The sequence below is a fragment of the Janthinobacterium sp. GW823-FHT03B06 genome (genome assembly GCF_058796955.1).
In genome coordinates this window covers 227,281-336,296 of the sequence record NZ_JBXAJE010000004.1, presented here as the reverse complement: position 1 = coordinate 336,296, position 109,016 = coordinate 227,281, and the positions used below count along the sequence as shown (strand labels likewise).

Genomic DNA, 109,016 nt, shown 5'->3' with positions numbered 1-109,016 from the left:
TCGATTTCCGTAAACAGCATCTCGATGGTGCGGGCGCCGCCGTCGCCGTCGAATAATCGGGCGGCGCGGTGCTGTTCCCAGCGCAGGCTTTCCGCTTCGCTCAGGGTTTGCGGGAAATTGCGGGCACGGTAGCGGAACAGCAATTCCTGCAGGCGCTCGTCGGCAAACGAGGGGCGGGCCGTGGCCAGCTTGGCCGGCGTTTCGCGGCGCAAGGATTCGAGCAGGCGGCGGTCGTCGTTGCTGACGAAACCGTTGTACAAATCCTCATCCACGTCCAGCGCGGCAGCCGCACCCGGGCGCTGGAACACTTCGGCCCAGATGGCGTCCATGTTCGGCGCCGCGGCGGCCAGCTGGGCGTTGATCTTCGCCGCATCCACGTCGATGCCCCATTGCGCGGCCATGGCCGGCGACAAGGTCTTTAAATTGCCGACCAGCATGGGCGACTTGTTCAGGTGCACGCTTTTCACGGGCAGGCGCGTCATCCCTTCGGGCATCGCTTCCTTGCGCGTGAACAAACGCGTGCGGATGGTGTCAGCGTCCAGTTCGAACAGTTCGCGCGGGTCGTAGGCGCAATCCCAGACGAGGATCTCGTTCTTGTTGCTCGGATGCGTGGCCAGCGGCCAGACGACGCTCAGGCAACCGCGTTCGGCGGGGAACATGCCCGACACGTGCAGGAAGGGCTGGCGCTCTCCGGCGGCCAGGTGCATGCCCATTTCGCTGGCGACCCGGTCCTTCTTGTGCAGGGCCAGGCAGAATTCGAACAGTTTCGGCTGCTTTTCGCGGATCAATCGTGCCAGGGCGATGGTGGCGCGCACGTCGGACAGCGCATCATGTGCCGCTTCGTGGACGAGGCCATTGGCCTTGCTCAAGTGTTCCAGTTTGAAACTGGTCTGGCCATCGTCGCGCTTCGGCCATTGAATACCTTCCGGGCGCAGCGCGTGCGTCATGCGCACCACGTCGAGGATGTCCCAGCGGCCGCAATGGTTCTTCCATTCGCGCGCATACGGGTCGATCAGGTTGCGCCAGAACAGGAAGCGCGTGACTTCATCGTCGAAACGGATGGTGTTGTAGCCGACGCCGATGGTGCCCGGTTCCGAAAAGGCCGCTTCGATGGTGGCGGCGAACTGGTGTTCGGGCACGCCCAGCTGCAGACATTGCTGCGGCGTGATGCCCGTGATCAGGCACGATTGCGGGTCGGGCAGGAAATCATTTGCAGGCTGGCAATACAACATGATCGGTTCGCCGATCTCGTTGAGTTCGGCATCCGTGCGGATCGCGGCGAACTGGGCCGGGCGGTCGCGGCGCGGCTGGGCGCCAAAGGTTTCGTAGTCGTGCCAAAGAAAGGTCTGGTTAGTCATTGATGGTCGTAACTTAATGTTGCTGAATGGGTTATCCGGGCCGCTAAAAACAAGCCGCCGCTTCAGTTTTCTGAAAACCTGCCGATACTACACGAGAGGATGGTCATTATCGCGTTTCCCGCATGGTGGCATACATTGTCCGTTCAAGGAGGTCTATCGTGTCAATTCCCATCGCCGCAGGCGGCAATTCCACCCCTTCCGTGACTTCCGTCAGTCCGGGCGTTGCCGGCAAGGACGATAAAGTCCAGCACGGCGTCAACGCTGAAATGAGCGTGAATGACCGCAGCAAGCTGCAATTGAACGCGTCCATCATGCAGGCGTCGTTGAACGTGTCCATCGGTTCCGAGAACGAGCCGCTGGCGCTGCTGTACAAGACGGCCATCACCAACATCAATGAAGCGCTGAAAGGCCAGTATGGCGACGATGCGATCCAGAACGCGGCGTCGCAGGACAACAGCGCCGAAGCGACGGCGAGCCGCATCGTCTCGCTGTCGACGGGTTTTTTTGACGCGTTCAAGAAACAGAACCCCGGCATGGATGACGATACGGCGCTGACCAAGTTCATGGACACCATCAGCGGCGGCATGGAAAAAGGCTTCAAGGAAGCGCGCGACATCCTGGGCGGCTTGAAAGTGCTGAACGGCGATATCGCCGGCAATATTGACAAGACGTATGAGCTGGTGCAGAAGGGCTATGCGGATTTCATTGCCGCGCACAGCAGCAAGAAGGATGATGCGGCCAAGCCGGATGCTGCCAAGCCGGCCGACAGCAAGGCTGCCTGAGCTACAGCATGACCCGGTTGCGGCCGCCGGCCTTCGCGCGATACAAAGCCGCGTCGGCCGCCGCGATCAACGCTTCGTCGTCCTGTTCGGTCGCCAGGCTGGCCACGCCGAAGGAACCCGTGATGTGCGGCAGCGCGCTGCGCATGTCGGCGAAGATGACGGCTTGCTGCATGCGTTCGCACAAGCGTTCGGCGACCCGCAAGGCCACGTTTTCGCTGGTATCGGGCAAGATCACCATCATTTCCTCGCCACCATAGCGCACGGCAAAATCCGTGGGCCGCAGGGCCGCTCCCAGCACTTGTGCGGCAATGCGCAGCGCCTGGTCGCCCGCCTGGTGGCCGTGCGTGTCGTTGAAACGCTTGAAATGGTCGAGGTCTATCATCACCAGCGACATCGGCGAGCCGCTGGCGTGGGCCGTGACTATCATGGTCGGCAATAAATCGGTGAGCCAGGCGCGGTTGTACAAGCCCGTCAGGCTGTCGACCATCGACATCTGGCGGTAGAACTCGCCCAGCTTCTGCCGGCGGCGCAGCAGGGCGTTGGCGGCGCGGATGCGGAAAGACAGCAGCCGCAGCAGGTTGCGCGCCAGACCGTTCGATTGTTCGATCAATTCCCAGACGACGGCCGCGTCGATCACCAGCAAGTCAGTTTCTTCCAGGGCGGAAATGGCGGCCAGGTTGCTCGCTTCGTCGAGCACCGATTGTTCGCCCACGCTTTCGCCGGGCAAGACCTTGCTGATGGTGCCGTCATCCATGCCCGTGTGGATGTCGGCGGCCACAGCCAGCGAACCGCGCAGGACGATATACAGGCTGGTGCCCTGTGTGTCGGCAATGGCTTCGCCCGCTTCGAGGCGCATGACGGGGCAGGGCGCCAGCATGGCGGCCGTCTGGCTATCCGCCCCATCGCGAAATAGCTGTAAATCGCCGATGTTGCAGCCTGAAGCGCCGAAGTTGCCGATCTGTTCCACAATCACACTTTCAAAAAGCCGGCGCGCGCGAGCAGGGGGCCGGTAGCTTCATGATAGCGTAAAGCGGCCTTGGCTGTAACGGCAAAGGCTTGCTTGGTGTCACTTTCTGTGGGAAATACGACAATTATTTCATTGCCGTGTTAATAAGTTGAAATGCTTGCTGTTCTACTATGGATGTTGTCGCGCAGGAAGGTGGCTCCAGATGTGCAAAGGCAGCCTTGAACGGCTGCCTCAGTCTCTGGAAATCCTGCAGGAGGGGAGTTACTCGGCGGTTTCTTCCGCTTCGGCCGTATCGATCACGGCATTCTTGCCGGTGGCGTGGCGCTTGCTGTCTTGCAGGCGGCCCAGGGCGCTATCGATGGCGCGTTTCAGTTTGTCGGTGGCGCCGGCAACGGATTGATGCACGGTGGCGTTCTGTTCGGTCACGGCAATCGGTTGATAGCCAGCAACGCGTGCTTCCATGACGCAGCGGATATCGTCGGCGCCGCCTTTCGGGCCATTCGTGTCGCTGATATGGACTTCGATGCGGGTCAGGTTGTCGCGGAAGCGGCTCAGTGCGCTTTCAAGTACGGATTGCACATGTTCGTTCAGTCCAGCGGTGTTGGCGATGGTGCTGTCGGTATGAATATTGATTTGCATATGCTTACTCCTGTCAATTCAAAAAAAACCCATCTCAGGCGTGCTGCGGCCTGGTTGCTGCCTCATGCACATGACGTCTGTGCATGGAACTTATCTTACTCCTCTTTCCAGTATTTCAAGAGGGTGCGCACGATTAAGATGAGCTTAACCCTACACCCAGGTCAAGTTTCCTCACGGAATTTTTTCAAGCCGGCGCCAGCTTTATCCATTGATGAGGCCGGCCGCGATATTGATTGACAGCCCCAGTACGACCAGGTTGAAGAAAAAGCTCAGCACGGATTGTCCCAGCACGATCTGCCGCATCAGCCGCGTCTGTACTGAAACGTCCGACGTTTGCACGGCCACGGCGATGGTGAAGGCGAAATACAGAAAATCCCAGTAATCGGGGTTTTGCTCGTCGTCGGGAAACTTCAGGGGGCGTACTGCGGGGTCGGCCTGGTAATACAGGTGGGCATAGTGGAAGCAGAACAGGGTGCCGACGAGGAACCAGGAACCGACCAGTGTCAGGATTGTCAAGCCGTAATGCAGCGCGCGCTCGTCGGGCGCCATGTCTTTCATCGAAGACAGTTGCGAGACGATGGCCACCAGGCTCATCACGGATGCGACGGACAGGGCCGACAGCACCGTGGTGGCCCGCTCATCCTGGCGCGCCGCCATCACCTTGACCTTGTGATGGTTGGCGCGCATCATCATCCAGGCCATCGTCGCCAGGTAGAACCAGACGGCGACATTCCACGCCGTCAGCAAACGCGTCATCTGTTGCCAGGAAGAGGGCAACAGCAGGCCGACCGCCACGCCGATGGCCGTGGCCATGCTCAGGTGGGGGCGGCTGCGGATGAAGCCGTGCAAGGGAAGCGTGATTTTCATGGTGCAAGTTCGTCAGTGGCAATAGCGCATCTTAGCCTTTAGTTTGCGGTCGCGGTGGACGTCCTGGCGGCCGCTTCCTTTTCGTGGTGGGGGAAGCGGTCCATGCGCGACAGCACGGGGAACAGCACGGCCCACACGCCCGTCACGGCCAGGGTGGCGGCGCCCCCGAAGAGCACGGCGCGCACCAGGCCGAACCAGCCGGCCGTCAAGCCCGATTCGAATTCGCCCAGCTCGTTCGAGGCGCCGATGAAGACGGCGTTGACGGCGCTGACACGGCCGCGAATCTCGTCCGGCGTCTCGAACTGCACCAGCAGGTGGCGAATGTAGACGCTGACCATGTCGCCGGCGCCCATCAGGAACAGCGCCGCCAGGGCCAGCGGGAAATAGCTGGTGCTGCCCAGCACCAGGGTGCCCAGGCCAAAGACGGCCACACCGCCGAACATCCAGGCGCCCACCCGCCGCGTGATGGGAAAGAGGGCCAGCGCGATCGAGCACAGGGCGGCGCCGGCGCCGGGCGCCGTGCGCAGCAGGCCCAGTCCGCTGGGGCCGATATGCAGCACGTCGTGCGCGAGCGCCGGCAGCAGGGCCGTGGCGCCGCCGAACAGCACGGCGAACAGGTCGAGCGAAATGGCGCCCAGCACGATGGGTTTCGACCAGACGAAGCGCAAGCCTTCGAGCAAAGTATGCCAGCTGACGGGCTCGCGCTTGACCACTTGCGGCGCCGGCGTGGTGGCGCGCATCAGCAGCACGGACAGCACCAGCAAGGCCGACGAGATCAAATACACGACCTTGGGGCCGAAGTAATACAGCAGGCCGCCCAAGGTCGGTCCCAGGATGATGGCCACGTGCGAGCTCGACGAACTGAGCGCGAGGGCGCGGCTGAAGTGTTGCGTGGGTACCATGTTGACCAGCACGGCTTGCGTGGCCGGCATCATGAAAGCGCGCGCGCTGCCGAACAGCACCAGCACGGCGAACACGGGCCAGACGATGGAAATATTGCTTAACGTAAACGCCAGCAGGGCCAGCGCGCAGGCGAGCTGCGCCGTTAGGCACCAGGCGATGATGTTGCGGCGGTTGTAGCGGTCGGCCACGTGGCCGGCCGGTAAAATCAAGACGAGGAAGGGGGCGAACTGCGCCAGGCCGATCAGGCCCAGGTCGAACAGGCTGCCCGTGATCTGGTACACCTGCCAGCCGATGGCCACGCTTTGCATCTGCACGGCGACCGTGCCCAGCACGCGGGCGGACAGGTAACAGGCGAAATTGCGGTGACGCAGGATACTGAAGCCGTTGCCGGCGGAAGCGAGAGACATGACATTTCCAGGAAACAGCGGGGTGGGGCGGGTGACGGCAGCGGATGCCGCGCCAGCAGCACCCCGCTGTCTGGATGCTTATTTGGCCAGGTCGGCTTCCGTCGTGAAAGCGTCGGCGTAGAACTCGTCGGCTGGCAGCCGGCACAATTGCACGAAATCGCGGTGGGCCGCATCGACCATCACGGGCGCGCCGCAGGCATACACCTGATATGCGGACATGTCGGGCAAGTCGGCGATGACGGCCTGGTGCACGAAGCCCGTGCGGCCTTCCCAGGCGTCTTCCGGCAAGGCTTCCGACACGACGGGCACATAGGTGAACTGCGGCAAGTCGGCGGCCCACTGGCGGCACAGCGCGTCCATGTACAGGTCGTGCGGACGGCGGCCGCCCCAGTACAGGGTGATCGGGCGCGGGGATTGCTCGCTGATCATGTGCTCGACGATGGCTTTCAGCGGGGCAAAGCCCGTGCCCGAGGCTAGCAGCACGACGGGCTTGTCGGAGTCTTCGCGCAGGAAGAAGGTGCCCATCGGGCCTTCGAAGCGCAGGATGTCGCGCTCCTTCATCGTGCCGAACACCTGGTCGGTGAACAGGCCGCCCGGCAGGTGGCGGATGTGCAGGGTCACGGGACCGCCTTCGGCGGGTGCGCTGGCCATGCTGTAGCTGCGGCGTTTGTTGTCACGCAGCATGATTTCGATATACTGTCCGGCGCGGTAGTTGAGGCGCTCGCTGGCCGGCAACTGCAGGGTCAGCACGACGACGTCGGGGGCGACCTTCTCGATGGTGGTCACGCGCGACGGCATTTTCTTGATCGGGTAGTCGCTGCTGCCCGCCACTTCGCGCGCTTCGATGACGAGGTCGGCGTCCGTGGTGGCGCAGCAGAACAGGGAAAAGCCGGCCGCTTCCTCTTCCGGCGTCAGGGCGCGCTGCTGGTGCGCCTTGTGCTGGACGGTGCCGGCAAGCACTTTGCCCTTGCACGAGCCGCAGGCGCCATTTTTACAGCCATACGGCAAGCCCACGCCGGCGCGTATCGCCGCCGCCAGCACGGTTTCGTCCGCTTCGCAGCTGAACTGGTGGCCGCTGGGCTGAACAGTAACTTGAAAAGTCATACAATCCTTGAGATGAAAAATATGTTAATGCACTCTTTGCGCAAGCCGGTGGGCCTGCCGCGCCTGCTGATCCTCGGTTGCGGCGACGTCGGCATGCGGCTGCTGCCCCTGCTGCGCGCGCGTTTTCGCGTCTTTGCCGTCACCAGCCAGCCGGCCCGCTGCGCGCAGCTGCGCGCGGCCGGCGCCGTGCCCATCGTGGCCAATCTCGACGACCGCGCCAGCCTGAAACGGCTGGCGGGACTGGCGACGATGATCGTGCATCTGGCGCCGCCCCTGTCGTCGGGCTTGCTGGACCGGCGCACGCGCAATCTGGCCGCCATTTTACCCGAGCATGCCCGCATGGTGTATGTGAGTACCAGCGGCGTGTATGGCGATTGCGGCGGCGCCTGGGTCGATGAAACGCGGCCTGTGGCGCCTGCCAATGCGCGGGCGAAGCGGCGAGTGGACGCCGAACAGGTCTTGCGTGGCTGGGGCGCGCGCCGCGGCGCCACGGTGGCCATCCTGCGCGTGCCGGGCATTTATGCGGATGACCGCCTGCCTTTGAAACGCTTTCGCGAAGGCACGCCGGCCCTGGCCGCGGATGACGACGTGTACACCAACCATATCCATGCCGATGACCTGGCGCGCATCATCGAACGGGCCTTGTGGCGCGGCAAGCCGGGACGCGTGTATCACGCCAGCGATGACAGTGAACTCAAAATGGCCGAGTATTTCGATGCCGTGGCCGATACGTTTGGGCTGCCGCGCCCGCCGCGCCTGCCCTGTGCCGAGCTGCGGCAAGTGGTCACGCCGATGCTGCTGTCGTTCATGTCCGAATCGCGCCGCCTGCACAATACGCGCATCAAGCGCGAGCTGGGCGTGCGCCTGCGCTACGCGCGCGTGGCCGATGCCTTGCAGGCGCTGGCAGCCGGCGCGGGCCGCATCGGGTAAAATGGTCGGTTATCTGCGCACTTTGCTGGGCCGGCGCGCAGCGCGCCGTTCCCGCGTTGCGCCACTCACTTAAGGAAGACAGCATGAGCACCCTCACTTACGAAGCATACCTGGACGAGGTCACCACCGTCCTGACGGAATTGTACGACCTCGATGACGATGCCGCCATCAAGCTGGTCGTGGCGGCGCAGGACGCCGAATTTTTTGTCCCGCACGATGCGCATGAGGAAATGCGTACCGTGGAGCAAGCCAAGAAAGATGCGGTCGCCCTGTTCGAGCGCAAGCAGAACCGTCAGCAAACGCAGGAAAAACAACAACAGCGCGTGCGCCAGCAAAAGAAATAAAAATGGTGTGCTGTGCCTCTGGCCGTCAGGTCGCGGGGCAGCACGGGCTGCGGCGCAACGCCGGGACCGTGCCATTTGATGCAGCGCAAACGTGTCATGGCGCGCTGGCGATATGGTGAGCAATGTCGTCACGCGTCCGGGCTCTTGTGGCGGGCTCGGCATCTACAATTAGCGCGACGCTGTTTCCCGTCAGCAGGAGCGAGCCATGCGAGCTACGAGTCACCCCAGCAAGGAGCAGGTCCGCGCGTATATGCGCCGGCGCGAACGTGCGCTACAACCGCCGCCGCCGCCCGATGAAATTCGCCGGCAACTGGCCTGGTGCCGCATCGACGATTTTTCATGCAACTGCCTTTTGGCCACCCCGGCCGGCGTGGCCGCGCAAGGCTGGCATTTATCGACGGAAATCGCCCGCCTGGGCGCCCTCATGGCGATTGCCTGGCTCATGCGCAGCGGCGTTCCTCATTGTAAAAATTGATGACTTGCAGCAAATTTTTCCGATTTGGGTTATCCTCTAGCACATTCCAAGTGCGTCAATTCTCTTCAATTATCACAATTTTGCTTTAAGTTACGCAAAAATCAACAATAGCGTGTATTATATTGTTTGTGGCGTAAAAGCCGCATAAGTGATGGCGCTTTTTAGTGTGTTTACCCTGAATTATAGCGAAAGAGGCATTCGGCTTCTTTTTGCTCTAATACAACAAGTACGGATTTTTGATCATGTCTCTCAAACAAATTACTTCTTTGCCTACCTACAACCCGAATCGCGTCCTCGATGCGATCATCGACAAGCTGCAACTGAAAAACGATGCCGCCTTGTCGCGAGCTCTGGAAGTGGCGCCACCTGTTATCAGCAAGATTCGTCACAACACCTTGCCGATCGGCGCCACGATCCTCATCCGCATGCATGAAATCAGCGATTTCAGCATTCGTGAACTGCGCGAGTTGATGGCTGCCTAAGAGCGCCTGACAGACGGCAAACTGAGAGGTGCCGTCTGGGTAAGTCAGGCTTGCCGCGTGCGGCAGCCACATCTGTTTTCCGCCGTTCTATTGCGGGTCGCGGTTCAGTACCGGACGATCGACATAGAAGCGCCCCATTTCCAGGCCAGTCGAAGACGATTTGACCACCGCTGCGGTCAGAGAGGCCGGCGCGCTGGAAAACGCGGTGCTGGCAGCGCCCGTCGCGCGGCCCGAATACGCCGTCGCCTGCACGGCCGCACTGGAAAACGCCGTCTGCACGGCCCGGCCCGAGTAAGCGGTGGCCTGTACCGCGGCACTGGAAAATGCTGTTTGTACCGCGCGTCCCGAATACGCTGCCTGTACCGCACGTCCCGAATACGCCGCCTGTACGGCGCGCCCCGAATACGCCGTTTCTGCGCGGATGTAATCTTCCCCGAACGTCTGCTCATACAACTGCTTCATGCGCTCGCCCACGCGATGGTGCGCCGCTTCGTCGTCTTCGCCGCGCAAGCCGATGTACGGAAAGTGATGGAGGAAGTAACCGAACACCTGCTCGCAGTCCGCCGCATATTTCAGGGTGTCGAGGATGTGGTAGTGCCAGAAAGTATCGACATCCATCAGTGGCGCCGTTTCTTCCTCCGGAAACTGTTTCATCAGGATCAGGAAGCGGCGGTATTCGAATTCCACGGCATTTGCCTTTTCCAGGCTCCATCCTTCGCCTGACTCCCGGTGCATCAGCTTGACCTTGATCGCGTCCAAATTCAAATCGGCAATTGCTTTGAAACTGTCGTTCGTATCCATGAATGTCCTTTTGTAAAGAGCGTTGTGGGAAATACGGTGAAACAAGGGAAGGCGGCGGGTGTGTACTCCTGGCAAGTAGTCGAGGAATGCCTGCCCATGGCGGGCGGGCGCTGAGTTGTTCAACATCAATATTGCATCTAATTACGAAATATGCAAGCTGAGCTTGCTTCATGCGGGCGGGCGCCGATCAACTGCTGGCCCGGCTTTCTTCTTGGTAGGGAAACGCGGTGGCGTCCGCGCCCAGCGGCACGCTCACGTGTACGCTCATGCCGGCGCCGGGGCTGCTTTCGATGTAGAAAGTGCCGCCTAGCAACTTGATGCGTTCCTCGATGCCCACCAGGCCAAACGAGCCCAGCTTGTTGCGCCCGTCGATGGCCGCGCCCACGCCGTTGTCGCTGATGCTCATCGATACCGTATCGCGGCACTTTTCCAGCTTGACCTGCACGCGGCTGGCATTCGCATGCTGGGAAATATTGCTGAGCGACTCTTGCAGGATACGGAACAGGGCCGTCGCGCACTGGTCGCTGAGGCAAATGTCGCCATGGCTTTCATGCACTTCGCAGGCGATGCCCGTGCGCTGGCGAAATTGCGCCACCTGCCATTCGACGGCCGCATTCACGCCCAGGTCCAGCACGGTAGGGCGCAAGTCGTTGATGATCTGCCGCACGCTCTTGATGGTGGCGTCGATCTGCTCCAGGGTCGAGCGGGCGCGCGCGTTCAGGCGCGGGTGGCGGCGCTGCGTGCGCGAGGCCAGCATGTCGGCGTCGATGCGCAGCACCAGCAGGTTTTGTCCCAGGTCGTCGTGGATTTCGCGCGCGATGCGCTTGCGCTCTTCTTCCTTGATCTGGTCGGCGTGGGCCGCCAGCCGGCGCAGTTTCTGGTGCGACAGCTGCAGGCGGATCTGGCTGGCGCGCAATTCCTCCGTCATGCCCGTCGCCATCTGGATGGCGCGCCGGCGCGACGACGCCAGCGTGTGGAACAGCATGTACAGCAGCATGGCGCTGGCAAAGCCGATCAGCAGGGCCAGCCATGGCAAAAAAACATCGAAGCGCGTATACAGGTCGCTCTTGCGCACGCTGAACAGCGCTTGCCAGACGCGGCCATTGTGTTCAATCAGCATCGTGCTGCTCAGGTAGCGGCCCGAACTGCCGGGCAGCCACCACGGCGCATGCATGCCCGCCGTCGTGCTGTCGAAGATGGGACGCATGTCGTGCGGCAAGTTCAGTGCTTCGCGCGCCTGGGGGCCGATATCGAACAGGGTCAGGCGCACGTTACGCACCGGCATGTCGGCCAGCGCGCTGCGCATCATTGTCACCAGGTCGTAGCCGATGCCGACGGATCCCTGGTAAGCGGCGCGCCGCTGCTCCACCGTATCGACCGGCATGCCGTAGCGGTACACGGGCAGGCGCATGGCCATGCCTGTCAATTGGGGCCGGCCTTCCATCGGCACGGGCACGCCGGAATTGCTGATCTGCCCGGAATCGCGCGACTGCGCCAGCATTTCCGCGATCAGGGGGCGCGCGGCGATATCCTGGCCATACTTTTCCGGGGCGCTGGCAATCGGCTCGATGTACACCAGCACGGAATAACGGGCGCGCGGGGCGGGTGGATGGATGGCAAATGCCGGATAGCCGTCGCGCCCGGGCGGATAGTCGCGCTGCATGGCCGCTTCGAAGGCGCCGCGCTGCGCGTCGTCGAGTTCCTGGCTGTAATTGAGATTCATCACGCCCGGGTAGTTCTGTTGCAGGGCAATGTTTGCCACGTAGCGGTGGAATTGCTCGCGGCTCACGTGTTCGTTGGCGTGGAACAGGCTGGCCGTGCCGCGCAGCAGGTTGGCATACGACTTGACGCGCGATTCGATGTTTTTCCGCGTATTGCGGGCCAGATTGTCGAACAGCTCGCTGGCGTCGTTTTCGATCGACAGCGAGGCAGCCATGTAGAACAGCAAGCCCACCACCATCGACATCACGAAGCCGAGCAGCCAGAGCGGTTTTTTTTCAGCAGATAAGGGGTGTTCGCTGGCAGTAGAAGACATCGCCATCCGCATCAGGAAGAGGAATCGGGGGCCGCCTGGGCGACAGTGTTATACAAGCGCTATTGAAATTGCAAATTGCTCAATAGCTGCCTAATATACAAAATTATCGTGAATGTAGTCAACAGGCAATATTCTGGGGTGATATATGTTCTTGAAACGAAAAAAAACCGCCGCAGCGGTTTTTTTGTGGGTCGTCCGGCGCCTTATTTTGCGGGCTGCCAGCTGTCTTTCAGGGTGACGATGCGGTTGAAGACGGGCTTGCCAGGCTGGCTGTCGACCCGGTCGGCCGCAAAGTAGCCGTGGCGCTCGAACTGGAAGCGCTGTTCCGGCTGGGCCAGTTCCGCGCCCGGTTCCAGCCACGCCTGCACCACTTCCTTGGCCAGCGGGTTAAGGGCCAGCTTGAAGTCCTTGCCGCCCGCGTCCGGCTGCGGGTCCGTAAACAGGCGGTCGTACAGGCGTACTTCGGCGGCAATCGCCGTCGGCGCGCTGACCCAGTGCATATTGCCCTTGACCTTGTAGTTGGCGCTGCCTTCCGTGCCCGACTTGCTGTCCGGGAAATAGTTGCAATGCACGGCGATGACCTTGCCGTCGGCATCCTTGTCAAAGCCCGTGCACTCGATCACATAGCCGTAGCGCAGGCGAACCTTGCTACCCGGCTTGTCGTCGATGGGCGGATACAGGCGGAAATAGCCTTTGTTCGGCACTTCCATGAAGTCGTCTTCCTCGATCCACAGCTCGCGCGAGATGGGGAAGGTGCGCAAGCCCCGTTCCGGGAAGTGCGGGTGCACGGGCGCCGTACACTCGACGCTCTCGTTTTCCGGGAAGTTGTCGATGATCAACTTCAACGGACGCAGCACGGCCACCGTGCGCGGCGCCTTCGGGTCCAGGTCTTCGCGCAAGCAGCCTTCGAGCACGCTGTAGTCGATCCAGCCGTCCGATTTCGTCACGCCCGTGCGTTCGCACATCAATTGAATCGCTTCCGGCGTGTAGCCGCGGCGGCGCATGCCCACCAGGGTCGGCATGCGCGGGTCGTCCCAGCCGTCGACGATGTGTTCTTCCACCAGCTGGCGCAGCTTGCGCTTGCTGGTGACGATGTAGGTCAGGTTCAGGCGCGAGAATTCGAACTGGCGCGGCACCGGTTGCTGGAAGAAGCCGCCGGCGGCCAGGGTTTCCAGCAGCCAGTCGTAGAACGGGCGGTGGTCCTGGAATTCCAGCGTGCAGATCGAATGCGTGATGTTTTCCAGCGCGTCCGAGATCGGGTGCGTGTAATCGTACATCGGATAGATGCACCAGGCGTCGCCCGTGCGGTGGTGATGCGCGTGGCGGATGCGGTAGATGGCCGGGTCGCGCAAGTTCATGTTCGGCGAACTCATGGCATCTTCGCTCATCTTCGCGCGCAAGATGTGTTCGCCATCCTTGAACTGGCCCGCCTTCATGGCGCGGAACAGGGCCAGCGATTCGTCGCGCGGACGGTCGCGGAACGGCGAATTCTTGCCGGCCTGGCCGAAATTGCCGCGGTTGGCGGCCATGTCTTCGGCGCTTTGGCTGTCCACGTAGGCAAAGCCGGCCGTGATCAGGTACTCGGCCATCGCGTACAGCTGGTCGAAATAGTCGCTCGCGTAGTGCAGGTGGCTCTGGCCATCGGCAGTCTTCGGTTCCCAGTCAAAGCCCAGCCATTTCACGCTGTCCATGATGGTGTCGACGTATTCCTGCTCTTCCTTGGCCGGATTGGTGTCGTCGAAGCGCAGGTTGCACTGGCCGGCGTAATCGCGCGCCAGGCCGAAGTTGACGCAGATCGACTTGGCGTGGCCCACGTGCAGGTAGCCGTTAGGCTCCGGCGGGAAACGCGTGATCACCTGGGGCAGGCCGGGACGCACGTGCGCGCCGGCAGCCAGGTCGGCTTCGATGATGTTACGCAAGAAATTGGGCGCCAGCGCTGGCGCGGCGGTATTCGGTTTATCGTTGCTCATTGATCAATGCGGAAGAGTGACAGTAAAAAGCATTTTACCGTACCGCAAGCGCTTTATAAGCACGTATTTGGCCCCATATCCCAGCATGCAAGCGACGCGGGCGCCGTTCTATAGGATAATTCGCCTTTAATTAGCAAACAAAACGTGACCCCGGAGCCATTTATGGAAAATTTGTATAACGTCCTCGGTGTCGCGCCCAATGCCAGCGACGATGAAATCAAGAAGGTTTACCGTTCGCTGGCCATGCGCTTCCACCCCGACCGCAACCAGGCCCCCGGCGCCGAGGCGCGCTTCAAGAGCGTCACCAAGGCGTATGAAATCCTGGCCGACCCGGCCAAGCGCGCCGAATACGACCAGAGCGTGAACCACCGCATCATCATCGATCCGGAAGCGGAAGCCTATGCCCTGTGGTGCGGCGTGTTCCGCCTTCACGGCACCGTGCTACCGGCCGATTGAGGGCGTCTCACATAACCTACTGCGCGTCGTGATTTGCGGCCTGCGATGCTCACCGTACTAAAGTACGGTTGCGCTTCTTAGGCCAACGGGGGCGCCGAGCCTCACTGCCGCTCGCTACGGTTCTGTGAGACGCGGTACAGTCCGGATGATTTTAAAAACAACAACAACGGCGCTTTTAATGTAACAGCGCCGCGCATCACATTGGAAAGCACAGCATGAGAAGAGTACACCCTGAATTCGCGTACCAGTCGCGCGAGCTGGAAGGCCAGATCGACGGCATCCTCGGCGACCCGCCGAACCGCAAGAACTACAAAAGCATGGTCGACGCACTGGTGAGCGAGTACGCGAGCGGCGGCGGCATCGAAGACGTGAACATGCTGGCCTTCGCGCTGGTCGATCACATCACCTTCAGCGACCCGAAGGGCTTGCTGGCCGAAAGCGAAGACTACGAGTTCGGCGACCCGTCCCGCGTGTTTTCCATGGCCGCGTGCGCCGCGCCGGAAGCGGCGAAGATGTACGCCGCCATCGAAGAGAGCTTCCCCGACCTGGCGCGCCAGGCCATCATCACGGCCTTCCTGCACAAGAACCCGCGCCTGTGGGACGACGACGACCAGTCGCTCGACCAGCTGGCCGCCAATGACGACGGCGACGACGATCACGATGAAGACGAAGCCACCGACGATTTCGCCCAGATGTTTGACCAGGATGGAGATGACCATGGCCGATAATGAACAAAAAAGCAACCTGCCCGCGCTGACGAAGCAGGTCACGGAATTGGTGCTGTCCGGTTCGCTGGGCCACGCCGAGCAGGCGTTTGCGGACGCGGCCGACCAGTACGGCGACCTGGCCGTGGTGGAAGTGCTCAATTCCATCCCGCCGCAGGTGACGGCCCTGCACCTGGCCGGCTTCGACGGCGGCAAGATGTCGCTGGCCACCTTGCTGGTGCCGCCGAAAGCGTGGGCCGACAGCCTGGCCTTCATCGCCGCCACCTGGAGCGATGACCAGATCGAGGATGATCCGGAACGCATCGCCGAAGCGCTGTTCGCGCACATCCACGGCGTCGTGTTTTCCACCGACGACGCCGAGCGCCGCCGCGAGCTGCTGCTCGAAGCATCCGCCACCGACTGGGGCGCCACGGCGTTCGCCATTTTGTTCTCGATGGCGCCGAAGGAAATCCTCGAAGTGGCGGGCGAAATCGTCATCAAGGGACCGTACGTGACGGGCGTGACGTCGTCCGACAACGACATCGTGCCGCTGGCCATCGAACTGGCGCAAGCGAATGAAGACGGCTGGGACCGCTCGCTGTTCGAACTGTTCCCCGACTTCCGCCACAGCGCCGACCTGGCCGACGCGGAATACTCGGACGACCCGGATGAAGAACCGACCATGTTGCAGCGCAGTACCAAGGAATTGCTGTACCGTCTGCGCAAGCAAGTGCCGAGCACGCGCAGCGCGCCGCGTTCCAGCACGCGCCGCAGCCTGGGCACTGGCATTTTCTCGTAATGAAAGCAGGGAATCACTAATGCTGCCAGCAATTGTTGTAGAGAATCTTCCGCGCCTGGTGCGCGCCATCAAGCTGTTGCCGGGCGACCCGCGCGAAGACGCGGCGCTGAACCTGGCCGACGAATTGACGGGCATCACGGCCATGGTGGCCGAGAAGTTCACGAATGAACGCACGGCCGACGGCATCCAGAAGGCGCTGTACCTGACGGTGGGCGGCGTGTCGCTGGGCCTGGAGCAGGCCGTCACGCATGAGGGCGACCAGGCCGCCCTCGACTTCCTTGTCGAGCACGGCGCCGAGCACGCGTTCCAGGTCGGCTTTCGCCTGATCAAGGACCTGTCGCAGCTGCCGGAAGACGCCCTCGTCGGCGAATACGACCAGGACCCCGTCTACCTGCAGCGCCGTTTGCGCGAGCTGTTCATCGATATTTGCCAGGCCGACCCGAACCAGAACTGGGCCGGCTATGAAAAGTATGCGTTGCAGTTGCAACAGCGCAAGGAAGTGCAAGCCGTCGTGCGCCTGGCCAGCTGGCTGCGCCGCCACCACGACAACGGCCCCGTCAGCGACAGCGATTTGAATGCCGAGGGCGTCATCGCTCTGGCCATCATCTTCGCCATCGAAGGCGGCGGGCGCATCGTGGCGCGCACGGGTCAAAAGGAGTTTGAACGCTTCGTGCGTTCCGTGCGCAAGAACAAGCCCGACTTCGAGGAAGGCTGGGCCGCCCTGGTGGCCAAGGTGCCCGTGCAGCACCACCCCGTGCTGCTCGACCGCATCGCGTCCTACCGCCGCAGCTGCACCGTGGTGCAGAAAATCCTCACGCGGGCCAGCATGAAGAGCCTGTTCGAGGACCTGGAGAATTACGCGGGTTCCGAGCTGGATGCGGATTATTCGTGACCGCTGGTGTCGGATGACGCGGCGGCTTCGCCACCGCTAATCCGACCTACGCCGGCGCGCGTCCCGTAGGTCGGCTTAGCTGCGGCACAGCCGCAGCGTAAGCCGACATTGCAGCCTACGCTCCCCCTTCCAGCGCCGCTTCCTCGGCCAGCTTGACGAATGCCGCCACCAGCGGCGACGTCTCTTCTTCCCGTTGTGCAAGTAACAAGCTGGTCGTCGCCTGCGGGTCGGCGATGGGGCGGTAGCACACGCCATCCATGCGGATGCGGTCGAACGAGGCGGGCAGCACGGAAATGCCGCAGCCGGCCGCCACCAGGCCGATGATGGTCGATGCTTCGCCCGCTTCCTGCGTGACCTGGGGCACGAAGCCTGCGGCCTTGCACAGGCGGAAGATCTGCGGATAAATCCCCGTGCCCGCATCCTTGGGATACATGACAAAGCCTTCGCCCGCCATGTCGGCAATCGCGATGCTGTCCTTGGCCGCCAGCGCGTGGGCGACGGGCAGCACGAGGAACAGCGGGTCCTGGCGCAATTCGGTCAGGCGGATGTCGTCCGGGTACGTCGTTTCCGGCGGGCGCACGAAGCCCAGGTCCATCGTCCTGGCCGAGATCGCTTCCAGTTGATGCAATGTCGCCATTTCATGCAGGGTCAAGGTGACGTGCGGGAATTGCTGGCGGTAGCGGTTGATGACGGTCGCGAAGTAGGGCGTAAACGGCGTGGAAAAGGTAAAACCGATGCGCAATTCGCCCGCTTCGCCCCGCTGGGCCCGGCGCGCCGTGACGGCCGCCTGTTCCGACAGGGCCAGGATGCGCCGCGCATCGTCGAGAAACAGCGCGCCTGCCTGCGTCAGCCGCACGGAGCGCTTGTTGCGCTCGAACAACTGCGCACCGAGTTCCGCCTCCAGCGCCTGGATTTGCTGGCTCAGCGGCGGTTGGCCGATGTGCAGGCGCTCGGCCGCGCGCGTGAAGTGCAGCTCTTCGGCAACGGCGACAAAGTAACGCAGGTGGCGCAGTTCCATATAAGTAATATTTTAAAAGTATGAGTTGGGCCTTGAATATATATTGGACGATATGAGTTGGCAATCCTAAGATGAAGACTCGCTTCCTTTCCGAAACACGGCCATGTCTGATTCATCGCTCTCCTTTGCCCCCGCCACCTCGTCTGCCATCGCGGTTTCTCCCGCCGCACCCGCGCCCCGCACGGCCATCGCCAAGGGCTCGATCGAATTCAAGCGCAGCAACCGCGCCCTGTTCTTTGGCGGCTTTTCCACCTTCAGCCTGCTGTATTGCATACAACCGCTGTTTCCGCCGCTGTCGCACCAGTTTCATCTGACGCCGGCGCAAAGCAGCTGGTCCTTGTCCGTGTCGAGCGGCTTGCTGGCCATCTCCTTGGTGCTGCTCAGCGCCGTCTCGGACCGGGTGGGACGCAAGCCGCTGATGGTGGCGTCGATGTTTTCCGCCGCGATATTGACGATCTTGTCCGCCTTCGCCCAGGATTATGCGCAACTGCTGGCCATCCGCGCCGCGCTGGGCATCGCCTTGGGCGGCATGCCGGCCGTGGCCATGGCTTACCTGGGCGAGGAAATCGAGGGGCCGTCGCTGGGATTGTCGATGGGCTTGTATATTGCAGGCAGCGCGTTTGGCGGCATGTCGGGACGCCTTATCGCTTCCATGCTCAGCGATTTCCTGTCGTGGCGCTGGGCCCTGGGCGTGCTGGGCGTGGCCGGCGTGCTGGCGGCGGCGGAATTCTGGCGCAGCCTGCCCGCGTCGAAGAATTTCGTGCCCACAACCCGAGGCTGGAATGCGCTGCCGCACGCGATCAAGCAACATTTTTCCGACCGGGGCTTGCCATGGCTGTTCTGCCTGGCTTTCGTGCTGATGGGCTGTTTCGTCAGCCTGTATAACTACATCGGCTACCGCCTGCTGGCCGCGCCATTTGGCTTGCGCCAGAGCACGGTCGGTTTGCTGGCCTTTCTGTACCTGATCGGCATCTTCAGTTCCGTGTGGGCGGGCCGCCTGGTGGACCGGCTGGGGCGCCGGGGCGTGCTGTGGATCATGCTGTCGGTGATGCTGTCCGGCATAGTATTGACCCTGTTCGACTCGCTGCCGCTGATCGTCATCGGCATGGCGCTGGCTACGTTCGGTTTCTTTGCCTCGCATTCGATCGCCAGCAGCTGGGTTAGCCGCCGCGCCCGCGCGCCGCAGGCGCTGGCCTCGGCCTTCTATCTGCTGTTCTATTACCTCGGTTCCAGCCTGATCGGTTCCGCCTCGGGCATGATGTGGGGCTTCGACGGCTGGACGGGGGTCATCATCATGCTGGGCGTATGCCTGAGCGGCGGCGTGCTGATCGCCTTGCGCCTGCGCCATCTGCAGCCGCTGGGCGCGCGCGAAGCGGTGGGCTGAGGCGGCTATTTGGGGCAGTTGCCGATCATCGTTTCCCCCTGCTTGCCCGCGCGCGTGGTCACGCACAAGGTGCCCAGCGCGCTGGTGATTTTATACGTGCGGCTGCCCCTGGCCTCATTCGCGCCCACTTCCTCGATTTTCGATGCCTCGTACCATTTCGGCGGCACGGCTGCGTAGGCTTCGGCAAAGCCTTGCTGCATGCGCTTGAAGCCCGTGTCCTCCAGTTTTTGTTCTCCCCGCTGGGGGAATTCCTTGCGTAAATCCTTGTCGATCTTGCCCACGTCGCGCTTGGCTTGCGCCAGGATATCGGCGGCGCTGGGCGCTGGCGGCGCCGTGATCGCTTCCTGCATTGCCGGTGCTGGCGCCGGCTCGGCGGCGGGCGCGGGCAGGGGGCGGCTGACGGGCGCCGGTATGGTTCGGCGCGGCACACGTTCAGCGGCCGGTTTTGCGCTGCGCAAGGCTATCGGCTTGGGCGGCGCAGGGGGCGTGTAGCGCAGCCAGGCGATGGCCGGGCCCTGCGGCAAGTGCTCGTCAGCGGCAAGGCGGGGGCGCGACTGCAGCACGACATAGGCCAGCCCCGCGTGCAGCAGGACGATCAGCAGCAGGCCGGGAGCGCGGCGGGGCAGGGGTGGCAGCGAGGTCATGGAGGGCATGGTGGTTCAGGTACGCCAATGTATCTGAAGGATTTGATAATTATCTAGAATGTCACAAGCACTTACAAAAAAGTGCACCATGGAAATTTCAATGCCATGGCGCGTGGCGGGGAACCTTGGGCCGGCCTGACGATCCAACTCTCGATACCATGGGAGGACAGATCATGATGCAGGTAAAGGAAGTGGCACGGCGCTTTGGCGCCATCGAACACGCGATCGGCCAGGCGGCCCAGTTGTGCGGCAAGCAGCAGGGCATGCCGATGGACTTGAAGGATTGCATCAATCAGCTGGACCAGCAAAAGAGCGCCGTGCGGCAAGCCATCGACACGCAGGACGATGCGCGCATCCGGCAAGCCGTCGACCAGATGGAATCGCTGGGCGACCGCGCCAAACGGGCGTGCGGCACGGCGACCAGCGTGACGCCGGAAATGAAGAGCGCCGTGCTCAAGGTCCACGATGAACTATCGGACCTGAAGCATCAGCTCCACTAGAACCTGGCTCCTGCGCGCTACATCTGCCGGAACAGATGGGCATATAAAGGGCTGACACGCAGTTGCGCCGGATGCTGGCGTAGGGTCAGCGACAGCTTGCCCGCCTCGTCGCGCACGGCCGCGGCGATGGCGCTGGCATTGACGATGGTGCCCCGGTGGATTTGCCAGAATTGTTGCGGGTCCAGCTGGGGCAAAAGTTCCTTCAGGCTCGTGCGTATCAGCGCTTCGCTGTCCTGGCACACGACGTTGATGTATTTGTCCAGCGCCTCGAAATACACGACGTCGGCCAGCGCGATCATGCGCACGCTGTTGCCTACGGCCGCCCGTATCATTTGCAGGCGCGGCGCGGGCGGCACCATGGCCTGCAACTGGGCCAGCAGTCGGGCCAGGTTGTCGTCGCTGGGGGCCGCTGTGACGGTTGCCACCACCGGCGCCGCCGCAGTGGCTGCCGCCGCTGCCGCCGCTGGCGTTGCTCTCCCGCTGGCGCCGGCGCTGTCGCGCAGGCGTTGCTGCAAGCGTTCCACCGTCTTGGCCAGGCGCGCATCGTTGACGGGTTTTAAGACGTAATCGGCGGCCGCGTGCTCAAAGGCGGCCAGCGCATATTCGTCGTAGGCGGTAACAAACACGATATGGGGGAACGCGACGCCGTCCGGCCACTGCTCCGCCAGTTCCTCGGCCGCTTCCAGGCCTGTCTTGCCCGGCATCTTGATGTCGAGAAATAGTATGTCGGGCTGCAGCGCCAGGCCTTGCTGCAAGGCTTCCACGCCATTGGCGCAGGTGGCAACGATGTCGAGTTCCGGCCATAGCCGGCGCAGGGCATGCGCGAGGGCGGCGGCGAGTATGGGTTCGTCTTCGGCGATCAGGGCGCGCGGGGTGGAACTGGTCATGGCGTGGGGCTCGCGGTGGTGGAGTGTATCGGTAATTGAAGGCGGGCGATGACGCCTGCCGGTGTGTTGGGGGCCAGCGACAGGCTGGCGGCATCGCCATGCATGCCGTGCAGCCGTTCACGGATATTCGCCACGCCCAGCTGCGTGCCCTTGGTCTGGCCTGGATGGTCGAGGCCCAGACCATCGTCGCTGACGGTCAGCACCAGCGCGCCGCCGTCCGTGGATGCCTGCACGTGGATATGGCCGCCTTCGATCTTCGGTTCCAGGCCGTGCTGGATGGCGTTTTCCACCAGCGGCTGCAGCAGCATGGGCGGCACCTTGATATCGCGCAAGGCCTCGGGCAAGTCCAGCGCATAGCTCAGGCGCGCACCCATGCGTATCGACATCAGTCCCAGGTAGGCTTGCATCAGGGAAAACTCCTGCGCGAGGGTGGTGGACCCGGCGCGCGAGGAACTCAAGGTGGCGCGCAGATACTGGATCAGCTGGTCGAGCAGCAGCTGGGCGCGGTCCGGATCAAAGCTGATCAGGCCCTGCAGGTTGGCCAAGGTGTTGAACAGCATGTGCGGCTCGATCTGCGCCTGCAGCAGTTGCAGCTGCGCCTGCATGGCCTGGCGCGCCACGGATTCGGCGCGGGCTTTTTCCTCGGCGGCGATCATTTGCAGGCGGGCAATCTTTTCGCGGCTGGAGAAAAACAGCACGGCGCCGCCCGTGGCCAGCAGGGTGAACACGAGCGTGCCCATCATTTGCGTGGGCAACAGCTTGTCGAAGCCGCCCACGTCCACGCCCGTCAGCCAGCCGAACAGAACCAGGCCCAGCATTTGCGCCACGGGCACGGATAGCAGGATGATGAGCATGAAGGGCAGGAGTCTGGGCCGCTGGTCCGCACCCCATAAAGTCAGGCGCATGCCGTCGATCAGCAGGAAGGCGATCGTGCCGATGCACATCGAGGCGATCAGGTTTTGTCCGAAATGGCTGCCCGGATTGAGGATGAAGGTAATGACCAGCGCGCAGATCGCGTTCAGCACCAGCGCATAGCGAGAGTCGAGCAGCATGCGGTAGTAGGGAAAGCGGCGTCTGGCGGGGGCGTGGGCGGAAGGGGCGTCGGAGTTCATGGAAGTGTCTGCTGGTAGCGATGGGGCATTGTGTGCCAGCGCAGGCCAGGGCGCAACAGGGCTGCGACGAAACGGTGCCGGCGCGTCGCCATTCGCAGCGTCGCGCCGCCAAACGGGGCCGCTTTACTTTTCACGATGGGCGCGGGATAGTATGGCAAGACAGTCTTTGCTATAAAGGAAACCTCATGTGGCCCTACCCACGCACCCTGGCGCACCGCGGCGGCGGCACCCTGGCGCCTGAAAACACCCTGGCCGCCCTGCGCTGCGGCCTGGCCTACGGCTACCGCGCCGTGGAATTCGACGTCATGCTGGCGTCCGACGGCGTGCCCGTCGTCGTGCACGACCCCGAGCTGGGCCGCACGGTGGCCGGCAGCGGCCACGTCAACGATTACACGGCCGCACAGCTGGGAACGATGGAGGCGGGCGCCTGGTTCGGCCCGCAGTTTGCGGGCGAGGGCGTGCCCACGTTCGAGGCCGTGGCGGCGTATTGCAAGGCGCAGCACATCTGGATGAATATCGAGATCAAGCCGGCGCCCGGCTTCGACGTGCCGACGGGCGAGACGGTGGCGCAGGCCACGCGCGATTATTTTGCAAAGGAAATTGCTGAAGGAGAGTTATTGCCCTTGCTCTCGTCGTTCAGCATCGCCGCCCTGGAAGCGGCGCGCCAGGCGGCCCCGGAACTGGCGCGCGGCTGGCTGGTCGAACGGATACCGGACGACTGGGCGAACACGGCGAAGGAACTGGATGTGGTGGCGATCCATTGCGACCACACGCAACTGACGCGCGCGCTGGCGCTGGCAGTCAAAGAGGAGGGATTGGGGCTGTTCTGCTACACCGTCAACACGCCCGAACGGGCCAGCGAGCTGCTGGCCTGGGGCGTGGATGGGTTTTGCACGGACAGGATAGATATTATTCCATCCATGGCGTAGGTCGGATTAACGGGGCAAAGCCCCGCGTAATCCGACAACATTGTTGACGTTATTGGTGTTGTCGGCTTACGCGCTTGCGCGCTAAGCCGACCTACGTTTCAAGCGGCTTAGAAAGTCACGCGCATGCCGACGGTGACATTTCGGCCCATCAAAGGCGCCGCACTCTTGATGAATGAAGTGTGGCTGTACGCCAGTTCGTTCGTCAGGTTGTTCGCCTTGATGTAGAACTGGGCCGGCGTCGTGCCGATGCGCGTGTCGTAGTTGGCGGACAGGTTCAGCATGTTGTAGCCCGGGGTTGCCGTTTCGAACGCGGCCACCTTGTCTTGCTTGCCCACGCGGTAGAACTCGGCCACGCCGCTCCACGCCTGCCAGTTGGCGTCGACCTTCACGCCGACGCGCTGGGCCGGGATGCGCGGCAAGTTGCCACCATCGTTGGCCAGCTTGGCCCGCACGTAGTCGCCGAACACGCTGGCGCCGAACATGGGGTTCAGTTGCTGGCGCACTTGCCCTTCCACGCCCGTGAACGTGGCGTCGCGCTGGGCGTACTGGATCAGCTGGAAGCCTTCATGGCTGTCCAGCGTGCTGCCGAAGATGTAGTTGTCGACCTTGTTGCGGTAGGCGCTGGCCGAGAAGGTCGTGGCGCCCGCATATTTGCGCAAGGTCAAGTCGATATTGTTCGACGTTTCCTTGCCCAGGTTTTGATTGCCCAGTTCATACGTGGCCGTGGCCATGTGCACGCCGTGCGCATACAGTTCCTCGGCGCTGGGCAAACGGTGCGTGCGGGAAATGGTCGAACCGAGCGAATACTGGGGCGCGAATTTCCACACGGCGCCCAGCGAGACCGACGTGCCCTTGGCGCTGCGGTCCTGCAAGGTGGCGCTGTCGACCGCGATGTCTTGCCACTCGTGGCGCAAGCCCGCTTCGAAGCGCCATTGGTCGAGCTTGTATTCTTCCACCAGGAAGGCCGCGTGTTTCTTCGTGACCGTCGGCGCCACGTAGGCTTCCTCGCCCAGGGCGGAGAAATCGCGCTTCGACGTTTGCAGGCCGACGACGCCGCGCCAGCCGAAGACGGGATGGTGTTCCATTTCCAGGCGCGCGTCGTGGCCCTTGTTCTTAAACGTGGTGGCGATTTCCGTGCCTTCGATTTCATCGTGCTTGTAATCGGTGAACGACGCGCGCAGGCGCAGCTTGGCGAAGCCGGGCACGGGGTCGCGCAATTCGCCGCGCACATCCCAGCGTTCGCTCTTCAGCTTCACGTACGGCACGCTTTCATGCTCGTGCTCATGTTCCTCTTCAGCACCGTGGTCGTGGCCGTCGTGGCCGCCGCAATGCAGGTGCGTGCCATGCGGGTGGCAGCTTTCGAATTCGTGGTTGTGGCCAGGCAAGCCGTATTCCGCATGCTGGCTGGTGAAGGCCAGGCCCAGGAAGCCGCGTTCACCCACCCACGACACGCCCACGCTGCCCGTGTCCGTCTTGTTGTAGCTGCCGGCCACTTTGGAGCCGCCTTCCCAGCCGCTGCCGACCTTGTATTCCTTCGCGTCGCGCTTGACGCCTTCCGCGTGGAAGGCGATGTTGCCGGAGCCGCCAGTCACTTCAAAGGCGCCCGCCTTGTCGCGCGCTGCCGAGTTGGCGCGTACTTCCGCGCTGCCTTCGAAGCCCTTGGCTGGCACGCGCGTGGGGATTTTCTTGTCGATCACATTGACGACGCCGCCGACGGCGCCGCCGCCGTAGGCCAGCGCGGACGGGCCGCGCAAGACTTCAATCTGTTCCGACAGCATCGGTTCGGCCGCGACGGCATGGTCGGGGCTGATGGTCGACGCATCCTGCACTTCGGCGCCATCGGACAGGATCTTCACACGGGGGCCATCCATGCCGCGGATGATGGGGCGGCTGGCGCCGGCGCCGAAATGGCTGGACGTGATGCCGGGCTGGCCGGCCAGGGTTTCGCCCAGGGTCGCTTCGCGGGCGCGCACCAGTTCCTCGCCTTCCAGTACGGTCACGGGCGTGCTCATGTCGTCGCTGCCCAGGGCCAGTGCGCTGGCCGAAACGGTGACGGCAGGCAAGGTGGCGGCCTGTTGCGGCAGGGCGCTGGCGGGGGCGGCAAAGGCCAGCATGATGGCCAGGGCGAGGGGAGTGGGTTGGTGAGGACGGACGGACATGGGCAAGAATTCCTTTATCAGCTATCGGTGTTGGCAGGGTTGGGGCAGCGCATGAACAGGAAATAGCCTGCCCTAAGATGATAATGATAACCCATTATCATTAATGTGTGACAGTTTTTCAGGGCAGTAGATACAGGCGGATGGTGTATTCTGTCGGCTATGGAACGCACAACACGTCAAAAAACCGCTATTCAAGCCGCCATCGAGTCGGCCCAGCGCCCCCTGTCGGCGCAGGAAATCCTCGAACAGGCCAGCTTGCAGGTGACGCAGCTGGGCATCGCCACCGTTTACCGCAACTTGAAGTCCTTGGTGCTGGAGGAAAAGGTGCACGTGGTGACCTTGCCGGGCGAAAACCCGCGCTACGAGTCGAACACGGCCGCCAATCACCACCATCACCATTTCCAGTGCACCACGTGTCAGCGCGTGTTCGATGTGCATGACTGCCCGGGCGACTTGAAGCGCATGGCGCCGCAAGGCTTTGTTGTCGAGCGCCACGAACTGACCCTGTACGGCCGCTGCGCCGATTGCAATGCGGCCGCCGGCGCCAGTGCGGTCGCCGCCGGTGCCGCCCCGCACGCCTGCGCCAGCGGCCACGACCCGGCCTGAGCGGGCAGGCTGTCGATGTTGGCACGTGCGCAACAATGCCCGTGCCCGCCGTCAATGCCGCACCCCATATCACGTATAATCTTCCCTTTAAAGCTGCCGCCACTCTTTGCCAAAAAAACATGAAATCAACTGAAATCCGCGACAAGTTCCTCAAATTTTTCGAGTCCAAGGGCCATTCCATCGTCCGTTCCAGCTCCCTGGTGCCAGGCAACGATCCGACCTTGCTGTTGACGAACAGCGGCATGGTGCAGTTCAAGGATGTGTTTACGGGCACGGACAGCCGTCCGTACACGCGCGCCACCTCGGTGCAGCGCTGCGTGCGCGCCGGCGGCAAGCATAACGATCTGGAAAACGTCGGCTACACGGCGCGGCACCATACGTTCTTTGAAATGCTGGGCAATTTCAGCTTCGGCGACTATTTCAAGCGCGACGCGATCCAGTACGCATGGGAACTGCTGACCAAGGTGTACGGCTTGCCGGCTGACAAGCTGACCGTCACCGTGTACATCGAAGATGACGAAGCGTACGACATCTGGGCCAAGGAAATCGGCGTGCCTGTCGAGCGCATCATCCGCATCGGCGACAACAAGGGTTCGCGCTACGCTTCGGACAATTTCTGGCAGATGGCTGATACGGGCCCATGCGGTCCATGCACGGAAATCTTCTACGACCACGGCGCCGACATTCCCGGCGGCCCGCCGGGCTCGCCTGACGAAGATGGCGACCGCTTCATTGAAATCTGGAACCTCGTGTTCATGCAGTTCAACCGCGACGAAGCGGGCGTCATGCACAAGCTGCCGAAGCCGTGCGTCGACACGGGCATGGGCATGGAGCGCCTGGCCGCCGTGCTGCAGCACGTGCATTCGAACTATGAAATCGACCTGTTCCAGCATTTGATCAAGGCTGCCGCGCGTGAAACGGGTGCCACCGACCTGGAAAACAAGTCGCTGCGCGTGATCGCCGACCACATCCGCGCCGCCGCCTTCATGATCGTCGACGGCATCATTCCGGGCAGCGAAGGCCGCGCGTATGTTCTGCGCCGCATCATCCGCCGCGCCTTGCGCCATGGCCACAAGCTGGGCCAGACGAAACCGTTCTTCTACAAACTGGTGGCCGATCTGGCCATCGAGATGGGCGGCGCCTATCCGGAGCTGGAAGAAGCGAAAGAAAACGTCGCCAACATGCTCAAGGCCGAGGAAGAGCGTTTCGGCGAAACCCTGGAAACGGGCATGAAAGTGCTGGAAGCGCAGCTGGCCAAGGATGCCACGGGCATCGACGGCGCCACCGCTTTTACTTTGTACGAAACCTACGGCTTCCCGCCGGACCTGACGGCCGACATCTGCCGCGAACGCAATATCAGTTTCGACCAGGCTGGCTACGATGCGGCCCTGAAGGAAAGCCAGGAACTGTCGCGCAAGGGCGGCAAGACGCACAAGGACAGCAAGGTCGAGTACACGGGTGAGAAAAACAAATTCGTCGGCTACGACCAGTTGACGTTCAGCAGCAAGGTCGTCGCGCTGTACGCGGCCGGCACGCAGGTAGCTGAACTGAAGGCGGGCCAGGACGGCATCGTCGTGCTCGACACCACGCCGTTCTACGCGGAATCGGGCGGCCAGGTGGGCGACCAGGGCGTGATCGCCTCGGGCGCAGGCAGCTTTGCCGTCAGCGACACCCTGAAAATCCAGGCCGACGTGTTCGGCCACCACGGCGTGCTGGAATCGGGCGTATTGAAAGTGGGCGACGCCGTCTCGGCCGAAGTCGACACGGCCAAGCGCGCGCGCACGATCCGCAACCACTCGGCCACGCACCTGATGCACAAGGCCTTGCGCGAAGTGCTAGGCGGCCACGTGGCGCAAAAGGGTTCGCTGGTCGACCCGGACAAGACCCGCTTCGACTTCAGCCACAATGCACCGATGACAGCCGAGCAGATCGCCGCCGTGGAAACGATCGTCAACAAAGAGATCCTGGAAAACCGCGCCACGCAAGCCCATTTGATGTCGTTTGACGATGCCGTCAAGCATGGCGCGATGGCTCTGTTCGGCGAAAAATACGGCGACGAAGTGCGCGTGCTCGACATCGGCAGCTCGAAAGAGCTGTGCGGCGGCGTCCACGTGCAGCGCACGGGCGACATCGGCTTGTTCAAGATCATCGGCGAAAGCGGCGTGGCCGCTGGCATCCGCCGCGTGGAAGCGGTGACGGGCGAGGGCGCGTTGGCGCTGGTGCAAACCATCAACCGCCGCCTCGCCGAAGCAGCCAGCGCCCTGAAGGCGCAGCCGGAAGAACTGACGGCCCGCATCGTCCAGGTGCAGGACCACGTGAAGGCGTTGGAGAAGGAACTGGCCGCGCTGAAATCGAAACTGGCGTCGGGCCAGGGCGATGAGCTGGTCACGCAAGCCGTCGATGTCAACGGCATCAAGGTGCTGGCGGCCGTGCTGGACGGCGCCGACGTGGCACGTCTGCGCGAAACCATGGACAAGCTGAAGGACAAGCTGAAAACGGCCGCCATCGTGCTGGCCAGCGTGGCCGACGGCAAGGTCAGCCTGATCGCCGGCGTGACGGCGGACGCGACTTCCAAGGTCAAGGCGGGCGAGCTGGTGAACTTCGTTGCACAGCAAGTGGGCGGAAAAGGCGGCGGACGCCCCGATATGGCGCAGGCTGGCGGCACCGATCCGAGTGGCCTGGCGGACGCCCTGGCCGGCGTGCCGGCCTGGGTCGGCGAACGCGCAAAATAAGGCGTAAGCTAGAAGGCATGCGGGGTTTTCGCCCCACAGCCCCTTGAAAACGGCCCGCAGACGGTGTTTGCGGGCCGTTTTGCCGTGTGGAATCTCGTTGTGACACCACAACAGCCGATGAACTATTTTGGTGCAGCGCGTCAATGCCCCTGATTTAGAGTAGTATGTCGAAAATCAGTACAACAAAACAATGGTGGGATATTGATGATGAGCGACACACTACTTGATACCGAGATTATGGAATTTCACAAAGAACTCGACGCGCGCGGCTTGAATTGCCCGTTGCCGATTCTGAAGGCGAAAAAGGCTTTGTCAGAGTTGCAGAGCGGGGAAGTGCTGCGCATCATGGCAACCGATCCCGGTTCCGTGCGCGACTTCCAGGCTTTCGCCAAGCAAACGGGCAATGCCCTGCTGTCGCATGTGCAGACGGGTACCGAATTCGTCTTCTTGATGCAACGCAAATAATTCTGCCAGCCGGGGCCGCCGTGGCGCGGCCTGGTTTTCCTTCCCGAACCAGCCCTTTTGCTGCCCTGCAGCGTAGCGGCGGTCCCCCTTGAAATCCCCGAAGCTGGACAGTTTAGATGGATTGCTCTAACAAAAAATCGCACGATCGTGCTTAAATTCGGTTCAGGATTCAAATTTCTCTTATAATCGAACGCACAATCAGCACTTGATCCGTCATTTTTATAATTTCCCAAAGGCATAGCTATGAAAGTCTTGGTACCCGTCAAACGCGTGGTCGACTATAACGTCAAAGTCCGCGTCAAGAGTGACGGCACTGGCGTCGATACCGCCAACGTCAAAATGTCGATGAACCCTTTCGATGAGATCGCGCTGGAAGAAGCGATGCGCCTGAAAGAAGCCGGCAAGGTCACTGAAGTGGTCGCCATCTCCTGCGGCGTGACGCAGTGCCAGGAAACCCTGCGCACGGCCATGGCCATCGGCGCCGACCGCGGCATCCTGGTGGAAACGACGACCGACCTGGAACCGCTGGCCGTGGCCAAGCTGGTCAAGTCCCTGGCCGAGAAAGAACAGCCGCAACTGATCATCCTGGGCAAGCAGGCGATCGATGACGACAGCAACCAGACGGGCCAGATGCTCGCTGCCCTGCTGGGTTGGCCGCAAGCCACGTTCGCTTCGAAAGTCGTGCTGGAAGACGGCAAAGTCACCGTCACGCGCGAAGTCGACGGCGGCCTGGAAACCCTGGCATTGACCTTGCCAGCGATCATCACCACCGACCTGCGTTTGAACGAGCCACGCTATGTGACCTTGCCGAACATCATGAAGGCAAAGAAAAAGCCGCTCGAGACCGTCAAGCCGGAAGACCTGGGCGTCGATGTTGCGCCACGCCTGAAGACCCTGAAAGTCGTCGAGCCAGCCAAGCGCTCGGCCGGCATCAAGGTGCCGGACGTCGCTACCCTGGTCGCCAAGCTGCGTACCGAAGCCAAAGTCATCTAAGCGGCTTTGCCGTCACTCCAGAACAATTACAGGACATATCATGGTCGCATTAGTTATTGCTGAACACGACAACGCTACCTTAAAGGGCAGCACCCACCACACCGTGACCGCGGCTGCCCAGTGCGGCGGCGACGTGCACGTACTGGTCGCAGGTTCGAACGCCTCGGCTGCCGCCGCTGCCGCCACGCAAATCGCCGGCGTGACGAAAGTCATCGTGGCCGACGCGCCATACTTTGCCGACGGCCTGGCCGAAAACGTGGCCGAGCAAGTGCTGGTCATCGCCGGCAACTACAGCCACATCCTGGCGCCAGCCACCGCCTACGGCAAGAACATCCTGCCGCGCGTGGCCGCCAAGCTGGACGTAGCGCAAATCTCGGAAATCACCAAGGTCGACTCGCCTGACACCTTCGAGCGCCCGATCTACGCCGGTAACGCCATTGCCACCGTGCAATCTGGCGACAAGGTCAAGGTCATCACCGTGCGCACCACCGGTTTCGACGCCGCTGCCGCCACCGGCGGTTCGGCTGCCACCGAAACCGTCGCCGCCGTTGCCGACAATGGCAAGTCCGCCTTCGTGGGCCGCGAACTGGCCAAGTCCGACCGTCCTGAACTGACCGCCGCGAAAATCATCGTGTCGGGCGGCCGTGGCATGGGTTCGGCCGAGAACTTCCACATCCTGGAGCCGCTGGCCGACAAGCTGGGCGCCGCCATGGGTGCTTCGCGCGCCGCCGTCGACGCCGGCTTCGTGCCGAACGACTGGCAAGTGGGCCAGACGGGCAAGATCGTCGCGCCATCGCTGTACATCGCCGTCGGCATCTCGGGCGCGATCCAGCATCTGGCCGGCATGAAAGACTCGAAAACCATCGTCGCCATCAACAAGGATCCGGAAGCGCCGATCTTTGCCGTGGCCGACTACGGCATCGTGGGCGATCTGTTCGAGATCGTGCCGCAACTGGTCAAAGAACTGGGTTAATTTAAACCCATCAGGTTTTGTATATCACGAAGCCACGCCGGCCCGCCCCACACGGCGAGCCGCGCGTGGCTTTTTTCTTGGAGAAATAGATGAGCTATCAAGCCCCGCTGAAAGACATGTTGTTCGTCATGAACGAACTGGCTGGCCTGGCCGAAATCCATACTTTGCCTGGCTGCGAAGACGCGACACCCGACACGGCCGAAGCCGTGCTGGAAGAAAACGCCAAGTTCTGCGGCGGCGTGGTGGCCCCCCTGAACGGCCCCAGCGACAAGGAACCGAGCTTCTGGCACGACGGCCAGGTCACGACCTCGAAAGGCTTCAAGGAAGCGTTCAAGGCCTACGGCGAAGCGGGCTGGCAGGGCGTGCAGCATCCGACGGAATTTGGCGGCCAGGGCTTGCCCAAGCTCTTGGCTACGCCCTGCATCGAAATGCTCAATTCGGCCAGCATCTCGTTCGCCCTGGTCGCCCTGCTGTCGGACGGCGCCATCGAAGCGCTGCTGACGGCCGGCAGCGACGAACAGAAGGCCACCTACCTGGAAAATCTGGTCTCCGGCAAGTGGACGGGCACCATGAACCTGACGGAGCCGCAAGCGGGGTCCGACCTGGCCGCCGTGCGCACGCGCGCCGTGCCGCAGGACGATGGCACCTATAAAGTGTTCGGCACGAAGATTTTCATCACGTACGGCGAGCACGACATGGCGGAAAACATCGTCCACCTGGTGCTGGCCCGCACGCCGGACGCACCGGCCGGCGTGAAAGGCATTTCGCTGTTCATCGTGCCAAAATTCCTCGTCAATGCGGACGGCAGCCTCGGCGCGCGCAACGACGCGCACTGCGTATCCATCGAGCACAAACTGGGCATCAAGGCCAGCCCCACGGCCGTGCTGCAGTTCGGCGACCACGGCGGCGCCATCGGCACCCTGGTGGGCGAGGAAAACCGCGGTCTCGAATACATGTTCATCATGATGAACGCGGCCCGCTTCGGCGTGGGCCTGCAGGGCATCGGCCTAGCCGAGCGCGCCTACCAGCAGGCCGTGGCGTTCGCCAAGGACCGCGTGCAGTCGCGCGACCTGGCCGGCTCGCCCGGTCCGGTCTCCATCATCCACCACCCGGATGTGCGCCGCATGTTGATGTCGATGCGCTCGCAGACGGAGGCGGCGCGCGCGCTGGCCTACGTGGGCGCGGCCATCAGCGACGTGGCGCACCACCATCCGGACGCCGACGTGCGCGCGGAAAGTCTGGCGACGTACGAATACCTGGTGCCCGTCATCAAGGGCTGGGCCACGGAAATGTCGCAGGACGTCACGCGCGACGGCGTGCAAGTGCACGGCGGCATGGGTTTCATCGAAGAGACGGGCGCCGCCCAGCATTACCGTGACGCCAAGATCCTGACGATCTACGAAGGCACGACGGCCATCCAGGCGAACGACCTCGTGGGCCGCAAGACGGTGCGCGACGGCGGCGCCGTGGCAAAAGCCATCATCGCCCAGGTGCGCGCCACGGAAGCCCAGCTGGGCGAACTGACCGGCGCCGACTTCCAGGCCATGCAGCGCCACCTTGCCGAAGGCAGCGCCGCGCTGGAAGCGGTCGTGGAATATGTGGTGGCAAACATGAAGACGGACATCAAGGCCGTGTTTGCCGGCAGCGTGCCGTATCTGAAACTGGCCGGCATCGTGCTGGGCGGCTGGCAAATGGCGCGCGCGGCCATCGTGGCGCAGCAAAAGCTGGGAGAGGGCAGCGGCGACGCGGCGTTCTACAAGGCAAAGATCGCCACGGCCCGCTTCTTTGCCGACCACATCCTGTCTCAGGCACCGGGCTTGCGCGCCACCATCATCGACGGCAGCGCCGGCGTGATGGCCTTGTCGGAAGAGCAGTTTTAACCGGGTTCAGACCCCCTCATCCGCTAACGCCGAGTTTGACGTTGGCATTGTTGAGGGTCTGACCCCAGCAGTGTGCTGAAGGCCCGCAGAAGGCAAAAAAAGCGCTGGAGATCACTCTCCAGCGCTTTTTTTAACCACAAAGACAAATGCCGGGGTCAGACCCGCCGGGGGAATGTGCGCCAATGGCGCGCATTCCGATCCCACAGGGACTGACCCCAGATTTACTCTGCATTCTTAACGGCGGGCGATGCCGTTGCCGGAATTGCGTACCAAATCGCCAGCGGCCAGGCCAGGGTCCTGGTCAAACGCGAAGTCAGCTTTGGCGCCCGTTTCGTATTGCACGGTGACGGTCCAGGTCTTGGCGTTCTTCATGTGGCCTTCGACTTGCTTGCCCGCGTAGGCGCCGCCAGCGGCGCCGGCCAGGGTGGCAAGGTCCTTGCCGCGTCCGCCGCCGACCTGGCGGCCCAGCAGGGCGCCGGCTACGCCGCCGCCGATCATGCCCAGTGCACCGCCTTCACCCGCTTTTTCAGTGACGTTGACTGCCAGCACCTTGCCGCAATCGGCGCAAATCTGATGCTGCGGCTGCTTGGAGGGCTGGCTGGCGTAGGAGTTGCCCGCCTTTTGCGCGGCCTTGGCATTGATGATGGCCTGGTCGTATTCGCCCTTGGCGTCGCGCAGGCATTGCATGCGGGCTTTCGAGCTGCTTTCTTCTGCGCACAATTTCTTGTCGTCCGCATAGCGCGTGTTGGCTTGCTTTGTGTCGTACGCGTATTGCGCCTTCGGCGACAGGTTTTGCGCGAAGGCGGATGTGCTGAACAGGGCCGTGACGGCGACTGCGAGGATGAGTGGGCGACGAATCATGATCTTCTCCTTGGGGTGTTAAATGAGCCAGTAATGTCGGCATTGTGAATGCAGTATAGAGGAAAATCATGATTGCTTACCAACACTTACATGTGCGTGCGGGGCGACGGATAGATGTCATTTCCATGCGGAAATTAACCGTAGGCGCCGCCTGTGTACAGCAAGTCGAACAGGCGCGCCATGGTGGCGATCAGCACGCCCGCGCCTAGCATCAAGGTAGCGACCAGCACCACGGCCAGGGGCCAGCCCGTGTCCGACAGGCGGCTTGATGCGGCATTGTAGCGGGCGTCCCACTTGTCGTCCGGCATCAAGCCCAGGACCAGCGCTTCCAGGAAGCCGCCCAGCGCGGACAGGGTCAGCGGCAATATCTGATAAAACCAGTCCGCCTCGGGAAACAGCTGATGCAGCAGTGCGCTGGCGGGCAGGGCGGCCAGGTGTAGCCAGCCCCAGCGGTCTTTGGCGCCGTGCAGGTAGAAGCGGTGTGCGCCCAGCGTGCCCAGCAAAAAGGCCAGCAGGGTGGTGAATGCCTTGTTCTTGTGCGACTGTTGCAAAATGGTAGCGGTGGTCATGGGACTCCAGAATTGCTCATCAGTAAAGATTGCCAGTATCGGTCATTGCCTCGCACAACGATAGCACTTTCCTGTGGCGTTTATGCAATGATTTCGCGTGAGTTCAAGCCATGGCCGGCACGATAGACGCAGACGCCTATTGCGTCTTCGGCCCTGACTGGTCATAATGTTTGATTAGCCCAAATTACACGCCCGTCATCATAACGCTTGCTGCCTGGCGGTAAAGCGCGCTATAATTTGCGGCTTTTTCCGCCTCAGCACACTTTTTGGAAATATTATGGTCGTTATTCGTTTAGCTCGTGGAGGCGCCAAGAAGCGCCCGTTCTTCAACATCGTCGCTACTGATTCGCGCAATCGCCGCGATGGTCGCTTCATTGAGCGTATCGGTTTTTACAACCCGATGGCGCAAGGTGGCGAAGTTCCACTGCGTATCACCGCAGACCGTCTGGCCTACTGGCAAGGCGTTGGCGCACAATTGTCGCCAACCGTTGCTCGCCTGGTAGCCAGCAACAACAAAGCAGCAGCTTAATTAGATCACTGGTTTGACGGTCAAGACTGCATCCGGGGTGAAAGTCCCCGATGACCTGGTACAGGTAGGCTATGTCTCCGGTGCTTATGGCATTGCTGGCGGAGTCAGGATCACTCCTTTCTCCGACGATGCGGATGCATTATTAAGCGTCAAAACCTGGTGGTTTGATAAACCGACCTTGCATGATGTTCAAGTCAGGCAAGCGAAGTTACACGGCGGCGACGTCGTGGCCCAGCTGGTGGGTGTGGTCGGGCGGGATGCCGCAGAAGCGCTGAAAGGCGTGTCTGTGCAAATTCCGCGTAGCCATTTCCCGACGCTGTCGGCCGATGAATTTTATTGGTCCGATCTGATCGGACTGACAGTCGAGAATTTGCAAGGCGAGTGCCTCGGCACAGTGCACGACATGATGAGCAATGGTCCGCAGTCGATCTTGCGCGTTACGCCCGTCGCCAGTGCCGATGAGACCGTTGAAAAGGCGCCTGAGCGCCTGATCCCGTTTGTTGGCCAGTTTGTCATTAACGTTGACAAGGCTGCCAGCAAGATCACGGTCGACTGGGGCCTCGATTATTAAACCGCCTGCGCATAACTTTGCGCCGGGCAAACGTTGCAGGATGGTGAGCGATGCAATTTGATGTCGTGACCCTGTTCCCGGAAATGTTTGCCGCGCTGACGCAGTCGGGTGTGACCCGGCGCGCCTTCGAGCAGGGGAAATGTGGCTTGTCCTTGTGGAATCCCCGTGATTTCACGACCGACAATCACCGTACCGTGGATGACCGCCCGTATGGCGGCGGCCCCGGCATGGTGATGATGGCCCGTCCCCTCGAAGCGACAATTAATGCCGCCAGGCAACGCCAGACCGAATTGGGACTGGCGGCGCCCCGCGTGGTGTTCATGTCGCCGCAAGGCCGTCCGCTGACACACGCGCGCGTCACGCAGCTGAAAGCCGAGCCTGGCCTGGTGATCCTGTGTGGCCGCTATGAAGCCGTGGACCAGCGTTTGCTGGACCGGTGCGTCGACGAGGAAATCAGCGTCGGCGACTTCGTCCTGTCGGGCGGTGAATTGCCCGCCATGGCGCTGATGGATGCGGTGATCCGCCTGTTGCCCGGTGTCTTGAACACGGAGGCATCGGCCATCGAGGACAGCTTCGTCAATGGCTTGCTCGATTCGCCGCACTACACGCGGCCGGAAACATACGAAGGCATGGCCGTGCCGCCCGTCTTGATGGGTGGCAATCATGCCGAGATCGTCAAGTGGCGCCGCCAGCGCATGCTGGAAGCGACCGCGACAAAGCGGCCTGACCTGCTGGTCAGTGCGCGCGCCGCCGGCTTGCTCAGCAAGACCGACGAAAAATTCTTGGCCAGCCTGTAAGCCGTCTCCGGACGGCCGGCAGGGTGGCCAGTAGTGCCGGGCATGTTGCCCATATTGTGTTACCCATCCTCTACCGGGCGGATACTTGCTATCCACAGTGCGCCGGCATGATGGTTTTCGGAGTTATAAAAATGGACTTGATTCAACAATTAGAGCAGGAAGAAATTGCTCGTCTGGGTAAAACCATTCCTGAATTCGCACCAGGCGATACCGTTATCGTCAGCGTCAACGTAGTCGAAGGTACGCGCAAGCGCGCCCAGGCTTACGAAGGCGTCGTTATCTCCCGTCGTAACCGTGGCCTGAACTCGAACTTCATCGTTCGCAAGATCTCGTCCGGCGAAGGCGTTGAGCGTACGTTCCAACTGTACTCGCCGCTGATCGCTTCGATCGAAGTGAAACGCCGTGGTGATGTTCGCCGCGCCAAGCTGTACTATCTGCGTGAGCGTTCGGGTAAATCGGCGCGTATCAAAGAAAAATTGCCAAACCGCCGCGTTGTGGCGAAAGCAAGCGCGTAATATCAGCGTCTGCGTTGGGAAAAGGGGTACCGTATTGGTGCCCCTTTTTTTATTCTGAATTGCTAATGGGACAAGCTGCCATGGCCACCATCGCATTTGATCCAAAACAACTCGCCATCGATTCGATCGCCGGCGAGGCGGCGCTGGACGCCGTGCGCCTGACGCCGGACTGGCTGCGCCAGCGCCTGGCCGAACAGCCTGACTGGCAGCCCGAGATCACCCAGGATTTCCTCTCCGCCCGCGCCGTGCCCGTGCGCGCCGCCGTCCTCATTCCTCTGGTGCAGCGGCCGCAGGGCTTGACCATTTTGCTGACCATGCGCACGGACCACCTGAGCAGCCATGCGGGCCAGGTCAGCTTTCCCGGCGGTCGCAGCGAGCCGTTCGATGGCTCGCCCGTGGCCACGGCCTTGCGCGAAACGGAAGAAGAAGTGGGCCTGGCGCGCGAGCACATCGAAGTGCTGGGCTGCCTGCCCGACTACCTGACGGGCACGGGCTACCAGGTCACGCCCGTGGTGGGCCTGGTAACGCCGCCGTTCGAACTGCGCGCCGACCCGTCCGAAGTGGCGGAAATCTTCGAAGTGCCGCTGGCCTTCCTCATGGATGGCCTCAACCATCAGCGCCTGTCGGTGGAATTGCCGGGCGGACGGCGCTCGTTCTACGCCATGCCGTACGAGCGCTTCTACATTTGGGGCGCCACGGCCGGCATGCTGCGCAATCTGTTTCACCTGCTGCGCGCGTAAAATGGCGCCGCGCACGTAATAAGTTTGATTCCAGCACGGCACTGCGCTATCGTAGCGGGCATTGCGGTATTGCTGAAAAAGACAAAAAGGACGTTTGATGACATTTCTCTCCATACTTTGCGCATTGCTGATCGAGCAGCTCAAACCTTTGCGCGCGGACAATCCGATCTACGCCGAAATCAAGAGCCTGGCGATGCGCATGGAGACCTGGTTCAATGCCGGCCACGCCAGCCACGGCCGCATGGGCTGGTTCCTCATGATCGGCGCGCTGATGGTGCCGACGGCGGGCGTGTACTGGATCTTGCTCCACTACCAGCTGACCCTGCTGGCCTTTGCCTGGAACGTCCTCATCGTCTACCTGACCCTGGGCTTCCGTCATTACAGCCATTACTTCACCTCGATCCAGCTGGCCCTGAGCGCCGGCGACGAAGCGACCGCGCGCACCTTGCTGGCCGACTGGACCAAGCTCGACACGGTGGGCATGGAAGCGAGCGAGATCGCCCGCATCGCCGTGGAAAAAGCCCTGATCACCACGCACCGCAATGTGTTTGGCGTGTTCTTCTGGTTCCTCATGCCGCTGGGTCCTGCCTGCGCCGTGATGTACCGCGTGGCCGAATACCTGGCGCGCGCCTGGAACGAGCCCGAGCACATGCGCAATGAAGCGTTCGGCCAGTTCGCCGCGCGCGCCTTTTACTGGATCGACTGGATCCCCGTGCGCCTGACGGCCGTGGCGTTTGCCGTGGTCGGCAATTTCGAGGACGCCATCTACGCCTGGCGCAATTTCGCCCAGCGTTGGCAGGACGAGTCCATCGGCATCATCCTGACGGCCGGCGGCGGCGCCATGGGCGTACGCCTGGGCACGCCAGCGGAAACGGCCGCGCGCGTGCTCGTCACGCCCGACATGGCCGTCGACGACAGCGACAGCGAAAGCGATATCCTGCCGGGCGAAGAGCCGGGCGCGCGCGCCTTGCAGAGCACGGTGGGCCTCGTCTGGCGCGCCTTGCTGCTGTGGATGCTGTTGCTGCTGTTGATGTCGGGCGCCGTTTTCCTCGGCTGACGCGGGCGCACATGCGCCATCCATGCGCCTTGCGCGTGGAACAAGGTTAAAATAGGGGCTGGCGCGCAAGCGTGCCGGCCCCTGTTTGCATCGTCAGGGCAGATCGAGGTAGAACCCAAGTCTTCTATAAGATATAATACTGGCTTACCGCAGCAAACGTAGTTGACTACCAGCCCGGCTTACCCGCCGGGGCCATTCACGCAATCCAGTCCCGACAAGCCACATGGCCGAGTTATCTCAAAAAACAGGGGAACTCTCAGACGAGTTCTTCATCCTTGGTCTCACCAGCAATGGCAAGCAATTCCGACCCAGCGATTGGGCCGAGCGCCTTTGCGGAGTGATGTCCTGTTTCAATCCCGACGGCGGCGGGCGCAATGCGCACCTCCAGTATTCGCCCTACGTGCGCCCGACCGTCGTCAACGGCGTCAAGTCGGTGGTGGTCAACACCAAGCTGCGCGAGATCGAGCCGATGGCGTTTCACTTCGTGCGCGAATTTGCCAAGGATAACGACCTGCAGATCGTCGAAGCCTGCTTCTTGCCGCCCCCAGAAGAAAAGTAAGACCGTTTCAATTGATTTACCTCAAACCCGCCACGGCGGGGCTGGCGTAGCGTGGACACTCTGCCTCAAACGGAGCGGCGACATGCGCATCGGCGACATCTGTACCCTGCATACCATCCATTGCCAGCGTGACACCAGCGTGCAAGACGCTGCGCTGCTGATGCGCCAGCACCACGTGGGCGACCTGATCGTGGCCGAACAGCCGAATGGCGAGCGCGTCCCCATCGGCATCCTCACCGACCGCGATATCGTTATTTCCGTCATCGCCCTCGGTCTCGACCCCGCCAGCCTGCTGGTGGGCGACATCATGAGCGCGCAGCTGCTCACCGCCAGCGAAGACGAAGACGTCTACGACATCATCGAACGCATGCGTGTCAACGGCATCCGCCGCCTGCCCGTGGTCAACAGCCTGGGCGCGCTTTCCGGCGTTGTCAGCATCGACGACTTGCTGGCCTTCCTGGCCCAGGAAATGGCCGAGCTGGCGCGCATCAGCAGCGGCCAGCTGGTCCACGAAAAGCGCACCAGAAAGTAAGCGCGTATTGCGCAATTCCGGTCAAGTCACGGCTTGCTGAAAATGCTACAGTCGCTGCTCGTTCAACGGGAAGCGTTCATGCACTATCTGGCCAAGGCACTCTGGTATATCGAATCGCATTATGCGGACGATCTCTCGCTCGGCGATATCGCCCACGTGGGCGGCGCTTCGCCATGTCATTTGACGCGCGCGTTCGGCCTGGCCACGGGCCACTCCGTGATGCGCTATGTGCGGGCGCGCCGGCTCAGCGAGGCGGCGCGCGCGCTGGCCCAGGGCGCGCAAGACATCCTCGCCGTCGCGCTGGAGGCCGGCTACAGTTCCCATGAAGCCTTTACGCGGGCCTTCCGCGAACAGTTCCATGTCACGCCGGAAACGGTACGGGCCCAGCGCCACGTCGCCAACCTGGTGCTGGTGGAAGCGATCAAAATGGATGTGGCGCCGGGCGTGCCTTTGGCGCCGCCCCGTTTCGAGCAAGGGCCCGCCTTGCTGGTGGCGGGCCTCGTTGAGCGGTATTGCGCGGAATCGTCTGCCGGCATCCCCGCCCTGTGGCAGCGCTTCCTGCCCCATGTGGCGCCCGGCCAGCTCGTGTATGGCGTGTGCTGCAACAATGACGACGCGGGCAATTTCGACTACCTGTGCGCCATGCCGGTGGCCGACTTTTCCCAGGCTCCCGACGGCTGGGCGCGGCTGCGCATCGCGCCGCAGCGCTACGCCGTGTTTCATCACCGCGGCCACATTTCCACCATCCGCGCCACCTGGCATACGGTGTGGAACGAGTGGCTGCCGCAGTCCGGGCTGGAAGTGGCAGACGCGCCCGACTTTGAACGCTACGACCGGCAATTCGATCCCGCCAGCGGCGTCGGCGGCGTGGAAATCTGGCTTCCCCTGAAAGCATGAGCATGCCCGATACCTTGTCTGCGCCCATCCTGTTCGCCGGCACTACCGCGCTGCGCCGTCGCCTGTCGCAAATCGCCGCCGCGCTGGCGGCGGGCCTGCCCCTGTACTGGGTGCTGGGACCGCAGCCGCTGGGCCCGCTGGCCTGGTGCGCGCCGTTGCCCGTGCTGTGGCTGGCCCTGCGCGCGTCGCGCCGCGACGCGGCCTGGATGACCTTCCTGGCCACCGTGCTGGGTCTGTCATCCAACTTCAGTTATTTTCGCCTGCTCATGCCCTTGCCGGCCGTGCTGGCCGTGATCACCGTCAAGGCACTGCTGTGGCTGCTGGTAGTGCTGGCCACGCGGCGCCTCGTGCTGCGTTACCGGGCGTCGTGGACGGTGCTGGCGTACCCCGTGCTGTGGGTGGCTATCGATACCCTGATGGCGGCCTTGCTGCCCGATGGTAACTGGGGCAGCCTTGCGTATTCGCAAGCGGACAATGTTGCCATATTGCAGGTAGCGGCCCTGGCCGGCGTGCCTGGCCTGCTGTTTCTGCTGTGCCTGGCGCCGTCCGCGCTGGCCTTGCTGCTGGCCGGCGGACGTGCGTATGCACCAGCGGCGGGGGCGACGTTGTTGCTGCTGGCGGCCACGTTCGCCGGTGGCGCCTGGCGCGTGCAGGGCGCACCGGCAGCAAGCGGGCCACTGGCGGGACTGGTGGCCATCGACGACTTCATCGGCCCGGCCACGCCGCCGGCACGCGCGCAAGCCGTCTGGGACCAGTACGCGCGCCACGTGGTGCAACTGGCCGGGCAGGGCGCCAGGCTGGTGCTGTTGCCGGAAAAGATAGCCGTGCTGGCGCCCGCGCAGGCGGATGCCGTGCGGCAGCGTTTCCAGGCGCTGGCGCGCGGGACGGGTGCGTGGATTACCCTGGGCATCGGCGTGCAGGATGCTGCCGGCCGGCGCAACCTGGCCTGGCTGTTTGCTGCCGATGGCGCCGCGCCCGTCAGCTATCAAAAACATCATCTGGCGCCGCCCGAACGCGAGTTTCTTGCCGGCAGCGCGTATGCCGTGCAGCCGGTGGCGGGGCAAGCCATGGGCCTGGCCATCTGCAAGGACATGCATTTCGCGCCCCTGGGGCAGGCGTATGGCGCGGCCGGGGTGCAGGCGATGCTGGTGCCGGCCTGGGATTTTCAGCTGGACGGCTGGATGGGCGCGCGCATGACGGTGGTGCGCGGCGTGGAAAACGGTTATGCCGTGCTGCGCGCGGCGCGCGAGGGGGTACTGACGGTCAGCGACGCGTATGGCCGCGTGCTGGCGGAACGGGCCAGCAGCGCCATGCCGGGCAGCACCTTGCTGGCGCCGCTGCCGGCGCACCCGTCCGTCGCCACCTGGGCTGGATGGCTGGGGCCGCTGTTCGGCTGGCTCTGCGTGGCGCTGGGCGTGATGTTGCTGTGCGCGGGACGCCGTGCCATGCCTTCTTCCTGATGGGAAAAGTCAGATTTTGCTGCAATGCGCAAAAACGCATTGCGCAGCCCTTTTTATATTCTCCGTACGCAGGTTACATAATCGCCGCCGATTCATTCGCCATGGCCGTGCATATAATAGGCGTGATGGCGGCATATATATTGCACTGCAATAAATGGTGTTATCTGGTATTCGTGAAATGCGGCGATTGGTATTAATTGGTACTTAATTCAGCCACGAAGTCATACATATCGCCGCGGAAGTAGGAGCGGCAAAACTCCACGGCGCGGCCATCGCGCAAAAAGCCCAGCCTTTCCACCGACAAGCCCGCGTCGCCTTCCTCCGCCTGCAGCAGGCTGGCCTGCTCGCCCGTCAGCAACAGCGCGCTGAGGCGCTGCAGGGCGCGCACGGGCCGGTTGCCCGCCTGTTCCAGCGCGTCGTACATCGACACGTCGACGGCGTCGAGCGCCGGCAGGCAACTGGCGACGATGGTCGCGTATTCCAGGCACATCGGTATTTCGTCCGCATAGCGGATGCGGTGGAAGCGGTACACGGGCGCGCCCGGCGACAGCCGCAGGCGCAAGGCCTCTTCCGGCGTCACGGTGCCCTCTGCGCGCTTGAGCCACACGCTGCGCGGCGTGCGTCCGCGCGCCCGCATGTCCTCGGAAAAAGAGGTCAGTTTGGCGAAGTTTTTTTCGATGCGCGTATTGATGAAATTGCCCGAGCCGGGGCGGCGCACCAGCAAGCCTTCGTTGACGAGGCCATCGATGGCCTTGCGCACAGTGATGCGCGAGACGGCCAGGTCGCTGGCCAGCTGGCGCTCGGCCGGCAGGGCTTCGTCGGGGCCGAGGATGCGCTTGTCGATCGCTTCGCGCAGCGCGCGCTGCAGTTGCTGGTACAGGGGCAGGCTACTCGTCTGCCCCAGGCCTTGCATGATGTGAGCCAGGGTTGTCATACGCTGAAGGTCTCCGTTACGGCGCGTTGCAGACGCGCTCTGTATCTGTTTTATGTCGCTGGATAATACCAAAAAAGACCGTTATAAAACCAATTTGAATTATCAGGGCGGCAATTTATGCCTGCCCTTGCTGGTATTTACCCCGCTCATACGGGCTACAAATTGATTTCGCTGAAGTGGTCTGTGTGATTCAAACAACGTTATAAAAAAAAAGTCGCAACTGGTAGTGTTCTGGTATTGGATAGTAGTATATTGGCGTTGAATTGGTTTTGTAAGTGGTTGTGCCGAAGGGTCTGCAGCATGCCGCAAGAGTAGGCGGGCTGGAAAGAAGACCTACGTTAAAAATGAAAAGGTTCCAATCCTGGAGCCTAAATCAAGGGGGAGTACATGAAACGCAATTTGACACCTGCAGCTGCCGTCGTGAAATCCGGTTCGCGTAGCCGTACGCCGATCGCTGCGGCCGTTGCCGTGATGGTCGCCGGTCTGTCCTTTTCGGCGCAGGCGCAGGAAGCGCCCGCCGAAGACGTGGCCACCGTGGTGACGGTGACCGGCGTGCGTGCCTCGCTGGAAAAATCGCTGAAGCAAAAACGTAATGCGGATTCCGTGGTGGAAGTGGTGACCGCCGAAGATATCGGCAAGATGCCGGACCGTAACGTGGCTGACGCGATCCAGCGCCTGCCAGGTGTGAATACCCAATCGTCTGCCGGTGGCGAAGGCGGCTTCGGCGAAAACGACCGCGTCAGCCTGCGCGGCACCAGCCCCAGCTTCCAGCAAACCCTGTTCAACGGCCATGCCATCAGCACGGGCGACTGGTTTGTCTTGAATCAATTTGGCGGCAACGTGGGCCGTAGCAGCAGCTTCTCTTTGCTGCCATCGGAGTTGGTGAGCTCCGTTGTCGTGCACAAGAGCGCCACCGCCGACCTGCCTGAAGGCGGCGTCTCGGGCGTGATCGACGTGATCACCCGTCGTCCGCTGGAATTCAAGAACCAGATCACGGCCGAAGGCTCGATCCAGGCTTTCCATAATGACCTGGCCGGCAAGACGGACCCGCAGTTCTCCGGCCTGGTAAACTGGAAGAATGACACGAATACCCTGGGCATCATGGTGCAGGGTTTCTCGCAAAAGTCGACGGTGCGCCGCGATGGCCAGGAAATCCTCGGCTATACGCCGATCTCCGCTACCAGCAATGCGGCCTTGGCCCATCCTGAACTGGCCGGCGTAAAAGTGCCGACCTTTATCGGCGCCAGCCTGTTCGAGCAAAAGAAAACCCGCGAAGGTGGCGCATTCGACATCGAATTCAAGCCCAGCAAGGACCTGACACTGGACGTAAACGGCTTCTATTCGCAGCTGAAGGCACCGCATCAAAACACCAACTGGCTGGCTGCACCGGCCAACTCGGTGAACAGTACCAACGATAAAGGTGTCTCGACCGGTCAGGTGCCGACCAACTACACGGTCAAGAATGGCACACTGACAGGCGCCACCTTCGCAAAAAACTCTGGCGAAGTCGACAATATCTACCGTCCTGATGCTGGCGGCGAGTCGTACTACCTCGATTTCAACTTCAAATACCGCGCCACCAAGGACCTGACTCTGACTGGCAAGCTGGGCAAGACCCATGGCGTCGGCTATGACCGCGACGATGTGTACTACCAGAACAACGTCGATGGCGGCATGGTGTATCAATTGAACGGCATGAGCCCGGCCAGTGTTTCCTATCCCGGCGGCACCACCACCAAGCCAGGCTCGACGGCATGGGCCGGCGGCGGCGAATCGCGTTCCGTGGACCAGGAAAAATATGCTCAGATCGACGCGGAGCTGCGCCTGTCTTCGGGTATCTGGGATTCCGTCAAGTTCGGCGGCCGCTTGACCGATCACAAGCGCGATGCGGAGCATCCGTTCGAAACCCGTCCGGGCGACCTGGGCTTCTCCAATCCTGGCCCCGTGTGGAATGGCACGATGTACCCGAGCGACTTCGCCAACAACCTGGGCGGCAACCTGTCGAGCAACTACTTCAAGTACGACGGTTCGGCACTGGGCGCTTGGGGCGCGGCACCGGGCAACCGCCTGTTCGACTACGTGCGTCGCCATAACTGGACCGACGAATTCAAGCTGAAGGAAAAAACCTCGGCTATCTATGCCATGGCCAACCTGACGGGCGACAACTGGAGCGGCAACTTCGGTCTGCGCGCCGTTCACACCAAGCAGTCGACCCTGGTGAACCAGGCCGGCGGCCCGATCACCGGTTCCGACTGGGGTGCGTACTCGCAGCATCTGTATGAGCGCAGCTATAACGATTTCTTGCCTAGCGCCAACATCAAGTTCGATGTGCGCAACGACCTGGTGGTGCGCGCCGCCGTGGCCCGCACCATCGCCCGTCCCGACTACAGCGCGCTTGGTGGTTCGGTATCGCTGAACGACGATGCATTGAGCGGCAGCGGCGGCAACGTCAACCTCAATCCGGTGAAGTCGGATAACGCCGAAGTCAGCGCCGAATGGTATTTCGCACCGAAGTCGGCCTTCTCGGTGGGCTTGTTCTACATGGACCTGAAATCGGTCGTGTCGAACGGTACCGTCAACGCTACCTACTTCAACAGCAAGCGCAATGCCAACGCCGTGTACCAGATCACGTCGCCATTCAATACCAGCGGCAAGAACAAGGGCGCGGAGTTCAGCTATCAGCAACCGCTGTTCGGCGACTTCGGCATTTTGGCCAACTACACCTATGCCGATGGCAAGCTGGACAACGGTGACGAACTGGTCAACGCATCGCGCAGCACGTACAACCTGACGGCCTTCTACGAAGCCAACGCCCTCAGCGCACGCCTGGCCTACAACTACCGTTCGGCTTACAAAGCGGGCGTGGACCGTGGCGCCAGCCAGCACGTTGCCGGCGCCGGCGGCCTGGCCGGTTCGCTCAACTACAAGATCAACGAACACTTCACGATCACGTTCGATGCGCTTAACTTGACGAACACGACCATCAAGATGTACGCGGAAAACAAGGATCAGCCACGCGCTTTCTATAGCAACGGCCGTACCTTCTACCTGGGCCTGCGCGCCAAGCTGTAAACAAGACGATCTGGCCTGATGCACCCGCGTCAGGCCCGGTCTTCCTCGGTCTTTCAAGGCAAGTTCCTGTTTCAGGGGCTTGCCTTTTTTTTCGGCGCTCCCGCTGATCTTTGTCGCTTTCTGCTGCACCCCGTCGTTTGCCGTCTGTACTCATCCATAAAACCGTCCCGCCAGCGCGGCGGGCATCCATAACGAGGAGTCTATGAACAGCCGTTTGCATCCCGTATTACATCCCATCGCCGCCGCCGCAGCCTTGCTATCCATGAGCATGTCTGCCCAGGCGCAGCAAGCCCCCATGCAGGAAGTGGTCGTGACCGGCATCCGCGCCTCGCTGGAGCAATCGCTGAGCCAGAAGCGCAACAGCGATTCCGTGATCGACGTCGTCAGCGCGGAAGACATCGGCAAGTTGCCCGACAAGAACGTGGCTGACGCCGTGCAGCGTGTGCCTGGCGTCAACATTTCCTCGTCGGCCGGCGGTGAGGGCGGCTTCTCGGAAAATGACCGGGTCAGCATCCGCGGCACCAGTCCCAGCCTGACGCAAACCCTGATCAACGGCCACGCCGTGGGTACGGGCGACTGGTTCGTCACCGACCAGGTGGGCACTGTGGGGCGCAGCGTCAGCTTTGCCTTGCTGCCGTCGGAAATTGTCAGCCGCGTCACCGTGCAAAAGAGCGCGCAGGCGGACCTGGTGGAAGGCGGCGTGGCCGGCTCCATCAATATCGAGACGCGCAAGCCCCTCAGTTTCAAGCAGCCGTTCACGGCGGAATTGGCCGTGCAAGCCATCTATGCGGACTTGCCGGGCAAGACCGACCCTCAGATGAACGCCCTGTTTAACTGGAAGAACGAAGCGAAGACTATGGGCGTGCTGTTCCAGGTGTTTTCCGAGAAGCGCCACGAACGCCGTGACGGGCAGGAATTCTTCGGGTATGGCGCCATCGACGCCGACAGCCCTGCCGCGCAGAAATATCCGGAACTTGCCGGTGTGCTGGCACCGCTGGGCATCAACTCGGCCCTGTTCGAACAGGTACGCAAGCGCCAGGGGGGCAGCCTCGACCTGCAATTCAAGCCGACGTCTGATTTGATGCTGGACGTCAATGGCTTCTATTCCAAGCTGGACGCGGCCAATTACAACCGCAGCTTTTATAACCAGCCGGGCGCCAATCTGAATGCCGTCGATAATGACGGCAAGCATGTGGGCGTGATTCCCAGCGCGTTTACGGTCAAGAACAACACCCTGGTGGCAGCCGATTTTCCCGCGTCGCAATTTCCTGCCGCGAATGCCACCACGCCGTACAACGGTCAGCTGTATCCGGCCCTGGTGGACCAAATCTACCGCCCTGGCTCGAATTCGTCGACCGCGTATGTGGACTTCAACGGCAGCTACCGCGCCAGCGAGCGCCTGCGCATCACGGGCAGCCTCGGCTACACGCGCGGCATAGGCGAAACACCCGTCGACCTCGGCTATGAGGCGGGCTTGACCGGTGTGGGCGTGTCGTACCAGCTGAACGGCCTGTCGCCGGCCAGGCTGAATTTCCCCGGTCTCGATGTTTCAAAGTTATCGAATGCGGTAACGGCATCGGCCTGGGGTTCGCATGTGGAAACCCTGGACACGGAAAAATACGGCCAGGCCGATGGCGAGCTGAGCATGGATTACGGCGTGCTGGAATCGCTGAAGTTCGGCGCGCGCTACGCGGAACACCACCGCAATGTGTCATGGCCGGAAAACCGCAGCTGCGCCGTGTGCGACGGCACGACGAATGCGCCCTTGCCGACATGGAATGGCGGCACCTACCCGGGCGACTATGGCAAGGGCCTGGGCGGCAATGCGCAGGGACGCTACTGGCAGCTCGATCCGGCCGACCTGGTGGTGTGGGCCAACAAGTATGACAATACGGGCGGCCCGAATTCGCGCAACTGGCCGGCTGAACTGGACGTGAAGGAAAAGGATAGCGCGGCCTACATCATGGCCAACCTGGCAGGCAACAAGTGGCGCGGCAACGTGGGCGTACGCGTGGTACGCACGCAGCAGACGACGGTGACGAACGTGCCGGGCGGCGAGAACCCGATCGGCCAGGAAAACATTTTCGGCACCTACACGCCCACCGTCGTCAAGCACAGCTACACGGATGTGCTGCCGAGCGCGAACATCAAGTTTGACCTGAGCAAGGACCTGGTGGCCCGCGCGGCGGTGGCGAAAACCATGGCGCGCGCCGACTACAGCGCCCTGGTGGGCGCCGTCAACCTGAACGACCAGTTGCTGACGGGAACGGGCGGCAATCCGGATTTGAAACCGATACGCTCGACCAACTACGACGCCACCCTGGAATGGTACTTCGCGCCGAAAGCCATGCTGTCCGTGGGGGCTTTCTACATGGATATGAAATCGTACGTGACGTTTGGTACGGCGCCCGTGAGCTACTACAATAATACCTTCAAGAAATTCAACACCTATGTGATCCAGTCGCCGACGAATATCGGCGCCAAGAACAAGGGTGTGGAGCTCAGTTACCAGCAGGGCTTGTGGGGCGGTTTCGGCGTGGTGGGCAATTACACCTATACGAATGGCAAGGCCGACGATGGCGCCGCCGTGGTCGGCAGCTCGCGCGGCACCTACAACCTGGAAGGCTATTACGAGGACGAGCGGCTGAGCGCGCGCCTGGCCTATACCTACCGCTCCAGCTTCCTGGCCGGCCTGTTCAGCAGCTCGCCCCAGTATGTGCATGGCGTGGGCAACCTGGCCGCATCGCTCAACTACAAGATCGACGAGCGCTATTCGCTGACCTTCGATGTGCTGAACCTGAACAATCCGGTGCTCAAGTATTACGGCGCCAACCAGGACCAGCCGACGGCCCTGTATTCGAATGGCCGCCAGTTTTACTTTGGCCTGCGCGCCAAGTTGTAGTTTTTTTTACCGGCTTTCCGCCACAAGCGGGAAGCTGGTTTTTATCTTTTTGAATTGTTTGACCATGACTATTGCTTCTCAACGCTACCTCGCCCTCGACGTCCTGCGCGGCCTGACCGTCGCCCTGATGATCGTCGTCAATACCCCTGGCGACTGGGGCGCCGTGTATGCGCCATTCCTGCATGCCGAATGGCATGGATTTACCCTCACGGACCTGGTCTTTCCCAGCTTTTTGTTTGTCGTCGGCAATGCGTTGGCGTTTGCGCTGGGCAAGTATGAACACCTGGGACACGGCGCCGTGCTGGCTCGGCTGTGCAAGCGCAGCGCGCTGATCTTTCTATTGGGCTTTTTGCTGTACTGGTTTCCCTTCTTCAAGATCGACGACGCGGGCCAGTTCGCCTGGTCGCCGTTGTCGCACACGCGTATTCCCGGTGTGCTGCAGCGTATCGCCGTGTGCTATCTGGCCGCCGCCCTGATCCTCCATTACGGGAAGACGCGCGGCGCGCTCGTCTTCAGCGCCTGCGCCTTGCTCGGCTACTGGGCCATCCTGGCCTGTTTTGGCGACTACAGCCTGCACGGCAATGCGCCGGCCAAGCTCGACCTGTTCCTGCTGGGCGACAGCCATTTGTACCACGGCGAAGGCATCGCCTTCGACCCGGAAGGTATCCTCGGCACCTTGCCGTCCATCGTCAATGTGATTGCCGGCTACCTGGCGGGGAGCTGCGTGCGCCAGGCGGCGCCGACGCAATGGCGTTCCAGCCTGGTTCGGCTGGCCGTGGCCGGCGCCATGTGCGTGGCCGTGGCCCTGTGCTGGAATGAAGTGTTTCCGATCAATAAGAAGCTGTGGAGCAGCTCCTATGTGATGCTCGGTATCGGCCTGGACTTGCTGCTGCTGGCGCTGCTGATGTTCATCATTGACGTGCGCAAGATCACGGGCTGGACGTATTTTTTTGAGGTCTTCGGCAAGAACACCCTGTTCATCTACCTGGTGTCGGAAGTGCTGGTGATCATCGCGTTTACCGTGCGCATCGGCGGCGGCAACCTGTACCAGTGGCTGTACCAGCACTGGTTTACGGGCTGGGCGCCGGCGCGCGTGGGCTCGCTGCTGTTTGCCGTCAGCTTCATGCTGCTGTGCTGGCTGATTGCCTACGCCATGGACAAGCGCAAGATCTACATCAAGGTCTAAAATTTCAATTTCAGCCCGTAACGCGTGGCCAGGGCAGTGAAGAACAGCATCAGGGCGGTGACGGCGGCGGCATTCCAAAGGCCGGCCGCGCCGCCCGTTGCCCAATACGGCCACCAGAAAGACGGCAGGTGCAGCACGGCCGCTAGCTGCTGCCACAGGTCGGGCACGATGTAGGCGAACAGGGCATTGGTGCCGGCCGGCACGAGCACCACGGCCCAGGCGCGCCAGCGCCACACGTCGATGACGATATAAAACACGAGGAACAAGGCCAGGATGAGGGCGCTGCACACGAGCGTGTAGGATTCCGTCGCCGCGATCTTGTTGATGTGGTGATACGGCCGCAGCAGCAGGCCGGCAGCGAACAGTCCCAGCGCGAACCACGCCATGAAGCGGATGCGCTGCCCATGGCGCAGGGCGGCGCCGCGCAGGAACAGCTGGCCCACCAGGGTGCCGGCCAGTACATTGGCGGCCGTCGAGCCGAGCACCTGCGGCACGTTGACGAAGGCGTTGACGCCTGCCGGCAGGAAATCGAGGCTGCCCGCCATGCCGCCCATGTACAGCATGAGCAGCAGGGCGAACATGCCCATCAGGGCCGTGCCGCTGCCCCGGCACGCCAGGTACAGCAGGCTGCACAGCAGGTAGGACCAGCCTATCATGCCAAGGATGCCCCACCAGGACGGCTGCAGCCAGGTGCTGAAAAATTCGCTGTTCAGCTCTCCGCGGAACGTCGCCAGCAGGAACAGCATCAGCGCGCCGCCCACGGCCAGTTCCAGCTTGCCCGCGCCCTGGCGCCACAGCAGGATCATGGCCACGTAAAACAGCAGGAAGTAGACGGCGTGCGGCAGCGGCGCCGCCTGCGCATCGTAGCGGTAGGCATTCGCCAGCACCACGCCGGCCAGCATCAGGCTGGCGGAGCGCCACAGCAGGCGTCCCAGCAGGGCGGGCGTGACGTGGCCGCAATGGCGCTGCAAGGCCAGCGGTATGGCCATGCCGACCATGAACAGGAAGCCGGGAAAGACCAGGTCGGGCAGGGTGATGCCGTCGGCGCGGGGTCCCGCATGCTCGAGCCACCAGGCGATGCCGGGCATGCCGGCCAGATAGTTGACCCAGATCATGACGACGATCACGCAGCCGCGGAACGCATCCAGGCTGGTCAATCGTTCAGGTGCAGGTACAGCTGCGGGGGCGGTGGCTGGCGGCATGGGTGTGAATGAAAAAAGGTCGAAAAAAAAGCAGCCCCGGCGTGAGCCGGGAACTGCCTTGCGCATGCTGGCGGGAACAGGAATTACTGTGCCGCTGCTGCCGGTACCGCCGCTGCCGTGGCAGGACGGTTCAGCCACAGGATCCAGTAGCGGGCCAGATCGCCCACGCCGTCGCCGCCCTTGACCGTTTCCAGGACCTTGATGGCGTCATCTTTCTTGCCAGCCATGGCGTAGGAATAACCGAGGCGCAGCTTGGCGTCTTCAGGACGCTTCAGGCCGCCCTTGGCGATGCCTTTCTGGATCAGGTCGATACCTTTGTCGAACTGGTCCATCGTCACGAAGGCGTAGCCGAGGTTGATCAAGCCCGTGCCATCCTTGCTCTTCATGGCCGACGCTTCGCCGCTGGCGATGTTCTTCGCATCGTCGGCGGCAGCCTTGTTGGCCTGGTCGCGCAGTTTCTTGTGCTTGGCGGCATTTGCTCCCGTGCCCAGTACGCCTTTGGCAAAGCCGGCGTCCAGCACTTTTTTCGCTTCCGTCGGGAAGGCGTTCTGCAGGGCGATTTCAGCCATGTCGCTGTAATCTTGCGGCGGCATGGTGCCCACGGCCTTGAATTGCAGGCGCAGCACGTCGAGCGCGAAGCGGTCGGAATAGCCGGCCTTGCCTTGCGTGCGGCTCAGCAGATCGCTCCAGTAGTCATCCGACGGGTAGTAGCGCACCAGGTTTTCCATGGCGACCAGGTAGGTGGCCGGGTCCTTGCTTTTCGAACCCGTGTTGGCCAGCAATTGCAATTCTTCGATGGTCGGCGTCTTGCCCGCTTGCTGCTTGGCCGTCAGGTCGGCCATCAGTTCCTGTTTCGCGCGCGCGAAATCATTGCTGAAGTAGTAGGCGCGGATGATGTACGGGCGCATGGTGGTCACGTCGCCTGTTTCCGTTTGGTAACGGGTGAACCACTTGATGGCGTTCGGATAATCCTTGGCGTTGTAGTGGTAGTTGGCCAGCGCCTGGATGAAGTCGCCCTGGGCTTTCTTGTCCAGCTTGCCTGATTCGATGACCGCTTCCAGCGCCGTCATGGCCATCGGTGCATTGTTGGTGGTCGACGCCAGCGCCACGCGCAGGCGGTTCAGCACGAACGTTTCATACGGCGTCAGGGCGGGAATGGCGGCAGCCTGGTCGATGCGGCTTTGTACGTCGGCGTAGTTTTTCGCATCCATCGATGCCTTCACGGCAACCGGATCGAGCAGCTTGAACACTTCGGGACGTACCGAATCGGCTGGCGCGGCAGCGGCGGCGGCTGGCTTGGCATCCTGCGCGTGCGACAGGGCTGGCAGGACATTGAGGCCGATGGCGGCCAGGAGCAAGCTAAGACGGGCAAGACGGAATTGGGACATGGGTTATCCTTCAATCAATAACAAAAATACGCTCCGGTACTGGTTGCCGCAACAGGGTGCGGCGGCATTTGCCGGGGGCAGGGAATCTAAAAAAACACGTATTCTGCCATCCTGACCGCACAAGTCAAAGGGCGGCAGCATGGTAAACAACGGCTATTGTCACATAAACGGCTGGGCTGGAGCGCCAAACGTGCGCGCCAAGGCTTGCCCTTTGGCATCGAACAGCAGGCAGCGCTGCGGCGGCAGATGCAGGCGCATGGCGTCGCCCGCCTGGCGCAAGCCTTCCTCGGCCGGCAGCTTGACGGCCAGCATCTCGGTCACGCCCTGCATGCTGGCGTAAACGATGGCCACGTCGCCCAGGTATTCGACATGGCTGACGGTGGCGTCGACGACGTTGCTGTTCGCCATTGCCCCGTCCTGCAGACTGACATGCTCGGCCCGCACGCCCAGGGTCAGCTGGTTGCCCGGCGCCACAGCGTCACCTTGCGCCTCGATGTCGATCACGGCGCCGCCAGGCAGGCGCACGGCCACCGAGCCGGGGCCGCAGGCGACGGCCTCGCAGGCGATGAAGTTCATCTTCGGCGCGCCGAGGAAGCCGGCGACGAACAGGTTGCCGGGATTGTTATACAACTCGTGCGGACTGCCCACCTGCTCGATGCGCCCGCCGTTGAAGACGACGATGCGCTCGCCCAGGGTCATGGCTTCGACCTGGTCGTGCGTGACGTAGATCATGGTCGTCTTCAATTCCTGGTGCAGGCGCGAAATTTCCACGCGCATCTGCACGCGCAGCGAGGCATCGAGGTTCGACAGCGGTTCGTCGAACAGGAATACCTTGGGCTTGCGCACGATGGCGCGGCCGATGGCCACGCGCTGGCGCTGGCCGCCCGACAGGTCCTTCGGCTTGCGTTTCAACAGTGGCGTGATCTGCAGGATGTCGGCCGCGCGCTCGACGGCGGCGCGCACCTCGGCCTTTTTATGTCCGGCCAGGGAGAGGGCGAAGGCCATGTTCTCGTACACCGTCATGTGCGGATACAGGGCGTAGCTCTGGAAGACCATGGCCAGGCCCCGCTCGGCCGGCGCGATATCGTTGGCCAGCTGGCCGCCGATATGCAGCTCGCCGTCCGTGATGTCTTCCAGCCCGGCGATCATGCGCAGCAGGGTCGATTTGCCGCAGCCGGACGGCCCCACGAAGACGACGAATTCACCGTCGCGGATATCGAGGTCGATGCCGTGGATGACGGGGTGCTTGTCGTCGTACAGCTTGACGATGTTCTTTAAAACGATGTGTGCCATGGGTTGTGCGATTCCTAGCTGGCGCTGGCCGGCGCGGACGTGGCGCCGGCGTCAGACGGGTCGGAGGTATCCTTCGGGCCGATGCGCATGAAGCGCGACAGGATCAATACGGGCACGGCCGACACCAGCACCCACAGGAAAAAGGTCTTGTAGCCGAGCGCCGTCTGGATGTCGCCGCTGATCATCTTGAACAGCACGAAGCCCAGCTGCATCACGCCGGTGGCGAACGCATAGTGGGCCGTCTGGTACTTGCCGACAGAAACCACCTGCATCATGAACAGGATCAGGCCGACGAAGCCGAAGCCATAGCCGAACATTTCCACGCTGAGCGCGGCCGTGATCAGGGTCAGGTCGGTCGGCATGCTGTGGCTCAGGTAGTAGAACACCAGGTTCGGCAAGTTCATTGCCAGGATCAGGAAAAACATGGCGCGCTTGAGGCCCAGCCACGACGTGAAGTAGCCGCCGCCTATGCTGCCCAGCAAAAAGGCCACGGTGCCGGCCGTGCCGTACACGGCGCCCACTTCCGTCGTCGACAGGCCCAGGCCGCCAAGCTCGCGCGCTTCGCGCAGGAACAGCGGGCCGATGGTCTGCACTTGCGCCTCGCCCGCGCGGAACAGGATGATGAAGGCGATCATGCCCCAGATGCCGGGCTTTTTCAGGAAATCCACCAGCACGTCCCACAAGGTGCGGCTGATGCCGGCCACGCTCTTGTCGGCCACGGCCGCGTTGCGCACCTGCGGCAGCGCCCACAGGTGATAGGCTGCCAGCGACAGCATCATGGCGCCGATGATCAGGAAGATGACCGACCAGGCGGGCTGGATGCCGATTTTTTTCTCCAGGTAGCCGGCCAGGATCACCAGGCCGCCCAGCGAGATGAATTTGCCCGCGTTGAAGAAGGCGCCTTGCCAGCCCGCGTAGGCCGCCTGCTGCTTGTCCGACAGGCTGGCGATATACAGGCCGTCGCAGACGATGTCGTGCGTGGACGAGGCCAGCGCGGCGACGAACAGCACGGCGATGCAGGCGGCAAACCACATCGGCGTCTGCAGCGCCAGCGCGATCAGGCCCAGGCTCAGGCCGCCGAGGAACTGGAACAGCACCACCATGGTCTTCTTGCTCGACGCCAGTTCCAGGAAGGGGCTCCACAGCGACTTGAAGACCCAGGCAAAGCCGATCAGGCCAGTCCAGCGGGCGATCTGGTCGTTCGGCACGCCCATGCTCTTGAACATCAGGCCGGCCACCAGGGCCACGGCGTAGAACGGCAAGCCCTGGGCGAAGTACAAGGTCGGCACCCAGGAAATCGGGCTGCGTTTGCCAATGTTGGTGCGCTTGTCGTGCATGGAGGCTTCCTTATCGAGAGATGTTTTCATTTGACTGCGCCGTCCATGCCGCGCATGAAGAAGCGTTGGGTAAACAGGAAGGCGAGCAGGGTCGGCACGATGGTGATCAAGGTGCCGGCCGCGATCACGCGCGTGCTGCTGCCGAAGGTGCCGCGCAAGTACAGCACGCCCACCGACAGGGGGAATTCATCGGGCTTGCTCATGACGATGGAAGGCCAGATGTACTCGTTCCACGATTCGACGGCCGTCAGGATGCCGACGGTGGCCAGCCATGGCGTAATCAGGGGCAGCATGATGCGGCTGAAGATGACCCACTCGGACGCGCCATCGACCCTCGCCGCGTCGATCAGGTCTTGCGGCACTTCCTCGAACGCCTGCTTGAGCAGCAAGATGGCCACGGCCGTCACCACGTTGGGCAGGATCACGCCCGTGTAGGTGTCGACCAGGCTCATTTGCGTGATGGTGATGAAGTTGACGAGGAAGTTGACCTCGGACGGCAGCACCAGGGTGGCCAGGATCAGGCCGAACACCAGTTTGCGGCCACGGAATTTCAGGCGCGCCAGCGGATACGCGGCCAGTGAACACAGCAGCAGTTTCCAGAACACGGTAAACACGGCGATCAGCACGGAGTTCTTGAAGAACGACCAGATGGGAATCGCATTGAACACTTCGATGAAGTTGTCCAAAGACGGCGCCTGCGGCCAGAAGGTGGGCGGGAAGGCGAAGATATTGCCTTGCGTGGAAATGGCCGTCACCAGGGTCCACCAGAACGGGAAGACGCAGACGAGGGCGATCGCGCACAGCACGGCATAGTGGCCCAGTATGTGCAGGCGCTTTTTCAGGGGGCGGGAACGGGTTGTCATGGTCATTGCCCTGTCAGCGGTGCTTCGGTTTCAGATAGCGCAGGCACAGCAGGGCGATGGCGATGCAAAACAGCGAGACGACGAAGCTGGCCGCCAGCGCGCGCGGCAGTTTCAAGTGCTTCAAGCCCTGGTCATACGCGTAATACAGCGCCGTGAAAGTGGAATTCATCGGGCCGCCCTGGGTCAGCACGTCGACTTCCTGGTACGCCTTCAGGGCCGCCAGCACGGACAGGATGGAGCACAGCATGATGGTCGGGCGCAGCATCGGCACGGTGATCTTCCAGAAGCGCTGCCAGCGGCTGGCGCCGTCGAGCATGGCCGCTTCCTGCATGTCCGACGGAATCGATTGCAGGGCCGCCAGGTACATCACCATGTACCAGCCCAGGCCGCGCCACAGGGTGACGAACATCACGGCAAACAGGGCCAGGCTGTCGTTCGTCAGCCAGCCCACGGGCGCGTTCACCAGTTTTAACGTCATCATCACGTAATTGAGCGCCCCCTGTTCGTGGAACATGAAGCCCCACATGATGCCGACGACGGACACGGTGGTCACCACGGGCACGTAGAAGGCGGCGCGGAACAAACGGATGCCGGGCAGGCGGTTGTTCACCAGCACGGCCAGCGTGATGGCGCCCACCTGCACGAAGGGCACCATCAGCAAAAACATCAGCGAATTCTTCAGGCCCGAGACGAACATCTCGTTGTTGAAGATGTAGCGGAAGTTATCGAGGCCGACGAAGCGCGTCTCGCGTATCAGGCTGTAGTCGGTGAAGGCCAGCACGGAGCCGTAGCCGACGGGCCAGAAGGAAAAGGCGGCCAGCAGCAGCAGGGCCGGGGCGAGGAACAGCCAGGCTTGCACGGTATGGCGGTGGGCGAGTTTCATGGTGTCCTCAGTGGCGCGGCAGGGTGGCCAGCTTGCGGTTCCAGATGGCGACGGCCTGGTCCAGCGCCTGCTTCACGTCCTGCTTGCCCGTCACGCCCGCCTCGACGGCCTTCACCAGCGAGCGGCGCAGCTCGTCGTAGTCGTCGATGCCGGCTACGTACAGCGTGCGCGAGTGGCCCATCGACAGGGCGCCGGCGGCCACCGCTTTTTCGGCCGCGCCCGCGTTTTGCGGCGTGGACAGAAAAAACGGGTCGGCCGCCGCCTTGACGGTGGTGGGGAAGACGCTGGCCTGGCGCGCGAAGGCCAGCTGGTTTTCGTCGTTCGTCAGGAAGCGCGCGAACTTGCCCACCGAGGGCAGCTGGCGCGCCGGCACGCCTTTCGGGATGGCGAAGTGCACCAGCCAGCCGCCGTCAGCGATGCCGGTGGGACCCAGCGGCGCAGGCGCCACGTCGGTGATGGCGTAGATATCTTTCGCGTCGCCGCGGATGCGCTGCATGGCCGTGGGCGGCGCCAGCAGCATGCCCAGGCGGCCGCCCTTGTAGGCGTCGATCACGGCGGGAAAATTGTCTTCGGCGAACAGGCTTTCCTTCAACAGGCCGCCCACCTTGTAGGTGTCGGCCAGTTTCTGCACCAGCGCCACGTGCTGCGGCGAATTGAAGACGGCGCGGTTGTCCGTGATGACGGCCAGGCCCTGTTGCATGAACAGGCCGTCGATCTTCGAGAGGGCAGGGGCGATGCCGGCCTTGCCCGTGCGTTGCGCGATCTGGCGCGCGAACGCCAGTTGTTCATCGAGGCTGGCGGGGCCGCGCGTGAGCCCGGCCTGCTTGAAAATGGCGGTATTGAAGGCGATCACCGCGACATTGCTGTACATGGGAAAACCGTAGGTGCGGCCCTTGAAGCGCAGGTCGTCCAGGGCGCTGGGAATGTAGCTGGCGCGCGCTTCCTTGATCAGGCCATCGACGGGTGTGAGCAAGCCGTCGCGCGCAAATTCGTCGGCCCAGGGCACGTTCAGGCTGACCAGCGCGGGCGGCGTGCCGGCCACGATGCGCGTGACCAGCTTGGTCTGGATGACGTCCCACGGGAAGTCGATCCATTCGATTTTGACACCGGGATTCTGCGCCTCATAGCGCGCCACCACCGCATTGAAATACGGCGTGAACTTGGGCTTCATGCTGAAGGTCCAGAATTCGATTTTCTCGGCAGCCCATGCCTGCGGCGCGAGCAGGCCCGCGCAGGCAAACACTGCCAACAGTCTCTTGATCATTATTATTATCCCTGCCAGTGGCCCCGCAAGTGCCGGGGTCGGACCCTCAGGGTCCGACCCCAGTCTTCGCTTTCGGGTTGGGTATTGCTTAGTTTGTTTTTGTTACCTTGCTCAAGTGACGCGGCGCATCCGGGTCCATGCCGCGCGCGGCCGACAGTTTTGCCGCCATCACGTAGAAGGACTGGATGGCGACGATCGGGTCGAGATCGGGCGTGGCCGCCACGGGCAGCGTCAGGTCGCGTTCGGCCACGTCGGCGGGTGCCGCCAGCAAGACCTTGGCGCCGCGGCCGCGCATTTCCGTGGCCAGCTGCAGCAGGCCGGCCTGGGTCGGGCCGCGTGTGGCGAAAATCAGCAGCGGGTAGCCGTCTTCGATCAGTGCCATCGGGCCGTGCTTGATTTCGGCGCCGCTGAAGGCTTCGGCCTGCAGGGCCGAGGTTTCCTTGAATTTCAGGGCCGACTCCAGCGCCACGGGGAAGCTGATGCCGCGTCCGACGACCATGATGTTGCGGGCCGGCGCCAGCACGTCGATGGCGGGCGACCAGTCGACGCGGGTCGCTTCGAGCAGCGCTTCGGGCAGCGCTTCCAGCCCTCCCAGCAGCTCGGGATCGTTCTGCCACTGGGCCACCATGCGCGCACCGGCGACCAGGCTGGTGATGAAGCTCTTGGTGGCGGCGACGCTTTGTTCCTTGCCGGCGCGCAGGGGCATGGCCCATTCGGCGGCGTGCGCCAGCGGCGAATCGATGTCGTTGACGAGGGCCACGGTGGTGGCGCCGCCATCGCGGAAGTAGCGGATCGGTTCGACCACGTCCGGGCTCTGGCCCGATTGCGAGATCGAGATGGCCAGGGTATCGCGCGTCACCAGCGGCGATTTGTTCAGGGTCACGAGCGACATCGGCAGGGATGCCACGACTCGGCCCAGGCGCGCCATGATCAGGTAGGCGACGTAATTGCAGGCGTGGTCCGAGCTGCCGCGCGCGATGGTCAGCGCGGTCGAGAACGAGGTGCTCCTCAATTTGCGGCCCAGTTCCGCGTAGCGTTCCGTGTCGCTGGCCAGTTGCAGGGCGACGCATTCGGCGGCGGAAACGGCTTCTTTAAGCATCATTGAGGTCACAGATTTCTCCTTCTATATACACAGCTTTGAGTTTGAGATCGCGATCGAGTACCACCAGATCGGCGTAAGTGCCGGGGGCCAGCCGGCCGCGTTCTTCCAGGCCCAGATAATCGGCGGCGTTGGTCGACACGCGCTTGGATGCGTCGGCCAGGTCCAGTCCCAGTCCCACCAGGTTGCGCAGCGCCTGGTCCAGGGTCAGGGTGCTGCCCGCCAGCGTGCCGTCGGGCAGGCGCACGCCGCCCATGCATTTCTGCACGGCGTGGCGGCCCAGCATGTATTCGCCGTCCGGCATGCCGGTGGCGGCGGTCGAATCGGTGACGCAGTACAGGCGCGGGATAGCGCGCAGGGCCACCTTGATGGCGCCCGGATGCACGTGCAGCAGGTCGGGGATCAGTTCCGCGTATTCGGCGTGCGCCAGGGCGGCGCCGACCATGCCCGGCTCGCGGTGATGCAGGCCGCTCATGGCGTTGAACAGGTGCGTAAAACCCATGGCGCCGTGTTCCAGCGCGGCCACGCCGTCTTCATAGGAGCCCAGCGTGTGGCCGATCTGCACGCGCACGCCGGCGTCGGCCAGGGCGCGCACCAGCTCCAGGTGGCCGGCGATTTCCGGCGCCACGGTGATGACGCGCAGCTTGGCCAGGGTTTGCAGGCGCTCGATTTCCGCCAGCGTGGCGGCGCGCGCGTAGTTCGGCTGCGCCCCGAGCTTGCCGGAATTGATGTACGGGCCTTCCAGGTGGGCGCCCAGCACGCGCGCCGTGTTCGGGCGGCGGTGCCTGGCGGCGATGCCGATGGCCGTCAAGGCCATGTCGATGTCTTCCGGCGGCGCCGTCATGGTGGTCGCCAGCAGGCTGGTGGTGCCGTGGCGCGCATGGATGGCCGCGATGGTGTAGACGGCTTCGCCGCCTTCCATGATGTCCTTGCCGGCGCCGCCGTGCACGTGCAGGTCGATGAAGCCGGGCAGAATATAGTCGTCGCTGTTGCCCGACGGGTGGACGGAATCGCCGGTGATGCTGTCGACTTTTTCGCCGAAGGCGATGGCGCCGTGGATCCAGCCGCCGGGGGTAAGGATATTGCCTTTGATAGTGCTGCTCATCTGCGCGACTCCGCTACGAATTCATAATAATCACTGCGGCAATACGAGTGGGTCAGTTCCACCGCTGCGCCGTTGTCGAGATAACTGACACGGGTGATGTGCAGCATGGCTTCACCCGTCTTGATATTGGCCAGCTTGGCCTGTTCCGCCGTGGCGTTGACGGCGCGGATATGCTGCAGCGCGCGCATCGGGATGGTGCCGCGCGACTCCAGGTAGCCGTACAGCGAATCGGTCACCTGCTGCGGGTCCGGCATGTACAGCGCGGGGATGGTGGTCGTCTCGATCGCCATCACCACTTCGTCGGCCGTGCGCAGGCGGCGCAAACGCGCCACCGGCATGTGCGGCGACAGTCCCAGCGACAGCAGTTCCAGCGGCGCGGCCGAGCCGATGTCGCGCTGCAGCCAGCGCGAGCCGGCCGTGAAGCCCCGCTGGCGCAATTCTTCCGAAAAGCTCGTCAGGCGCGACAGCGGCTGTTCCAGCTTGGGCGTGATGTAGGTGCCCGAGCCGCGCTTGCGCGTCAGCATGCCCCGGTCGCACAGCATGTCGATGGCCTTGCGCGCCGTGACGCGCGAAATTTCGAGGATTTCCGATAGCACGCGCTCGGAAGGCAAGGCCTGGTTGGCGCGCCAGTCGCCGCTGGCGATGCCGTCCGACAGCATGTTCGCCAATTGCATGTAGAGCGGCGTGTCGCTGGCGGGATTCGGTTTGAAGGCGGACAGTTTGGCCAGCATGGTCATTGCTCCTGCAAGTGCTTGCGTATCAGGCGCAGACCGCCTGCGGCCGAGTCGCCCTGTGCCGGCACGACCAGTTGCAACAGTTCCGCCGGCAGGTAGCTCGACAAGGGCGCCGCCAGGCCGCCGCACAGTGCCACGGGCAAGGCGCCGGCCGGATCGAGCGCCCTGGCGATGAGGGCGATCTGCTGGCCCGCGTCGGTCAGGATGCTGCGCGCCACGGCATTGCTGGCCGCGTGTTCGAGCACCAGGCGCGCCAGTTGCGCGAAATTGGTCTGGCTGGCGGCGGCCAGCCACACTTGCATGGCGTCGCGCTGGCCGCCGCAGGCGTCGATGACGGCCGTGGCGAAGGCGCTGCCGGGCACGCGGCCGTCGACCACTTGCTGCGCATGGTTGATGGCGCGCATGCCGATCCAGGCGCCACCCGCTTCGTCGCCGGAAGGGAATCCCCAGCCGCCCACTTCATGGCGGCTGCCGTCCGCGTGCAGCACTTCGCCCACGCTGCCGGTGCCGATGGCAACGATGGCGCCCGGCTGGCCCGCATGCGCGCCCAGCAGTGTGGTCAGGGCATCCGATTCGAGTGCCACAAAGGCATAGCCGGGATTGTGTTCGACGAAGCTGGCGGCCCACTGCTTGTTGTGCACGCCGGCCAGGCCCAGGCCGATGGCCATGCGCTGCAAGGAGGGTTGTTCCAGGCCGGCCGCGCGGAAGGCCAGGGTGACGGCATGCGCCACGGAGGTCCACGCCCGTTCGATGCCCAGTCCCAGGCCGGATGGGCCGCTTTGACCCTGTGCCAGTTCCTGGCCGTCGAGGCGCGCCAGGCGTACGCGGGTACCGCTTCCCCCGCCGTCGACGCCGATTATGTATTCGATCATGTTGTGCAGTCCCGCATTTGGTTGAGTGCGCCTGTCTCGGTTCTTTTATTTGTCGGGCGGCGAAAAAGCTGAAGGCACTATATTGTCGCCCCGATGGCTTGTCAACAGGTATTTAAGTGGTATTAACAAATGCGTTGCGCGATGACGCGCCATGCCCGAGGGTGTGATTGCAAGCGATTGTTAATAAAGGAGTTTTTGTGTTTCGTGAATGGTATTGAAATTGGCCTTGTTTAATGCCAATTTTTTCCAACTGGTCTGTTGTTGGCGATGCGGTATTGCTTGCATGCATGCTTGGCAAGGGGCGCCATGAAGAGTAAAGTCCGGCTTTTACACCTGAGTTGGAAGAGCATGATGAACGACAAGGCAGCAAAGAGCGAGTACTGGGACGACTGGCAGCAAGAGGCGCTGGCCGCCGGTGTGTCGGCGCCGCTGGCCGCGCTGGGCATGGAAATGATGCGCACGCACCGCAAGAACCGCTGGCCGAAGGATTTCCTGGGCCGCGAAAGCGATGGCCCGGTCATGATCGAAATGTGCCTGGAAGATGAGGCGGAAACGGAATTGTTCTTTATCGAGAACCTGTATCCCTACGATGCGGCGCTGATCGAAAAGACGCGCCGCCGTCTGTGCCTGCACTGATCGTACGCTGACGTGTGACTGGAACGGCCGCCTTGCGCGGCCGTTTTCACGTCAGTTACTGAATTTTTCGCTGCTCGTGGTGGCTCTGGCGCGCATGCGCAGGCTCAGCAGCACGATGGTAACCAGCAGCAGCGAATGTGTGCCCGGCTCATGCGAAGCGGGGGCGCGCAGGCTGGCGTCTTGCGACTGGAAACTGGCCAGGCGCGTGGCCAGGGTGGCGGGTGCCGCCTGGTAGCTGGCCTTCTGAACCGGCGCCGTGCCCGCCGCATGCGTGCTTCCAGCGGCCCAGAGCGACAGGGCCGCGCCCAGCAAGATCATTGTTCTCATCATATTCTTTATTTCCGCCGAGGGCTGTCAATCGATTACACATGGTCCCGCCGTATGCCGGCCCATGTCCTGTCCCCAGTTTGTATGCTTTCCGGCGTTGCTTATAGTGCACCGGAATGATATCTATTTATAAATTTCGTGTATTAAAACATAATAAAACAAAAATGCAAACGTCTTTTTGCAAATAAGTGCATGCGCTGCCTGTGCTTGCCGGGTGCGGTCTGTCTGTTGCATAGGGGAAATGACGTGGCATTTTCATGGGGGAGTGTCATAATGGCCCAGGCATTTCCGCCCAGGCATGGAGTAGATGATGAGCAAGGCACAGGACAGCAAGAAAGAAGCCAAGAAAGAACCGGCCAAGACCATGAAGGAAAAGAAGGAAGCCAAGAAGGTCAAGAAAGAAGAGCGCAAGCGCTGATCATGCGCGTGCGCCGTTCATTGACGCGCCCGTGGCGTGCGCCGGCCCTGCTGGCGGCGTTCGCCCTGCTGGCCGTTGGCCTGCCCGTGTCCGGCGTGCTGGCGCAGCAAAAGCCGGCGCCGTCCACGTTCGGGCAGGTGGTGGGCAATGCCGTGCTGTGCATCGACCAGATCGACAACAAAGCTTTTTATGCGTATTTGCTGACGGCCTTCGGCCCCGCCTACAAGCATGAAGGGGGCGCTTACTGGTTCCGCACGGACGCCACCTTGTGGGGCGCGCCGATTACCGACGTGATCGTCAGCGACGACACCAGTCCCCTCGTCTTCATGGGCGTGGTGGCGGACGCGACGCCGGAAAAGCTGGAGCCGGCCATCCGCGGCGCCTCGGGCCTGCGCTTCAATAAACTCGACAATTCTGCCTTTCCTGTCCGTGGTTCAATGCCTGGCAGTAAAATCGTCTACTTCCGTAGCAAGGCGAAAGTCTATTGCGCCAAATACAAGCCGTTGCCGCCCGCCCGCACCCGCTGAGGGTCTCGGCTTGCCGCCGCGCATTTTGATTGTTTCATCCGCAGGGTCTCCATGTACACGCATTATTTCCAGCTCAAGCAATCGCCGTTTTCGATCGCGCCCGATCCGCGCTACCTGTTCATGAGCGAACGCCACCGCGAAGCGCTGGCGCATTTGCTGTATGGCGTGGGCAGCGGCGGCGGCTTCGTGCTGCTGACGGGCGAAATCGGCGCCGGCAAGACCACCGTGTGCCGCTGCTTCATGGAGCAGATTCCGGAAAACTGCCAGCTCGCGTATATCTTCAATCCGAAACTGTCCGTCGAGGAATTGCTGCTGTCGATCTGCGAGGAATTCCGCATCGCCGTGGCGCCCGGCGTGGCCAGCGTGAAAGGCTATGTCGACGCCATCAATGCGCACCTGCTGGCCAGCCATGCGCAGGGCAAGAACAATGTGCTGATCATCGATGAAGCGCAAAACCTGTCCGCCGCCGTGCTGGAGCAGTTGCGTTTGCTGACCAATCTGGAGACGAGCGAGCGCAAGCTGCTGCAGATCATCCTGATCGGCCAGCCGGAATTGCGCGCCATGCTGGCCCGGCCAGAGCTGGAGCAGCTGGCGCAGCGCGTGATCGCCCGTTATCACCTCGGCTCGCTGACGGAGGACGAGACGGCCAGCTATGTCCGCCACCGCCTGGCCGTGGCGGGCAGCACTGCGCAGACGCCGTTCGCGCCCCGTTTGATGGCGCACATTCACGCCATGAGCCACGGCGTGCCGCGCCGCATCAACCTGCTGTGCGACCGCGCGCTGCTGGGCGCCTACGTGGAAAACCAGCCGCAGGTGACGCGCCAGATATTGCGCCGTGCCGCCGAGGAAGTCTTTGCGGAAGAGGGCAAGCCGGCTGCCGGCCGGGGCTTGCGCTGGCCGCACGTGGCCGCTGGCGTGCTGGCTGGTGCGCTGTTCACGGCCGCGCTGGCCTGGCATTTCATGCCGCACGCGCCTGCCACAGTGGCCGTGGCGAAAGCACCCGTCGCGGTGGCGCCGGCGGTGCCCGCTGCTGCACCTGTTCCCGCGCCCGCGACCGCCAGCGTGCCGGACCGCAACGCCGTGCTGCGCCACCTGGCCAGCCTGTGGGGCGAGCAGTTGCCGGCCGGCGACGCCTGCCAGGCGGGCGCCCGCGCCGGCCTGCGCTGCCTGCACAGCCGGGGCGGCATCGCCGAGTTGCGCGTGCTGGACCGTCCCGCCATGCTGGCTTTGCGCGATGCGGGTGGCACGGAACAGCTGGCGCTGTTGACGCGTCTGCACGATGATACCGCCACCTTGATGCTTGATGGCAAACAGCAAAGCCTGCCGCTGGCTCAGCTGGCGCAGCGCAGCGATGGCAGCTTCACGACCTTCTGGCGCGCTCCGCGCAGCTGGCGCGACGAAGTCCCGCTGGGCGCGCGCGGCGCCGACGTGGATTGGCTGGCGCAGCGGCTGGCGCAACAGCGGGGCTTGCCGGCGCCGGCCGCCAATCTGCCGCTCGATGCCGAGATGCAAGGCCAGCTGCGCGCTTTCCAGCAAAGCCAGAGCCTGCGGGCCGATGGCCTGGCGGGCCCGAAAACGTATATACGCCTGATGCAGCTGGGTGACAATGCGGAGCCGCGCCTGAGCAGCGCGGCTCCTGCCGTGGCGGCGCCCGCTGCGACGGCGATGGTGGCGGGGAAATAAAGATGTCCTACATACTTGAAGCACTGAAAAAATCGCAGGCCGAGCGCCAACTGGGCGAATTGCCCTCGATCCACGCACCGCAAGTGCAGCTGCACGATACGGCCGCGTCCGGCGCTGGGCGGCGCGCGCCCGTCTGGCTGGCGCTGGGCGGCGTGACGGTGGCCGTGGCCGCCGCCCTGCTGTTCTGGCAGCCCTGGCAGGCAGGCACGGCTGCACCTGCGGCCGCTCCTGCCGTGCTGGCCCAGGCTGTGCCCGCGCCGCTGCCGGCAATCGTCCCGCCGGCAGTCCCTGTACCTGTCCCTGTACCTGTCCCTGTATCCGCGCCGGCCCCCGTCACGCAAGTCACGCCCGTGCCGCCAGCGGCCACGGCCGCACCCGTGCACCATGCCAGGCCTGTGGCGGAACCGAAGCAGGAAACGCCAGGCCAGGCGCTTCCCGTCGTCCCGGCTCCGGCTCCGGCCGTGCCGCCGCCGGCAGCCGAAGATGCCGTGCCCGGCATGCGCGACCTGCCCGAGCCGATACAGCGGCAAATCCCCCCGGTCGCCATCGGCGGCTATATCTATTCGAAGAATCCGGCGGACCGCCTGTTGCTGATCGACAAGGTCCTGCGCCATGAAGGCGAGGAACTGGCGCCCGGCCTGGTGCTGGAAAAATTGCAGCCGAAAGCGGCCATCTTCAGTTTCAAGGGTTACCGCTACCGCGTGCCGTATTGAGTTGTTGTACATCAAGGCCGGGCCCCCATAGCTGAACCATACTGGCCTGGCCTGGTCGAACCAGGGTCGCTGCGACCGTGTGCGCGGCCGGGGAGTTCCGATGATTGCTGCCGCAGCTGGTGAGGGTGCTTTTGATGCGCATGGCCTGGGTAACCTGGCGCGCATCGACCATATCGTCGTGCTGATGATGGAAAACCGTTCCTTTGATCACATGCTCGGCTACCTGAGCCTCGAAGGCGGGCGCGCCGATATCGATGGCTTGCAGGCCAGCCATGCCAACGTGCATGCGGGTGTCAGTTATCCCGTGCACCATTTGCGGCGCACGGCCTTTGGCCCGCAGCAAGACCCGTCGCATACGGGCACGTCGGTGGCGCAGCAATTGCAAAAAAATAATGGCGGCTTTGTCGACGACTATGCGCAAACGCATCCGGGCGACCCCGACATCGACCTGGTAATGGGCTATTACAATGGGGCCGACCTGCCCATGTACGATTTCCTGGCACAGCAGTTCTGCGTCTGCGACCGCTGCTACAGCTCCGTTCCTGGCGCGACCTGGCCCAACCGCCTGTATGCGGTCAGCGGCAAGGCGGCCGGCAGCCGCGACAGCAAGCGCGTGCCCCTGTACACGAACAAATCCTTCGTGCGCCACCTCGACCGCGCCCAGGTCAGCTGGAAATTTTATTCCGCCTGGAAGCCCTGGAGCCTGGCGCTGACGGACGACCATTACCGTTCGTCCGAGCTGTACGAACCGTTCGGATCGAGCGCGCGCCGCTATGGCTTCATCGGCGATGCGCTGGCGGGCGCCTTGCCCTCGGTCAGCTGGATCGATCCGCATTTCTTTGAAAACGACGACCACCCGCCGACCGATATCCGCGCCGGTCAGGCGCTGGTGGCGCAGGTCTACCAGGCCCTGTCGCGCGGCCCCGCCTGGGCGCGCACCTTGCTGATCCTCAGTTATGACGAGCACGGCGGCTTTTTCGACCATGTGCCGCCTGGCCCCGCCATCGACGACGACCCTGCGTTTCGCCAGTACGGCGTACGCGTGCCCATGCTGCTGGTGTCGCCGCTGATCGCGCCGGGCAGCGTCAGCCACGAGGTATACGATCACACGTCGATCATCAAAACCATCCTGCAGCGTTTTTGCCGCGCCGCCGATGGCAGCTTGCCCCAGATGGGCGCGCGCGTGGCGGCCGCCAGCGGCCTGGGTGCCGTGCTGACCCTGGCGCAAGGCCGCGTGGCGCCCGCCGTGCCCGCCGCCGTAGTGGCGCAGCGCGCCGCCTGGGAGGCCGATGTGCGGGCGCAGGATTTCGCCCCGCCGACGCCCGCTTGCCAGCCTGACGGCGAGCTGGCCTCCGCTGCCGCCGTCCCCTTCCAGTCCGATGCCGAGGCGGGCGCGATCGCCGCCCACCGGCAATTGGCGCGCACGGCCAGGAATGCACATGCGCTAAATGGCAAAGCAGCGGGCAAAGCAGCGGGCAAAACAGCGGGCAAAGCTGCGGGTAAAACGGCGGGCGCGGCAGCGCCGAAGTCGTCGGGCCGGCGCCGTCGGCAGGGCGGCAAGCCGGCGCCTCTTGCCGACGGGAATGGCGAAAAACCTGGAGTCGCGTGACTTGGGTGAAGAGCTGCACGATGCGCCGGGTCTGCGCCGGCGGTCGCGCCCGTGGGGCTGCGTATAATCATTCCTTCTCAATCAAGGAGTGACCATGCACGATGCGATGTCCCCACACCCGGTACTCGGTGTGATCGGCCGTTCCGGCAGCGGCAAGACGACCCTGCTGGAATTTGTGGTGAAGGAACTGGCGGCGCGCGGCTTGCGCGTCAACCTGGTCAAGCACAGCCACCATGACCTGGCGCTGGAACCGCCGCAAAAAGACAGCGCCCGCCTGCGCATGGCGGGGGCGGCGGAGGTGCTGGTGGCGTCGCCGTATCGTTTTGCCATCGTGCATGAGCTGCGCGGGGCTCCCGAGCCGAGCCTGGCGCAGCAATTGGCCCGCATGGGGCCGGCAGACCTGACCCTGGTCGAGGGTTTCAAGACGGACCCCATTCCCAAGCTGGAAGTGTTCCGTCCGGAAGTAGGGCAGGCGCCCCTGTATCCGCATGACCCGCATGTGATCGCCGTCGCCTCCGACAGTCCGGCGCCGGCCGACTTGCGCGAGGGCGTGCAATGGCTGGACTTGAATGCCCGCGAGCACGTGCTGGCCTGGTTGCTGCACAGGCTGGAAAAATAAGCTAAAGGTTTGCCGGCGGCATCCGTTAACAAGAGTAGAACCTCATTGGAGAAACGTATGGACGTCGGAAGCATTGCTCAACTGTCAACCACGATGGCGGAGACAGGCACGCGGCAAGCCGTTGGCTTGACTGTCCTGAAAAAAGCTCAGGATATCCAAAGCTCGACCGCCACCGCCTTGCTGGCAGCGTTGCCGCCGGTACAATCGGCGCCAAGTCTGCCGGCTCATCTCGGTAACCGCATCAACACGACAGCCTGAGCGCGGTCCCGCGGCGCCAGTCCGGCGCTCGCCATAGATACGCCCATACCACCGTCATCGACGGTGGTGCGTGGGCGTTTTTGTCTGTCGTTTCGCCGTCCTTTTCGCCTTTCTCCCGTCTCCGTTCGCCATGATCCGGCCGATTCAGTAGAATGACGTCCACCACCTCGCGTTGTCCATCGTGCAGCCCGGGGCGTGCCCACTTTACTTTGACCCATGCAAGAGGAATCCCCATGAACAAACGTCAAGCTCTCATCGCCGCCGCCCTCGCGGGCCTCTGTGCCGGTACTTCCGTCAATGCGGCCGCCCACGATGGCCCCGCCCCAGGCGACAAGGAAAAATGCTATGGCGTGGCCAAGGCCGGGCAGAACGATTGCGCTTCGTCCGACGGCGCGCATTCCTGCGCGGGCCAGGCGGAGGCGGACAACCTGCCCACGGAATGGACATATGTCGCCAAGGGGACGTGCGAACAGGCGGGCGGTTCCGTCAAGCCCATCAAGGCCGGCAAGACGGCAAAGCCGGCCACGCAGCCGTAAACGTCCGCCGCCTGCCCATGCCGCCGCCCATCCAGGCGCTTGCCGGCGTCGGCCTGCGCGCCGCGCACTACCGCGACTTTCTGGCGCGCCGGCCCCAGGTCGGCTGGCTGGAAGTGCACACTGAAAATTATCTGCAGCCGTCGGGCTGGGATAACCATGTGCTGCAGACTCTGCGTCAGGATTACCCCATCAGCCTGCATGGGGTGGGCCTCGGCCTGGGATCCGCGCGCGGCTTTTCCGAGAGTCATTTGCAGCGCGTGCGCGCCGTGGTCGAGCGCATCGAGCCAGCCCTCGTGTCGGAGCACTTGTGCTGGGGCGCCGTGGCACAGCAGCAACTCAATGATCTGTTGCCGCTGGCCTTGAATGGCGCCGCCCTCGATTTACTGTGTGCAAGAGTGGGGAGGGTGCAGGATGTGCTGAAAAGGCCGATCTTGCTGGAGAATGTCTCCACTTGCCTGCGTTTTGCCGACGATGCCATGAGCGAGGCGCAATTCCTGGCGGAACTGGCGCGCCGCAGCGGTTGCGGGCTGCTGCTCGATATCAATAACCTGTATGTGAACCAGTGCAACCACGGCGAGGACGCCATGCTTGCGATGCAAGCCATCGCGCCTGGCAGCGTGGGGGAACTGCACCTGGGCGGCCATCTGCTGACGCCGCACGCCGTGATCGACCACCATGGCGCCGCCGTGGCCGATCCCGTCTGGGAGCTATATGCGGCCGCCTTGCAACGCTTTGGCGCCATTCCCACCCTCGTCGAATGGGACACGGATTTGCCGCCGCTCGATATCCTGTTGGGCGAAGCGGACAAGGCGCAAGCCATGCTGGCGCGCCATGCGCCGCAAACGCCATCATGGCAGGCAGCGTCGCCGCCGTCCGCGCCGCTACCCGCGTCGCTTGACGCGCTGGCCGCTGGCCAGCAGGCATTTGCCATAGCCTTGCTCGATACCGAGGCAACATTGCCATCGTTCGCGGGCGAGGCGGTGCCGCAGCGTTTCGCGCTGTACCGCGGCAACTTGAGCGCCACCTGGCGCCGTACCCTGGGCCACGCCTATCCCGTCGTGCTGGCGCTGGTGGGCGAGGATTTCTTTGGCGGCCTGGCGCGTGCGTATGGCCGCCAGATGCCATCCGATAGCGCCGATTTGAACCAGTTTAGCGCCCGTTTCGCCGATTTTCTGGCGGCTTTCCCGCCCGTGGCCGCATTGCCCTACCTGCCGGACATGGCACGCCTGGAATGGGCCTTGCACCTGGCCCATTACGCGGCCGATGCGCAAGCGCTGGCGCCCGAGTCGCTGGCCGCCCTGCATCCCGATCAGCTGGAAATGCGGCGTTTTACCTTGCATCCCGCTTGCACCTTGCTCGCGTCCGACTGGCAGGTGGCGGCCTTGTGGCAGGCGCATCAGGAGGAAGACGGTTCGGGGATGTTTCCGCAAGATCTGCAGGTGGCGAGCTGGGCGCTGGTCTGCCGGCCGCGCTGGAAAGCGCAGTTGCTGGTGCTCGATGCGGCTGCGCATGCCGCCTTGCAAGCCCTGCAGCAGGGGCAAACGTTTGGGGCCGCGCTCGATGCGGCGTTCGAGCTGGACCGGGCCTTCGACTTGGCCGCGCACCTGCGCCAGTGGCTGGCGCATGCGGTCCTGGCAGCGTGACGGTTTATTCGAAGGCGCGCAGCAGGCGCGCTTCGCCCGTCTGATCGCGGTACAGGGCATTCGCGGCCAGGGTGGCGTCCATCATGCGCGTGACTTGCTCTTCTTCAAAGCGGGCCAGTTCGGCCGTGGCCGCGACGAGGGCCAGTTGCAGCCTGGCGCGCGCGCTCTGGTACAGGCTGCTGGTGTATTTGTCTGTGTTACGCAGTAATTCTTCCGCGTTTTCTATTACCTGGCGCAAGTCGCCGATCAGGCGTTCCTGGCTGCGCGTACCTTGTTCGGGATGGTCCATGGCGCTCCCCTTCCGCAATCGATATTTATCTGACAATAACGACGTGTCGCAGCTTGACTTGGGCAGCCGGGCTGGCAGGAGTGCTGGCTGTACGCATGGGGCCGCTTTCGCGCCCCATGCCGGCATCAAACGGGAGCGACGACCGTGATACGGATATCGCCCACGCTGACGACCTGGCCGGCGCGGATCTTGGCGGTCTTGCGCAATTCCTTCTTGCCATCGACCTTCACCACACCGCTATCGACCATGACCTTGCCTGCGCCACCGCTGTCGCACAGGCCGACCAGCTTCAGCAGCTGGTTCAGCTCGACGAACTCGGATGTTAAATCAAAGCTTACTTTTTGCATTGTATCCCTTATTGCAATGATGTGTTTTCAACACTTGATGACGACCTCAACTAATCCATAGTTTACCTGAAGCCGCCAGCAATGCAGGGTGTAAGTCAGCTTTTGTTGGGCCGCGTCATCTCCAGTGGCACGATCCATGCGCCGAATTGCTCTTCCGTCACAAAGCCCAGGGCCAGCGCCGCTTCCTTCAAGGTCGTGCCTTCGTGCTGGGCTTGCTTGGCGATTTGCGCCGCCTTGTCATAGCCGATGTGCGGCGCCAGCGCCGTGACCAGCATCAAGGAGCGTTCCATCAGTTCGGCGATGCGTGCGCGGTTCGGCGCGATGCCGTGCGCGCAATGCTCGTCGAAGCTGCGCATGCCGTCGCCGAGCAGGCGCGCGCTTTGCAGGAAGTTGTGTGCAATCAAGGGCTTAAAGACGTTCAACTCGAAATTGCCCGAGGCGCCGCCCACCGTGATGGCCACATCGTTGCCGAAGACCTGGCAGCACAGCATGGTCAGTGCTTCGCACTGGGTGGGATTGACCTTGCCCGGCATGATGGAGCTGCCCGGCTCGTTTTCGGGGATCGTGATTTCGCCGAGGCCGGAGCGGGGGCCGGACGCCATCCAGCGCACGTCGTTGGCGATTTTCATCAGGGCCGTGGCCAGGGTTTTGAAAGCGCCATGGGCGGCGACCAAGGCATCGTGGGCGGCCAGGGCGGCAAACTTGTTGCTGGCCGTTTCGAACGGCTGGCCCGTCAGGCGCGCCAGTTCGGCGGCGATGCGGCCGGCAAATTCCACATGGGCATTCAATCCGGTGCCCACGGCCGTGCCGCCAGCGGCCAGCTGCAGCAGCGGCGGCAACGCTGCCGTGATGATGTGCTCGGCAAAGTCCAGCTGCGCCACGTAGCCGGAAAATTCCTGGCCCAGGGTCAGCGGCGTCGCGTCCTGCAAATGGGTGCGGCCGATCTTGACGATGTCGGCAAATTCCGTGGCTTTCGCGTCCAGGGTGGCGCGCAGCTGGCGCAGCGGCGGCAAGACCGTGTTGGCGACGGCCAGCGCGGCCGCCACGTGGATGGCGGTGGGGAAAATGTCGTTCGAGGACTGGCCCAGGTTGACGTCGTCGTTCGGGTGCAGCAGGCGCTCGGCGCCGCGCAAGCCGCCGATCAGCTCGGAACCGCGGTTGGCCAGCACTTCGTTCATGTTCATATTGCTTTGCGTGCCGGACCCCGTTTGCCAGACGGCCAGCGGGAATTCTGCGTCATGCTTGCCAGCCAGCACTTCGTCGGCCGCCTGCGTGATGGCGATGGCTTTCTTGCCATCCAGTAATCCCAGGTCCAGGTTGACGTGGGCGGCCGCGCGCTTGACGGTGGCCAGGGCGGCGATCAGTTCGGGTGGCATCTTTTCCGTGGAGATATGGAAATGCTCGAGCGAGCGCTGCGTTTGCGCTCCCCACAGCCGGTCGGCGGGTACGTCGATCGGGCCGAAACTGTCGCGTTCGATTCTGCTACTCATGGCATCCCTTTCATCGATGGAGGTGGATCGAGTGTACTCCAGACGTCAAAAAGGCACAGGATGATGCTGTATTGCATCATTTTTGCCCTGGCCCATCTATATTTTTGCGATTTCCTGCCGTTAAAGACAGGCGAGCCCCCATTATTTATCCTGTTATCAAAGCGATCAGTCCATGCAGAGCAGCATCCTTCCCCGTTGGTCTTTGATCGCGTGCGCCGCCGCCAGCCTGGCCTTGCCGCCCGTCATGGCGGCCGAACTGGGCGACATGGCCGTCCTGTCGCACGTGGGCCAGCCTTTGCTGGCCGAGCTCGAACTGACGGCCCTGGCGCCCGAGGAGGCCAATGGCGTGACCGTGCGCCTGGCTTCGCCCGATGTGTACCGCGGTGGCGGCATCGGCATGGATCCTGCCCTGCAAACCTTGACGATCAGTCCGTTTGAGCGCGGTGGACGCCATTATGTGCGCGTGGCCACGCGGCAAGCGATCCAGGCGGGGCATGTGCACCTGTATTTATTGCTGGGCAATGGCAGTGGCGCCGTCGTGCGCCTGGGCACCTTGTGGCTGACGCCGGCGCCGCCCGCCGCCGTACCCGCCAGTGCGCCAGTCCGGCCAGCTATTCCGTTGCCCGCGCCGGTCTCCACGCCTGTGCCGTTGCCACGCGCCGTATCCGTCGCGCCGTCGCCCGACGCCGCCGCGCTGGCGGCCCGCGCGCGGGCCGAGGGCCTCGTGCGTCCGGCGCGCGTGTTCGTGCCGCCGCCCGCCGCACCCAAACTGGCCGCCCCCGCGCTGCCGCGCCGCGCCGCAGCGCCCGTGGCCGCCTGCGCGCCGCAGGCGGAGACGGGGCAGGCGGCAGCGTGCGTGGGGCTGGACGAGAAAAATACGGCCCTGACTGAAAAGCTGGGCGAACTGGAAGGCAAGATCGGCGTCTTGCAAAAGGCGCTGGCCCTGCCTGCAGCCGCCGTGCCGCCCGCCGCCGCGCCGGCCGTGGCGGAAGCGCCCCATGCCAAACCGAAACCCCTGCACGCGGCGCCGGCTGCCGACAAGGAAAAGAAATCGGGCGGCATGCTGTGGCTCGGTATCGGCACCCTGGTCTTCCTGCTGCTGACGGCGCTCATCGTGTACATCGTGCGCAAGCGCAGGCAAGCGGCGGGGCCGGGCGCGCCGTCGAAATACTGGGTCTTGCTGCGCAAGCCGTTCGGCCGCAGGAAGAAGGATGTGCCCGTCTTGACGGAGGCGGTGGAAGAAGGGGCGACGGCCGAACCGGAACCGGAGCCGTTCTCGCGTTAATGCTGCCGCAAGGCGCTGCCGCAAGGCCGCCCACAATTTGATATAAAAAAAGATATTGAAAAAATACATGGAAACGCTTGCCAAGCACGTTGCCTGTTTCTTAAAGATGGTGCTATGATGAATTCAGTGGACTTGCTCTACGACAAAACAGCCCCAGCCTGGCGCAGTCACCAACGATAGTGTGGCGCGGCAAACCAGGTGTAGCGTTGCATAAACGCCTGGGTCTGGAAGCGGTTCGCGATGCCGACGATGTGCTCGCGAACGCCGGATGCAACCGGCAGCGAGGCGACGCCAGGAGATACCTGGGGCTCGCCTTCCAAATTCCCCCGCCTTGCCGTTTTGAGCGCCGCAGATGGCGCGCTCGCTGCCAGGGTGATAGACGTAAAAAAAGCACCCGCGGGTGCTTTTGTCGTTTCTGGCGCGGCAAGCTTCTTACATGCGGGCGCGCGAACCTGGCATGGCGTTCGACAGCTGGGTCATCCACGGTTCCGTGATGGCGCGGATTTCGCGGTCATTGGCCAGGATTTGCTTGAGCAAGTCGATCTTGCGCAGGCGCGAGGCGCCGGCCAGGGCAGGCGCCTTGCCCGTCATGGTCGCGCTGGCGGCGCTGGCGCACTGGTTTTCCAGGGTATCCAAGCCATCCCAGTCGCTCGAACGTGCGGCCACGACCATTTGATTGGTCATTCCTGCAATATTTTCATACATCGAGAGAACGTCGTTGGAGGTCATGAGCACACCCGTAACTAGTGAATGGATTACCGCTTGTCTAGATTAACGGCGGGTCCAACGGGAACTTGAGGGTGTTTTTGAAAAAAAGTGAAAATAATTTGGATGTTTTTTTGCGGGCAGCCGGCATGCCCGCAAACCCGCATGCCTGCTCGGTTGGCGATGCGGGCAACGGCCAGCTTACTTGACGAGTTCTTCCAGGCCCGCGCTCAGTTCGGCAAGCGGCGGCATCCTGTCGACCAGCACGGAGGGCGGCAAACCGAGCGCTTCGGCCACCGCGTTGGGATAGCAGGCGATGATTTCTTCATTGCTCAGCTGGTTTTCATCGATGCGCGCGCGCCAGGCGGCCAGGTGGATGATGGCGGCCAGGCGGTTCAATGGTGGCTTGGCCAGCGGAGCGGGGAAGGCGGCGATGGCCTCGGCAAAGGCGGGCGGAAACTTCCAGCGGCGCGCCAGTTCGGCGCCCACCTGCGCATAATCGTAGCCCAGCGACACCCGCTCCGCGTCGAGCCGGCGCGCGTCGAGCGGCGGGGCGATCTTGTCGAGCTGCATTGCTTGCTCGGGCATGGCGGCATGGATCACCAGTTGTCCGATCGCATGCATCATGCCGATGGTGAAAGCCAGATCCTGGTTGTCGCCCGTCTGCTTCGCGATCCAGCGGGCAGATACGGCGCTGTGCAGGCTGTAGCGCCAGAACTGCGGCAAATTCAGGCCCGGCACGGCTTTGAAACCGCTGACGAGGCCCGAGCTGATGACGAGGGTGCGCACGGTCACAAAACCGAGCATCAGCACGGCATCTTCCACCGTGCCGATGCTGCGCGACACATGGTAATAGGCCGAGTTGGCCAGCCGCAGCAGCTTGGCGCTCAAGGCCGGGTCCGCTCCCAGCTTGCGCGCGATGTCTTCGGTGGCGATGGCGGGGTTGTCGAAACTGCGCACCAGTTCATCGACGATCTTCGGGGCGGCAGGCAGGGCGTGGGGATGCTGGAACAGCGCTTCCAGTTGCATGGCAATCTCCTTGGCGTTCGTGCGGTACGGGATGCGGTCGTGCCACTATATGCCGATTTTTTGTCCGCATGCAAAAAAGTTAGGGGATGCTTTTTCGCCCCAAAAAGGCAGGATTTTCAGGTTATGATTTTGGCTATTACATCGAAAGGATCGCCATGCACGGTTTGCGTTTTTCCTGGTCCCGGACGCCAGTCCAGGCCGCCATCATCCTCGCCCTGGCCGGCGTTTCGCTGACCGGTTTGCCCGCCCGGGCGCATGGCCAGCAAGGGGCCGCCAGCGTCGCCGCCCCCGCTGCCGCGAAGGCCTTGCCCGGTGACGATTTCTACGATTACGTGAATGGGGACTGGCTGCGCAGCACGGAAATTCCCGCCGACCGCAGCAGCTGGGGCTCGTTCGCCATCCTCGCCAACGCCACCAACGAGCGCATCATCGGCCTCGTCGAAGGCCTGGCGGCGGCGCCGCAGGCGGATGCATCGGCGCGCCAGGTCAGCGATTTTTACCGTTCCTGGATGGATGAAGCGGCTATCGAAGCGAAAGGCTGGGCGCCGATCAAGCCGCTGCTCAAGAAGATCGACGGCATACGCGACCAGGCAGGGCTGGCCCGCGCGCTGGGCGAGAGCCTGCGCGCCGACGTCGACCCGCTCAACGCCACCAATTTTTATACGGAAAACCTGTTCGGCCTGTGGGTCGCGCAAGACTTGAACGACACCACGCGCAATGTGGCCTACCTGCTGCAGGGCGGACTGGGCTTGCCCGACCGCGCGTTCTACCAGAGCGACAGCGCGCGCATGCAGGGCTTGCGCGCGGGCTACCAGGCGCATATTGCCGCCATGCTCAAGCAGGCCGGCTACCGCGATGCGCCGGCCCGCGCCGCGCGCGTGTTTGCGCTGGAACAGCAAATTGCCGCCAGTCACGCCAGCCGCGAGGATTCGGCCGATGTGGCCAAGGGCAACAATGCGTGGCGCGCCGCCGACTTCGCCAGCAAGGCGCCGGGACTCGACTGGAAAGCCTTCTTCCAGGCGGCAGGGCTGGGCCAGCAGACGGATTTCATTGTCTGGCATCCGACGGCCATGACGGGCAGCGCCGCGCTGGTGGCGAGCGTGCCGCTGGCCACGTGGAAAGATTTCCTTACCTTCCACGCGGTCAACCATTTCAGCACGATCTTGCCGAAGGCGGCGGCCGACCAGCGCTTCGCCTTCTATGGCAGCGCCCTGAGCGGCACGCCGCAGCAGTCGCTGCGCAGCAAGCGGGCGCTGGCCGCGACGAATGCGGCCCTGAGCGACGCCGTCGGCAAGCTGTACGTGGAACGCTATTTCCCGCCTGAATCGAAAGCCCGTGTGCAAGATATGGTGACGAATATCGTCGCCGCCTTCTCGCGCCGCATCGACAAGCTGGACTGGATGGCGCCGGCCACCAAGGCGCAGGCGCAGGAAAAACTCAAGACTCTGTACGTGGGCGTGGGCTACCCCGAACAGTGGGAAAGCTATGCGGGCTTGCGCGTGGTGCGCGGCGATGCGCTGGGCAATGTGCAGCGGGCGGAGCAGTTCCATTACCGGCAGGAGCTGGCCAAGCTGGGCCAGTCGCCCGACCGCAAGGCCTGGGCCATGCCAGCGCAGCTGGTCAACGCCGTCAACCTGCCGCTGCAAAATGCGCTCAATTTCCCCGCCGCCATCCTCCAGCCGCCATTCTTTGACCCGCAAGCATCCGATGCGGCCAACTATGGCGGCATCGGCGCCACCATCGGCCACGAAATCAGCCACAGCTTCGACGATCAGGGCGCGCAGTTCGACGCCCAGGGCAAGCTGCGCGACTGGTGGACGCCGGCCGACCTGGCGCATTTCCAGGCGGCATCCAAGCAATTGGTGGAACAGTTCGCCGCCTACAAACCGTTCCCCGACCTGGCCGTGAATGGCCAGCTGACCCTGAGCGAAAACCTGGCCGACCTGGCCGGCGTGGCGGCCGCCTATGACGCGTTCACCCTGTCGCAGCAGGGCAAGCCGGCGCAGGCGGGGGCGGACCGCGAATTCTTCGTCGGCTACGGCGTCAGCTGGCGCAGCAAGGCGCGCGAAGCGGCGGCGCGCCAGCAAATCCTCACGGATGGCCATGCGCCGGCGCAATACCGCGCCGCCACCGTGCGCAACCTCGACGCCTGGTATCCGGCCTTCGACGTCAAGCCGGGGCAGCAGCTGTACCTGGCGCCGGAACAGCGCGTGCGCGTCTGGTAGGCATAAGCGGTGCCGGCGCGCAGCGTGCCGGCACCGTAAAATGGCGTGATTACTGATTGGAGCGCCATGAAGCCGACCCCACCGCAAGATCCCATCCACGCCATCACGGGCCGCACTCTGGCCCATTACGACGCCAGCGCCGAGCAGTTTTTCGAAGGCACGCGCGATCACGACGTCAGCCAGAACATCGCCGCGCTGCTGAACGCCATCGGCAAGCCCGCGCCGCTGGCCATCCTCGACCTCGGTTGCGGCCCCGGCCGCGACCTGAAGGCGTTCACGGCCCTGGGGCACCACGCGACGGGCGTCGACGGCTGCTCCCGTTTCGTCGGGATGGCGCGCGCCTACAGCGGCTGCACCGTGTGGCAGCAGGATTTCGTCGACCTCGACCTGCCCGCCGCACACTTCGACGGCGTGTTCGCCAATGCCGTGCTGTTCCACGTGCCCAGCGCCGCCTTGCCCGGCGTGCTGCGCGCTTTGTACGCGTGCCTGAAACCGGGCGGCGTGCTGTTCAGCTCGAACCCGCGCGGGCAGAACGAGGAAGGCTGGAATGGCGCGCGCTACGGCAGCTACCATGACGAAGCGAGCTGGGCCACGTACGTGCAGGCGGCCGGTTTTACCCTCGTCGAGCAGTACTACCGTCCGCCGGGCTTGCCGCGCGAACAGCAGCCGTGGCTGGCCACCGTCTGGCGTAAGCCAGCCTGATGGACGCATTTTGTATGAATTTGGGCATGTGTTAGGAACCGTACATAGTTTTTGCGGCCTCGGGCGTACTATGGATACATCGACACGCAGCAAGCAGTTTGCAACGGCGTGTGAGCCGCAGTACCGGCCCTTTGGGCTGGACAACAGATGTACCAACTACAATGAGGATTTATCATGAACAAAGATCAAGTCGAAGGTAAACTGAAGGAAGTCGGCGGTAAAATCCAGGAAGCCGCTGGCAAAGTCGTCGGCAGCGAAGAACAGCAAGCCAAGGGCCTGGCAAACCAGGTCGAAGGCAAAGTGCAGAAGAAAGTTGGCGACGTCAAGGATGCAGTCGAAACTGTGACCCGCAAGCCATAATTTCTGCTCCAGCATATAAAAACCGCCGCCTGTCGCAAGACAGGCGGCGGTTTTTTATTTGATGCAGCGCAAACTTACTGTGCTGGCTGCATCAGGTTCTGCTTGAAGAACAGCTCGATTTTCTTGTACACGTGGCGCTGGCCCGCGCGCGACGAGATGCCGTGCTTGGCGCCCGGATACGTCATCAGGTCGAACTGCACGCCGCGGTTGACCAGCGCGTCGATCAGTCGCGTGCTGTTGCTGAACAGGACGTTGTCGTCGGCCATGCCATGCACCAGCAGCAGCGGCGACTTCAGGCCGTCGAGGTGGGCGAACACGGTGCTGGCCTTGTAGCCGTCCACGTTTTCCTTCGGCATGCCGAGGAATTGTTCCGTGTAGTGGGTGTCGTACAGCGACCAGTCGGTCACGGGCGCCACCGACACGCCCATGGCGATCTTGTCGGATGCGGCCGACAGCAGGCGCAGGGTCATGAAGCCGCCATAGCTCCAGCCGAACACGCCGATGCGTTTCGCATCGACGAAGCTTTGCTTGCCCAGCCAGTCGATGCCCACCAGCTGGTCCGCCACTTCGGCCGCGCCCAGCTTGTGATAGATGGCGTCCGTGAATGCGCGTTCGCGACGCGACGAGCCCCGGTTATCGAGGCGGAAGACGACAAAGCCCTGCTGCGCCATGTACTGGTCGAAGTTGTTGCCCCAGCGGCGCGCCACGTGCTGCGAGTGCGGGCCGCCGTACGTCGACAGGTAGACGGGGTAGCGTTTGCCCGCATCGAAGTTCGATGGCTTGACGATCGAATAGTGCAGGGTCTGGCCATCGTTGGCCTTCAGGGTGCCGTACTCCGTCGGCAGGTGGTCGGCCTTGTACTGGAAGTACGGGTGGCTGGCGTTGAGCGCGTTTTCTTCCAGCCAGCTCACCATGGCGCCGTCCGGGCGGCGGATGCTCACCTGCGGCGGCGTGGCCGGGTCGGAATACGTGTCGACGAAGACTTCGCCATTGCGCGAGAACGTCGTGTCGTGCCAGCCGTCCGCTTTCGTCACGCGCTGCGGCTTGTCGGCCGTGCTGCCGTCGAGGGCCAGGGCGTAGGTCTGCTTGTCGATCACGGCGTCGCGGTTCGACGACACGAACACTTTACCGGTTTTCTGGTTCACGGCCAGCACGCTGTCGATGCCCCACTCGCCGGAAGTGACGGGGTGCAGCAGCTTGCCGCTCATGTCGTACAGGTACAGATGGTTGCGGCCCGTGCGCTCGGACGACCACAGGAAGGTGCCGTTCGACAGGAAGCGCAGGTCGTCATGGATGCTGACCCAGGTTGTCGATGTTTCCGTCAGCAGGGTGCGCTGCGCCAGGGTAGCCGCGTCGACGGCGACCAGGTCCAGCGTCTTCTGGTCGCGCGACTGGCGCTGGTAGACGAGCGATTTGCCGTCCGCGCTCCAGTCGGCGCGCACCAGGTAGATGTCCGGGTTCGTGCCCAGGTCCACCTGGCGCTGCACGCCCGTTTCCGGCGAGACGATCAGCAGTTGCACCAGCACGTTCGGGTCGCCCGCGGCCGGGTAGCGCTGTTCCACGACATCGGTGCGGTCGGCGAAGATTTCAAAGCGGCGCACGACGGGCACGGGCGCTTCGTCATAGCGCTTATACGCGATGGCGGAATCGTCGGGCGCCCAGTAGTAGCCGGTGCGCTGGCCCATTTCTTCCTGCGCCACGAATTCGGCTTCGCCGTTGCGGATCGTGCCCTTGCCGTCGGTGGTCAGCTGGCGTTCCTTGTCCGTCTTGAGGTCGATCACATGGATGTTCTGGTCGCGCACGAACGACACGTAGCGGCCTTTCGGCGAGATTTTCGGATCGAGCACATTGCCCTTGGCGACCAGGCGCGCCTTGTCCGGGTGGGCCGCGTCGACCAGGTACAGATTGCCGGCCAGCGGCACCAGCAGCTGCTTGCCATCGGGCGACCAGCTGTAGCTGAGAATGCCGTTCAGGCTGGCCGTGCGCTCGCGTTCGCGGCGCGCCTGCTCTTCGGGCGAAATCGTTTCATTCGGCACCAGCGCCTTCGAGTCGACCAGGCGGTGCGTGCTCTTGTCCTTGAGCTTGAATTCCCACAGGTCGAGCTGGAACTGGTTGTCGGCGCGGCCGCGCAGGAACGTGACGCGCTCGCCGTCGGGCGAGACCTTCAGGTTGCGCACGCCGGGGCCGGCCAGCGCCGGATCGGCGTGGATGCGTTCCAGGGTCAGCTTTTCAGCCGATGCGGGAACGCTGGCCATCGCGGCCAGAAAACAAAGAATAAAACGCATGGATGTCTCGGTAGTTGGAAGAAGAAGGGCACTGCATGTACAGGCGAGCTTGAGCGTTGCCTAAGCGTAAGACGATACCAGAGCGTGCCTGTTTATGCGATAGCGCCAGCCACGGAATAAACCGTTCATGGCCGTATTTCCTTCGTCAAAAATGTCCAGCAGCCGCCCATTCCATGGCGCTTTGCCCCGTTCAGGCCAATATCATGCCTTCGATTACGGTCAGGCATGCGCCGCCTATCCAGGCGTGACCAGCGCGGAAACTGATGGACACGCGGCCGTCGCGCTGCAGGCACGTGCCCTGGCGGACCGTGTAGTCGCTGCCCGCCAGCAGGTGCGCGATGCAGGCGTTGGCGCTGCCCGTGACGGGGTCTTCCACCAGCGCGCCGTGTTCGCTGAGCAGCGCGCGCACTTCGTAGTCGGCCGGCCCGTCCGCCGCGTGCGGGCCGTACAGCGCCAGTCCGTCGGCGCCGGCGGCGGCTAGCAATGGCGTCAGCGCGGCGACGTCGGCGCGCACGGCCAGGCAGGCCGCGGCGCTGGCCAGCGGCACGCACAGCCAGCGGATGCCCATGTCGGCGACGGTGCCGCCTGCGGCCGGTTCTCCGCCCAGCGCCGTTTGCAGCAGCGGCAGCAGCGCGGGTTCGAGCGCGCGCGTGCTGCAGGGCGGTGCCTGGAACGCCAGCACGCCGCCGGCGCCTCGTTCTATCTGTACCTGGCCGACGCCGCATTCCTGCACGATGCGCGTGCCCTTGGGCCGCATGCCCGCATCGAGCAGGGCGTGCGCCGTGCCCAGCGTCGGGTGGCCGGCGAACGGGAATTCCATCTCGGGCGAAAAAATCCGCACGCGGTAATCGGCGGCCGGGTCGCGCGGCGCCAGCACGAAGGTGGTTTCCGACAGGCCCGTCCAGCGCGCGATGGCCTGCATCTGCGCATCGTCGAGGCCATTCGCGTCGAGCACCACGGCCAGCGGATTGCCGGAGAAGGGCGTGGTGCTGAAGACGTCGACTTGCCTGAAGGGGCGTGGTTGCGGCATGGTGTGCTCCTTGTGCATGGTGTGCTCCTTGTCTCAGGCTGCGCGCAGGCGCTGCAGCGACAGGCGGTTCAGATACCAGGTCAGCAGCACGGCGGCCACCGTCAGGCCCGTGACCAGACCGATCCAGAAGCCGGCGGCGGCCATCGGTTCGGCCGGCGACCAGATGAAGCCTTGCGGCGCCAGGCCCAGCACATAGCCGATCGGCAGCGAGAAGCCCCAGAACGCCAGCAGCTGGATCAGCATCGGCTGGCGCGTTACCTTGTAGCCGCGGATGGCGCAGGAAGTGGCCACCTGCGTCGCGTCGGACAGCTGGAACAGGGCGGCGAACAGCAGCAGCTGCGCGCACAGGGCCTGCACCTGAGGATCGGACGTATAGGCTTGCGCGATCTGGTGGCGGAAGACGGTGATCAGGGTGGCCGAGACGATGGCCGCCGTCAGCGACATGGCCACGCCCACCCATGAAATGAAGCGCGCGCGGCGCAGATTGGCTTCGCCCACGGCATGGCCCACGCGCGTGACCAGCGCGATGCCGAAGGTGAGCGGCACCATGAAGACGACGGACGAGAAATTGAGGGCGATCTGGTGCGCCGACACCTGGATCACGCCGAAGCGCGCCACCAGCAGGCTGATGACGCCAAAGGCGCTCACTTCGGCAAAATACGTGACGCCGATGGGCAGGCCCAGGCGCAGCATGGGACCGATGGACGACAGTTGCGGCCATTCCCAGTGCGTGAACGGATACGTGGCGTGATAGGCGGGCGCGATCCGGATCCACGCCAGCATGGCCAGCAGCATCATCCACACGCAGCAGGTGGTGGCCACGGCGCAGCCCACGCCGCCCAGTTTCGGCATGCCCCAGTGGCCGTAGATCAGCAGGTAGTTGACGAAAATATTCAGCGCCAGCGCGGCCAGCGCGATGACCATCACGGGCTTGGTCTGGTTGATGCTGGTGCTGTAGCCGTACAGCGCGCGGTAGGCGGCGAACGGCGGCAGCGCGCAGCTGATGATGTGCACGAACAGCTTGGCCTTGGACGCCACGGCCGGTTCCAGCATCAGGTGGTCGAACACCAGCGCCGCCATGTTCGTCAGCAGGCATGCGACCAGGCCGACGAGCAGCGCCTTCCACAGCGATTGGCGCACGATGTGCGGCACGCGGTCGTGGCGCGCCGCGCCGATTTCATGCGCCACGAGGGTATTGATCGCCATCATGATGCCGCTCACCGTCACCAGTACGATGGACCAGATGGCCGCGCCCAGCGACACGGCCGCCAGTTCCTCGGGATTCGTATGTCCCGTCATCGCCACGTCGGCTGCGCCCATGCCGACGGTGGCCAGCTGGCCGATCAGGATGGGCCAGGCCAGCTTCCACAGCGACGAGACTTCATTGCGGATGGCGGGCAGGGTGAACGAGGTAGTGTGTGGCATGGGCGGCAAGCTTGACTAAACACAAGATTCTACCGGCATTCGCCGTGCTTGTCCGCCGGGGCGCCCCGGAGGCCGGACCGGCACGGTAATCATTTGTTACAGCTAAGTGGGCCAGTCGCGGATAGACTGCGCGCTCTATTTGGCAAAATGACCAAATAGTCAACCGCAGTACCCTGACTATGGAGCAAGACCATGCTGAGACATACCCTGAACTGCGCCCTGTTGCTGGGCGCCGCCATGACGGCCGAACTGGCCGGCGCCGGCGAACTGACCCTGTATTCGCGCGACGATTATCACGGCCGCTCGCAGACCGTGCGCGACGCCGTCGCCGACCTTGAAGATCTGCGTTTCAACGACACGACACAAAGCATCCGCGTGCGCTCGGGCCGCTGGGAAGCGTGCGAGGACGCCGATTTCCGCGGCGCCTGCTTCCTGCTCGAGACGGGCGAGTATCCGTCACTGGATGGCCAGGCCAACAAGATCACGTCGCTGCGCGAAGTGCGCGGCGGCTGGGACGGCCATCGGGGCCGCGACCGTGACGGTGAGCGCGACCGGGGACGCGACTGGGACGGCCGCCGTGACCGTGACCGCGAGCGCGGCCATTTGCCCGGGCGCTCGCTGGGCGGCGAGCTGACCTTTTATACGCGCGACGATTTCGCCGGCCGCAGCTTGAGCGTGAGCAACGCTTCGGCCGATTTGCGCGAGCGCGATTTCAATGACACGGTGCAAAGCGTGCGCGTGCGATCCGGCTATTGGGAAGTGTGCGAAGACGTGGGCTTCCGTGGCCGCTGCCGCACCTTGGCACCGGGCGAGTACGCGAGCCTGGAACGCATGAGCAACCGCATCTCGTCGGTGCGCGAAGTGCGCTGACGCGGGGCAGGCGGTACGCGAAGTGGCAATAACAGGCTCCCGCAGGGGCCTGTTATTGCTTTTGGTAACAATTTATTGTGCTTTTCGCATACTTTGTTACACCGTTTTTTCTGTGGATGGCTACACTGACATCAGTTGTCATGTCGATCACTTACCTTTGCCGCCACCGGAGACCGCCCCATGAATCGCCCGTTCGCCTTTGCTCTGCTGTGTGCCAGTTCGCTGTTTGTCCACCTCGCGGCGCAGGCCGGCGAGATCCGCCTGTACACCGATGACAATTTCAAGGGCAGGGTGGTGGTCTTGCGCGATACGACGGACGACTTGTCGCGCGTTAATTTCAATGACACCGTCTCGAGCATCCAGGTCGATTCGGGCAGTTGGGAAGTGTGCACGCATGCCGATTTCAAGGGCGATTGCAAGACGCTGGAACGGGGCGACTACCGCTCGATGCCGGGCATGAACGATAAAATCTCGTCTGTGCGGGAAACCGGCGCCGGGCAGGGCAGCGGCAGCGGCAGCGGCGGTGGACGCCGCGCGGCGCTGGAGTTGTTCGCCGACGGCGGCCAGCGCGGCGCGTCGGCCGGCGTGAACTCGGACCGCGACGACCTGGTCGACATCAGCTTCAACGACCGCGCCAGCAGCGCGCGTGTCGAATATGGCTACTGGCAGTTGTGCAGCGATTCCAACTACCGTGGCAGCTGCCGCGTGTTCGGGCCTGGCAGCCACGATGACCTGGGCAGCCTGAATGGACGCGTGTCGTCTGCGCGCCTGGTCGATCCGCGCGAAGAGAATCGTCCGCAAAATGACGAGGGCCTGGTGGTGCTGTATGGCCGCGCGTTCCTGAAGGGGCCTGGGCTGCAGGTGAACCGCGACGTCAGCGACCTGGTACGCCTGAACTTCAACGACCAGGCTGCATCCCTCGCCATCAACGAGGGTACCTGGGAAGTCTGCACGGACTCGCAGTTCAACGGTAGCTGCGAGCGCATGGGGCCGGGCAAGTATGAAGTGCTGAACACGACGCTCGACAAGCGTATTTCCTCGCTGCGCCGGCTGTACTGAACGCATGACCGGGCCTTCCGCATGGCCTTGTATTTGTTACACTAGCATCCTGGCGCAACCGCCAGGCAAATCATCACCAAAGAATGAAGAATGGAGTTAATCATGACGGGCCCTTTCAAACACACGCTGGCATGCGCGGCGACCTTGCTGCTCTCGCTGGGGGCCCATGCGGCCGCCCATGCAGGCGATATCACCTTGTTCGAAGACGTTGATCTGCGTGGCCGCGCAGTGAACCTGCGCGAGACGACGGACGATTTGTCGCGCTTTGGGTTCAACGACAAGGTGTCGAGCATCCTGGTGCGTTCGGGCACGTGGGATGTGTGTACCGATGCCGGTTTTCGCGGCAATTGCCGTACCCTGGGACCGGGCGAATACCGTTCGATGCCGGGCATGAACGACGCCATCAGTTCGGTACGCGAGTCGGGGCGCGGCGATGGCAACAATCCAGGACGCCCGGGACGCGATCCCGACCGTGGCCATGGCGGCTATGGCCGTGGCGGCACCCTGGAAGTGTATTCGGGCGCGGGCCAGAATGGCGGCTCGGCGCGCCTGAACCGCGACACGGACGATTTCGTCAATATCGGTTTCAACGACCGCACCACCAGCATCGTCGTCTATAACGGTTACTGGCAGCTGTGCAGCGATTCGAACTACAACGGCGTGTGCCGCATCTTCGGCCCTGGCCGCCACGACGACCTGGGACGCGGCCTCGATGGGCGCGTCTCGTCGGCGCGCATGGTTGACGAGCGCGAGGCGCGCCGCCAGCAGCAGTACGATAATCAGTACCAGCGGCCGCAGTACGACCAGCCCCAGTATCCGCAATACCAGCAGCCGCAATACCAGCAGCGCGGCGCCGTCCTGCTGTTCCCCGAAGCGGGCATGCGCGGCGAACCGCTGGCGCTGGACCGCAATGCGGAAGACCTGGTGCGCTACAACTTCAACGACCGCGCCTCGTCCATCGTCGTCAACGAGGGCCAGTGGGAAGTGTGCAGCGATTCGAACTTCCATGGCCGCTGCGAAGTGATCGGGCCGGGCGAATATGGCCGCCTGAACAGCATGGAAAACCAGATTTCCTCGCTGCGCCGCGTACGCTGATCCCGTCCTGACGTCGTGCTGACAGACCGCCTGCCGGGTTGATCCCGCCAGGCGGTTTTTACATTCGCTGCCGTGCGCTGACATTTGCTTGCCCTTTGTTACACTCGCCGCCTGCCGCCTGGTCTACACTGGCGAAAATGTCATCAGTATTGGAGTTGTCATGGTTCTATCTTTCCGGCCCGCGCTGTTGTGCGCCGCTACCTTCCTCGCCCCCCTTGCCGCATCCGCCGGCGAAATCACCCTGTTCGAAGATGCCGGTTTCCGCGGCCGCCCCGTGACCCTGCGTTCCGACACGGGCGACCTGTCGCGCATGGGCTTTAACGACAAGACCTCGAGCATCATCGTGCGCTCGGGCACCTGGGAAGTGTGCAAGGACGCCAATTACCGTGGCAATTGCCGTACCTTCGGACCTGGCCGCTACGGCAGCATGCCGGGCATGAACGACGCCGTTTCCTCCGTGCGCGAAGTGGGCCGTCCTGGCCATGGCGGCGGCGACCACCGGCCTTACCCGCCGCGTCCCGAGCGTCCTCACCCCGGCTATCCCGGCCACGGCGGCGGCCACCGTCCCGACATGAATGGCGCCGTGCTGCTGTTCCCCGACGCGGGCATGCGCGGCCGGCCCGTACGCCTGGACCGCGAAGTGCGCGACTTGAGCCGCTATGGCTTCAATGACCGCGCCGAATCGGTCGTCGTCAACTACGGCCGCTGGGAATTCTGCGTCGATGCCAACTTCCGCGGCCGCTGCGTGGTGATGGGACCGGGCAGCTATGGCCGCCTGCACGGTGGCCTCGACCGCCGCATTTCCTCGGTGCGCCGCGTGCGCTGATCCCGCTGCCGGGCGGCGTTGTATCGTGCACACGCTGCCCAGCGACTAATTCGTGTACTCTTCCATCAGGCAGTTCAACCATGGGGAGCAGGCACGGTGGAATACAAGGACTACTACAAGGAACTGGGCGTCGAAAAGACGGCGTCCGAGGCCGAGATCAAGAAGGCGTACCGCAAGCTGGTACGCAAATACCATCCCGACGTGAGCAAGGAACCGGACGCCGACAAGCGCACCAAGGCGCTCAACGAGGCCTACGGCGTGCTGGGCGACGCGGAAAAGCGCGCCGCCTACGATGAACTGGGCCGTAACCAGGGCGCGCAGGGCCAGCCCTTCCGGCCGCCGCCGGACTGGGGTTCGGGCTACGAATCATCGGGCACCGACGACAGCGACTTCTTTGCCGACCTGTTCGCCCACGTGGGCGGGCGCCGCCGCGCCGGCGGCAGTTTCCAGATGCAGGGCGAAGACAGCCACGCCGCCATCACCATCGATTTGCAGGACAGCTACCAGGGCGCCAGGCGCCACATCGTCATGCGCGTGCCCGAAGCGGATGCGCAGGGCCACGTGGTGACGCGCGAGCGCACCCTGGAAGTGACGATACCGAAAGGCGTCACGGAAGGACAGCAGCTGCGCATGAAGGGGCAGGGCAATCCCGGCAGCGGCGGCGCGCCCGCCGGCGACTTGTACCTGGAAATCCGCTTCCGGCCCGACGCGCGCTACAAGGTGGAAGGGCGCGACGTGTTCGAGACGGTGCCCGTTACGCCGTGGGAAGCGGCGCTGGGCGGCGAGATCGACGTGCCCACGCCATCGGGCACCGTGACCGTCACCGTGCCGCCCAATTCGCAGACGGGGCGCAAGCTGCGTCTGAAGGGGCGCGGCATTCCCGCCGCCCAGCCGGGCGACCTGTATCTGCTGCTGGAAGTGGTGCTGCCGCCGGCGAACGATGACAAGGCGCGCGAACTGTATGCAACCATGGCGCGCGAGATGGCTTTCAATCCGCGCCAGAAGCTGGGAGGATAAATCATGACAAACAAGGTAATTGGCGAATTGCTCGAAGATCGTGCCCTGAGCCTGGAAGAACTGGCGCGCGCCTGCGCGGTGGAACCGGATTGGGTGGTGCAGCATGTGCAGACCGGCGTGCTGCTGCAGGACGGCCCGCCGGCTGGCCAGCTGACGGCCTGGCGCTTCACCAGCCTGGATCTGGTGCGCGCGCGCCGCCTGCACGAAATCGAATCCGTGTTCGACGCGAACGCGGACCTGGCCGCGCTGGTGGTCGATCTATCGGAAGAAGTGGCGCGCCTGCGCCGCCGCCTGCACGTGCTGGGCGTCGAGTAGCTTTTATTCGGGCTCGCCGTGGCGTGCCACGGTGAGCCGCGCAATATAAAACTGCCCATCGACGACGACCCGGTGCGGGATGCCGGCCACGTCGAAGCCGGGACCGCAGTCTTCCATCCACTCCTGCGCCAGCGAGTCGAACTGCTGCGGCGTCATGCGCAGCATCTGCGCCGTGATGACGAAGCGCGCGCCTGGTTTTTGCTTGTTGACGAAGTCGTCGATACCGGCCATGTGAATCTCTTCAAGGTTGTGTCTGAAATCGGGGTCAGATCCCCGGACACGTTGGCACTGAGCTTTGCGTTGGCGGTGTTGAGGGTCTGACCCCAGTAGTTGTTTAGGGCTTGCCCCCGCATGATACCCGTCCGCGCGTTCTTCTAGAAGCCCTGCACCAGCAGCGGCAACTGCTCCGCAAACCGCTCCGTCAGCCACTTGCCCGCCTGGCCCGGCGGCGTGTCGGCGCGCTGGATCAGGTAAATCGGATAATTCTCGCCATTGTCGACGGCCAGCGGCAGGTGCACCAGCCGTCCTTCCGTCAAATCCTCGCGCACCATCGCTTCGGGCATGTTGCCCCAGCCCAGGCCGGCGCGCAGCAGCGCGTGTTTTGACCCCAGGTCGCCCAGGCGCCAGTTGCGCAATCCCAGCACGCCGAAATCCTGGCCCTCCGTCAGCACGCTGCGGTCGCTGAGCACCAGCTGCACGTGTTCGCGCGCTACGCCGGAAGGAATCGGGCCGGCCAGCTGCGCCAGCGCGTGGCTGGGCGCAGCCACGGGAATCAGACGCACGTGGCCGACGGCCAGGCGCTCGAAGACGCTGGCCGTGGCCGTCATCCAGCCGCCGAGGCCGATGTGGCAGCTGCCATCCATCACCAGCTGCGCCACGGCGCCCATGGCTTCGATGCGCAGGCGCAGGGCGACGGTAGGGAACTGTGCCTGGAACGCCTCGAGCACGCGCACCAGCACGCAGGTGGGGAACATCACGTCGACCACCACCGACACTTCCGCCTCCAGCCCGCCGGCCAGCGCCTTGGCGCGCGCGCGCATGCCGTCGACCTTCAGGGCCACGGCGCGCGCGTCGGCCAGCAGGGCCTTGCCCGCATCCGTCAGCGTGGGCTTGCGCTTGCCGCGGTCGAGCAGCACCACATTCAGTTGTTCTTCCAGGTTGGCGATGGTGTAGCTGATCACCGACTGCGTGCGGTGCAGCTGGCGCGCCGCGTGGGCGAAACCGCCCGCGTCGATGACGGCGACGAACACGCGCAACTGGTCGAGCGAAGGCTGGCCCGGTTCTCTCATGATGATTCCCTATCTAAAAATTCGATGCTAATCATTTATATTTACATGGTTTTCTCGATGGTAGACCTGAACTATGCTGTATGCAAGGGCTGCGATGCGGCCCATCCCGTCACCCGTTTTCCCAGGAGCACTTCATGAGCAAGGTCTTGTACATCAATAGCAGCGTGCGCAACAGCGGTTCCCTATCGCGTCAATTGTCGGGCGAATTCGTCGCGAAACTGGCCGCGCAAGGCGCCAGCGTGGTCGAGCGCGACCTGTCCGCGCAACCGGTGCCGCACCTGACGGAAGAGGTGATGGGCGCCTTCTTCACGCCGGCCGACCAGCGCAGCGCCCAGGCGGCAGCGGCGGTGCAGTTGTCCGATACCCTCGTCGACGAATTGCTGGCCGCCGACGTGCTGGTGCTGGCCGCGCCCATGTACAACTTTTCCGTGCCATCGACCCTGAAGGCGTGGATCGACCATGTGGCGCGCGCGGGCCGCACTTTCCAGTACACGGCAACGGGCCCCGTCGGCCTGGCCACGGGCAAGAAAGCATATATTTTTACGGCCAGCGGCGGCGTCTACAGCGAAGGCCCGGGCGCCGCGTATGACTACCTGAGCACCTATCTGCGCACGGCGCTGGGCTTCATCGGCATCACCGACATCGAGTTCGTGCAAGCGGAAGGCGTGGCCATGGGCGAGGATGCCGTCGCCAGCGCGCTCGCCAAGGGCCGCGCCTCGATCGCAGCGCTGGCTGCCTGAGTCTACTCCGCCGTAGTTCCAAAGAGGGATTGCCAATCTGCCATGGTTGACATAAGCTTGCCGGCGGCACGCCCCGTGCCAGGCCGGCGAGCCGTTCGCCATGAAAGTCCCTCATGCACAAGTTGGCAAGCGCAATACTGTTCGGCTGTTCCCTGTTTTCGGCAGGCATGGCGCTGGCGCAGACCACGCCCGCCGCACCGCCTGCGCCGCCTGCGCCGCCCCACGTGGGCCGCCACGCCTCCACGCACGAGGATCTCCGCGCCATCGAGCAAGTCGTCGCCGACTTCCAGGCGGCCCTGATCGCCAAGGATGTCAGGCTGCTGTCGTCGCTGATGCTGCACACGAATATCCTGTTCGCCTCGCCGGCCGACGATGCTTTCATCAAGAACATGCGCGACACGACGGACGTCCACTTCGACGGCGTCGGGGCGGGTGGCTACGCCGCTTTCGCCAACTTCATCAAGCGCGAACCGCAGCGCACGGAAGAAAAATTCTACAACGTCAAGATCACCCAGGACCGCCATGTGGCGTGGGTCAACTTCGACTACGAATTCCTCGTCGGCGGCAAATTGTCGAACTATGGCGCGGAAGCGTGGCAGATGGTCAAGCGCGACGGCGACTGGAAAATCCTCAGCGTCGTCTGGTCCATGCATCCCGCCGCCGAGGCAGGAAAATAGCCGCCCGCCATGCCGCGTCAGTCGCGCGGCAGCGCGCGGATTTCCACCGTGCCCCCTGCGTTCAGTACGGGGTTTCCGATCAACAATTTTTTTGCATCGTCTATACTTTCAGCTTGCACACGTAGATAGCCTGACAAGTGTGGCGTGACCGCTCTGGCCTGGCCTGAGCGGTGCACGCAGATGCCGGGCCCGATGGAGCTGCCACCGCAGAAGCGGCCACTGGCCCTGAGCATGGCGAAGTAGTCGTCCCAGGCGGACATGGCGACGTCCATCGGTGTTTCCGTGTCGTCATGCATGAAGATGATGTAGTCATTCATCCTTTTTCTCCTGTGCCGCGTGATAAAAAGAGAGCTGAATTGAGTATCCTGAGCAATCGCGAGCGCATGGTTTTACCCTCACCGCGTCAGTCCGTAGAGACAAGCTGTCCGGCCATGTCATTTTTGGAGCGCACATCGTGCCGATAAAGTATGTTGATTTTTACGAGGTGAATTACACGGCAGAGCGCTTGCGGGGCTGCAAGCTGTGGGGCGCGTATGTCGCCATCTATGCCCCTTCGCCCAACCCCATGCACCGGGTGAACCTGGTGAAAAAGCGCAGGGTGTCGGCCGACCATCAGTTTACAACGGAAGCCGATGCCATGGCGGAAGCGGGCGAGGCGGCCGTCAAACTGGTCGAGCGGCGCCAGCGCCGCTATGTCTTCCACCCCTGATGCCACTGCGCGGTATCCTGCAGCGCGCGCCAGGGCAGGATGTGCACGCGGCCCGAATGCACGGCTTCCAGTTCCACGTGCGTGGCCGGTTCATCCGGCGTGGCCGGGGCGCACAGCTTGATGACGAGAAAATGTTTTTCCTTGTTGACGGGCGTGACGGCGGTCCATTTGCTGTTGAGTAACTTGTTCGGACGCAAGTTATTGCGATTGACAAGGTGCATGGCGGTCTCCGGATTGGCGTGATGGCGATGTTGCCATTATCATGCAACTTCCTGCCACGCACGAGGACCGCCATGAAACGCCAGCTGCACCTGCTCGTCATTGACCCGCAAAACGATTTTTGCGACTTGCCTGCCACCTGGCTGCCGCCCGATGCGGCGCCTGCACTGGCCGTGCCCGGCGCCCACGCCGACATGCTGCGCGTAGCGCAGCTGATCCGCGAAGGGGGCGGCGGCTTGACGCAGATCAGCGTAACGCTTGACGCCCACCACCGCTACGACATCGCCCACCCCGCCTTCTGGCGCACGGGCGATGGAGCCGCCGTGCCGCCGTTTACGCAGATCAGCGCCCGGCAAGTGCGCGACCGCCTGTTCCTGCCCGCCGCCAGCGGCGCCTTGCCGCGCGCGCTGGCTTACCTCGATGCCTTGCAGCAGGCGGGACGCTACCAGCTGATGGTGTGGCCCGTGCACTGCGAGATCGGCAGCTGGGGCCAGAATATCCACGCGGCCGTGCGCGCCGCCTACAACGCCTGGGAAGTGGCCAACTTGCAAGTGGTGGCCAAGCTGAGCAAGGGTTCCAATCCGTGGACCGAGCATTACTCGGCCGTCATGGCGGAAGTGCCCGATGCGCAGGATGCAGCCACCCAGCTCAACCGTGCATTCCTCGACACCTTGCTGCCGGCGCAGCAACTCTACATCGGCGGCGAAGCGGGCAGCCATTGCGTCAAAGCCAGCACCGAGCACATCGCCGATTACCTGGAAGCGCAGCAAGGCAAGGCGGCCCTGTCGCGCCTGGTCTTGCTGACGGACTGCATGAGCCCCGTCACGGGCTTTGCCGCGCAGCAGCGCGACTTCCTTGCCGCCATGCATGAGCGCGGCGCGCGGCTGGCCACATCCACCGAGGTCGTGCCTGAATTGCTGGCCAACGCAGGCGATTGATGCTTTCCTGCAAGCGAACCCTGCTGAAATGCTTGCGGTGGCGTACTATTCTGGCTTCAGGAAGTTGGAGAAAACACACATGACCCCGATAGTGCGCAGTTTGCTGGAAACCGATCTGTATAAATTTACAATGTGGCAAGCCTTGCTGCACGGTCATCCGAATACCCATACCGAATACGAATTTGTCTGCCGCAACGCCACTGCCTTTCCCCTGGCCGAACTGAAGGGCGAGCTGGAAGAACAGCTCGACCACCTGTGTTCGATGTCGTTTGCCGACGACGAGCTGGCCTATTTGCGCACCTTGCGTTTCATGAAGAGCGATTTCGTCGATTTTTTGACGGTGTTCCGCTTCCAGAGAAAATTCATCGACGTCAGCACGGACGGCGACACCCTGATCGTGCATGCGGCCGGGCCGCAGGTGCACGTGATGGGTTTCGAGATTTTCGTACTGTACATCATCAACGAACTGTATTTCCGCCGCTTCGACCTCGATGCGGCCATGCGCGAAGGGCGCCACCGCCTGGGCTTGAAAGTGGCGGCCGTCAAGGAATTCGGCAAGCTGCCGAGGCGCAAGCATCCGTTTGAATTTTCCGATTTCGGCGTGCGCCGGCGTTTCTCCGGCGCCTGGCATGACGAGGTGGTGCAACGGCTGGCGCGCGAAGTGCCCGAGTATTTCAAGGGCACGTCGAATGTGTATCTGGCGAAAAAGCTCGGCATCGTGCCGATCGGCACCATGGCGCATGAATACATGCAGTCGTTCCAGTCGTTCGGCGTGCGCCTGCGCGACTTCCAAAAGGCGGCACTGGAAGACTGGGTGCAGGAATACCGGGGCGACCTGGGCATCGCCCTGACGGACGTGGTCGGCATGGATGCCTTTTTGGCCGACTTCGACCTGTATTTCGCCAAGCTGTTCGACGGCTTGCGCCACGATTCGGGCGACCCCGTCGAGTGGGGCGAGAAGGCGCTGGCCCACTATGCGGCCCTGCGCATCGACGCCAACACCAAGCGCCTCGTGTTTTCCGACGGCCTGGACCTGGACAAGGCGTTTGCCCTGTACCAGCACTTCGCCGACCGCATCATGACGGGCTTTGGCATCGGCACCAATCTCACCAACGACGTCGGTTTGACGCCGCTCAACATCGTCATGAAACTGGTGCGCTGCAATGGCCAGTCCGTGGCGAAATTGTCGGATTCCCCGGGCAAGACCCTGTGCAAGGATGAAACCTTCCTCGCGTATCTGCGGCAGGTGTTCCATCATCCTGCCGTCTAAGCTGCGCCCAGGCGCCTATGCGTGGCGTAGGTCGGATTAGCGGGGCCGCCGAGGCGCGGCAAAGCCGCGCGTAATCGAACAACTTCGCGGACAACTGCGCGGACAACTTCGCGGCCAAGTCCGCCGACAAACTCGCCGACAAGCTGGGCGGGCAGACGGCGTGCCGTGTGCAACCCCCGGCTTAAAACCCCGTCACCACCGTGTTCATGTGCTCGACCTGGGGCGGGGCGGCAAAGAATTCGCCCACCAGGCCGCGCCAGGCCTGGAAGTCGTCGCTGCCGCGGAAATGCACGGTATGGTCTTCCAGGGTCGTCCAGCCGACCACCAGGCGGTAGGCGTCGCCGTTTTCGATCGAGCGCTCCAGGCGCATCGATTCGCAGCCGCGCGCGCGCTGGAACAGGGGGACGGCTTTCGCTACAGCCGCTTCGAAGGCTTCATGCGTGGCCGATTTGATCTGGATGTGGGCAATTTCAAAAATCATGGCAATTTCCGCTGTGGAATGAAGGAACGGTGATCTTGCCATAATTTCGCCGTGCAGGGGAGGGCGTCAGCCCGCCAGCGCCGGTGTGCCTGCATCGGCGCGCCGGCTGCCCGCGTGGCTGGCCGTGCGCTGTTCGATGTCGCAGCCATTGCATGCCTGCACGATGGCGTGCGCCCGTTCCTGCTCCTGCGGATCGCGGACGGCGACAATGAGGCGCACCATGCCGCGAAACGCCGTCTTGCCGTAGTTACGCCGGTACATATGGTTGTCGCCGCCGAACAGGGCGTTGATCGCGCGTTCCAGCCGGCTGGTCATGGTGTCGCGGTTACCGACCGTAAAATTGCCCTGCACTGGGCCGGCCTCGTCGTCGCCCGCGTCCAGTTGCACGGCGTGAGGAGGAAAGCCTTCGGCCAGCAAGCGGATGCGGGCGCGCTCCGCATCGGGGAAATGGTCGAAGATACGTATCAGCGTGCTGCCGCCGCTGTTTGTGCTGCTGTCCATGGCCCGGCCTTTCAAGGAGGTGTACCTGATTTGACCGGCGAGCCTGTAAAAAATTCTGCCTCAGCCTGTAAAATCCTCGATCAAGGCGCAAAAGTTTGATAAATATCCAGTATGGCTACCAAGTCGCGCTAAGATACGTCTTGCGGAATCAATCTTTCATAGGAGAACTAAATGGCAGCGAAGAAAATTCTGTTTTTGACCGGCGATTTTGCAGAAGATTATGAAACGATGGTGCCGTTCCAGGCCCTGCTGATGCTCGGCCATGCCGTGCACGCCGTCTGTCCCGGCAAGAAGAGCGGCGAGACGATCAAGACGGCCATCCACGATTTTGAGGGCGACCAGACCTACACGGAAAAACCGGGCCACCTGTTCACCTTGAACGCCAGCTTCGACGAGATCGACCCGGCCGATTATGACGCCGTGATGATCGCCGGCGGCCGCGCGCCCGAATACCTGCGCCTGAACGACAAAGTCATCGCCGCCGTGCGCCATTTCGCCGAGGCGGGCAAGCCTGTCGCGGCCGTCTGCCACGGCGCGCAATTGCTGGCCGCCGCCGACGTCATCCGCGGCAAGCGCATTTCCGCCTATCCCGCCTGCGCGCCGGAAGTGAAACTGGCGGGCGGCACGTATGCCGACATCGCCGTCACGGACGCCGTCACCGATGGCCAGTTCGTCACGGCGCCCGCCTGGCCCGCGCATCCGGCGTGGCTGGCGCAGTTCGTCAAGCTGCTCGGTACCGAGATCCGTTTGTAACCTTTACCTGCCCGGCAGGCCGCAGCGTTCGCCGGGCGCACCACTTTTCAGATTCGAGTTCTTCATGCATGCGCCGCGCAGTCAACCTTCCCGCAAACAACTTCCAGCGTCGCGCTGGCGCCAGCGCCGTCTGGCGCAAGCCGCATCGGGCCTGAGCGCCGCGCAGGAGCGCCAGCTGGCCACCCTGCATGACATTTCCACCTTGCTGGCGGGACAGCACGCCATCGATGCGCTGTGCCGCGGCTTCCTGCGCCACGTAATGCAGTTCGCGCAAGCCGAAGGCGGTACCGTGCGCATCCTCGATCCGCAGCACGATACCGTGCACATCATCGTGCACGAAGGCATTTCCGACGCGATGGTGGAAGAGGAACACTGTATCCGCAACAACGATTGCCTGTGCGGCGCGGCCGTGGCGCAGGGCGTGATCCAGATCCGCGATTTCCGCCAGGTCGAAGCGCTGCAGCGCTACCGTTGCCAGGACGAAGGCTTTATCGCCATCGCCGTCTTTCCCATCCTCGCGCGCGACCAGGTGGTGGGCAGCTTTTCGCTGCACTTTGCTCAGCCGCAAGCCGTGCAGGCGCAGCAGCAGGGCTGGCTGGAGACGCTGGGCCAGAGCCTGGGCATCGCCATCGAAAACCAGCGCCTGATCGCGCGCGAAAAGGAATTTGCCGTGGCGCGCGAACGCAGCCTGCTGGCCGAGGGCTTGCACGACAGCATCGCGCAAAGCCTGAACTTCATCAGCCTGCAAGTGCAGATGCTCGACGATTCCGTGCGCCGGGGCCAGCTCGACGAGGCGGCCGAAGTGCTGCCGCTGATGCGCATGGGCGTCGAACAAAGCTACCAGGACGTGCGTGAATTGCTCGTCAATTTCCGCACGCGCTGGCATGGCAGCGACCTGGAAAGCAAACTCAGCGAAGTGCTGGCCAAGTTCGAGCTGCAGACGGGTGTCGCCGGCACCCTGGAGATGAGCGGCAACGGCGCGCCGCTGGCGCCAGAGCAGCAGTTGCAGATCCTGTTCATCGTGCAGGAAGCGCTGTCGAATATCCGCAAGCATGCGCAGGCGAGCAATGTGGCGCTGCGCGTGGAAAACGGGCGCGATTTTGCGCTGCAGGTGCGCGACGATGGCGAAGGCTTTGCCGCCAACCTGCGCGACAAGAAAACGGAATTGCAGATCGGCTTGCGTATCATGCAGGAGCGGGCCGAGCGGCTCGGTGCGCAATTTGCCATCGACAGCACGCCCGGCGGCGGCACGACGATCTCGCTGGCCTTGCCGGCGGCGCGGCGCCAGGCCGCGTAACAGATGAATCATCCTTATCAGGCAACAAACATAGTGAACGCTCCAATCAAAATCCTGCTGGTCGACGACCACACCTTGCTGCGCAGCGGCGTCAAGCTGCTGCTGCAGCGCAATCCTCAATTCCAGGTGGTGGGCGAGGCATCGAACGGGCTCGACGGCGTGCGCCTGACGGCCGAACTGCGGCCCGACGTGGTGCTGATGGACTTGAACATGCCCGGCGTGACCGGCGTCGAAGCGCTGCAGCTGATCTTGCAGGACATGCCGCAGATGGTCGTGCTGATGCTGACCGTGTCGGAAAACGCGGCCGACCTGGGCGCGGCCCTGCGCGCAGGCGCACGCGGCTACTTGCTGAAAAATATAGAAGCCGAGCAGCTGGGGCAGGCCATCTGCCGCGCCGCCGCCGGCGAATCCGTGATTGCCGACGCCATGACGGCCAAGCTCGTGTCACAGTTCCGCGCGGGGCAGAACGCGCCCCAGGCCGACTACGACAAATTGACGCCGCGCGAACGCGAAGCCATGGCGTGCCTGGCGCAAGGGCTGAGCAACAAGGAAATCGCGCGCCAGCTGGACGTGGCCGAAAGCACGGTGAAAATCCACGTGCAAAACATCCTCAAAAAGCTTAAGCTCAGCAGCCGCGTGCAGATCGCCGTGTATGCGGTCGAGCGCGAACTCGGTAAATAAAGATCAAGCAAAGCGCAAATACCGTGCCAAAAAGCCACAAGGAATGCGCGATTGTTTGATCTGCATGGCGTTCCGGCCTAGACAACCCTAGTTCCTTTGACGTATGGCCTTGACCGTGCCTGCGCATTACACTCTTAGTCATTCGCTAATCTAATAAGAGAGTGTCATGCATAAGGTCAACGTCGATGGCTTGCTATCGAGCCAGGCTCTGTTCCGCCATATTTCCCCTTCGCAATTAGAGCAATTGCGCCAGGATGTCGTGCGCGTCGAAGTGGAAAAAGGCAAAGTGCTGTTCCGCAAGGGCGAAGTGGCGGAAGGCGCCTATGTGGTGGTTTTCGGCCTCGTCAAGCTGAGCGTGTTTTCCATGGAAGGGACCGACAAGGTTCTGGAACTGATCCGCCCGGGCCAGAGTTTCGGCGAAGCCATGATTTTCCTCGATGAACCGTATCCATTCTGCGCCGAAGCGCTCGAGCACTGCCTGCTGCTGCGCATTCCGCCGCACGCGCTGCTGCGCTTGCTGGACCAGTCGCCCCGCATCGCGCGCCAGATGATGAACAGCCTGTCGCACCACCTGATGGGTTTCATCCGCAACGTGGAACGCTGCTCCGTGCAGAACGCCACCCAGCGCGTGGTCGAGTATCTGTTGCAGGCATCGGACCAGCAGCGTTCGAACGAAGTCAAGCTGGACCTGAAGAAAAGTCTGCTGGCATCGTTCCTGAACCTGGCGCCCGCCACCCTGTCGCGCGTGCTGCACCAGTTGACGGACTTGCATTTGATTAAAGTCAGCGGTTCGCTGATCCAGATCCAGCCCGATGCATTGAAGACGTATCGCCATGGTTCCGCCACGGCCATGCTGAATTAGGCGCTCTCAGCTTTTTCAGCAGGCAAGGTCAGCCGCCAGAACAGCAGGGCGAGCAAGCTGACCGCCGCGCCCAGCGCGCATACCCCATGCCAGCCCGCCAGCGCATACACGCTGGTGGCGGCAATCGCCCCCACACCGCTTCCCACCGCATAAAACAGCATGTAGCACGCCACCAGGCGGCTGTGCGCGTCGCTGTCGTCCTTGAAGATCAGGCTCTGGTTCGTTACGTGGATGGCTTGGCCCGCCAGGTCCAGCGCGATGATGCCGATGACCAGGGGCCACAGGGCCGCGCCCGCAAAGCTGAGCGGCAGCCACGCGGCCAGCAGCAACAGCAGGGCCGCCCCCGTCGTCCACTGCGCGCGGCCCTGGTCCGCCATGGCGCCCGCACGCGCCGCGCCCAGCGCGCCGATCACGCCCACTAAGCCGAACGCGCCGATGGCCGCATGCGTATAGCCTTGCGCCGTCAGGGGCAGCACGAGGGCGCTCCAGAAAATATTGAAGACGGCAAACATCAGCAGGGCCAGCATGCCGCGCACGCGCAGGACCTTGTTGTGCAACAGCATGTCCGCCATGGAGGCGAGCAGGGCGCCGTAGGCCAGCTTTTGATCGGATGGCTGCGCCGGCGGCAGCTTGCGCCATAGCAGCAGCAACAGGGCGCAGGCGATGGCGGCCGAGACAAAATACACGGCGCGCCAGTCGGCGACATCTGCCACCACGCCGGACAGGGTGCGCGCCAGCAGCAAGCCGATCACCACGCCGCCCTGCGCCATGCCGACGACCCTGCCTCGTTCGTGGCTGGCCGCCGCGCTGGCCGCGTAGGCGATCAAGCCCTGCGTCATGGCCGTGCCCAGCAATCCCACCAGTAGCATGCCGCCCAGCAAGGCGGCCGTGGAACGGGCGCAGCCCAGCGCCGCCAGGGAAATGGCCAGCAAGCCCAGCTGGAACAGGGTCAGCCGGCGCCGGTTCAGCATGTCGCCCAAGGGCACGAGCAGCAGCAGGGCCAGCGCGCAGCCGAGTTGCGTGGCCGTGATGACCATGCCGCTGGCCGCCTCTGTCATGCCGAACTCGTGCGCCAGGGTGGCGAGCAAGGGCTGGGCGTAATACACATTGGCCACGCTGAGGCCGGCCGCCGTGGCAAACAGCCAGACGAGAGTGGAAGGAAGTGCTGCCGTGATGGGGATGGTCGTATCGCGCATGGGCTTGCCTATAAGTGGTTGCAAATTAAAACCATTTGGAGTCTACGGTGATTAGTTTTAAAATGCAACCACTCAATCGAGGAGACATCCGTGGCCAAGCGCAAGAGCCTGAAAACCGACCCCTGTCCCGTGGCGCGCGCGCTCGACGCGATCGGCGAGCGTTGGTCGCTCTTGATCGTGCGCGACGCCTTCGACGGCATGCGCCGGTTCGGGGAATTCCAGAAAAGCCTGGGCGTGGCGAAGAACATCCTGGCCGACCGCCTGCATACCCTGGTGGAAGAGGGCATCTTTACGGTCGCGCCCGCCTCGGACGGCACGGCCTACCAGGAATATGTGCTCACGCCCAAGGGCCTGGCCCTGTTTCCCGTCGTCGTCGGCTTGCGCCAGTGGAGCGAGGCGCAATTGTTTGAACCAGGCGAGGCCCATTCCACCCTGCTGCAGCGCGGTTCAGGCTTGCCCGTGCGCCGCATCGACGTGCTGGCCGAGGATGGCCGCGTGCTGCAGGCGGGCGATACCGTCGTGCAGAAGGTAGGGTCGCCATGAGCCGCACGGTGGCCGTCATTGGCGGCGGCATCACGGGCGTCACCACGGCGTACGCGCTGGCGAAACGGGGCGTCGCTGTCACCCTGATCGAGCGCCACCGCTATGCCGCCATGGAAACGTCGTATGCGAATGGCGGGCAATTGTCGGCCTCGCACGCGGAAGTGTGGAACCACAAGGCGACGATCTGGAACGCGCTGAAATGGATGACGCGGCGCGATGCGCCGCTGCTGCTCAATCCGACTCCCGGCTGGCACAAGCTGAGCTGGTTTGCGGAATTTCTCGCCGCCATGCCGGATTACGAGCGCAACACCATCGCCACGGCGCGCATGGCGATTGCCGCGCGCGCACATCTGTTTGCCTGGGCGGAAGAAGAAAAGATAGCTTTCGATCACCGCCGCGCCGGCATCCTGCATGTGTACCGCGACCGGCGCGGCTTCGAGCGGGCGGCCGGCGTGTCGCGCCTGCTGGCGCAGGCAGGCCTGGAGCGGCGCGCCGTCACGCCGCAAGAAATGCGCGCCATCGAACCTGCCCTGCACGGCGATTTTTACGGCGGCTACTACACGGACAGCGATTCCACGGGCGACATCCACAAATTCACCAGCGGCCTGGCCGATGCCTGCGTGCGCCTGGGCGTGGCCTGCCGTTATGGCCAGGAGATTACCGCGCTGGCGCGCGAGCACGGCAAGGTGCGTGTCTCCATGGACGAAGACAGCGCCGTGTTCGATGCCGTCGTCGTCTGCGCGGGCACAGCCAGCCGCGCCATGGCGGCCATGCTGGGCGACCACGTGAATGTGTATCCCGTGAAAGGCTATTCGATTACCGTGCAGCTCGATGACGGCGCCAGCCGCGCCGCGGCGCCGTGCGTCAGCCTGCTCGACGATGCGACCAAGCTGGTCAGCAGCCGCCTGGGCGAGGACCGGCTCAGAGTGGCGGGTACTGCGGAATTCAATGGCTTCAATGACGACATCCGCGCCGACCGCATCCGCCCGCTATTGGAATGGGTCGAGCAGTGCTTTCCTGGTGTGAATACCCGCAAGGTCGTGCCGTGGGCGGGCTTGCGCCCCATGCTGCCGGCCATGCTGCCGAAAGTGGGGCCAGGCAAGGCACCGGGCGTGTATTACAACACGGGCCACGGCCACCTGGGCTGGACCCTGGCGGCCGCGACGGCGGAGATGGTGGCAGAGGCGGTCGCGCCTAGTTCTTCGGCAGCAGATCGCTGAGCGCAGCGCGGCCCTTGACGGTGAGGAAGGGGCCGACCTTGCTGTAGGGCATTAAAAAATCGTTTTCGCAGCCGCTGCCGTTCGAATCTTCCCAGAACGATACGCCTTCCGGCTTCAAGGACAGGTGGAAGCGGCCGTGGCCGTCGTAATCCGTGCCCTTGCATTCGGCGTCGATTGTCACACCCTTGAACAGGGCCTGGCGCAATCGGTCCGGCAATTCGGCCTTGTCGTCGCTATCGCTGGCGCTGGCGCCAAACCAGTTCCACACGTCCGTTTCCTGGCCCGTCTTCACGTCCCAGGTGCGGAACCGGATGGAAATACCGCTGGCGCCATAGCCGGCCGCCCAGCGGTAGAACTTGACCGTCACCCAGCGCGGCGACCAGTAGGTGGGCTCCGCATACACTTCGTCTTCCGTCGTGAAGCCGTTGCGGCCCAGGTATTCGCGGCGCGTGGCATAAAAGTCTTCCAGGTCTTTCTTGTTCTTCGCCAGCACGGCGCGCAGCTGCGCGTTGATTTTCGCGATGCCGTCGCCAGGCGCCATCAGTTCCACGGTGATGGTGTCGCCCACTTGCAGGTTGCGGTATTGCTTGCCTTCGAAGGTAACGGGTTTGCTGACCTTAGTGTTGGGAAAGTCTTCCAGCGCCAGGTTGTAGGCATCGCTGGCGCAGGATGGATGCTCGCGGTCGCCCGCCGCTTCCAGCAGGGTCAAGGCCAGGGGCAGGGTCTTGCCGCTTTTCGGATCGGTCCAGGTGCCGGCCAGTTTGCCGCCTTGCGGCGCACCCAGGCGCCACGTGCCCGTCGTATCGCCCTTGGCGTCGGATTCGCTCCAGTCGCTCTTGCCGTTCGCCATGGACAGCATGATCGGTGTCTTGTAGCGCGTGTAGTAGTAATTGCCGCTGCGGTCAGCGCCTTGCGTGGGACTGGGCTGGTTGAAGCAGGCGACGATATTGGCCTTGCCCAAAGTACCCTGCCACACGCCTTGCACGGGCGGCTCGGCCGCCATGGCGGAATTCAGGGCGGGCAGGGTCAGACATATCAACAAAAAGCGGCGCATCGGATTTTCCTGTGATTGGCGATGGCCGATTCTACATGGCCACCGCCTGGAAATGCCGCACGCCAACTTTTACGCTTGTTTTTCCTGCGCCACCACGGCCATTGCCGCGCCCAGGTATTGCACCATGGCCCCGTCGACGAAGCTGCCTTCCATCAGACGCGGTTCCTGCTGGTGCGCCTGGCGGAATTTCAGCTGCGTGGCCGGGTTCGTGCCCGCATACGAACGGAACAGATCCAGCCACTGCCGCGCCAGTTGCAGCACGGCCGGGTCGGTGGGCGGTGTGCGCGCATCGATGGCGGCGCGCACGGCGGCGATCAGGGCCGGCCACTCGCCCGAGCGCTTGCCGTAGTTGGCGAGTAAATACGCATACTCCTGCTCGTCGAGGAAAGGCTTGTACAGCGCCATGCGCGAGGCGTTGAAGGCGGCGAGGATGAACTGCATCAGTTCCGCATCGATGCTGGTCGTGGCCTGCATCGATGGCTCCTGCTCGTGCATGTCGTTCAGGCGCGCGAACAGGCCCGGGTGGGCGCCCGTGTCGCGCACCAGCTTGACCATCCATTCCGTGGCCAGCGCCTGTGCTCGCGCGTCGCCGGGGCCGGCGCCCGTCGCCTGCAGGGCGCGCACTCTGGCCACCAGCGCCTTCCATTCCTGTTCCACGGCCGTATCGGAGAGCAGCGGCAATTGCTGCAGTTCTTCTTGGGTAAAGTATTTGTCGTACATGGTCATCAACTCCATTGTGGTAAGCCACTCGGCCAGTTCCGGCGCCTGTCCCTGCGCCAGTTGCGCCTGCAGGGTGCGCAGGCGCTCGCGCAGGGTGGAAGCCTGCGCGATCTGGCGCTCCAGCATGGCGATTTGCCGCGCCACGATGGAATGCAAAGGCAGATCCGGGCCGGCGAGGGCATTGGCGATATCGGCCAGCGACAGCCCGAACTTGCGCAGCGCCATGATCCGGTGCAGCCGGTCCATGTCGCTGTGCTGGTACAGGCGGTAGCCGGCTTGCGTGCGCGCCGAAGGCGAGAGCAGGCCGATGCTGTCGTAGTGGTGCAGGGTGCGGATGGTCAGGCCCGTGAGCCTGGCCAGTTCACCGATTTTCAGCAGCATCGTCTTTTCCTTGTCTTCAGTGCGTGCTATCACGATGGTGCCTGACGTTACGTCAGGGTCAAGCAGGAATGTAGCAGAGGAGCCGAAAAAACCGGAAAAAGAATCCGTTGACCTTCATTTTTTTGTACGGTATATTTATAAAACCGAATGACGGCTTCAGCAAAACAAACAGGTTCGGGCCAGGCGGCATGACGGCATGATCGTTGTGCGGCGCAGCAAGACGCGCCACTGGCAGGGCTGGAAAGACAATCCGCGCAGACGGATTTTTTTCACAGTTGGTTTGTACGTTAAATATAATATGCCGCCGGCAAGATCCGGACGGCGAGAGAGACGACCATGATGAAAAGTATCGTTTGCGATACGCCCGGCAGTTTGCGCATGGAGCAGCGCCCCGTGCCCGTGCCCGCCGAGGGCGAAGTGCTGCTGCGCATACGCCGCGTCGGCATCTGCGGCACCGACATGCACATCTTCCGCGGCACCCAGCCTTTCCTCAGCTATCCGCGCGTGATGGGCCATGAATTGTCCGGCCATATCCACAGCGCGCCGGCCGGCTCGCGACTGGCCGTGGGCGACCAGGTCTACGTGATGCCCTACCTGTCGTGCGGTACTTGCGTGGCCTGCCGCCAGGGCAAGACCAACTGCTGCACCCGCATCGAAGTGCTGGGCGTGCACCGCGACGGCGGCATGACCGAATATCTGGCGCTGCCCGAGCGCTTCGTCTTCAAGACGGAAGGCATCTCGCTCGACGACGCGGCCATGATCGAATTTCTCGCCATCGGCGCGCATGCCGTCAAGCGCGGCGCGGTCGATGCGGCCAGGCGCGTGCTGGTGGTGGGCGCCGGCCCGATCGGCATGGCCGTGATGCTGTTCGCGTCGTTGAAAGGCGCCGACGTGACGGTGCTCGACGGCCGCGCCGACCGCCTGCAGTTTTGCCGCGACGCGCTGGGCATCGCCCGCACGGTGCAGCTGGGCGACGGCGACAAGGAGCAGCTGTCGGAGACCACGGGCGGCGAATTCTTCGACGTGGTGTTTGACGCCACCGGCAATATCGCCGCCATGGAGCGTGGCCTGGACTTCGTCGCCCACGGCGGTTCCTATGTGCTGGTATCGATCGTGCGCGACCGCCTGTCCTTTTCCGACCCTGAATTCCACAAGCGCGAAACGACCTTGCTGGGCAGCCGCAATGCCACCGTCGACGATTTCGAGGACGTGGTGGCGGCCATGCAGGCGGGGAAAGTACCCACCGCGCTGCTCAATACCCACCGCACCACGCTCGACGAATTTACGGGCGTGCTCGATCGCTGGATGCAGCCCGAGGCGGGCGTCATCAAGGCCATCGTCGAGGTCTGAGATGAGCGATCTCAACCCCATACTTCAATTTGGCACCAGCCGCTTCCTGCAGGCGCACGCCGACCTGTTCGTCAGCGAAGCGGCCAGCATGGGCGAGGCGCTGGGCCAGATCACCATCGTGCAAACGACCGGCAGCGCGCAGGGCGCGGCCCGCGTGGCGGCGTTTCGCCGGCCCGGCGGCTATCCCGTGCGCATCCGCGGCTGGCAGGACGGCGTGCAAGTCGATGAAGAGCGCCGCGCCCACGCCGTCACGCAGGCGTGGCAAGCGGGCAGCGACTGGCGGCAGGTACGCGATGCGGCCGTGGCCGCGCGCGTGATCTTGTCGAATACGGGCGACACGGGCTATCAGTTGGACGAATCCGACCACGCCGGCATGCTCGACGGCGATACCGTCCCCGCCAGCTTTCCCGCCAAGCTGCTGGTGCTGCTGCACGGGCGCTTCCTGGCCGGCGCCGCGCCCCTCTCGATTTTTCCGTGCGAACTGGTGGCCGACAACGGCACGGTGCTGCGCCAGGTGGTCGTGGCATTGGCGCGGCAGTGGCGCTGCGATGCCGCGTTCATCGTCTACCTGGAAACGGTCTGCCTGTGGATCAATTCCCTCGTCGACCGCATCGTTTCCGAGCCGATCGAACCGGTAGGCGCCGTGGCCGAGCCCTATGCGCTGTGGGCCATCGAGGCGCAGGAAGGCATGCTGCTGCCATGCCGCCACCGGCAGGTGGTAGTGACTAGCAGCCTGCGCGACTATGAACAGCGCAAGCTGTTCTTGCTGAACCTCGGTCACACCTATCTGGCGCAGCTGTGGATGGAGCGGGGCAGCCCGGCCGGCATGACAGTGCGCGAGGCGATGGACGATGGCGCCATGCGCGCCGCGCTGGAAGCCCTGTGGCAGGAGGAAGTGCTGCCCGTATTTGCCGCCATGGGGCCGCGGCACGGCGACGCCGCGCAGGCCTATGTGGCGCAGGTCAGGGAACGCTTTTGCAATCCCTTCCTCGCGCACCGCTTGGCCGACATCGCCCAGCACCACGCCGGCAAGATCGCGCGCCGCGTGGCGCCCGTGGCGGCGCTGGCGCGGCAGCTCTGTCCCGCGCTGGCGCAGCCGCGCCTGCGCGCCATGCTGGCGCCGGGAGCGCAGCCATGAAGGCTCCCGCCGCCGCAGTTGTTTCCTTTTCTGCATGCCGATCCAATCCGATATCGACTAAAATGGCCCACTCATCCACTTTCCCTTTCGCTGGCATAGCGCGTTCATTCATCCATGTCCAAACCCGCCACCGTCTTCAAGCGCAGTACCAATCTGCTGTTGCAATTTCTCGCCGAGAATGTCGCAGTGGGCGAGACGCTGCCGACGGAGCAGTTCCTGACCACCATCTGCCAGGGCAGCCGCACGGCGGTCCGCAGCGCGATCGCGTATCTGTCGACGCGGCGGCTGATCGCCAGCCCGGCGGACCGGCGCCTGCTGCGCAAACCCATACCGGGCGACTACTTCGATATCTCCGAATTGCAGTCGGGGGCCGAGCGCATCCAGCAAGTGCTGATGGAGCGCGTGTACCAGCGCGACATGCCGCCCGGCGCGGAATTTTCGGAAGCGGAACTGGCGCGCGAGGCGGGCGCCAGTACCGTCAGCGTGCGCGAATTTCTGATCGGCTTTTCGCGCTTCGGCCTGATCGAAAAGAAACCGCGCGGCGGCTGGCGCCTGTGCGCGTTCGACCGCTCGTTCGCCACCGAACTGGCGGACATGCGGCGCATGTTCGAGATGGCGGCCGTGGAGCAGTTTGCGCACCTGCCGCATGGCGACCCCGCGTATGCGGAACTGGCGCGGCTGATCAAACAGCACGAGAAGCTGGCGGCCAGGATAGACACGCGCCACAACGCCTTTCCGGCGCTGGACCGCGAGTTCCACACCTTTTTGATTGGCCTCTTGAACAACCGCTTCGCGCAGGGCTTCTACGATATCGTCTCGTTTGTCTTCCACTATCACTACCAGTGGGACAAGGGCGAGGAAAAGGGCCGCAACCAGTACGCGGTGCAGGAGCACCTGGCGATCCTGCATGCGCTGGCGGAGCACGACATACCGAAGGCGCTCGAGTGCATGCGTTCGCACCTCGATTCCTCGCGCCGCACCATGCTGTCCTCGATAGGCACGCGCGAAAAACTGAGCCAGCCGGACGCCTAGCCGTCTTTGCCGGGGAGGGTGCGCCATGAGCCTCGCTTCCCGGCCTGCCAGCCTGCTCCTGATGTCGCCCGAGGATAACTGCCTGATCGCCAGGACGGCATTGGCCAGCGGCGACGTCGTCGCCATCGACGGCCTGCCCGTCACCCTGGCGCAAGACATCCAGATCGGCCACAAGGTGGCGCGCCGCGCGCTGGCCGTGGGCGACAAGGTGCTGCGCTACGGCG

The 109,016-nt window shown here is 63.3% G+C and carries 111 protein-coding genes (2 of these 111 only partly in view); 65 read left to right on the top strand and 46 right to left on the bottom strand.

The window, feature by feature from the left end:
• Positions 1 to 1,358 carry the 5' portion of an exodeoxyribonuclease I gene (gene sbcB, locus AC1RBA_RS16220; RefSeq protein ID WP_492419083.1) on the bottom strand. The gene continues 91 nt to the left of window position 1, outside the view, so the window shows 1,358 of its 1,449 coding nt (coding positions 1-1,358); it begins with the start codon at positions 1,356 to 1,358; its stop codon lies beyond the left edge, outside the window.
• A gap of 158 nt (positions 1,359 to 1,516) precedes the next feature.
• Between sbcB and AC1RBA_RS16215 the strand changes: the two genes are divergently transcribed.
• Positions 1,517 to 2,140: a DUF5610 domain-containing protein gene (locus AC1RBA_RS16215; RefSeq protein WP_492405203.1), complete on the top strand. Its 624-nt coding sequence runs from the start codon at positions 1,517 to 1,519 to the stop codon at positions 2,138 to 2,140.
• A 1-nt stretch (position 2,141) separates the two neighbouring features.
• Here AC1RBA_RS16215 and AC1RBA_RS16210 read toward each other — a convergent pair whose 3' ends face one another.
• The 5 genes from AC1RBA_RS16210 to AC1RBA_RS16190 all read right to left on the bottom strand — a co-directional run bounded on the left by AC1RBA_RS16210 (position 2,142) and on the right by AC1RBA_RS16190 (position 7,027).
• Positions 2,142 to 3,107, bottom strand: coding sequence for a GGDEF domain-containing protein (locus AC1RBA_RS16210; protein WP_492419081.1), 966 nt, complete (start codon positions 3,105 to 3,107; stop codon positions 2,142 to 2,144).
• Positions 3,108 to 3,368: 261 nt separating this feature from the next.
• Positions 3,369 to 3,746, bottom strand: a complete 378-nt coding sequence (locus AC1RBA_RS16205) for an HPF/RaiA family ribosome-associated protein (protein WP_070221366.1) — start codon at positions 3,744 to 3,746, stop codon at positions 3,369 to 3,371.
• 201 nt (positions 3,747 to 3,947) lie between these two features.
• Complete coding sequence (locus tag AC1RBA_RS16200) at positions 3,948 to 4,613, bottom strand: DUF1345 domain-containing protein (RefSeq protein ID WP_070221367.1); 666 nt, start codon at positions 4,611 to 4,613, stop codon at positions 3,948 to 3,950.
• A 38-nt stretch (positions 4,614 to 4,651) separates the two neighbouring features.
• Entirely contained in the window at positions 4,652 to 5,923 is a 1,272-nt protein-coding gene (locus AC1RBA_RS16195; protein WP_492419079.1) for an MFS transporter, read from the bottom strand.
• Between the two features lie 78 nt (positions 5,924 to 6,001).
• Positions 6,002 to 7,027, bottom strand: coding sequence for a CDP-6-deoxy-delta-3,4-glucoseen reductase (locus AC1RBA_RS16190; RefSeq protein WP_492419078.1), 1,026 nt, complete (start codon positions 7,025 to 7,027; stop codon positions 6,002 to 6,004).
• 12 nt (positions 7,028 to 7,039) lie between these two features.
• On the opposite strand from AC1RBA_RS16190, the gene AC1RBA_RS16185 reads away from it, so the two are divergent.
• From AC1RBA_RS16185 to AC1RBA_RS16170, 4 genes are all read left to right on the top strand, one after another.
• On the top strand, positions 7,040 to 7,957 hold the full coding sequence (locus tag AC1RBA_RS16185; RefSeq protein ID WP_492419076.1) for an SDR family oxidoreductase: 918 nt from the start codon (positions 7,040 to 7,042) through the stop codon (positions 7,955 to 7,957).
• Between the two features lie 83 nt (positions 7,958 to 8,040).
• Positions 8,041 to 8,301 (top strand): hypothetical protein, encoded by a 261-nt coding sequence (locus AC1RBA_RS16180; RefSeq protein ID WP_070221371.1) that lies wholly within the window; start codon positions 8,041 to 8,043, stop codon positions 8,299 to 8,301.
• A 205-nt stretch (positions 8,302 to 8,506) separates the two neighbouring features.
• The gene (locus AC1RBA_RS16175) at positions 8,507 to 8,776 is read left to right on the top strand and encodes a hypothetical protein (protein ID WP_070288590.1); all 270 of its coding nucleotides are present in this window, start codon (positions 8,507 to 8,509) and stop codon (positions 8,774 to 8,776) included.
• Positions 8,777 to 9,018: 242 nt separating this feature from the next.
• The gene (locus tag AC1RBA_RS16170; RefSeq protein WP_029496207.1) at positions 9,019 to 9,258 is read left to right on the top strand and encodes a hypothetical protein; all 240 of its coding nucleotides are present in this window, start codon (positions 9,019 to 9,021) and stop codon (positions 9,256 to 9,258) included.
• An 87-nt stretch (positions 9,259 to 9,345) separates the two neighbouring features.
• Here AC1RBA_RS16170 and AC1RBA_RS16165 read toward each other — a convergent pair whose 3' ends face one another.
• From AC1RBA_RS16165 to AC1RBA_RS16155, 3 genes are all read right to left on the bottom strand, one after another.
• On the bottom strand, positions 9,346 to 10,185 hold the full coding sequence (locus tag AC1RBA_RS16165; protein WP_343216097.1) for a glycine-rich domain-containing protein: 840 nt from the start codon (positions 10,183 to 10,185) through the stop codon (positions 9,346 to 9,348).
• A 61-nt stretch (positions 10,186 to 10,246) separates the two neighbouring features.
• On the bottom strand, positions 10,247 to 12,094 hold the full coding sequence (locus tag AC1RBA_RS16160) for a CHASE domain-containing protein (protein ID WP_492419073.1): 1,848 nt from the start codon (positions 12,092 to 12,094) through the stop codon (positions 10,247 to 10,249).
• 203 nt (positions 12,095 to 12,297) lie between these two features.
• Positions 12,298 to 14,064, bottom strand: a complete 1,767-nt coding sequence (locus AC1RBA_RS16155) for a glutamine--tRNA ligase/YqeY domain fusion protein (RefSeq protein WP_492419071.1) — start codon at positions 14,062 to 14,064, stop codon at positions 12,298 to 12,300.
• Between the two features lie 162 nt (positions 14,065 to 14,226).
• Here AC1RBA_RS16155 and AC1RBA_RS16150 point away from each other — a divergent pair, with 162 nt between their 5' ends.
• The 4 genes from AC1RBA_RS16150 to AC1RBA_RS16135 all read left to right on the top strand — a co-directional run bounded on the left by AC1RBA_RS16150 (position 14,227) and on the right by AC1RBA_RS16135 (position 16,915).
• On the top strand, positions 14,227 to 14,520 hold the full coding sequence (locus AC1RBA_RS16150) for a DnaJ domain-containing protein (protein ID WP_010395442.1): 294 nt from the start codon (positions 14,227 to 14,229) through the stop codon (positions 14,518 to 14,520).
• Between the two features lie 215 nt (positions 14,521 to 14,735).
• Complete coding sequence (locus AC1RBA_RS16145) at positions 14,736 to 15,248, top strand: hypothetical protein (RefSeq protein WP_230503649.1); 513 nt, start codon at positions 14,736 to 14,738, stop codon at positions 15,246 to 15,248.
• Entirely contained in the window at positions 15,238 to 16,023 is a 786-nt protein-coding gene (locus tag AC1RBA_RS16140) for a hypothetical protein (protein WP_070288595.1), read from the top strand. Before AC1RBA_RS16145 ends, AC1RBA_RS16140 begins: the two co-directional genes overlap by 11 nt.
• Before the next feature lie 19 nt (positions 16,024 to 16,042).
• Entirely contained in the window at positions 16,043 to 16,915 is an 873-nt protein-coding gene (locus AC1RBA_RS16135) for a hypothetical protein (protein ID WP_070313672.1), read from the top strand.
• Between the two features lie 115 nt (positions 16,916 to 17,030).
• On the opposite strand, the gene AC1RBA_RS16130 is transcribed toward AC1RBA_RS16135, so the two are convergent.
• A complete protein-coding gene (locus AC1RBA_RS16130; protein WP_070313673.1) occupies positions 17,031 to 17,933 on the bottom strand; it encodes a LysR family transcriptional regulator in 903 nt (300 codons plus the stop codon).
• A gap of 103 nt (positions 17,934 to 18,036) precedes the next feature.
• On the opposite strand from AC1RBA_RS16130, the gene AC1RBA_RS16125 reads away from it, so the two are divergent.
• On the top strand, positions 18,037 to 19,317 hold the full coding sequence (locus tag AC1RBA_RS16125) for an MFS transporter (RefSeq protein ID WP_492419068.1): 1,281 nt from the start codon (positions 18,037 to 18,039) through the stop codon (positions 19,315 to 19,317).
• 5 nt (positions 19,318 to 19,322) lie between these two features.
• Here AC1RBA_RS16125 and AC1RBA_RS16120 read toward each other — a convergent pair whose 3' ends face one another.
• Complete coding sequence (locus AC1RBA_RS16120) at positions 19,323 to 19,970, bottom strand: hypothetical protein (RefSeq protein WP_492419067.1); 648 nt, start codon at positions 19,968 to 19,970, stop codon at positions 19,323 to 19,325.
• A 164-nt stretch (positions 19,971 to 20,134) separates the two neighbouring features.
• Between AC1RBA_RS16120 and AC1RBA_RS16115 the strand changes: the two genes are divergently transcribed.
• Positions 20,135 to 20,461, top strand: a complete 327-nt coding sequence (locus AC1RBA_RS16115; protein ID WP_070221866.1) for a hypothetical protein — start codon at positions 20,135 to 20,137, stop codon at positions 20,459 to 20,461.
• A 17-nt stretch (positions 20,462 to 20,478) separates the two neighbouring features.
• Here the strand turns inward: AC1RBA_RS16115 and AC1RBA_RS16110 are convergent, their stop codons facing one another.
• The gene (locus AC1RBA_RS16110; protein WP_492419065.1) at positions 20,479 to 21,348 is read right to left on the bottom strand and encodes a LytR/AlgR family response regulator transcription factor; all 870 of its coding nucleotides are present in this window, start codon (positions 21,346 to 21,348) and stop codon (positions 20,479 to 20,481) included.
• Complete coding sequence (locus AC1RBA_RS16105) at positions 21,345 to 22,460, bottom strand: sensor histidine kinase (protein ID WP_492419063.1); 1,116 nt, start codon at positions 22,458 to 22,460, stop codon at positions 21,345 to 21,347. The genes AC1RBA_RS16110 and AC1RBA_RS16105 overlap by 4 nt, the downstream gene beginning before the upstream one ends.
• Before the next feature lie 185 nt (positions 22,461 to 22,645).
• On the opposite strand from AC1RBA_RS16105, the gene ugpQ reads away from it, so the two are divergent.
• A complete protein-coding gene (ugpQ, locus tag AC1RBA_RS16100) occupies positions 22,646 to 23,389 on the top strand; it encodes a glycerophosphodiester phosphodiesterase (protein ID WP_492419061.1) in 744 nt (247 codons plus the stop codon).
• A gap of 107 nt (positions 23,390 to 23,496) precedes the next feature.
• On the opposite strand, the gene AC1RBA_RS16095 is transcribed toward ugpQ, so the two are convergent.
• Positions 23,497 to 25,548, bottom strand: a complete 2,052-nt coding sequence (locus AC1RBA_RS16095; RefSeq protein ID WP_492419059.1) for a TonB-dependent receptor domain-containing protein — start codon at positions 25,546 to 25,548, stop codon at positions 23,497 to 23,499.
• 159 nt (positions 25,549 to 25,707) lie between these two features.
• On the opposite strand from AC1RBA_RS16095, the gene AC1RBA_RS16090 reads away from it, so the two are divergent.
• From AC1RBA_RS16090 to AC1RBA_RS16065, 6 genes are all read left to right on the top strand, one after another.
• The gene (locus AC1RBA_RS16090; RefSeq protein ID WP_099410545.1) at positions 25,708 to 26,154 is read left to right on the top strand and encodes a Fur family transcriptional regulator; all 447 of its coding nucleotides are present in this window, start codon (positions 25,708 to 25,710) and stop codon (positions 26,152 to 26,154) included.
• A 119-nt stretch (positions 26,155 to 26,273) separates the two neighbouring features.
• Positions 26,274 to 28,886, top strand: coding sequence for an alanine--tRNA ligase (gene alaS / locus AC1RBA_RS16085; protein ID WP_492419057.1), 2,613 nt, complete (start codon positions 26,274 to 26,276; stop codon positions 28,884 to 28,886).
• Between the two features lie 207 nt (positions 28,887 to 29,093).
• On the top strand, positions 29,094 to 29,351 hold the full coding sequence (locus AC1RBA_RS16080) for a sulfurtransferase TusA family protein (protein WP_225317265.1): 258 nt from the start codon (positions 29,094 to 29,096) through the stop codon (positions 29,349 to 29,351).
• Between the two features lie 243 nt (positions 29,352 to 29,594).
• Positions 29,595 to 30,344: an electron transfer flavoprotein subunit beta/FixA family protein gene (locus tag AC1RBA_RS16075; protein WP_070221859.1), complete on the top strand. Its 750-nt coding sequence runs from the start codon at positions 29,595 to 29,597 to the stop codon at positions 30,342 to 30,344.
• A gap of 40 nt (positions 30,345 to 30,384) precedes the next feature.
• Positions 30,385 to 31,317 (top strand): electron transfer flavoprotein subunit alpha/FixB family protein, encoded by a 933-nt coding sequence (locus tag AC1RBA_RS16070; RefSeq protein ID WP_492419055.1) that lies wholly within the window; start codon positions 30,385 to 30,387, stop codon positions 31,315 to 31,317.
• A gap of 89 nt (positions 31,318 to 31,406) precedes the next feature.
• Positions 31,407 to 33,197, top strand: coding sequence for an acyl-CoA dehydrogenase (locus AC1RBA_RS16065; protein WP_492419053.1), 1,791 nt, complete (start codon positions 31,407 to 31,409; stop codon positions 33,195 to 33,197).
• A 234-nt stretch (positions 33,198 to 33,431) separates the two neighbouring features.
• On the opposite strand, the gene AC1RBA_RS16060 is transcribed toward AC1RBA_RS16065, so the two are convergent.
• Together AC1RBA_RS16060 and AC1RBA_RS16055 are read right to left on the bottom strand one after the other, a co-directional pair.
• A complete protein-coding gene (locus AC1RBA_RS16060; protein WP_070221856.1) occupies positions 33,432 to 34,058 on the bottom strand; it encodes a glycine zipper 2TM domain-containing protein in 627 nt (208 codons plus the stop codon).
• A gap of 134 nt (positions 34,059 to 34,192) precedes the next feature.
• Positions 34,193 to 34,627, bottom strand: coding sequence for an NINE protein (locus AC1RBA_RS16055; protein ID WP_070313683.1), 435 nt, complete (start codon positions 34,625 to 34,627; stop codon positions 34,193 to 34,195).
• 277 nt (positions 34,628 to 34,904) lie between these two features.
• Between AC1RBA_RS16055 and rpsP the strand changes: the two genes are divergently transcribed.
• The 10 genes from rpsP to AC1RBA_RS16005 all read left to right on the top strand — a co-directional run bounded on the left by rpsP (position 34,905) and on the right by AC1RBA_RS16005 (position 42,284).
• Positions 34,905 to 35,156 carry a 30S ribosomal protein S16 gene (rpsP, locus tag AC1RBA_RS16050; protein ID WP_010395524.1) on the top strand — a complete coding sequence of 84 codons (252 nt, stop codon included), beginning with the start codon at positions 34,905 to 34,907 and terminating at the stop codon, positions 35,154 to 35,156.
• Between the two features lie 13 nt (positions 35,157 to 35,169).
• Positions 35,170 to 35,727, top strand: coding sequence for a ribosome maturation factor RimM (rimM, locus tag AC1RBA_RS16045; RefSeq protein WP_070221854.1), 558 nt, complete (start codon positions 35,170 to 35,172; stop codon positions 35,725 to 35,727).
• Positions 35,728 to 35,777: 50 nt separating this feature from the next.
• The gene (trmD, locus tag AC1RBA_RS16040) at positions 35,778 to 36,524 is read left to right on the top strand and encodes a tRNA (guanosine(37)-N1)-methyltransferase TrmD (RefSeq protein ID WP_492419051.1); all 747 of its coding nucleotides are present in this window, start codon (positions 35,778 to 35,780) and stop codon (positions 36,522 to 36,524) included.
• Positions 36,525 to 36,655: 131 nt separating this feature from the next.
• Entirely contained in the window at positions 36,656 to 37,039 is a 384-nt protein-coding gene (gene rplS / locus AC1RBA_RS16035; protein ID WP_010395528.1) for a 50S ribosomal protein L19, read from the top strand.
• 80 nt (positions 37,040 to 37,119) lie between these two features.
• Positions 37,120 to 37,779: a CoA pyrophosphatase gene (locus AC1RBA_RS16030; protein WP_070221852.1), complete on the top strand. Its 660-nt coding sequence runs from the start codon at positions 37,120 to 37,122 to the stop codon at positions 37,777 to 37,779.
• Positions 37,780 to 37,876: 97 nt separating this feature from the next.
• Complete coding sequence (locus AC1RBA_RS16025) at positions 37,877 to 38,836, top strand: CobD/CbiB family protein (RefSeq protein ID WP_070221851.1); 960 nt, start codon at positions 37,877 to 37,879, stop codon at positions 38,834 to 38,836.
• A 223-nt stretch (positions 38,837 to 39,059) separates the two neighbouring features.
• Positions 39,060 to 39,395 carry a DUF3579 domain-containing protein gene (locus AC1RBA_RS16020; RefSeq protein WP_070221850.1) on the top strand — a complete coding sequence of 112 codons (336 nt, stop codon included), beginning with the start codon at positions 39,060 to 39,062 and terminating at the stop codon, positions 39,393 to 39,395.
• An 82-nt stretch (positions 39,396 to 39,477) separates the two neighbouring features.
• Positions 39,478 to 39,927, top strand: coding sequence for a CBS domain-containing protein (locus tag AC1RBA_RS16015; RefSeq protein WP_070221849.1), 450 nt, complete (start codon positions 39,478 to 39,480; stop codon positions 39,925 to 39,927).
• Between the two features lie 78 nt (positions 39,928 to 40,005).
• Complete coding sequence (locus AC1RBA_RS16010; RefSeq protein WP_492419049.1) at positions 40,006 to 40,824, top strand: AraC family transcriptional regulator; 819 nt, start codon at positions 40,006 to 40,008, stop codon at positions 40,822 to 40,824.
• Positions 40,821 to 42,284, top strand: a complete 1,464-nt coding sequence (locus AC1RBA_RS16005; protein WP_492419047.1) for a nitrilase-related carbon-nitrogen hydrolase — start codon at positions 40,821 to 40,823, stop codon at positions 42,282 to 42,284. Before AC1RBA_RS16010 ends, AC1RBA_RS16005 begins: the two co-directional genes overlap by 4 nt.
• A gap of 193 nt (positions 42,285 to 42,477) precedes the next feature.
• Here the strand turns inward: AC1RBA_RS16005 and AC1RBA_RS16000 are convergent, their stop codons facing one another.
• Positions 42,478 to 43,218 (bottom strand): GntR family transcriptional regulator, encoded by a 741-nt coding sequence (locus tag AC1RBA_RS16000; RefSeq protein ID WP_070221847.1) that lies wholly within the window; start codon positions 43,216 to 43,218, stop codon positions 42,478 to 42,480.
• Positions 43,219 to 43,605: 387 nt separating this feature from the next.
• On the opposite strand from AC1RBA_RS16000, the gene AC1RBA_RS15995 reads away from it, so the two are divergent.
• The 3 genes from AC1RBA_RS15995 to AC1RBA_RS15985 all read left to right on the top strand — a co-directional run bounded on the left by AC1RBA_RS15995 (position 43,606) and on the right by AC1RBA_RS15985 (position 50,378).
• On the top strand, positions 43,606 to 46,290 hold the full coding sequence (locus AC1RBA_RS15995; protein WP_475414310.1) for a TonB-dependent receptor: 2,685 nt from the start codon (positions 43,606 to 43,608) through the stop codon (positions 46,288 to 46,290).
• Positions 46,291 to 46,492: 202 nt separating this feature from the next.
• Complete coding sequence (locus AC1RBA_RS15990) at positions 46,493 to 49,192, top strand: TonB-dependent receptor (protein ID WP_492419045.1); 2,700 nt, start codon at positions 46,493 to 46,495, stop codon at positions 49,190 to 49,192.
• Between the two features lie 64 nt (positions 49,193 to 49,256).
• Positions 49,257 to 50,378: an acyltransferase family protein gene (locus AC1RBA_RS15985; RefSeq protein ID WP_492419043.1), complete on the top strand. Its 1,122-nt coding sequence runs from the start codon at positions 49,257 to 49,259 to the stop codon at positions 50,376 to 50,378.
• On the opposite strand, the gene AC1RBA_RS15980 is transcribed toward AC1RBA_RS15985, so the two are convergent.
• From AC1RBA_RS15980 to AC1RBA_RS15930, 11 genes are all read right to left on the bottom strand, one after another.
• Positions 50,375 to 51,535 (bottom strand): DUF5009 domain-containing protein, encoded by a 1,161-nt coding sequence (locus AC1RBA_RS15980; protein ID WP_492419041.1) that lies wholly within the window; start codon positions 51,533 to 51,535, stop codon positions 50,375 to 50,377. The two genes, AC1RBA_RS15985 and AC1RBA_RS15980, sit on opposite strands and share 4 nt — an antisense overlap.
• A 128-nt stretch (positions 51,536 to 51,663) precedes the next feature.
• Complete coding sequence (locus AC1RBA_RS15975) at positions 51,664 to 52,968, bottom strand: tetratricopeptide repeat protein (RefSeq protein ID WP_492419039.1); 1,305 nt, start codon at positions 52,966 to 52,968, stop codon at positions 51,664 to 51,666.
• A gap of 159 nt (positions 52,969 to 53,127) precedes the next feature.
• The gene (locus AC1RBA_RS15970) at positions 53,128 to 54,261 is read right to left on the bottom strand and encodes an ABC transporter ATP-binding protein (RefSeq protein WP_492419037.1); all 1,134 of its coding nucleotides are present in this window, start codon (positions 54,259 to 54,261) and stop codon (positions 53,128 to 53,130) included.
• Between the two features lie 14 nt (positions 54,262 to 54,275).
• A complete protein-coding gene (locus tag AC1RBA_RS15965) occupies positions 54,276 to 55,598 on the bottom strand; it encodes an MFS transporter (protein ID WP_492405159.1) in 1,323 nt (440 codons plus the stop codon).
• Positions 55,599 to 55,624: 26 nt separating this feature from the next.
• Positions 55,625 to 56,461: a carbohydrate ABC transporter permease gene (locus tag AC1RBA_RS15960; RefSeq protein WP_492419035.1), complete on the bottom strand. Its 837-nt coding sequence runs from the start codon at positions 56,459 to 56,461 to the stop codon at positions 55,625 to 55,627.
• A 13-nt stretch (positions 56,462 to 56,474) separates the two neighbouring features.
• Positions 56,475 to 57,344, bottom strand: a complete 870-nt coding sequence (locus tag AC1RBA_RS15955; RefSeq protein WP_070221839.1) for a carbohydrate ABC transporter permease — start codon at positions 57,342 to 57,344, stop codon at positions 56,475 to 56,477.
• Positions 57,345 to 57,351: 7 nt separating this feature from the next.
• Positions 57,352 to 58,608, bottom strand: a complete 1,257-nt coding sequence (locus tag AC1RBA_RS15950; protein ID WP_492419033.1) for an ABC transporter substrate-binding protein — start codon at positions 58,606 to 58,608, stop codon at positions 57,352 to 57,354.
• Positions 58,609 to 58,696: 88 nt separating this feature from the next.
• Positions 58,697 to 59,710, bottom strand: a complete 1,014-nt coding sequence (locus AC1RBA_RS15945; RefSeq protein WP_070221837.1) for an SIS domain-containing protein — start codon at positions 59,708 to 59,710, stop codon at positions 58,697 to 58,699.
• Positions 59,700 to 60,812, bottom strand: a complete 1,113-nt coding sequence (gene nagA, locus AC1RBA_RS15940) for an N-acetylglucosamine-6-phosphate deacetylase (protein WP_070221836.1) — start codon at positions 60,810 to 60,812, stop codon at positions 59,700 to 59,702. The genes AC1RBA_RS15945 and nagA overlap by 11 nt, the downstream gene beginning before the upstream one ends.
• Entirely contained in the window at positions 60,809 to 61,543 is a 735-nt protein-coding gene (locus AC1RBA_RS15935; protein WP_099410621.1) for a GntR family transcriptional regulator, read from the bottom strand. Before AC1RBA_RS15935 ends, nagA begins: the two co-directional genes overlap by 4 nt.
• Before the next feature lie 2 nt (positions 61,544 to 61,545).
• Entirely contained in the window at positions 61,546 to 62,418 is an 873-nt protein-coding gene (locus AC1RBA_RS15930) for a glucosamine kinase nucleotide-binding domain-containing protein (RefSeq protein WP_492419031.1), read from the bottom strand.
• Between the two features lie 348 nt (positions 62,419 to 62,766).
• Here AC1RBA_RS15930 and AC1RBA_RS15925 point away from each other — a divergent pair, with 348 nt between their 5' ends.
• Positions 62,767 to 63,054, top strand: a complete 288-nt coding sequence (locus tag AC1RBA_RS15925; RefSeq protein ID WP_034759823.1) for a hypothetical protein — start codon at positions 62,767 to 62,769, stop codon at positions 63,052 to 63,054.
• Between the two features lie 51 nt (positions 63,055 to 63,105).
• On the opposite strand, the gene AC1RBA_RS15920 is transcribed toward AC1RBA_RS15925, so the two are convergent.
• Positions 63,106 to 63,384 (bottom strand): hypothetical protein, encoded by a 279-nt coding sequence (locus AC1RBA_RS15920; protein ID WP_141750096.1) that lies wholly within the window; start codon positions 63,382 to 63,384, stop codon positions 63,106 to 63,108.
• Between the two features lie 417 nt (positions 63,385 to 63,801).
• Between AC1RBA_RS15920 and AC1RBA_RS15915 the strand changes: the two genes are divergently transcribed.
• The 8 genes from AC1RBA_RS15915 to bufB all read left to right on the top strand — a co-directional run bounded on the left by AC1RBA_RS15915 (position 63,802) and on the right by bufB (position 71,387).
• On the top strand, positions 63,802 to 64,326 hold the full coding sequence (locus tag AC1RBA_RS15915) for a hypothetical protein (RefSeq protein WP_070313696.1): 525 nt from the start codon (positions 63,802 to 63,804) through the stop codon (positions 64,324 to 64,326).
• A 51-nt stretch (positions 64,327 to 64,377) separates the two neighbouring features.
• A complete protein-coding gene (locus tag AC1RBA_RS15910; RefSeq protein WP_492419028.1) occupies positions 64,378 to 66,009 on the top strand; it encodes an ExeA family protein in 1,632 nt (543 codons plus the stop codon).
• Between the two features lie 2 nt (positions 66,010 to 66,011).
• Entirely contained in the window at positions 66,012 to 66,722 is a 711-nt protein-coding gene (locus AC1RBA_RS15905) for a general secretion pathway protein GspB (RefSeq protein WP_492419026.1), read from the top strand.
• 100 nt (positions 66,723 to 66,822) lie between these two features.
• Positions 66,823 to 68,331: an alkaline phosphatase family protein gene (locus tag AC1RBA_RS15900; RefSeq protein WP_492419024.1), complete on the top strand. Its 1,509-nt coding sequence runs from the start codon at positions 66,823 to 66,825 to the stop codon at positions 68,329 to 68,331.
• Between the two features lie 94 nt (positions 68,332 to 68,425).
• Positions 68,426 to 68,950, top strand: a complete 525-nt coding sequence (gene mobB, locus AC1RBA_RS15895; RefSeq protein WP_492419022.1) for a molybdopterin-guanine dinucleotide biosynthesis protein B — start codon at positions 68,426 to 68,428, stop codon at positions 68,948 to 68,950.
• Positions 68,951 to 69,007: 57 nt separating this feature from the next.
• Positions 69,008 to 69,208 (top strand): YjfB family protein, encoded by a 201-nt coding sequence (locus tag AC1RBA_RS15890; protein ID WP_034781856.1) that lies wholly within the window; start codon positions 69,008 to 69,010, stop codon positions 69,206 to 69,208.
• Positions 69,209 to 69,441: 233 nt separating this feature from the next.
• Complete coding sequence (locus tag AC1RBA_RS15885) at positions 69,442 to 69,744, top strand: BufA1 family periplasmic bufferin-type metallophore (RefSeq protein ID WP_492419020.1); 303 nt, start codon at positions 69,442 to 69,444, stop codon at positions 69,742 to 69,744.
• 17 nt (positions 69,745 to 69,761) lie between these two features.
• The gene (gene bufB, locus AC1RBA_RS15880) at positions 69,762 to 71,387 is read left to right on the top strand and encodes an MNIO family bufferin maturase (protein WP_492419018.1); all 1,626 of its coding nucleotides are present in this window, start codon (positions 69,762 to 69,764) and stop codon (positions 71,385 to 71,387) included.
• 4 nt (positions 71,388 to 71,391) lie between these two features.
• Here the strand turns inward: bufB and AC1RBA_RS15875 are convergent, their stop codons facing one another.
• From AC1RBA_RS15875 to fumC, 3 genes are all read right to left on the bottom strand, one after another.
• Positions 71,392 to 71,676 (bottom strand): hypothetical protein, encoded by a 285-nt coding sequence (locus AC1RBA_RS15875; protein WP_070221826.1) that lies wholly within the window; start codon positions 71,674 to 71,676, stop codon positions 71,392 to 71,394.
• Between the two features lie 125 nt (positions 71,677 to 71,801).
• Complete coding sequence (locus AC1RBA_RS15870) at positions 71,802 to 72,023, bottom strand: RNA-binding S4 domain-containing protein (RefSeq protein WP_035825476.1); 222 nt, start codon at positions 72,021 to 72,023, stop codon at positions 71,802 to 71,804.
• Positions 72,024 to 72,118: 95 nt separating this feature from the next.
• The gene (fumC, locus tag AC1RBA_RS15865) at positions 72,119 to 73,513 is read right to left on the bottom strand and encodes a class II fumarate hydratase (protein ID WP_070221825.1); all 1,395 of its coding nucleotides are present in this window, start codon (positions 73,511 to 73,513) and stop codon (positions 72,119 to 72,121) included.
• 172 nt (positions 73,514 to 73,685) lie between these two features.
• On the opposite strand from fumC, the gene AC1RBA_RS15860 reads away from it, so the two are divergent.
• Complete coding sequence (locus AC1RBA_RS15860) at positions 73,686 to 74,798, top strand: type IV pilus assembly protein FimV (protein ID WP_492419016.1); 1,113 nt, start codon at positions 73,686 to 73,688, stop codon at positions 74,796 to 74,798.
• A 432-nt stretch (positions 74,799 to 75,230) separates the two neighbouring features.
• On the opposite strand, the gene AC1RBA_RS15855 is transcribed toward AC1RBA_RS15860, so the two are convergent.
• Complete coding sequence (locus tag AC1RBA_RS15855; RefSeq protein ID WP_070221823.1) at positions 75,231 to 75,527, bottom strand: flagellar protein FliT; 297 nt, start codon at positions 75,525 to 75,527, stop codon at positions 75,231 to 75,233.
• 177 nt (positions 75,528 to 75,704) lie between these two features.
• Complete coding sequence (locus tag AC1RBA_RS15850; RefSeq protein ID WP_070221822.1) at positions 75,705 to 76,532, bottom strand: HDOD domain-containing protein; 828 nt, start codon at positions 76,530 to 76,532, stop codon at positions 75,705 to 75,707.
• A gap of 155 nt (positions 76,533 to 76,687) precedes the next feature.
• Here AC1RBA_RS15850 and AC1RBA_RS15845 point away from each other — a divergent pair, with 155 nt between their 5' ends.
• From AC1RBA_RS15845 to AC1RBA_RS15835, 3 genes are all read left to right on the top strand, one after another.
• Positions 76,688 to 78,757: a M13 family metallopeptidase gene (locus AC1RBA_RS15845; RefSeq protein ID WP_492419014.1), complete on the top strand. Its 2,070-nt coding sequence runs from the start codon at positions 76,688 to 76,690 to the stop codon at positions 78,755 to 78,757.
• Between the two features lie 66 nt (positions 78,758 to 78,823).
• Positions 78,824 to 79,459 (top strand): class I SAM-dependent methyltransferase, encoded by a 636-nt coding sequence (locus AC1RBA_RS15840; RefSeq protein ID WP_492419012.1) that lies wholly within the window; start codon positions 78,824 to 78,826, stop codon positions 79,457 to 79,459.
• 174 nt (positions 79,460 to 79,633) lie between these two features.
• The gene (locus AC1RBA_RS15835; RefSeq protein ID WP_034759763.1) at positions 79,634 to 79,819 is read left to right on the top strand and encodes a CsbD family protein; all 186 of its coding nucleotides are present in this window, start codon (positions 79,634 to 79,636) and stop codon (positions 79,817 to 79,819) included.
• Positions 79,820 to 79,893: 74 nt separating this feature from the next.
• Here AC1RBA_RS15835 and AC1RBA_RS15830 read toward each other — a convergent pair whose 3' ends face one another.
• The 3 genes from AC1RBA_RS15830 to AC1RBA_RS15820 form a co-directional block, all read right to left on the bottom strand.
• Positions 79,894 to 82,104, bottom strand: a complete 2,211-nt coding sequence (locus AC1RBA_RS15830) for a S9 family peptidase (RefSeq protein ID WP_492419010.1) — start codon at positions 82,102 to 82,104, stop codon at positions 79,894 to 79,896.
• Between the two features lie 190 nt (positions 82,105 to 82,294).
• Complete coding sequence (locus tag AC1RBA_RS15825) at positions 82,295 to 83,134, bottom strand: PhzF family phenazine biosynthesis protein (RefSeq protein ID WP_492419008.1); 840 nt, start codon at positions 83,132 to 83,134, stop codon at positions 82,295 to 82,297.
• 33 nt (positions 83,135 to 83,167) lie between these two features.
• Positions 83,168 to 84,559, bottom strand: a complete 1,392-nt coding sequence (locus AC1RBA_RS15820) for an MATE family efflux transporter (RefSeq protein ID WP_070313707.1) — start codon at positions 84,557 to 84,559, stop codon at positions 83,168 to 83,170.
• Between the two features lie 192 nt (positions 84,560 to 84,751).
• On the opposite strand from AC1RBA_RS15820, the gene AC1RBA_RS15815 reads away from it, so the two are divergent.
• The 6 genes from AC1RBA_RS15815 (at position 84,752) to AC1RBA_RS15790 (ending at position 89,741) form a co-directional block, all read left to right on the top strand.
• Positions 84,752 to 85,429 (top strand): beta/gamma-crystallin, encoded by a 678-nt coding sequence (locus AC1RBA_RS15815; protein WP_083293754.1) that lies wholly within the window; start codon positions 84,752 to 84,754, stop codon positions 85,427 to 85,429.
• Between the two features lie 180 nt (positions 85,430 to 85,609).
• Positions 85,610 to 86,488 (top strand): beta/gamma crystallin family protein, encoded by an 879-nt coding sequence (locus AC1RBA_RS15810; protein WP_070221818.1) that lies wholly within the window; start codon positions 85,610 to 85,612, stop codon positions 86,486 to 86,488.
• Between the two features lie 102 nt (positions 86,489 to 86,590).
• The gene (locus AC1RBA_RS15805; protein WP_070221817.1) at positions 86,591 to 87,583 is read left to right on the top strand and encodes a beta/gamma crystallin family protein; all 993 of its coding nucleotides are present in this window, start codon (positions 86,591 to 86,593) and stop codon (positions 87,581 to 87,583) included.
• Positions 87,584 to 87,743: 160 nt separating this feature from the next.
• Complete coding sequence (locus tag AC1RBA_RS15800) at positions 87,744 to 88,409, top strand: beta/gamma crystallin-related protein (RefSeq protein ID WP_492419006.1); 666 nt, start codon at positions 87,744 to 87,746, stop codon at positions 88,407 to 88,409.
• Positions 88,410 to 88,505: 96 nt separating this feature from the next.
• Entirely contained in the window at positions 88,506 to 89,426 is a 921-nt protein-coding gene (locus tag AC1RBA_RS15795; RefSeq protein WP_070221815.1) for a DnaJ C-terminal domain-containing protein, read from the top strand.
• 3 nt (positions 89,427 to 89,429) lie between these two features.
• On the top strand, positions 89,430 to 89,741 hold the full coding sequence (locus AC1RBA_RS15790; RefSeq protein WP_070292118.1) for a chaperone modulator CbpM: 312 nt from the start codon (positions 89,430 to 89,432) through the stop codon (positions 89,739 to 89,741).
• A gap of 3 nt (positions 89,742 to 89,744) precedes the next feature.
• Here the strand turns inward: AC1RBA_RS15790 and AC1RBA_RS15785 are convergent, their stop codons facing one another.
• A complete protein-coding gene (locus AC1RBA_RS15785) occupies positions 89,745 to 89,972 on the bottom strand; it encodes a hypothetical protein (protein ID WP_492419003.1) in 228 nt (75 codons plus the stop codon).
• A gap of 143 nt (positions 89,973 to 90,115) precedes the next feature.
• Positions 90,116 to 91,030 carry a LysR family transcriptional regulator gene (locus AC1RBA_RS15780; RefSeq protein ID WP_121668670.1) on the bottom strand — a complete coding sequence of 305 codons (915 nt, stop codon included), beginning with the start codon at positions 91,028 to 91,030 and terminating at the stop codon, positions 90,116 to 90,118.
• Positions 91,031 to 91,164: 134 nt separating this feature from the next.
• On the opposite strand from AC1RBA_RS15780, the gene AC1RBA_RS15775 reads away from it, so the two are divergent.
• Together AC1RBA_RS15775 and AC1RBA_RS15770 are read left to right on the top strand one after the other, a co-directional pair.
• On the top strand, positions 91,165 to 91,770 hold the full coding sequence (locus AC1RBA_RS15775) for an FMN-dependent NADH-azoreductase (protein ID WP_070292116.1): 606 nt from the start codon (positions 91,165 to 91,167) through the stop codon (positions 91,768 to 91,770).
• Positions 91,771 to 91,883: 113 nt separating this feature from the next.
• Positions 91,884 to 92,447 (top strand): nuclear transport factor 2 family protein, encoded by a 564-nt coding sequence (locus tag AC1RBA_RS15770; RefSeq protein WP_492419002.1) that lies wholly within the window; start codon positions 91,884 to 91,886, stop codon positions 92,445 to 92,447.
• Between the two features lie 17 nt (positions 92,448 to 92,464).
• Here the strand turns inward: AC1RBA_RS15770 and AC1RBA_RS15765 are convergent, their stop codons facing one another.
• Positions 92,465 to 92,764 carry a hypothetical protein gene (locus AC1RBA_RS15765; protein ID WP_492419001.1) on the bottom strand — a complete coding sequence of 100 codons (300 nt, stop codon included), beginning with the start codon at positions 92,762 to 92,764 and terminating at the stop codon, positions 92,465 to 92,467.
• Positions 92,765 to 92,901: 137 nt separating this feature from the next.
• Between AC1RBA_RS15765 and AC1RBA_RS15760 the strand changes: the two genes are divergently transcribed.
• On the top strand, positions 92,902 to 93,156 hold the full coding sequence (locus AC1RBA_RS15760) for a hypothetical protein (RefSeq protein ID WP_070221808.1): 255 nt from the start codon (positions 92,902 to 92,904) through the stop codon (positions 93,154 to 93,156).
• Here the strand turns inward: AC1RBA_RS15760 and AC1RBA_RS15755 are convergent.
• Complete coding sequence (locus AC1RBA_RS15755) at positions 93,138 to 93,377, bottom strand: TIGR02450 family Trp-rich protein (protein ID WP_070221807.1); 240 nt, start codon at positions 93,375 to 93,377, stop codon at positions 93,138 to 93,140. The two genes, AC1RBA_RS15760 and AC1RBA_RS15755, sit on opposite strands and share 19 nt — an antisense overlap.
• A 72-nt stretch (positions 93,378 to 93,449) precedes the next feature.
• On the opposite strand from AC1RBA_RS15755, the gene AC1RBA_RS15750 reads away from it, so the two are divergent.
• Positions 93,450 to 94,313 (top strand): cysteine hydrolase family protein, encoded by an 864-nt coding sequence (locus AC1RBA_RS15750; protein ID WP_492418999.1) that lies wholly within the window; start codon positions 93,450 to 93,452, stop codon positions 94,311 to 94,313.
• Between the two features lie 79 nt (positions 94,314 to 94,392).
• The gene (gene pncB, locus AC1RBA_RS15745; RefSeq protein WP_070221805.1) at positions 94,393 to 95,583 is read left to right on the top strand and encodes a nicotinate phosphoribosyltransferase; all 1,191 of its coding nucleotides are present in this window, start codon (positions 94,393 to 94,395) and stop codon (positions 95,581 to 95,583) included.
• Between the two features lie 181 nt (positions 95,584 to 95,764).
• Here the strand turns inward: pncB and AC1RBA_RS15740 are convergent, their stop codons facing one another.
• Together AC1RBA_RS15740 and AC1RBA_RS15735 are read right to left on the bottom strand one after the other, a co-directional pair.
• Entirely contained in the window at positions 95,765 to 96,064 is a 300-nt protein-coding gene (locus AC1RBA_RS15740) for an antibiotic biosynthesis monooxygenase family protein (RefSeq protein ID WP_070221804.1), read from the bottom strand.
• 66 nt (positions 96,065 to 96,130) lie between these two features.
• Positions 96,131 to 96,565 (bottom strand): hypothetical protein, encoded by a 435-nt coding sequence (locus tag AC1RBA_RS15735; protein ID WP_070221803.1) that lies wholly within the window; start codon positions 96,563 to 96,565, stop codon positions 96,131 to 96,133.
• 171 nt (positions 96,566 to 96,736) lie between these two features.
• Between AC1RBA_RS15735 and AC1RBA_RS15730 the strand changes: the two genes are divergently transcribed.
• The 4 genes from AC1RBA_RS15730 to AC1RBA_RS15715 all read left to right on the top strand — a co-directional run bounded on the left by AC1RBA_RS15730 (position 96,737) and on the right by AC1RBA_RS15715 (position 100,158).
• Positions 96,737 to 97,318 (top strand): DJ-1/PfpI family protein, encoded by a 582-nt coding sequence (locus AC1RBA_RS15730; protein ID WP_070221802.1) that lies wholly within the window; start codon positions 96,737 to 96,739, stop codon positions 97,316 to 97,318.
• A gap of 64 nt (positions 97,319 to 97,382) precedes the next feature.
• On the top strand, positions 97,383 to 98,615 hold the full coding sequence (locus AC1RBA_RS15725; RefSeq protein ID WP_070221801.1) for a GAF domain-containing sensor histidine kinase: 1,233 nt from the start codon (positions 97,383 to 97,385) through the stop codon (positions 98,613 to 98,615).
• Between the two features lie 3 nt (positions 98,616 to 98,618).
• Positions 98,619 to 99,296, top strand: coding sequence for a response regulator (locus tag AC1RBA_RS15720; RefSeq protein WP_492418997.1), 678 nt, complete (start codon positions 98,619 to 98,621; stop codon positions 99,294 to 99,296).
• Positions 99,297 to 99,462: 166 nt separating this feature from the next.
• Positions 99,463 to 100,158, top strand: coding sequence for a Crp/Fnr family transcriptional regulator (locus tag AC1RBA_RS15715; RefSeq protein WP_034759676.1), 696 nt, complete (start codon positions 99,463 to 99,465; stop codon positions 100,156 to 100,158).
• On the opposite strand, the gene AC1RBA_RS15710 is transcribed toward AC1RBA_RS15715, so the two are convergent.
• A complete protein-coding gene (locus AC1RBA_RS15710) occupies positions 100,155 to 101,354 on the bottom strand; it encodes an MFS transporter (RefSeq protein WP_492418995.1) in 1,200 nt (399 codons plus the stop codon). The two genes, AC1RBA_RS15715 and AC1RBA_RS15710, sit on opposite strands and share 4 nt — an antisense overlap.
• A 90-nt stretch (positions 101,355 to 101,444) precedes the next feature.
• On the opposite strand from AC1RBA_RS15710, the gene AC1RBA_RS15705 reads away from it, so the two are divergent.
• Positions 101,445 to 101,897, top strand: a complete 453-nt coding sequence (locus tag AC1RBA_RS15705) for a winged helix-turn-helix transcriptional regulator (protein WP_070221798.1) — start codon at positions 101,445 to 101,447, stop codon at positions 101,895 to 101,897.
• Positions 101,894 to 103,117 (top strand): D-amino acid dehydrogenase, encoded by a 1,224-nt coding sequence (locus tag AC1RBA_RS15700; RefSeq protein ID WP_492418993.1) that lies wholly within the window; start codon positions 101,894 to 101,896, stop codon positions 103,115 to 103,117. Before AC1RBA_RS15705 ends, AC1RBA_RS15700 begins: the two co-directional genes overlap by 4 nt.
• On the opposite strand, the gene AC1RBA_RS15695 is transcribed toward AC1RBA_RS15700, so the two are convergent.
• Both AC1RBA_RS15695 and AC1RBA_RS15690 read right to left on the bottom strand, forming a co-directional pair.
• Positions 103,092 to 104,171: a hypothetical protein gene (locus tag AC1RBA_RS15695; protein WP_492418992.1), complete on the bottom strand. Its 1,080-nt coding sequence runs from the start codon at positions 104,169 to 104,171 to the stop codon at positions 103,092 to 103,094. The genes AC1RBA_RS15700 and AC1RBA_RS15695 overlap by 26 nt on opposite strands.
• A 69-nt stretch (positions 104,172 to 104,240) precedes the next feature.
• A complete protein-coding gene (locus AC1RBA_RS15690) occupies positions 104,241 to 105,272 on the bottom strand; it encodes a MerR family transcriptional regulator (protein ID WP_070313717.1) in 1,032 nt (343 codons plus the stop codon).
• A gap of 339 nt (positions 105,273 to 105,611) precedes the next feature.
• Here AC1RBA_RS15690 and AC1RBA_RS15685 point away from each other — a divergent pair, with 339 nt between their 5' ends.
• From AC1RBA_RS15685 to AC1RBA_RS15670, 4 genes are all read left to right on the top strand, one after another.
• Positions 105,612 to 106,622: a zinc-binding alcohol dehydrogenase family protein gene (locus AC1RBA_RS15685; RefSeq protein WP_492419306.1), complete on the top strand. Its 1,011-nt coding sequence runs from the start codon at positions 105,612 to 105,614 to the stop codon at positions 106,620 to 106,622.
• Between the two features lies 1 nt (position 106,623).
• A complete protein-coding gene (locus AC1RBA_RS15680; RefSeq protein ID WP_492418990.1) occupies positions 106,624 to 107,760 on the top strand; it encodes a mannitol dehydrogenase family protein in 1,137 nt (378 codons plus the stop codon).
• Positions 107,761 to 107,874: 114 nt separating this feature from the next.
• Positions 107,875 to 108,792, top strand: a complete 918-nt coding sequence (locus AC1RBA_RS15675; protein ID WP_230503744.1) for a GntR family transcriptional regulator — start codon at positions 107,875 to 107,877, stop codon at positions 108,790 to 108,792.
• Between the two features lie 25 nt (positions 108,793 to 108,817).
• Positions 108,818 to 109,016: the 5' portion of a UxaA family hydrolase gene (locus AC1RBA_RS15670; protein WP_070221792.1), read on the top strand. The gene runs 137 nt beyond the window's last position; only the first 199 of its 336 coding nucleotides appear in the window; the start codon lies at positions 108,818 to 108,820; its stop codon lies off the right edge, out of view.

What these genes read in the sequence shown, in the direction of transcription:
- AC1RBA_RS15720 (WP_492418997.1), top strand. Translation starts at nt 98,619, where the DNA reads ATGAATCATCCTTATCAGGCAACAAACATAGTGAACGCTCCAATCAAA.
- pncB (WP_070221805.1), top strand. Translation starts at nt 94,393, where the DNA reads ATGACCCCGATAGTGCGCAGTTTGCTGGAAACCGATCTGTATAAATTT.
- AC1RBA_RS15715 (WP_034759676.1), top strand. Translation starts at nt 99,463, where the DNA reads ATGCATAAGGTCAACGTCGATGGCTTGCTATCGAGCCAGGCTCTGTTC.
- AC1RBA_RS16020 (WP_070221850.1), top strand. Translation starts at nt 39,060, where the DNA reads ATGGCCGAGTTATCTCAAAAAACAGGGGAACTCTCAGACGAGTTCTTC.
- AC1RBA_RS15925 (WP_034759823.1), top strand. Translation starts at nt 62,767, where the DNA reads ATGATGAACGACAAGGCAGCAAAGAGCGAGTACTGGGACGACTGGCAG.
- AC1RBA_RS15725 (WP_070221801.1), top strand. Translation starts at nt 97,383, where the DNA reads ATGCATGCGCCGCGCAGTCAACCTTCCCGCAAACAACTTCCAGCGTCG.
- AC1RBA_RS15835 (WP_034759763.1), top strand. Translation starts at nt 79,634, where the DNA reads ATGAACAAAGATCAAGTCGAAGGTAAACTGAAGGAAGTCGGCGGTAAA.
- AC1RBA_RS15680 (WP_492418990.1), top strand. Translation starts at nt 106,624, where the DNA reads ATGAGCGATCTCAACCCCATACTTCAATTTGGCACCAGCCGCTTCCTG.
- AC1RBA_RS15990 (WP_492419045.1), top strand. Translation starts at nt 46,493, where the DNA reads ATGAACAGCCGTTTGCATCCCGTATTACATCCCATCGCCGCCGCCGCA.
- AC1RBA_RS16165 (WP_343216097.1), bottom strand. Translation starts at nt 10,185, where the DNA reads ATGTTGAACAACTCAGCGCCCGCCCGCCATGGGCAGGCATTCCTCGAC.
- AC1RBA_RS15785 (WP_492419003.1), bottom strand. Translation starts at nt 89,972, where the DNA reads ATGGCCGGTATCGACGACTTCGTCAACAAGCAAAAACCAGGCGCGCGC.
- AC1RBA_RS15810 (WP_070221818.1), top strand. Translation starts at nt 85,610, where the DNA reads ATGAATCGCCCGTTCGCCTTTGCTCTGCTGTGTGCCAGTTCGCTGTTT.
- AC1RBA_RS15800 (WP_492419006.1), top strand. Translation starts at nt 87,744, where the DNA reads ATGGTTCTATCTTTCCGGCCCGCGCTGTTGTGCGCCGCTACCTTCCTC.
- AC1RBA_RS15790 (WP_070292118.1), top strand. Translation starts at nt 89,430, where the DNA reads ATGACAAACAAGGTAATTGGCGAATTGCTCGAAGATCGTGCCCTGAGC.
- alaS (WP_492419057.1), top strand. Translation starts at nt 26,274, where the DNA reads ATGAAATCAACTGAAATCCGCGACAAGTTCCTCAAATTTTTCGAGTCC.
- AC1RBA_RS15830 (WP_492419010.1), bottom strand. Translation starts at nt 82,104, where the DNA reads ATGCGTTTTATTCTTTGTTTTCTGGCCGCGATGGCCAGCGTTCCCGCA.
- AC1RBA_RS15930 (WP_492419031.1), bottom strand. Translation starts at nt 62,418, where the DNA reads ATGATCGAATACATAATCGGCGTCGACGGCGGGGGAAGCGGTACCCGC.
- AC1RBA_RS15995 (WP_475414310.1), top strand. Translation starts at nt 43,606, where the DNA reads ATGAAACGCAATTTGACACCTGCAGCTGCCGTCGTGAAATCCGGTTCG.
- AC1RBA_RS16060 (WP_070221856.1), bottom strand. Translation starts at nt 34,058, where the DNA reads ATGATTCGTCGCCCACTCATCCTCGCAGTCGCCGTCACGGCCCTGTTC.
- AC1RBA_RS16015 (WP_070221849.1), top strand. Translation starts at nt 39,478, where the DNA reads ATGCGCATCGGCGACATCTGTACCCTGCATACCATCCATTGCCAGCGT.
- AC1RBA_RS15975 (WP_492419039.1), bottom strand. Translation starts at nt 52,968, where the DNA reads ATGTCCCAATTCCGTCTTGCCCGTCTTAGCTTGCTCCTGGCCGCCATC.
- AC1RBA_RS15755 (WP_070221807.1), bottom strand. Translation starts at nt 93,377, where the DNA reads ATGCACCTTGTCAATCGCAATAACTTGCGTCCGAACAAGTTACTCAAC.
- AC1RBA_RS16160 (WP_492419073.1), bottom strand. Translation starts at nt 12,094, where the DNA reads ATGTCTTCTACTGCCAGCGAACACCCCTTATCTGCTGAAAAAAAACCG.
- AC1RBA_RS15740 (WP_070221804.1), bottom strand. Translation starts at nt 96,064, where the DNA reads ATGATTTTTGAAATTGCCCACATCCAGATCAAATCGGCCACGCATGAA.
- AC1RBA_RS15685 (WP_492419306.1), top strand. Translation starts at nt 105,612, where the DNA reads ATGAAAAGTATCGTTTGCGATACGCCCGGCAGTTTGCGCATGGAGCAG.
- AC1RBA_RS15955 (WP_070221839.1), bottom strand. Translation starts at nt 57,344, where the DNA reads ATGAAACTCGCCCACCGCCATACCGTGCAAGCCTGGCTGTTCCTCGCC.
- AC1RBA_RS15710 (WP_492418995.1), bottom strand. Translation starts at nt 101,354, where the DNA reads ATGCGCGATACGACCATCCCCATCACGGCAGCACTTCCTTCCACTCTC.
- AC1RBA_RS16140 (WP_070288595.1), top strand. Translation starts at nt 15,238, where the DNA reads ATGGCCGATAATGAACAAAAAAGCAACCTGCCCGCGCTGACGAAGCAG.
- AC1RBA_RS16055 (WP_070313683.1), bottom strand. Translation starts at nt 34,627, where the DNA reads ATGACCACCGCTACCATTTTGCAACAGTCGCACAAGAACAAGGCATTC.
- AC1RBA_RS15855 (WP_070221823.1), bottom strand. Translation starts at nt 75,527, where the DNA reads ATGACCTCCAACGACGTTCTCTCGATGTATGAAAATATTGCAGGAATG.
- AC1RBA_RS16175 (WP_070288590.1), top strand. Translation starts at nt 8,507, where the DNA reads ATGCGAGCTACGAGTCACCCCAGCAAGGAGCAGGTCCGCGCGTATATG.
- AC1RBA_RS15690 (WP_070313717.1), bottom strand. Translation starts at nt 105,272, where the DNA reads ATGCTGCTGAAAATCGGTGAACTGGCCAGGCTCACGGGCCTGACCATC.
- AC1RBA_RS16125 (WP_492419068.1), top strand. Translation starts at nt 18,037, where the DNA reads ATGTCTGATTCATCGCTCTCCTTTGCCCCCGCCACCTCGTCTGCCATC.
- AC1RBA_RS15945 (WP_070221837.1), bottom strand. Translation starts at nt 59,710, where the DNA reads ATGATGCTTAAAGAAGCCGTTTCCGCCGCCGAATGCGTCGCCCTGCAA.
- AC1RBA_RS16135 (WP_070313672.1), top strand. Translation starts at nt 16,043, where the DNA reads ATGCTGCCAGCAATTGTTGTAGAGAATCTTCCGCGCCTGGTGCGCGCC.
- AC1RBA_RS16205 (WP_070221366.1), bottom strand. Translation starts at nt 3,746, where the DNA reads ATGCAAATCAATATTCATACCGACAGCACCATCGCCAACACCGCTGGA.
- AC1RBA_RS16010 (WP_492419049.1), top strand. Translation starts at nt 40,006, where the DNA reads ATGCACTATCTGGCCAAGGCACTCTGGTATATCGAATCGCATTATGCG.
- AC1RBA_RS16130 (WP_070313673.1), bottom strand. Translation starts at nt 17,933, where the DNA reads ATGGAACTGCGCCACCTGCGTTACTTTGTCGCCGTTGCCGAAGAGCTG.
- AC1RBA_RS15950 (WP_492419033.1), bottom strand. Translation starts at nt 58,608, where the DNA reads ATGATCAAGAGACTGTTGGCAGTGTTTGCCTGCGCGGGCCTGCTCGCG.
- AC1RBA_RS15910 (WP_492419028.1), top strand. Translation starts at nt 64,378, where the DNA reads ATGTACACGCATTATTTCCAGCTCAAGCAATCGCCGTTTTCGATCGCG.
- AC1RBA_RS15900 (WP_492419024.1), top strand. Translation starts at nt 66,823, where the DNA reads ATGATTGCTGCCGCAGCTGGTGAGGGTGCTTTTGATGCGCATGGCCTG.
- AC1RBA_RS16180 (WP_070221371.1), top strand. Translation starts at nt 8,041, where the DNA reads ATGAGCACCCTCACTTACGAAGCATACCTGGACGAGGTCACCACCGTC.
- AC1RBA_RS16145 (WP_230503649.1), top strand. Translation starts at nt 14,736, where the DNA reads ATGAGAAGAGTACACCCTGAATTCGCGTACCAGTCGCGCGAGCTGGAA.
- trmD (WP_492419051.1), top strand. Translation starts at nt 35,778, where the DNA reads ATGCAATTTGATGTCGTGACCCTGTTCCCGGAAATGTTTGCCGCGCTG.
- AC1RBA_RS16030 (WP_070221852.1), top strand. Translation starts at nt 37,120, where the DNA reads ATGGCCACCATCGCATTTGATCCAAAACAACTCGCCATCGATTCGATC.
- AC1RBA_RS15765 (WP_492419001.1), bottom strand. Translation starts at nt 92,764, where the DNA reads ATGAATGACTACATCATCTTCATGCATGACGACACGGAAACACCGATG.
- AC1RBA_RS16110 (WP_492419065.1), bottom strand. Translation starts at nt 21,348, where the DNA reads ATGACCAGTTCCACCCCGCGCGCCCTGATCGCCGAAGACGAACCCATA.
- AC1RBA_RS15860 (WP_492419016.1), top strand. Translation starts at nt 73,686, where the DNA reads ATGCAGAGCAGCATCCTTCCCCGTTGGTCTTTGATCGCGTGCGCCGCC.
- AC1RBA_RS15825 (WP_492419008.1), bottom strand. Translation starts at nt 83,134, where the DNA reads ATGCCGCAACCACGCCCCTTCAGGCAAGTCGACGTCTTCAGCACCACG.
- AC1RBA_RS15695 (WP_492418992.1), bottom strand. Translation starts at nt 104,171, where the DNA reads ATGCGCCGCTTTTTGTTGATATGTCTGACCCTGCCCGCCCTGAATTCC.
- AC1RBA_RS16005 (WP_492419047.1), top strand. Translation starts at nt 40,821, where the DNA reads ATGAGCATGCCCGATACCTTGTCTGCGCCCATCCTGTTCGCCGGCACT.
- AC1RBA_RS15985 (WP_492419043.1), top strand. Translation starts at nt 49,257, where the DNA reads ATGACTATTGCTTCTCAACGCTACCTCGCCCTCGACGTCCTGCGCGGC.
- AC1RBA_RS15915 (WP_070313696.1), top strand. Translation starts at nt 63,802, where the DNA reads ATGCGCGTGCGCCGTTCATTGACGCGCCCGTGGCGTGCGCCGGCCCTG.
- AC1RBA_RS15875 (WP_070221826.1), bottom strand. Translation starts at nt 71,676, where the DNA reads ATGGACCATCCCGAACAAGGTACGCGCAGCCAGGAACGCCTGATCGGC.
- AC1RBA_RS16090 (WP_099410545.1), top strand. Translation starts at nt 25,708, where the DNA reads ATGGAACGCACAACACGTCAAAAAACCGCTATTCAAGCCGCCATCGAG.
- AC1RBA_RS16155 (WP_492419071.1), bottom strand. Translation starts at nt 14,064, where the DNA reads ATGAGCAACGATAAACCGAATACCGCCGCGCCAGCGCTGGCGCCCAAT.
- AC1RBA_RS16185 (WP_492419076.1), top strand. Translation starts at nt 7,040, where the DNA reads ATGAAAAATATGTTAATGCACTCTTTGCGCAAGCCGGTGGGCCTGCCG.
- AC1RBA_RS16150 (WP_010395442.1), top strand. Translation starts at nt 14,227, where the DNA reads ATGGAAAATTTGTATAACGTCCTCGGTGTCGCGCCCAATGCCAGCGAC.
- AC1RBA_RS16170 (WP_029496207.1), top strand. Translation starts at nt 9,019, where the DNA reads ATGTCTCTCAAACAAATTACTTCTTTGCCTACCTACAACCCGAATCGC.
- fumC (WP_070221825.1), bottom strand. Translation starts at nt 73,513, where the DNA reads ATGAGTAGCAGAATCGAACGCGACAGTTTCGGCCCGATCGACGTACCC.
- AC1RBA_RS15870 (WP_035825476.1), bottom strand. Translation starts at nt 72,023, where the DNA reads ATGCAAAAAGTAAGCTTTGATTTAACATCCGAGTTCGTCGAGCTGAAC.
- AC1RBA_RS15850 (WP_070221822.1), bottom strand. Translation starts at nt 76,532, where the DNA reads ATGCAACTGGAAGCGCTGTTCCAGCATCCCCACGCCCTGCCTGCCGCC.
- AC1RBA_RS16120 (WP_492419067.1), bottom strand. Translation starts at nt 19,970, where the DNA reads ATGCCCTCCATGACCTCGCTGCCACCCCTGCCCCGCCGCGCTCCCGGC.
- AC1RBA_RS16075 (WP_070221859.1), top strand. Translation starts at nt 29,595, where the DNA reads ATGAAAGTCTTGGTACCCGTCAAACGCGTGGTCGACTATAACGTCAAA.
- AC1RBA_RS15890 (WP_034781856.1), top strand. Translation starts at nt 69,008, where the DNA reads ATGGACGTCGGAAGCATTGCTCAACTGTCAACCACGATGGCGGAGACA.
- AC1RBA_RS15960 (WP_492419035.1), bottom strand. Translation starts at nt 56,461, where the DNA reads ATGACAACCCGTTCCCGCCCCCTGAAAAAGCGCCTGCACATACTGGGC.
- AC1RBA_RS15840 (WP_492419012.1), top strand. Translation starts at nt 78,824, where the DNA reads ATGAAGCCGACCCCACCGCAAGATCCCATCCACGCCATCACGGGCCGC.
- AC1RBA_RS16200 (WP_070221367.1), bottom strand. Translation starts at nt 4,613, where the DNA reads ATGAAAATCACGCTTCCCTTGCACGGCTTCATCCGCAGCCGCCCCCAC.
- AC1RBA_RS16115 (WP_070221866.1), top strand. Translation starts at nt 20,135, where the DNA reads ATGATGCAGGTAAAGGAAGTGGCACGGCGCTTTGGCGCCATCGAACAC.
- AC1RBA_RS15905 (WP_492419026.1), top strand. Translation starts at nt 66,012, where the DNA reads ATGTCCTACATACTTGAAGCACTGAAAAAATCGCAGGCCGAGCGCCAA.
- AC1RBA_RS16105 (WP_492419063.1), bottom strand. Translation starts at nt 22,460, where the DNA reads ATGAACTCCGACGCCCCTTCCGCCCACGCCCCCGCCAGACGCCGCTTT.
- ugpQ (WP_492419061.1), top strand. Translation starts at nt 22,646, where the DNA reads ATGTGGCCCTACCCACGCACCCTGGCGCACCGCGGCGGCGGCACCCTG.
- AC1RBA_RS16025 (WP_070221851.1), top strand. Translation starts at nt 37,877, where the DNA reads ATGACATTTCTCTCCATACTTTGCGCATTGCTGATCGAGCAGCTCAAA.
- AC1RBA_RS15935 (WP_099410621.1), bottom strand. Translation starts at nt 61,543, where the DNA reads ATGCTGGCCAAACTGTCCGCCTTCAAACCGAATCCCGCCAGCGACACG.
- bufB (WP_492419018.1), top strand. Translation starts at nt 69,762, where the DNA reads ATGCCGCCGCCCATCCAGGCGCTTGCCGGCGTCGGCCTGCGCGCCGCG.
- AC1RBA_RS16000 (WP_070221847.1), bottom strand. Translation starts at nt 43,218, where the DNA reads ATGACAACCCTGGCTCACATCATGCAAGGCCTGGGGCAGACGAGTAGC.
- nagA (WP_070221836.1), bottom strand. Translation starts at nt 60,812, where the DNA reads ATGAGCAGCACTATCAAAGGCAATATCCTTACCCCCGGCGGCTGGATC.
- AC1RBA_RS15845 (WP_492419014.1), top strand. Translation starts at nt 76,688, where the DNA reads ATGCACGGTTTGCGTTTTTCCTGGTCCCGGACGCCAGTCCAGGCCGCC.
- AC1RBA_RS15820 (WP_070313707.1), bottom strand. Translation starts at nt 84,559, where the DNA reads ATGCCACACACTACCTCGTTCACCCTGCCCGCCATCCGCAATGAAGTC.
- AC1RBA_RS15885 (WP_492419020.1), top strand. Translation starts at nt 69,442, where the DNA reads ATGAACAAACGTCAAGCTCTCATCGCCGCCGCCCTCGCGGGCCTCTGT.
- AC1RBA_RS16190 (WP_492419078.1), bottom strand. Translation starts at nt 7,027, where the DNA reads ATGACTTTTCAAGTTACTGTTCAGCCCAGCGGCCACCAGTTCAGCTGC.
- AC1RBA_RS15750 (WP_492418999.1), top strand. Translation starts at nt 93,450, where the DNA reads ATGAAACGCCAGCTGCACCTGCTCGTCATTGACCCGCAAAACGATTTT.
- AC1RBA_RS15920 (WP_141750096.1), bottom strand. Translation starts at nt 63,384, where the DNA reads ATGATGAGAACAATGATCTTGCTGGGCGCGGCCCTGTCGCTCTGGGCC.
- rpsP (WP_010395524.1), top strand. Translation starts at nt 34,905, where the DNA reads ATGGTCGTTATTCGTTTAGCTCGTGGAGGCGCCAAGAAGCGCCCGTTC.
- AC1RBA_RS15675 (WP_230503744.1), top strand. Translation starts at nt 107,875, where the DNA reads ATGTCCAAACCCGCCACCGTCTTCAAGCGCAGTACCAATCTGCTGTTG.
- AC1RBA_RS16195 (WP_492419079.1), bottom strand. Translation starts at nt 5,923, where the DNA reads ATGTCTCTCGCTTCCGCCGGCAACGGCTTCAGTATCCTGCGTCACCGC.
- AC1RBA_RS15780 (WP_121668670.1), bottom strand. Translation starts at nt 91,030, where the DNA reads ATGAGAGAACCGGGCCAGCCTTCGCTCGACCAGTTGCGCGTGTTCGTC.
- AC1RBA_RS15730 (WP_070221802.1), top strand. Translation starts at nt 96,737, where the DNA reads ATGGCAGCGAAGAAAATTCTGTTTTTGACCGGCGATTTTGCAGAAGAT.
- AC1RBA_RS15965 (WP_492405159.1), bottom strand. Translation starts at nt 55,598, where the DNA reads ATGCACGACAAGCGCACCAACATTGGCAAACGCAGCCCGATTTCCTGG.
- AC1RBA_RS15735 (WP_070221803.1), bottom strand. Translation starts at nt 96,565, where the DNA reads ATGGACAGCAGCACAAACAGCGGCGGCAGCACGCTGATACGTATCTTC.
- AC1RBA_RS15770 (WP_492419002.1), top strand. Translation starts at nt 91,884, where the DNA reads ATGCACAAGTTGGCAAGCGCAATACTGTTCGGCTGTTCCCTGTTTTCG.
- AC1RBA_RS15700 (WP_492418993.1), top strand. Translation starts at nt 101,894, where the DNA reads ATGAGCCGCACGGTGGCCGTCATTGGCGGCGGCATCACGGGCGTCACC.
- AC1RBA_RS16080 (WP_225317265.1), top strand. Translation starts at nt 29,094, where the DNA reads ATGAGCGACACACTACTTGATACCGAGATTATGGAATTTCACAAAGAA.
- AC1RBA_RS15805 (WP_070221817.1), top strand. Translation starts at nt 86,591, where the DNA reads ATGACGGGCCCTTTCAAACACACGCTGGCATGCGCGGCGACCTTGCTG.
- AC1RBA_RS15815 (WP_083293754.1), top strand. Translation starts at nt 84,752, where the DNA reads ATGCTGAGACATACCCTGAACTGCGCCCTGTTGCTGGGCGCCGCCATG.
- AC1RBA_RS16065 (WP_492419053.1), top strand. Translation starts at nt 31,407, where the DNA reads ATGAGCTATCAAGCCCCGCTGAAAGACATGTTGTTCGTCATGAACGAA.
- mobB (WP_492419022.1), top strand. Translation starts at nt 68,426, where the DNA reads ATGCACGATGCGATGTCCCCACACCCGGTACTCGGTGTGATCGGCCGT.
- AC1RBA_RS15970 (WP_492419037.1), bottom strand. Translation starts at nt 54,261, where the DNA reads ATGGCACACATCGTTTTAAAGAACATCGTCAAGCTGTACGACGACAAG.
- AC1RBA_RS16070 (WP_492419055.1), top strand. Translation starts at nt 30,385, where the DNA reads ATGGTCGCATTAGTTATTGCTGAACACGACAACGCTACCTTAAAGGGC.
- AC1RBA_RS15775 (WP_070292116.1), top strand. Translation starts at nt 91,165, where the DNA reads ATGAGCAAGGTCTTGTACATCAATAGCAGCGTGCGCAACAGCGGTTCC.
- AC1RBA_RS16095 (WP_492419059.1), bottom strand. Translation starts at nt 25,548, where the DNA reads ATGTCCGTCCGTCCTCACCAACCCACTCCCCTCGCCCTGGCCATCATG.
- rplS (WP_010395528.1), top strand. Translation starts at nt 36,656, where the DNA reads ATGGACTTGATTCAACAATTAGAGCAGGAAGAAATTGCTCGTCTGGGT.